At 64.7% G+C, this 115,343-nt stretch carries 87 protein-coding genes and 3 tRNA genes (2 of these 90 only partly in view); 32 read left to right on the top strand and 58 right to left on the bottom strand.

Annotation, left to right across the window (positions count from 1 at the left end; all coding sequences use genetic code 11):
* Window positions 1-1,430, top strand: the 3' portion of a protein-coding gene (locus CSQ87_RS01025) for a glycoside hydrolase family 32 protein (RefSeq protein WP_100512004.1). The gene continues 139 nt to the left of window position 1, outside the view; the window shows 1,430 of its 1,569 coding nt (coding positions 140-1,569); the start codon falls outside the window, past its left edge; its stop codon occupies window positions 1,428-1,430.
* 90 nt (window positions 1,431-1,520) lie between these two features.
* Here the strand turns inward: CSQ87_RS01025 and CSQ87_RS01020 are convergent, their stop codons facing one another.
* The 6 genes from CSQ87_RS01020 to CSQ87_RS10975 all read right to left on the bottom strand — a co-directional run bounded on the left by CSQ87_RS01020 (window position 1,521) and on the right by CSQ87_RS10975 (window position 9,432).
* The gene (locus CSQ87_RS01020; protein WP_100512002.1) at window positions 1,521-2,312 is read right to left on the bottom strand and encodes an isoprenyl transferase; all 792 of its coding nucleotides are present in this window, start codon (window positions 2,310-2,312) and stop codon (window positions 1,521-1,523) included.
* Between the two features lie 4 nt (window positions 2,313-2,316).
* Window positions 2,317-3,204, bottom strand: a complete 888-nt coding sequence (recO, locus tag CSQ87_RS01015; protein WP_100512001.1) for a DNA repair protein RecO — start codon at window positions 3,202-3,204, stop codon at window positions 2,317-2,319.
* A 31-nt stretch (window positions 3,205-3,235) separates the two neighbouring features.
* Complete coding sequence (locus CSQ87_RS01010) at window positions 3,236-4,972, bottom strand: alpha/beta hydrolase family protein (RefSeq protein WP_100511999.1); 1,737 nt, start codon at window positions 4,970-4,972, stop codon at window positions 3,236-3,238.
* Between the two features lie 89 nt (window positions 4,973-5,061).
* On the bottom strand, window positions 5,062-6,300 hold the full coding sequence (ispG, locus tag CSQ87_RS01005; RefSeq protein WP_100512214.1) for a flavodoxin-dependent (E)-4-hydroxy-3-methylbut-2-enyl-diphosphate synthase: 1,239 nt from the start codon (window positions 6,298-6,300) through the stop codon (window positions 5,062-5,064).
* Window positions 6,301-6,346: 46 nt separating this feature from the next.
* Window positions 6,347-7,549 carry a 1-deoxy-D-xylulose-5-phosphate reductoisomerase gene (dxr, locus tag CSQ87_RS01000; protein WP_100512213.1) on the bottom strand — a complete coding sequence of 401 codons (1,203 nt, stop codon included), beginning with the start codon at window positions 7,547-7,549 and terminating at the stop codon, window positions 6,347-6,349.
* Window positions 7,550-7,584: 35 nt separating this feature from the next.
* The gene (locus tag CSQ87_RS10975; RefSeq protein ID WP_207761066.1) at window positions 7,585-9,432 is read right to left on the bottom strand and encodes a DivIVA domain-containing protein; all 1,848 of its coding nucleotides are present in this window, start codon (window positions 9,430-9,432) and stop codon (window positions 7,585-7,587) included.
* A 174-nt stretch (window positions 9,433-9,606) separates the two neighbouring features.
* Between CSQ87_RS10975 and CSQ87_RS00990 the strand changes: the two genes are divergently transcribed.
* Window positions 9,607-9,680, top strand: a tRNA-Val gene (locus CSQ87_RS00990).
* A 385-nt stretch (window positions 9,681-10,065) separates the two neighbouring features.
* Here the strand turns inward: CSQ87_RS00990 and CSQ87_RS00985 are convergent.
* The 4 genes from CSQ87_RS00985 to CSQ87_RS00970 form a co-directional block, all read right to left on the bottom strand.
* Window positions 10,066-10,311 carry a YbdD/YjiX family protein gene (locus CSQ87_RS00985; RefSeq protein ID WP_240541743.1) on the bottom strand — a complete coding sequence of 82 codons (246 nt, stop codon included), beginning with the start codon at window positions 10,309-10,311 and terminating at the stop codon, window positions 10,066-10,068.
* A gap of 294 nt (window positions 10,312-10,605) precedes the next feature.
* Complete coding sequence (locus CSQ87_RS00980) at window positions 10,606-12,921, bottom strand: carbon starvation CstA family protein (protein ID WP_243388776.1); 2,316 nt, start codon at window positions 12,919-12,921, stop codon at window positions 10,606-10,608.
* 427 nt (window positions 12,922-13,348) lie between these two features.
* Window positions 13,349-13,771, bottom strand: a complete 423-nt coding sequence (locus CSQ87_RS00975; RefSeq protein WP_100511996.1) for a DUF3052 domain-containing protein — start codon at window positions 13,769-13,771, stop codon at window positions 13,349-13,351.
* 89 nt (window positions 13,772-13,860) lie between these two features.
* Window positions 13,861-14,772, bottom strand: a complete 912-nt coding sequence (locus tag CSQ87_RS00970) for a YlbL family protein (RefSeq protein ID WP_423734763.1) — start codon at window positions 14,770-14,772, stop codon at window positions 13,861-13,863.
* Between the two features lie 121 nt (window positions 14,773-14,893).
* Here CSQ87_RS00970 and CSQ87_RS00965 point away from each other — a divergent pair, with 121 nt between their 5' ends.
* Complete coding sequence (locus CSQ87_RS00965) at window positions 14,894-16,426, top strand: zinc-dependent metalloprotease (protein WP_100511993.1); 1,533 nt, start codon at window positions 14,894-14,896, stop codon at window positions 16,424-16,426.
* A 61-nt stretch (window positions 16,427-16,487) separates the two neighbouring features.
* On the opposite strand, the gene CSQ87_RS00960 is transcribed toward CSQ87_RS00965, so the two are convergent.
* Window positions 16,488-18,053: an ATP-dependent helicase gene (locus tag CSQ87_RS00960; protein ID WP_100511991.1), complete on the bottom strand. Its 1,566-nt coding sequence runs from the start codon at window positions 18,051-18,053 to the stop codon at window positions 16,488-16,490.
* 61 nt (window positions 18,054-18,114) lie between these two features.
* Between CSQ87_RS00960 and CSQ87_RS00955 the strand changes: the two genes are divergently transcribed.
* Together CSQ87_RS00955 and CSQ87_RS00950 are read left to right on the top strand one after the other, a co-directional pair.
* A complete protein-coding gene (locus CSQ87_RS00955) occupies window positions 18,115-19,752 on the top strand; it encodes a phosphotransferase (protein WP_100512211.1) in 1,638 nt (545 codons plus the stop codon).
* A 71-nt stretch (window positions 19,753-19,823) separates the two neighbouring features.
* Window positions 19,824-20,057: a DUF3107 domain-containing protein gene (locus CSQ87_RS00950; RefSeq protein WP_100511990.1), complete on the top strand. Its 234-nt coding sequence runs from the start codon at window positions 19,824-19,826 to the stop codon at window positions 20,055-20,057.
* Window positions 20,058-20,207: 150 nt separating this feature from the next.
* Here CSQ87_RS00950 and CSQ87_RS00945 read toward each other — a convergent pair whose 3' ends face one another.
* Window positions 20,208-21,098, bottom strand: a complete 891-nt coding sequence (locus CSQ87_RS00945) for a PHP domain-containing protein (protein ID WP_100511989.1) — start codon at window positions 21,096-21,098, stop codon at window positions 20,208-20,210.
* Window positions 21,099-21,184: 86 nt separating this feature from the next.
* Between CSQ87_RS00945 and CSQ87_RS00940 the strand changes: the two genes are divergently transcribed.
* Entirely contained in the window at window positions 21,185-21,844 is a 660-nt protein-coding gene (locus tag CSQ87_RS00940) for a vitamin K epoxide reductase family protein (RefSeq protein ID WP_100511988.1), read from the top strand.
* 25 nt (window positions 21,845-21,869) lie between these two features.
* Here CSQ87_RS00940 and dapF read toward each other — a convergent pair whose 3' ends face one another.
* Window positions 21,870-22,793, bottom strand: a complete 924-nt coding sequence (dapF, locus tag CSQ87_RS00935) for a diaminopimelate epimerase (protein WP_100511986.1) — start codon at window positions 22,791-22,793, stop codon at window positions 21,870-21,872.
* 181 nt (window positions 22,794-22,974) lie between these two features.
* Between dapF and murI the strand changes: the two genes are divergently transcribed.
* On the top strand, window positions 22,975-23,748 hold the full coding sequence (gene murI / locus CSQ87_RS00930) for a glutamate racemase (protein WP_100511984.1): 774 nt from the start codon (window positions 22,975-22,977) through the stop codon (window positions 23,746-23,748).
* Between the two features lie 23 nt (window positions 23,749-23,771).
* Window positions 23,772-24,647: a patatin-like phospholipase family protein gene (locus CSQ87_RS00925; RefSeq protein ID WP_100511983.1), complete on the top strand. Its 876-nt coding sequence runs from the start codon at window positions 23,772-23,774 to the stop codon at window positions 24,645-24,647.
* Here the strand turns inward: CSQ87_RS00925 and CSQ87_RS00920 are convergent.
* From CSQ87_RS00920 to CSQ87_RS00890, 7 genes are all read right to left on the bottom strand, one after another.
* Entirely contained in the window at window positions 24,637-25,866 is a 1,230-nt protein-coding gene (locus CSQ87_RS00920; protein ID WP_100511981.1) for a trans-sulfuration enzyme family protein, read from the bottom strand. The genes CSQ87_RS00925 and CSQ87_RS00920 overlap by 11 nt on opposite strands.
* Window positions 25,867-26,198: 332 nt before the next feature.
* Entirely contained in the window at window positions 26,199-26,975 is a 777-nt protein-coding gene (locus CSQ87_RS00915) for an amino acid ABC transporter ATP-binding protein (RefSeq protein ID WP_100511979.1), read from the bottom strand.
* A gap of 114 nt (window positions 26,976-27,089) precedes the next feature.
* Window positions 27,090-27,587: an L-2-amino-thiazoline-4-carboxylic acid hydrolase gene (locus CSQ87_RS00910; RefSeq protein ID WP_100511978.1), complete on the bottom strand. Its 498-nt coding sequence runs from the start codon at window positions 27,585-27,587 to the stop codon at window positions 27,090-27,092.
* A 71-nt stretch (window positions 27,588-27,658) separates the two neighbouring features.
* Entirely contained in the window at window positions 27,659-28,369 is a 711-nt protein-coding gene (locus CSQ87_RS00905; protein WP_100511977.1) for an amino acid ABC transporter permease, read from the bottom strand.
* Entirely contained in the window at window positions 28,369-29,058 is a 690-nt protein-coding gene (locus tag CSQ87_RS00900) for an amino acid ABC transporter permease (protein WP_100511975.1), read from the bottom strand. The genes CSQ87_RS00905 and CSQ87_RS00900 overlap by 1 nt, the downstream gene beginning before the upstream one ends.
* Before the next feature lie 125 nt (window positions 29,059-29,183).
* Window positions 29,184-30,023 (bottom strand): transporter substrate-binding domain-containing protein, encoded by an 840-nt coding sequence (locus CSQ87_RS00895; RefSeq protein ID WP_100511974.1) that lies wholly within the window; start codon window positions 30,021-30,023, stop codon window positions 29,184-29,186.
* A gap of 415 nt (window positions 30,024-30,438) precedes the next feature.
* Window positions 30,439-31,737, bottom strand: a complete 1,299-nt coding sequence (locus CSQ87_RS00890) for an O-acetylhomoserine aminocarboxypropyltransferase/cysteine synthase family protein (RefSeq protein WP_100511972.1) — start codon at window positions 31,735-31,737, stop codon at window positions 30,439-30,441.
* Window positions 31,738-32,018: 281 nt separating this feature from the next.
* On the opposite strand from CSQ87_RS00890, the gene CSQ87_RS00885 reads away from it, so the two are divergent.
* Window positions 32,019-32,678: an alpha/beta hydrolase gene (locus CSQ87_RS00885; RefSeq protein WP_100512210.1), complete on the top strand. Its 660-nt coding sequence runs from the start codon at window positions 32,019-32,021 to the stop codon at window positions 32,676-32,678.
* A 171-nt stretch (window positions 32,679-32,849) separates the two neighbouring features.
* Here the strand turns inward: CSQ87_RS00885 and proC are convergent, their stop codons facing one another.
* Window positions 32,850-33,704 carry a pyrroline-5-carboxylate reductase gene (gene proC / locus CSQ87_RS00880; RefSeq protein ID WP_117434913.1) on the bottom strand — a complete coding sequence of 285 codons (855 nt, stop codon included), beginning with the start codon at window positions 33,702-33,704 and terminating at the stop codon, window positions 32,850-32,852.
* Window positions 33,705-33,840: 136 nt separating this feature from the next.
* The gene (locus tag CSQ87_RS00875; RefSeq protein WP_100511969.1) at window positions 33,841-35,955 is read right to left on the bottom strand and encodes an elongation factor G; all 2,115 of its coding nucleotides are present in this window, start codon (window positions 35,953-35,955) and stop codon (window positions 33,841-33,843) included.
* 171 nt (window positions 35,956-36,126) lie between these two features.
* Here CSQ87_RS00875 and CSQ87_RS00870 point away from each other — a divergent pair, with 171 nt between their 5' ends.
* Window positions 36,127-37,464 (top strand): NAD(P)/FAD-dependent oxidoreductase, encoded by a 1,338-nt coding sequence (locus CSQ87_RS00870; protein ID WP_100511968.1) that lies wholly within the window; start codon window positions 36,127-36,129, stop codon window positions 37,462-37,464.
* A gap of 131 nt (window positions 37,465-37,595) precedes the next feature.
* Here the strand turns inward: CSQ87_RS00870 and gap are convergent, their stop codons facing one another.
* Together gap and CSQ87_RS00855 are read right to left on the bottom strand one after the other, a co-directional pair.
* Entirely contained in the window at window positions 37,596-38,654 is a 1,059-nt protein-coding gene (gene gap / locus CSQ87_RS00865) for a type I glyceraldehyde-3-phosphate dehydrogenase (protein WP_100511966.1), read from the bottom strand.
* A gap of 242 nt (window positions 38,655-38,896) precedes the next feature.
* Window positions 38,897-39,676 carry a thiamine diphosphokinase gene (locus tag CSQ87_RS00855; RefSeq protein ID WP_100512209.1) on the bottom strand — a complete coding sequence of 260 codons (780 nt, stop codon included), beginning with the start codon at window positions 39,674-39,676 and terminating at the stop codon, window positions 38,897-38,899.
* 162 nt (window positions 39,677-39,838) lie between these two features.
* Between CSQ87_RS00855 and CSQ87_RS00850 the strand changes: the two genes are divergently transcribed.
* The 4 genes from CSQ87_RS00850 to ybaK are packed head-to-tail and all read left to right on the top strand — an operon-like array spanning window position 39,839 to window position 44,613.
* Complete coding sequence (locus CSQ87_RS00850) at window positions 39,839-41,350, top strand: alpha/beta hydrolase (RefSeq protein ID WP_165776676.1); 1,512 nt, start codon at window positions 39,839-39,841, stop codon at window positions 41,348-41,350.
* Window positions 41,340-41,537 carry a hypothetical protein gene (locus CSQ87_RS10970; RefSeq protein WP_207761065.1) on the top strand — a complete coding sequence of 66 codons (198 nt, stop codon included), beginning with the start codon at window positions 41,340-41,342 and terminating at the stop codon, window positions 41,535-41,537. The genes CSQ87_RS00850 and CSQ87_RS10970 overlap by 11 nt, the downstream gene beginning before the upstream one ends.
* Before the next feature lie 13 nt (window positions 41,538-41,550).
* Complete coding sequence (locus CSQ87_RS00845; protein ID WP_207761064.1) at window positions 41,551-44,064, top strand: bifunctional lysylphosphatidylglycerol flippase/synthetase MprF; 2,514 nt, start codon at window positions 41,551-41,553, stop codon at window positions 44,062-44,064.
* A gap of 42 nt (window positions 44,065-44,106) precedes the next feature.
* Window positions 44,107-44,613: a Cys-tRNA(Pro) deacylase gene (gene ybaK / locus CSQ87_RS00840; protein WP_100511962.1), complete on the top strand. Its 507-nt coding sequence runs from the start codon at window positions 44,107-44,109 to the stop codon at window positions 44,611-44,613.
* Between the two features lie 111 nt (window positions 44,614-44,724).
* Here the strand turns inward: ybaK and CSQ87_RS00835 are convergent, their stop codons facing one another.
* Window positions 44,725-45,759, bottom strand: a complete 1,035-nt coding sequence (locus CSQ87_RS00835; protein ID WP_100511961.1) for a 4-hydroxy-3-methylbut-2-enyl diphosphate reductase — start codon at window positions 45,757-45,759, stop codon at window positions 44,725-44,727.
* A 253-nt stretch (window positions 45,760-46,012) separates the two neighbouring features.
* Between CSQ87_RS00835 and CSQ87_RS00830 the strand changes: the two genes are divergently transcribed.
* Together CSQ87_RS00830 and CSQ87_RS11265 are read left to right on the top strand one after the other, a co-directional pair.
* Complete coding sequence (locus tag CSQ87_RS00830; protein ID WP_100511960.1) at window positions 46,013-46,963, top strand: aldose 1-epimerase family protein; 951 nt, start codon at window positions 46,013-46,015, stop codon at window positions 46,961-46,963.
* A gap of 147 nt (window positions 46,964-47,110) precedes the next feature.
* Window positions 47,111-47,185: a 50S ribosomal protein bL37 gene (locus tag CSQ87_RS11265; RefSeq protein WP_369299097.1), complete on the top strand. Its 75-nt coding sequence runs from the start codon at window positions 47,111-47,113 to the stop codon at window positions 47,183-47,185.
* Between the two features lie 173 nt (window positions 47,186-47,358).
* Here the strand turns inward: CSQ87_RS11265 and CSQ87_RS00825 are convergent, their stop codons facing one another.
* The 3 genes from CSQ87_RS00825 to CSQ87_RS00815 all read right to left on the bottom strand — a co-directional run bounded on the left by CSQ87_RS00825 (window position 47,359) and on the right by CSQ87_RS00815 (window position 52,194).
* A complete protein-coding gene (locus tag CSQ87_RS00825) occupies window positions 47,359-48,693 on the bottom strand; it encodes an ABC transporter substrate-binding protein (RefSeq protein ID WP_165776675.1) in 1,335 nt (444 codons plus the stop codon).
* A 110-nt stretch (window positions 48,694-48,803) separates the two neighbouring features.
* The gene (locus CSQ87_RS00820) at window positions 48,804-50,072 is read right to left on the bottom strand and encodes an MFS transporter (protein ID WP_100511958.1); all 1,269 of its coding nucleotides are present in this window, start codon (window positions 50,070-50,072) and stop codon (window positions 48,804-48,806) included.
* Between the two features lie 4 nt (window positions 50,073-50,076).
* Window positions 50,077-52,194: a glycoside hydrolase family 31 protein gene (locus CSQ87_RS00815; protein ID WP_243388772.1), complete on the bottom strand. Its 2,118-nt coding sequence runs from the start codon at window positions 52,192-52,194 to the stop codon at window positions 50,077-50,079.
* Window positions 52,195-52,505: 311 nt separating this feature from the next.
* Here CSQ87_RS00815 and CSQ87_RS00810 point away from each other — a divergent pair, with 311 nt between their 5' ends.
* Both CSQ87_RS00810 and CSQ87_RS11195 read left to right on the top strand, forming a co-directional pair.
* A complete protein-coding gene (locus tag CSQ87_RS00810; RefSeq protein WP_100511956.1) occupies window positions 52,506-53,540 on the top strand; it encodes a LacI family DNA-binding transcriptional regulator in 1,035 nt (344 codons plus the stop codon).
* A gap of 227 nt (window positions 53,541-53,767) precedes the next feature.
* Window positions 53,768-53,896 (top strand): hypothetical protein, encoded by a 129-nt coding sequence (locus tag CSQ87_RS11195; RefSeq protein WP_276310728.1) that lies wholly within the window; start codon window positions 53,768-53,770, stop codon window positions 53,894-53,896.
* 236 nt (window positions 53,897-54,132) lie between these two features.
* Here CSQ87_RS11195 and CSQ87_RS00805 read toward each other — a convergent pair whose 3' ends face one another.
* On the bottom strand, window positions 54,133-55,065 hold the full coding sequence (locus CSQ87_RS00805; protein WP_423734757.1) for a metal ABC transporter solute-binding protein, Zn/Mn family: 933 nt from the start codon (window positions 55,063-55,065) through the stop codon (window positions 54,133-54,135).
* A gap of 824 nt (window positions 55,066-55,889) precedes the next feature.
* Here CSQ87_RS00805 and CSQ87_RS11190 point away from each other — a divergent pair.
* Complete coding sequence (locus tag CSQ87_RS11190) at window positions 55,890-56,012, top strand: hypothetical protein (RefSeq protein WP_276310729.1); 123 nt, start codon at window positions 55,890-55,892, stop codon at window positions 56,010-56,012.
* A gap of 253 nt (window positions 56,013-56,265) precedes the next feature.
* Here the strand turns inward: CSQ87_RS11190 and CSQ87_RS00800 are convergent, their stop codons facing one another.
* The 3 genes from CSQ87_RS00800 to CSQ87_RS00790 all read right to left on the bottom strand — a co-directional run bounded on the left by CSQ87_RS00800 (window position 56,266) and on the right by CSQ87_RS00790 (window position 60,570).
* Window positions 56,266-57,144 (bottom strand): deoxyribonuclease IV, encoded by an 879-nt coding sequence (locus tag CSQ87_RS00800; RefSeq protein WP_100511955.1) that lies wholly within the window; start codon window positions 57,142-57,144, stop codon window positions 56,266-56,268.
* Window positions 57,145-57,341: 197 nt separating this feature from the next.
* Window positions 57,342-59,114, bottom strand: coding sequence for a glycoside hydrolase family 43 protein (locus tag CSQ87_RS10840; protein WP_165776674.1), 1,773 nt, complete (start codon window positions 59,112-59,114; stop codon window positions 57,342-57,344).
* A gap of 64 nt (window positions 59,115-59,178) precedes the next feature.
* Window positions 59,179-60,570, bottom strand: a complete 1,392-nt coding sequence (locus CSQ87_RS00790; RefSeq protein WP_207761063.1) for a glycoside hydrolase family 28 protein — start codon at window positions 60,568-60,570, stop codon at window positions 59,179-59,181.
* Window positions 60,571-60,871: 301 nt separating this feature from the next.
* Here CSQ87_RS00790 and CSQ87_RS00785 point away from each other — a divergent pair, with 301 nt between their 5' ends.
* On the top strand, window positions 60,872-61,981 hold the full coding sequence (locus CSQ87_RS00785) for a LacI family DNA-binding transcriptional regulator (RefSeq protein ID WP_100511953.1): 1,110 nt from the start codon (window positions 60,872-60,874) through the stop codon (window positions 61,979-61,981).
* Between the two features lie 113 nt (window positions 61,982-62,094).
* Here the strand turns inward: CSQ87_RS00785 and CSQ87_RS00780 are convergent, their stop codons facing one another.
* The 3 genes from CSQ87_RS00780 to CSQ87_RS00770 form a co-directional block, all read right to left on the bottom strand.
* Window positions 62,095-63,357 carry an MFS transporter gene (locus tag CSQ87_RS00780; RefSeq protein WP_100511952.1) on the bottom strand — a complete coding sequence of 421 codons (1,263 nt, stop codon included), beginning with the start codon at window positions 63,355-63,357 and terminating at the stop codon, window positions 62,095-62,097.
* Window positions 63,358-63,811: 454 nt separating this feature from the next.
* Window positions 63,812-64,168 carry a hypothetical protein gene (locus CSQ87_RS00775; RefSeq protein ID WP_100511951.1) on the bottom strand — a complete coding sequence of 119 codons (357 nt, stop codon included), beginning with the start codon at window positions 64,166-64,168 and terminating at the stop codon, window positions 63,812-63,814.
* Window positions 64,165-64,875, bottom strand: coding sequence for a sigma-70 family RNA polymerase sigma factor (locus CSQ87_RS00770; protein ID WP_100511949.1), 711 nt, complete (start codon window positions 64,873-64,875; stop codon window positions 64,165-64,167). The genes CSQ87_RS00775 and CSQ87_RS00770 overlap by 4 nt, the downstream gene beginning before the upstream one ends.
* 126 nt (window positions 64,876-65,001) lie before the next feature.
* On the opposite strand from CSQ87_RS00770, the gene CSQ87_RS00765 reads away from it, so the two are divergent.
* From CSQ87_RS00765 to CSQ87_RS00755, 3 genes are all read left to right on the top strand, one after another.
* Window positions 65,002-65,748 (top strand): exonuclease domain-containing protein, encoded by a 747-nt coding sequence (locus tag CSQ87_RS00765; RefSeq protein WP_100511948.1) that lies wholly within the window; start codon window positions 65,002-65,004, stop codon window positions 65,746-65,748.
* A 59-nt stretch (window positions 65,749-65,807) separates the two neighbouring features.
* Complete coding sequence (locus CSQ87_RS00760) at window positions 65,808-67,397, top strand: UDP-N-acetylmuramoyl-L-alanyl-D-glutamate--2,6-diaminopimelate ligase (protein ID WP_100511946.1); 1,590 nt, start codon at window positions 65,808-65,810, stop codon at window positions 67,395-67,397.
* 89 nt (window positions 67,398-67,486) lie between these two features.
* Window positions 67,487-68,485 (top strand): lipid II:glycine glycyltransferase FemX, encoded by a 999-nt coding sequence (locus CSQ87_RS00755; RefSeq protein WP_100511945.1) that lies wholly within the window; start codon window positions 67,487-67,489, stop codon window positions 68,483-68,485.
* A gap of 91 nt (window positions 68,486-68,576) precedes the next feature.
* Here the strand turns inward: CSQ87_RS00755 and CSQ87_RS00750 are convergent, their stop codons facing one another.
* Window positions 68,577-69,833: a DegT/DnrJ/EryC1/StrS family aminotransferase gene (locus CSQ87_RS00750; protein WP_100511943.1), complete on the bottom strand. Its 1,257-nt coding sequence runs from the start codon at window positions 69,831-69,833 to the stop codon at window positions 68,577-68,579.
* Between the two features lie 231 nt (window positions 69,834-70,064).
* Between CSQ87_RS00750 and CSQ87_RS00745 the strand changes: the two genes are divergently transcribed.
* On the top strand, window positions 70,065-71,315 hold the full coding sequence (locus tag CSQ87_RS00745) for a carboxylate--amine ligase (protein WP_100512204.1): 1,251 nt from the start codon (window positions 70,065-70,067) through the stop codon (window positions 71,313-71,315).
* A gap of 278 nt (window positions 71,316-71,593) precedes the next feature.
* Here the strand turns inward: CSQ87_RS00745 and CSQ87_RS00740 are convergent, their stop codons facing one another.
* From CSQ87_RS00740 to rfbA, 4 genes are all read right to left on the bottom strand, one after another.
* Entirely contained in the window at window positions 71,594-75,691 is a 4,098-nt protein-coding gene (locus CSQ87_RS00740; RefSeq protein ID WP_100511942.1) for a glycosyltransferase, read from the bottom strand.
* 76 nt (window positions 75,692-75,767) lie between these two features.
* Complete coding sequence (locus CSQ87_RS00735) at window positions 75,768-77,090, bottom strand: ABC transporter ATP-binding protein (RefSeq protein WP_243388771.1); 1,323 nt, start codon at window positions 77,088-77,090, stop codon at window positions 75,768-75,770.
* 40 nt (window positions 77,091-77,130) lie between these two features.
* Complete coding sequence (locus CSQ87_RS00730) at window positions 77,131-77,958, bottom strand: ABC transporter permease (RefSeq protein ID WP_207761062.1); 828 nt, start codon at window positions 77,956-77,958, stop codon at window positions 77,131-77,133.
* Between the two features lie 85 nt (window positions 77,959-78,043).
* Window positions 78,044-78,952, bottom strand: a complete 909-nt coding sequence (gene rfbA, locus CSQ87_RS00725) for a glucose-1-phosphate thymidylyltransferase RfbA (RefSeq protein WP_100511941.1) — start codon at window positions 78,950-78,952, stop codon at window positions 78,044-78,046.
* Window positions 78,953-79,081: 129 nt separating this feature from the next.
* On the opposite strand from rfbA, the gene CSQ87_RS00720 reads away from it, so the two are divergent.
* Both CSQ87_RS00720 and CSQ87_RS00715 read left to right on the top strand, forming a co-directional pair.
* Complete coding sequence (locus CSQ87_RS00720; protein WP_207761061.1) at window positions 79,082-80,140, top strand: glycosyltransferase family 2 protein; 1,059 nt, start codon at window positions 79,082-79,084, stop codon at window positions 80,138-80,140.
* A 22-nt stretch (window positions 80,141-80,162) separates the two neighbouring features.
* Window positions 80,163-81,284 (top strand): glycosyltransferase, encoded by a 1,122-nt coding sequence (locus tag CSQ87_RS00715; protein WP_100511938.1) that lies wholly within the window; start codon window positions 80,163-80,165, stop codon window positions 81,282-81,284.
* A gap of 70 nt (window positions 81,285-81,354) precedes the next feature.
* On the opposite strand, the gene CSQ87_RS00710 is transcribed toward CSQ87_RS00715, so the two are convergent.
* The 4 genes from CSQ87_RS00710 to rfbB all read right to left on the bottom strand — a co-directional run bounded on the left by CSQ87_RS00710 (window position 81,355) and on the right by rfbB (window position 86,640).
* Complete coding sequence (locus tag CSQ87_RS00710) at window positions 81,355-82,791, bottom strand: oligosaccharide flippase family protein (protein WP_100511937.1); 1,437 nt, start codon at window positions 82,789-82,791, stop codon at window positions 81,355-81,357.
* Between the two features lie 129 nt (window positions 82,792-82,920).
* Window positions 82,921-84,009 (bottom strand): glycosyltransferase, encoded by a 1,089-nt coding sequence (locus tag CSQ87_RS00705; RefSeq protein WP_165776672.1) that lies wholly within the window; start codon window positions 84,007-84,009, stop codon window positions 82,921-82,923.
* A gap of 136 nt (window positions 84,010-84,145) precedes the next feature.
* Window positions 84,146-85,600 (bottom strand): sugar nucleotide-binding protein, encoded by a 1,455-nt coding sequence (locus CSQ87_RS00700; RefSeq protein WP_100511934.1) that lies wholly within the window; start codon window positions 85,598-85,600, stop codon window positions 84,146-84,148.
* 11 nt (window positions 85,601-85,611) lie between these two features.
* A complete protein-coding gene (gene rfbB, locus CSQ87_RS00695) occupies window positions 85,612-86,640 on the bottom strand; it encodes a dTDP-glucose 4,6-dehydratase (protein ID WP_420868050.1) in 1,029 nt (342 codons plus the stop codon).
* A 241-nt stretch (window positions 86,641-86,881) separates the two neighbouring features.
* Here rfbB and CSQ87_RS00690 point away from each other — a divergent pair, with 241 nt between their 5' ends.
* Window positions 86,882-87,907 (top strand): L,D-transpeptidase family protein, encoded by a 1,026-nt coding sequence (locus tag CSQ87_RS00690; RefSeq protein WP_420868051.1) that lies wholly within the window; start codon window positions 86,882-86,884, stop codon window positions 87,905-87,907.
* A 39-nt stretch (window positions 87,908-87,946) separates the two neighbouring features.
* Here the strand turns inward: CSQ87_RS00690 and CSQ87_RS00685 are convergent, their stop codons facing one another.
* From CSQ87_RS00685 to nrdD, 10 genes are all read right to left on the bottom strand, one after another.
* Complete coding sequence (locus CSQ87_RS00685) at window positions 87,947-90,265, bottom strand: hypothetical protein (protein ID WP_133122312.1); 2,319 nt, start codon at window positions 90,263-90,265, stop codon at window positions 87,947-87,949.
* 535 nt (window positions 90,266-90,800) lie between these two features.
* Entirely contained in the window at window positions 90,801-91,223 is a 423-nt protein-coding gene (locus CSQ87_RS11260) for a helix-turn-helix domain-containing protein (protein ID WP_117434912.1), read from the bottom strand.
* Between the two features lie 515 nt (window positions 91,224-91,738).
* Entirely contained in the window at window positions 91,739-92,449 is a 711-nt protein-coding gene (locus CSQ87_RS11075; protein ID WP_243388770.1) for an excalibur calcium-binding domain-containing protein, read from the bottom strand.
* 140 nt (window positions 92,450-92,589) lie between these two features.
* Window positions 92,590-93,000 carry a hypothetical protein gene (locus tag CSQ87_RS10735; protein WP_133122310.1) on the bottom strand — a complete coding sequence of 137 codons (411 nt, stop codon included), beginning with the start codon at window positions 92,998-93,000 and terminating at the stop codon, window positions 92,590-92,592.
* Between the two features lie 496 nt (window positions 93,001-93,496).
* On the bottom strand, window positions 93,497-95,530 hold the full coding sequence (locus CSQ87_RS00675) for an ABC transporter ATP-binding protein (protein ID WP_100511927.1): 2,034 nt from the start codon (window positions 95,528-95,530) through the stop codon (window positions 93,497-93,499).
* The gene (locus tag CSQ87_RS00670) at window positions 95,530-97,278 is read right to left on the bottom strand and encodes an ABC transporter ATP-binding protein (protein ID WP_100512200.1); all 1,749 of its coding nucleotides are present in this window, start codon (window positions 97,276-97,278) and stop codon (window positions 95,530-95,532) included. Before CSQ87_RS00670 ends, CSQ87_RS00675 begins: the two co-directional genes overlap by 1 nt.
* Window positions 97,279-97,358: 80 nt before the next feature.
* Window positions 97,359-97,928: a MarR family transcriptional regulator gene (locus CSQ87_RS00665; protein WP_165776671.1), complete on the bottom strand. Its 570-nt coding sequence runs from the start codon at window positions 97,926-97,928 to the stop codon at window positions 97,359-97,361.
* A 395-nt stretch (window positions 97,929-98,323) separates the two neighbouring features.
* On the bottom strand, window positions 98,324-103,459 hold the full coding sequence (locus CSQ87_RS00660; RefSeq protein WP_100511926.1) for an acyl-CoA dehydratase activase-related protein: 5,136 nt from the start codon (window positions 103,457-103,459) through the stop codon (window positions 98,324-98,326).
* A 285-nt stretch (window positions 103,460-103,744) separates the two neighbouring features.
* Entirely contained in the window at window positions 103,745-104,464 is a 720-nt protein-coding gene (gene nrdG / locus CSQ87_RS00655) for an anaerobic ribonucleoside-triphosphate reductase activating protein (RefSeq protein ID WP_100511925.1), read from the bottom strand.
* 206 nt (window positions 104,465-104,670) lie between these two features.
* Entirely contained in the window at window positions 104,671-107,070 is a 2,400-nt protein-coding gene (nrdD, locus tag CSQ87_RS00650) for an anaerobic ribonucleoside-triphosphate reductase (protein WP_240541762.1), read from the bottom strand.
* 611 nt (window positions 107,071-107,681) lie between these two features.
* Between nrdD and xseA the strand changes: the two genes are divergently transcribed.
* Window positions 107,682-108,992: an exodeoxyribonuclease VII large subunit gene (xseA, locus tag CSQ87_RS00645; protein WP_100511923.1), complete on the top strand. Its 1,311-nt coding sequence runs from the start codon at window positions 107,682-107,684 to the stop codon at window positions 108,990-108,992.
* An 84-nt stretch (window positions 108,993-109,076) separates the two neighbouring features.
* Complete coding sequence (locus CSQ87_RS00640; RefSeq protein WP_100511921.1) at window positions 109,077-109,373, top strand: exodeoxyribonuclease VII small subunit; 297 nt, start codon at window positions 109,077-109,079, stop codon at window positions 109,371-109,373.
* Window positions 109,374-109,401: 28 nt separating this feature from the next.
* Here CSQ87_RS00640 and CSQ87_RS00635 read toward each other — a convergent pair whose 3' ends face one another.
* Window positions 109,402-110,475: an endonuclease/exonuclease/phosphatase family protein gene (locus CSQ87_RS00635; protein ID WP_100511919.1), complete on the bottom strand. Its 1,074-nt coding sequence runs from the start codon at window positions 110,473-110,475 to the stop codon at window positions 109,402-109,404.
* A gap of 196 nt (window positions 110,476-110,671) precedes the next feature.
* Here CSQ87_RS00635 and CSQ87_RS00630 point away from each other — a divergent pair.
* Window positions 110,672-110,744: transfer RNA gene (locus CSQ87_RS00630), tRNA-Arg, on the top strand.
* A gap of 116 nt (window positions 110,745-110,860) precedes the next feature.
* On the opposite strand, the gene CSQ87_RS00625 is transcribed toward CSQ87_RS00630, so the two are convergent.
* Entirely contained in the window at window positions 110,861-111,190 is a 330-nt protein-coding gene (locus tag CSQ87_RS00625; protein ID WP_100511918.1) for a putative heavy metal-binding protein, read from the bottom strand.
* A 71-nt stretch (window positions 111,191-111,261) separates the two neighbouring features.
* Window positions 111,262-112,203, bottom strand: a complete 942-nt coding sequence (locus CSQ87_RS00620) for an SPFH domain-containing protein (RefSeq protein ID WP_100512198.1) — start codon at window positions 112,201-112,203, stop codon at window positions 111,262-111,264.
* Between CSQ87_RS00620 and CSQ87_RS00615 the strand changes: the two genes are divergently transcribed.
* Entirely contained in the window at window positions 112,166-113,602 is a 1,437-nt protein-coding gene (locus CSQ87_RS00615; RefSeq protein WP_100511916.1) for a YwiC-like family protein, read from the top strand. The two genes, CSQ87_RS00620 and CSQ87_RS00615, sit on opposite strands and share 38 nt — an antisense overlap.
* A 146-nt stretch (window positions 113,603-113,748) precedes the next feature.
* Here CSQ87_RS00615 and CSQ87_RS00610 read toward each other — a convergent pair.
* Window positions 113,749-113,821: transfer RNA gene (locus tag CSQ87_RS00610), tRNA-His, on the bottom strand.
* A gap of 246 nt (window positions 113,822-114,067) precedes the next feature.
* Between CSQ87_RS00610 and purT the strand changes: the two genes are divergently transcribed.
* Window positions 114,068-115,343, top strand: the 5' portion of a protein-coding gene (gene purT, locus CSQ87_RS00605) for a formate-dependent phosphoribosylglycinamide formyltransferase (protein WP_100511914.1). The gene runs 65 nt beyond the window's last position; 1,276 of the gene's 1,341 nt are visible here — the first part of the coding sequence; its start codon is at window positions 114,068-114,070; its stop codon lies beyond the right edge, outside the window.

The raw sequence follows: 115,343 nt of genomic DNA, 5'->3' as shown, positions 1-115,343 counted from the left end.
TCAACGACCCGAACGGGCTCTGCTATTACAAGGGCCGCTGGCACGTCTACTACCAGCTGCACCCCTACGGCACCCAGTGGGGCCCGATGCACTGGGGCCACGTCTCCAGCGACGACATGATCACCTGGCGACGCGAGCCCATCGCCTTCGCCCCCAGCCTCGAGGAGGAGAAGAACGGCGTGTTCTCCGGCTCCGCCGTGATCGGCGACGACGGCAAGCCGAGGTTCTACTACACCGGCCACCGCTGGGCCAACGGCGTCGACGGCTCCGGCGGCGAATGGCAGGTGCAGATGCTCGCCGAACCGACCGACGACACGCTGAACGTCTTCGAGAAGAAGGGCATGGTCGTCGACTGCCCGCGCGAGAAGGTGCACTGGCACTTCCGCGACCCGAAGGTGTGGAAGACGAACGGCGTGTGGTACATGACCTTCGGCGTCTCCTCCGCCGAGCAGCGCGGCCAGATGTGGCTGTACACCTCCGACGACATGGTCGAATGGACGTTCAGGACCGTGCTGTTCGAGCACCCCGACCCGGACGTGTTCATGCTCGAATGCCCCGACTTCTTCCCCGTCAGGGACAAGGACGGCAACGAGAAGTGGGTCATCGGCTTCTCCGCCATGGGTTCGAAGCCGAGCGGCTTCATGAACCGCAACGTCAACAACGCCGGTTACATGATCGGTACATGGGAGCCGGGCGGCGAGTTCAGGCCCGAGACCGAGTTCCGCCCGTGGGACTGCGGCCATAACTTCTACGCGCCGCAGTCGTTCAACACCACGCCCGGCGACACCGCGGACAACGTCGACGGCCGTCAGATCATGTACGGCTGGCTCAGCCCGTTCGTCGATCCGGTTCCCATGCAGGAGGACGGCTGGTGCGGCCATCTGACGCTGCCGCGCGAGGTGTTCCTCGGCGAGGACGGCGACGTGCATACGGTGCCGGCCGCCGAGATCAAGGGTCTGCGCGAGGACACCCGGGACTTCGACGCCCTCACCGTGGCCTCCGGTAGTGAGTTCACGGTGGCGGACGATGCCGAGGCGCTTGAGATCGAGATGACCATCGATCTGAAGCACACCACGGCCGAGCGCGCCGGGATCAGGGTCCACGCCACCGAGGACGGCTCCTACACCTATGTGGCCTACGACGACCAGATCGGCGGCGTGGTGGTGGACCGTCAGGCCAACAGGTACGGCGACCGAGGCTACCGTGTGGCCCCGCTCGACCCGGCCGAGCTCGCCGCCGACGAGCTGAGGCTGCGCGTGTTCGTGGACCGCGGATCCGTGGAGGTCTACGTGAACGACGGTCATCAGGCGATGAGCTCCTACAGCTACGCCGCCGAGGGCCCGCGCGCCGTAAGGCTCGCCGCCGAGTCGGGCGATCTCGCGGTCGCGGCGCTGACCACGCACACGCTGCGCTCCATCGGACTCGAGTAGCGAAATTTCGCATTGACACTGTTGAAACCGTCGGAATACCGGAGTGAAATCGACGATTTCGACAGTGTCAATGCGGTTTATGGGCAAGGCTCAGCGCTTCACTCCCCCGAAACGACGATCGCGGTGGATGTAGTGGTCGATGGAACGCCACAGGACCTCGCGGCCGCAGTCGGGGAACAGTTCCGGCACGAAATCGAGTTCGGCGTAGGCGGCCTCCCACGGCAGGAAGTTGCTCATCCGCTGCTCGCCCGACGTGCGGATCACCAGATCACAGTCGGGGATGTCCGGATTGTACAGATGCTGGGCGATCATCTTCTCGGTCACGCGGTCACCGCTGATCCGCCCGTCACGCACCTCCTGCGCAATGGCCGCGCAGGCGTCGGCGATCTCGGCCCGGCCGCCGTAGTTGATGCAGAACACCACGTCGATGGTCTTGTTGTGCTTCGTGCGCTCCATCGCCACTTCGAGCTCGTCGATCACCGACTTCCACAGCTTCGGACGGCGGCCCGACCATCGCACGCGCACGCCCCAGTCGTCCATCTGCGCCACGCGGCGGTGGATGATCTCGCGGCTGAAGCCCATCAGGAACCGCACCTCCTGCGGCGAGCGCTTCCAGTTCTCGGTGGAGAACGTGTACAGGCTCAGATACCGCACGCCGGCCTCGATGGCGCCGGCGATGGTGTCGAACACCACGGGCTCCGCGGCCTGATGACCGTCGGTGCGGATCAGTCCCCGCTGCTGTGCCCAGCGTCCGTTGCCGTCCATGATCACGCCGACGTGGCGGGGCACCTTGTTCTTCGGAAAGTCGGGGATGCGGGAGGGGTCCGAGAAGGGTGCGGCCGGGATGTCCAGCGATTTGTAGTCCACATGTTCAAAAGCCATATCGCTAATCTAACAGGCGCGCGGAACGAATCGGCCGTTCCAGATAGTATTCCGCCCATTCCTCGACCGTTCTGTCGACGATTCCCGGCACGGCGGCACCAGAAGCTGCGGCATCGGGGACCGTGGCGCCGGGAGCCGCAGGCACCGCCACGGCACTGTTAGCCCCGGCCTGCCTGCCCCCGTCGGATCCGGCCCCGGTTTGGCCCGGCTTCTCCGAGGAGCGCTCCAGCGCCCTCCAGTCGCCTTCCAATAGCGCGCGCAGCCGTTCGATGCGCCGCAGGCTGATCCTTCGCGCCTCGGGGGTGCGGTCGGCGGCGCACATCACGCCGCCCGCGGGGATCGACAGGAACCAGGCCGTCTCTGGCTCCCCGTCACCGAGTACCGGACCAGACACCGGATCCTGCACCGGCAGGCCGCAGACCACGCAGGAGTCCAGCCGCGGCCGCCATCCCGCCAGGGCCAGCGATCGCAGCATGTAGGAGTCGGTCACGTCCTGCACGCCGTGCAGGTGGCGGGCCAGCGCGGAGATCGCCCCGACCGCCAGCCGGTATTGTTCCGGGGATGGTTCGTCCAGCGTCGAGAACAGCTTGTCGGCGGTCTCCCCGATCACGTTGGCGGCGAGATACCGGTCGTAGTCGGCGATGAGGGGGTCGGCGTAGGCGCTGACGGTGGAGGCCTGCGAGATCACGTCGAGGCTGCGGCCCGTGGCGATCAGCAGGTCGACGCGCATGAACGGTTCCAGTCGGCCGCCGAACCGGGTCTTCATCCGTCGCACGCCCTTGGCGACCGCACGGACCTTGCCGTGGTCGCGCGTGAGGATCGTGACGATCCCGTCGGCCTCGCCGAGCTTCGTCGTACGCAGCACCAGCCCCTCGTCACGGTACAGCGGCATGGTCTTGCCTCCTTCGTCCGTCTCGTAGATGCTAGTAGATGAACAGTCCCCAGAATGCGAACACCAGCAGCAGGCAGAACATGGCCAGCGTGGTGATCACGAAGAACGCGACGCCGAATCGGGTGGAGGCGAGCACCGGTCCGGTGTCCACGCCGCGGATGCGGATCACCGGTCGGCCGGTGAGTCTGCGCGCCTGGATGTCGGCCCGCCATTCCTCCGGGGTCCGCAGCAGTCCCCTGAGCGAGGCCGCTTCGAGGATCTGGCCGAACACCCGCGACCACGCCCACACCACGACGGCGCAGAACACCTGCAGGGCGTACCAGCTCCAGTAGATCATGCCGGGCGCTTCGGGCGCGGCCCCCCAGATCAGTTTCACCATGCGCCAGATGATCTGGCCGACGCCGGCGAAGAACAGGAGCAGCATGGCCTGGGTGGTGAGGGATATCGTGATCAGCACTCTCTGGAATCCCGGTACCAGTCCGATGGCCCGGCCTCCCCCGTGCGTCATGGTCCAGATCTTGCGCACCAGCGCGGTGATGGCGAACAGCCATGAGACGATGAGCATGACGGCCGCCGCGACATGGATGATCACCCCGTAGACGGTCATTTTCGTGTGGGCGGTGAGATACGTCGGCACGCCGATCGACTGGACGATGGAGGCGCCGGCGATGGAGGCGCCGGTGGGTTCGAGCCCCCGGACCTTGCCGACGGCCCAGTCGACGAAGTCGTTTTCGTACCGGTCGGCCAGCGGCGTGCCCTCCTCCGCCTCGTCACCGAGCCTGAGCACGTGATTCGCCACCGGATAGTTGCGGATGGTCACGTCCCAGTTGCCCACGCTGTGGGCCATGGTTTCGATCTGCCGTACGCCGTCCACCTGCGCGGTCATCACGTCCTTGGACCCGTAGGCGACGAAGGTCGGAATCGCATAGCCTTCGGCGACCATCGGATCGAAGTCGAGGTTGTACAGGCCGAATCGTGCGGCGTCGACGCTGAACACGCGCCGGACGATCGACTGGTATCCGGGGTTTGCGCCGACGATCGCGAAATCCTGGGCCACGAAGAACCCCAGCGCGTGACGGGGCGAGAACACCATCGGCGACAGCAGCACCTGGAAAGCGATATGCCCGTCCTCGCGGACCAGATACGGTGAGATCCATGTACTTTCGGAGGTTGCGTACAGTCCGACCTTCTCCGGATCCACGGCGGACATCGACCGCAGGTAGTCCACCACCTGACCGTAGGCGTGGGCGGATCCCGGATAATCGCGGTCGACGTCGCCGGTGGACCAGACCGGCTTGTCGACCGTGGCGGTGACGAACCCGGCCGAACTCAGGTCCGTGGCCACGTCGCCGAAGGAGTTGTCAGCAGTGCCGTATCCGGCGCCGTGCATGAATACGGCGGCGGGAAGACCGTGGTTCGACGAAAGACCCTTCGGCGAGCGGATCAGGACGTGGGCACGCTGGATCTCGCCGGTGGACGGACGTTTGAGATCGATCCACGTATCGGTGGTCTCGACCTTGTACGTGCCGCGTTTCGGCAGCTGTTCGCCGCCCGGATTCGCGTAGGTGACCGCCGTGTCCGACGCCAGCGTGTTGACCGTCTGGTCGATCGGATCGTTATGCCATTCGACGGTGGTGGCGTGGGAGACGGAGGTGAGGATGCCCATCAGGATCAGGAAGATCGGCAGACTGACGAGCAGCCGCTTGGACCAGTTCCATCGCGGCTGCTCGATTCCGTTGCGTTTCCTGCGTTTCGACACGCACGCCATTCTATATCACGGTGTCGCGGACGGGAACGGTGCCGGTCCCGGATCGGCACAGCCCGCGCGACCGAACGGCGTTACCGGCGTTACCGGTGTTACCGGCGATGCGTGCCCGGCGACTGGATCGGCACGACCACCGGGGACGTGCCCTCGAGCGTGGTGCCTTCGCGTTCGGCGTCGGCCTTCATCTGGTCGGCAATCTCCAGCGCCTTGTTGAGCAGCGTATCGACGATCCGATCCTCGGGGACGGTTTCGATGACCTTGCCCTTGATGAAGATCTGGCCCTTGCCGTTGCCGGAGGCCACGCCGAGATCGGCTTCACGCGCCTCGCCGGGGCCGTTGACGATGCAGCCCATCACGGCCACGCGGATCGGCGCCGTCACGTCCTTGAGGCCTTCGGTGACCGCGGAGGCGAGCTGGATCACATCGACCTGCGCACGGCCGCAGCTGGGGCAGGAGATGATGTCGAACTTGCGGGGACGCAGCCCCATGTATTCGAGCAGCTTGCACCCGACCTTCACCTCTTCGACGGGAGGGGCGGAGAGCGAAACGCGGATCGTGTCGCCGATGCCCTCGGCCAGCAGCGCGCCGAACGCCAGACACGACTTGATCGTGCCCTGCCATGCGGGGCCGGCCTCGGTGACGCCGAGGTGCAGTGGCCAGTCGCCCTTCGAGGCGAGCAGACGGTAGGTCTGCACCATGGTGATGACGTCGTGGTGCTTCACCGAGATCTTGAAGTCGTGGAAGCCGACGTCCTCGAACATGCGGGCCTCCTTGAGCGCCGAAGCGACCAGCGCCTCGGGGGTGGGCCCGCCGTACTTGGCGTACAGCTGCTTGTCGAGCGAACCGGCGTTGACGCCGATGCGCAGGGAGATGCCGGCATCGGTGGCCGCCTTGCAGATGGACGGGCCGACCTCGTCGAACTTGCGGATGTTGCCGGGGTTGACGCGCACGGCCGCACAGCCGGCGTCGATGGCCTGGAACACGTACTTGCTCTGGAAGTGGATGTCGGCGATCACCGGCAGCGGCGACTTGGCGACGATCTGCGGCAGCGCGTCGGCGTCGTCCTGACTGGGCACGGCCACGCGGACGATGTCGCAGCCGGCCTGCGCGAGTTCGCCGATCTGACGCAGCGTGGCGCCCACGTCGGCGGTGAGCGTGTTGGTCATGGACTGCACCGAGATCGGCGCCCCGCCGCCCACCGGCACCGGGCCGACCATGATGCGGCGTGATTTGCGTCGCGGATGCAGCGGCGATTCGCTGATGGCGGCCTGACCGGTCTTGCGGAAGGCCCGATCCCCGCCGGACGTGGCGTCCGACGGTTCGGCGGGCATGGTGGTGGATGCGTGCATGGCGGTGTTGGTCTGATCAGTCACGATTTCAGTCACGGTTGTTGTCTATCAGATCGTCGGCGAGACGACGGGCGGTTCGCTCGACTTGATTCATTTCCTCCACGGACTCGAAGAGCGGCGCCGACCGGAAGTCGGCGTCCATCTCGTCGAGTACCGCGCGAACGGTGTCGACGATGCCCAGATACGGCAGGCGACGTTCGAGGAAGGCGTGCACGGCCTGCTCGTTGGCGGCGTTGAGCACGGCGGTATGCTTCTCGGAGGCGGTCAGGCAGTGCCGGGCCAGCGACACCGCGGGGAACGCCTCGTCGTCCAGCGGCTCGAACGTCCATTGCGCGGCCTTCGTCCAATCGCATGCCGCAGCTACGTTCGGCAGACGGTCGGGGGCGGACAGTCCCAGCGCGATCGGCAGGCGCATGTCCGGCGGCGAGGCCTGTGCAATGGTGGCGCCGTCGCGGAATTCGACCATCGAATGCACGATGGACTGGGGGTGCACGGTGACGGCGATGCGGGCCGGTTCGATGTCGAACAGCCGGCTGGCCTCGATGACCTCAAGACCCTTGTTCATCAGCGTGGACGAGTTGATCGTCACCACCGGGCCCATGTTCCACGTGGGATGGTGCAGGGCCTGCTCAGGCGTGACGTCGGTCAGTTCGGCACGGGTGCGGCCGCGGAACGGCCCGCCGGACGCGGTGACCACGAGACGGGAGACCTCGCCGTGGGTTCCCGAACGCAGGGACTGCCAGATGGCGGAATGCTCCGAATCGACCGGGTTGATCTGACCGGGACGCACCTGGGCGTCGAACAGCAGGTGACCGCCGGCCACCACCGATTCCTTGTTGGCCAGCGCCAGCTGGGATCCCGCATGCAATGCGGCGATGGAGGGATTCAGGCCGATGGAGCCGGTGATGCCGTTGAGCACCACATCGGCGCCCATGGCGGCCATGTCGTCGATGGACCGCGCCCCGCAGGAGACCTCGACGTCCTTCGCCCCGGCCGCCTCGAGGGCCTGCCGCAACGGCTGTGCGGCCTCCTCGTGGAACACCGCGACATTGCGCACATGGAACCTGACGGCCTGTTCGGCCAGCAGCTCGACGTGCGCGCCGCCCGCGGCGAGACCGATGACCTCGAACCGTTCGGGATGACGGGCGATCACGTCCAATCCCTGCGTGCCGATGGAACCGGTGGAACCGAGGATGACGACCGTACGCCGCCACGTCGTCTCGTCGTTCATATCGTTCATGTCCTTGTCGATCATGCCCTTATTGATCATGCCTGGGTATCGTCCTTGTCGTGCTTGCCGTGTCTGCCGCGCTCGCCGAGACCGGCGCTGAAATCATCATCCGCCGAGGGGAAGGTGAGATTGGGGATGTGGAAGTCCACCGCCGGCATGGAGCTGGTGTCCAGCAGGGCGGCGAAGTAATCGTCGGCCTCGTCCTTGGCCTCGAACACCGAGGCTCCGTTGGTCGATCCGGCATGCGAGGACGGTGCGGAAGGTGAGGACGGGGTCTCGGCCGTGTGGGGCGTCGGATTCGCGGTGCCGTTCGCACCGCCGGCGTGCCGGGCCTCCTCATGCGCGGGAGACTCGGACGAAGCATAGCCGGACGAAGCGCGGTTGGACGAAGCGCGGTTGGACGAAGCGGCGTCATGGGAGCCGTGCCGCGGAGCCGACTCGGCGAAATCCACGGCCCAGCTGTCGATGGCGACGTCGTTGACGCCGCCGGATTCGGACGCGGTCCGTGCGTGACGCGGCAGATGCGCGCCGGAGTCCGTCCTCGGGGAACGGGGGGCGGGGGCGAAACGCGGAATCGAAGTCGAGATCTCCGGCTTCGCCGCGGCGGATTGCTCCGGGACCGCGGTCTGCGACGGGACCACAGACTGCGCCGTGGCCGTGGGCTGCTCCGGGACCGCGGTCCGTTCCGAGACCACGGCCTGCGGATGCGGAGCCGGCACGGCATGGGATTCCTTCGGCGTGGTCTCGATGATCATGGTCGGCTGGGACTGGGCGTGGGCGGACGCCGACGACGGGTCCGAAGACCGGGACTGGGACTGCACGTCGTGTACATCGTCCGCGGAAGCCTTCTCCTGCGGGGAGGCCGCGTTGACCAGACCCGCCAGCGAGCCGCTGACCGCCGCGGCCGGGCCCGCCACCGCGGAGGCCGAGGATCCGCTGAAGATCTCGCTCTCCGCCTTGCGCAGATCATAGAAGGACTTGTCATGACGCGAGGAGACGGTACGACGTCGGGCGGCCGGCGGCACAGTGACGGGGTCCGGGCCGGAACCCGCGGCCTGATCGTCGTCGCTCGCGACCGAAGGATTCACCGCCGAACGACTCGGCGCGGCCGGCGGAGTCATGGTCTGCTCCGCAACGGATTCCTCGGAGGAGCCGACTGCCATACCGGCGGCCGAGGTCGCGGACGCCGACTCCGCGTCGACGTCATCGTCGTCGGCGTGGGCGGCGACCTGCGTCAGCGGGCCTTCCAGTCTGGCGAATGATTCGAGACGGGACAGCACCTGCACCGCACGATTGAGATAGGCGTCGACCTGCCGTTCGGCATAGCCCTTCTTGCCGGTGCGCTGCGTGAAGATGATGTTGGCGACCTGCGTGGAGCTCAGCTCGGCATCGGCCTTGCGCTGCGCGTCGCTGAGCTGTCCGTCGCTCTCCCCCAGATCGCGCCGGATCTTGCCCACCAGCTGATCGACCAGACGATCCACCTGCTTGCGATCGTATGAAGGCTTCTTGTCCTGCCCATCCGCGAACCGTTCCTTCACCGGACGCTCGGCACGCGGATACAGGCTGTGCGCGAGCCGCTCGGTGGCCGCCCTCCATGCCACCCGGCCGAAGGCGTTCACGTCCCATTGGGTCTGCTTGTCGACCACGGCCTTCTCCAGACGGTTCAGCGCCGCATCGACCTGCGAGATGACGTACCCATCCTTCTCCAACGCGAAGGAGACGTTCTGAATGTCCTCCTGGGTCATTTTCGGCTCGTCGTCCTCATACAGATGATGCGCCCGCTCGAGGAACGAATCGACCTGCGCCACGTCGTATCCCCACTTACGTTTGCCGGCGCGGGCAAGCGAAGCGCCTGCGCGCTCAGAAACGGGCTGCTGTGCCATAGAACCAACCTCCTTGGCCGCCGAGGGACCCAATCCGATAACTACACAGTCACCTTACGCGATCGTTCGGTCAAATGCGGCAGATTCCGTCGGCCAAAAGCAAAACGCCACGAGACTTGCACACGGTCGCCCTTGACCGGCCATGGTCTCATGGTATGATGTTTGAGTTTTGTCGGGCAATTAGCTCAGTTGGTTAGAGCGCCACCTTTACACGGTGGATGTCAGGGGTTCGAGTCCCTTATTGCCCACTTTTCATTTTCGTTGGAATTCCGCTGACTCCAGCCACTTTCGCCGTGCTTCGGCATCTCCGTGCCCACAATGTACCCACCGTGTTCCAAGACGCTTCGGTCCAACCATAGGAAGTGGTCGGCCGGGAGACACGGCGTCCGACGCACTCAAGGCCGTTCGGCCCCGGAGCCAGCGAGCTGGCTCCCAGCCTACGATCGGACACCGCACCGCCCGATCTCTGGACAGACAGTTCAGGATAACAACGAAAGCCCGTGGGGACGGACCTCTGCCCCGCCGGCGGGAGCATGATCCCCAACCAGCCCGGCATGCAGACAGCCCCGCCAACCAGCCAATCAGACGATCAGCCAGACCGGCAGCGGGCGACTCCGGTTGTTTCACGGCCAGTCAGCAGCAGCCGGTGGACTGGTGGGTTTCGTGGAAGTCGTCGCGGGCGCGCCAGAACTCCCGTTCGCTCATCGGTTCGTGATCGGGATGCTGACGCCGATGGCGCTCCACATACCGGTCATACGCGTTCTCGCCGGTCAGATCCCTCCAGAACTCACGGAACCGGCCCCATGCCTCGCCGATCTCCTCGGCCGCGTGCCGGACACGCCCCATCCGCATGCCGGGCGTCTTCTCCATCGCCGTCATCTTCGCTACCTCTTCCTTCCAGTCATGCCGGATATCACGCCGACACCATCCATGCCCATACGACCAAGCCCATGCCCATACGATTACGCGACTTATGCGACTCCACGAGGCTTCGAGTCCGCACGACGAAGGCACCGGGCTGACGGAGGATGCCTCCCCCGCCGGCCCGGTGCCGATCGTTCGCACGATCACCGGCCGGAAATCCCCTGCCGATCGGCAATCATCGGATCGCCATCCGATCGCCGCGACTCAGTGCACTGTGACTTAGTGCACGGTGACTCAGCGCACTGTGAGTCAGTGGACCGCGGCCTGCTCCTTCTCGTGCTCGAGCTCCACGCGCTCCTCCTTCTTGAGGCCGGGGATGAGCTCGGGGTCTCCCACGATGGCGTACTCCTTGACCAGCTTGGAATCGAGCTTGGAGGGGATCATCGTGGTCGGCGCGAAGAAGTTGGATTCCACGCGCGGATCCTCGCTGGTGTGGTCGTAGTCCTTGGTCTGGATGGTCTTGACGATGCGGATGATGCCGCACACCATCACGAACGCCACGGTGACCAGGAACACGATCGACAGCGTTCCCTGAATGAAGGTGTTGCGCACGATGGCCTTCTCGATGGCGATCTCGGCGGGGTCGGTGAGCGTGGCCAGCTTGGCGTTGGCGTCACGCCACTGCTGCCAGTAGCCCAGCGCGGAATCGGTGGAGAAGATCTTCTGCCAGCTCGCCACGAAGGTGACGGCCGTATCGAAGACCAGCGGGATCACCGGAATCCACATGTACTTCACATAGCCCTTGCGCACCACCATCACGGTGACCACCAGCAACGCCACGGCGGCGATCAGCTGGTTGGCTATACCGAATAGCGGGTATAGCGTCTGGATGCCGCCTCGAGGATCGGTGACGCCCATGAGCAGCAGCGAACCCCATGCCGCGACGACGATGCCGGTGCACAGCCAGGCGCCCACGCGCCAGCTCGGATCACGGAACTTGGGCCAGATGTTGCCCAACGCGTCGGACAGCTGGAATCGGGCGACTCGGGTCACCGCATCGACCGCGGAGAGGATGAACAATGCCTCGAACATGATGGCGAAGTGATACCAGAATCCCATCATGGTCCGTCCGCCGCCTATCTGGTGCAGGATGTGAGCCATGCCCACGGCCAGCGTAGGCGCGCCACCGGTTCGGGAGACCACCGAAGGCTCGCCGACGTCGGCGGCCAGCTGACGGTAGGCGTCGCCGTCGGTGTACACCTTGTCGTTGCCGTTGGCATCCCAGGAGTCCCAGCGGGCCTGGATCTTGTTGCCGTGCACGTCGGTCACGCCGAGGTTGGTCACGGCCTTGGCCATGATGTCCTCCTTGGACTCGGTGGTCTGCGTGATCGAGGTGCCGGCCAGCTTGGCGGCGGTGGCCTCGGAGGTGTTCATGCCGAAGTAGATGCCCTGATTGAGGGAGATGGCAGCCACGATGGCCATCACGGCCACGAACGACTCCATCAGCATGCCGGCGTAGCCGATCATGCGGGCCTGGCTTTCCTTCTGGATCATCTTCGGGCTGGTTCCGGAGGAGACCATGGCGTGCATACCGGACAGGGCGCCGCAGGCGATGGTGATGAACAGGAACGGGAAGATGGCGCCGGCGAACACCGGACCGTCGGTGTTGCTGGCGAAGGCGGTGACGGCGGGCATCTCGACGATCGGGCGGACGATGATGATGCCGAGGGCGAGGATGCAGATCGTGCCGACCTTCATGAAGGTGGACAGGTAGTCACGCGGGGTGAGCAGCAGCCACACCGGCAGGATGGCGGCGAAGAAGCCGTAGATCACCATGCAGATCACCAGTGCGGTCGGGCTCAGGTGCAGGAACTGGCCGAAGGAGGATTCGGAGACCCAGCGTCCGGCGATGATCACGCCGATCAGCACCGCGAAGCCGACGATGGACACCTCGGTGATCTTGCCGGGCTGAACGAAGCGCAGCCACAGGCCCATGCAGATGGCGATCGGAATCGTGCAGCCCACGGAGAACACGCCCCATGGGGAGGCGGCGAGCGCGTTGACGCAGATCATGGCAAGCACGGCGAGCACGATCATCAGCATGACGAACACGATGATCGTGGCGACGGAGCCGCCGATATGACCGATCTCGTCCTTGGCCATCTGGCCGAGGGAGCGGCCGCCGCGGCGCATCGAGAAGAACAGGACGAGCATGTCCTGCACGGCGCCGGCGAGGCACACGCCGACGATGATCCAGATCGTGCCGGGCAGGTAGCCCATCTGGGCAGCGAGGATCGGGCCGACCAGCGGGCCGGCGCCGGCGATGGCGGCGAAGTGGTGGCCGTAGAGCACCACGCGGTTGGTCGGATCGAAGTCCTTGCCGTTGTTGATGCGCTCGGCCGGGGTGGCGTTGAGGTCATCGGGCCGCATGATCTTGTTCTGGATGTACAGCGCGTAGAAGCGGTAGGCGATCGCGTACGTGCACACGGCGGTGATGACGAACCAGATGGTGTTCACTTCCTCGCCGCGCACGATGGCGATCATCGTCCATCCGATCACGCCGAGCAGGGTGACCAGGCCCCAGATGACGATGCGTTTCGGGGTCCATTTGGTATCGGGCTTCACGCCAACGGGAACGCCCTTGGAATTGCGTATGATCCGAGATTCTTCTTCCGGGGTATACTTCGGAATTTCCCCATGGGTCACTACAGCCATGACTCTTCTCCTAACAGAAATGCGACGTTGCATTTCTGCTTCCGAACATATCCCCAAACGGGCCGGTAAATCCAGCGTTCCCACGACCGTTAATTCCTTCGGCAAGGAAAATCGGTCCTCGAATCATTGCAACGGCGGATAGCACATGGCCCACACGCCGCAGTGACGTGTGGGCCATGATCGATGTTCCGAACGGATCGGACCGCATGGTTCCGGACCGGATCGGACCGATGCCGTGAATGGCCATACATGCCATTCGCCGGCTATGGGTGTTATGCCCTTGTCGGTCATGCCGGTCAGGCTACCGGTTATGAGCCTCCGGATGCCGGTCGTGAGTCTAGCGCTCGCGCCCCTTGCCGAATGCGCGCAGACGGATCGCATTCCAGTCGGCGTTCAGCGTCTGCGGGGTCGCCGCATTCATGCCGGACGTCTTCGCGGCGTTCTCCACGGTGTTGGCGCTTGCGGCGCCCTTGCGACCGGGCTTGGGGGTCAGCACCCAGAATGGGCCACCCTCATTGAGTACGTCCACCGCATCCATGATCGTGTCGGACAGTGCGTCTTCATCGTCACCGTCACGCCACCACAGAATCACGCCGTCCACCGCGGAATCGTAGTCCTCGTCCACCAGATCCTCGCCGGTGACTGACTCGATGCCCTCGCGGATGGTGTCATCCACATCATCGTCCCAAAGCCATTCCTGGATGATGTCTCCGGAATGGAAACCGAAAATGTCGGCCTCTTTTCTCGTAGTTTCAACCACGGGAAATAAGCATAACAACAAGCGCGGAATTCCGGGGCGACGTAACCATGAATTTACCTTGGCGGCTCCCGACGAAGCCGTCGCAGCCGTTACCGTGTGACCTTCACCGTGCAGTGCGGCAAGGAATCCCCCTTGCCCTGGCCGATGGCCTTGAGCGCACGGTAGGCGTCGTCGAGGTTCGTCACGCGCACGTCGCGCAGTCCCGAGGGCACGTTGCCCACCACTTCGTCGCAGTTGCCGGCGGGGGCCAGGAACCATGTGGCCCCGTCGCGCTTCGCGCCGATCATCTTCAGACGGATGCCGCCGATCTCGCCGACCGACCCGTCCTTCTCCATCGTTCCCGTGCCGGCGATCGTCCTGCCGCCGCTTTCATCGACCGGGGTGAGCCGGTCGATCACGCCGAGCGTGTACATGAGTCCCGCGGAGGGGCCGCCGATGTCGTCGATGTGCATGGTCACCTTGGCCTTGGAGACGTCGCCCTGTCCCTCGTCGTGCTTCGCCAGATAGGCGAGGGCGTGGCTGGCCGCGGAATCCTGCGCCCCGGTCATCTGCTTCCTCGTCTTCTCCAGATACGATTCGGTGGTCTGGCCAGGCGGGATCACGGCCTCGCGCGGCAGTACGCCGGCCTTGGGGTTCAGCCACGCCCACAGCACCTGGGCGTTGATCGCAGGCTCGCGTGTGCCGTAGCTGTTCACGGTGGTGAGCAGCAGCTTGCCGGAATCCCGGTACGTCTTCGCACCGGAGATCTCGATCATGCTTTTGCTCCCGTCGTCGTCCACGGTGCCCAGCACGTCCCTGGTAGGGCCGGGCCCCTCGGTGACGAATCCGCTGGGTAGCAGCAGCAGGATCACGCACAGCGCGGCGCCGATCGCCCCCAGAGCGTAGCGCACGCCGAGCGTACGCAGATAACCGACCGTCCGTCCGACCGCACGCCCGACCCGACGCCACGGCGAAGGGCGCGTTGTGGGGCTCTGGGCGAACTCGCCGCTGGACATACGCATATTCGACATAGCTTTCATACTATGGAAGCGAAAGACTTACGCGGTTTTGCGACGGAATCGCCACGCAATTGCCGGTAAGATTTTGACGACAACACATGCTCGATCCGGATTGGGTGAACTTATGGAAGACAACGAACTGCATCAGTGGCTGATCGACTCCTTCGGGCCGATTCAGGGGGAAATGGCTTGGAAGCAGTTTTCCGCCCTGCCCGAGTCGATCCGCGAGCAGATCATGAGTCAGGGAGTGGACGGGCTGCCGAAGCCCTCCGAGGTGCGTTCCCTCGCCGAGGCCCTGACCGCCGGCGGGCTCAACACGATGGGCGACGTACAGCGCACGGTGCAGGAGGGGCCGATCAACGTGAAGATGGCCCAGTCGATCGCCCTGAGCAAGACGCGGGAGAACGGGGCGGCCTCCACCGTGAGCGCCGAGGACGGCGCGGCGGCCCGTCAGGCCCTTTCTGAGGCGAACCTGTGGCTGGACACGGTCACCGATTTCGATCCGGTCAGGGGGCAGGCCGACGTGCTCACCCGCGCGCAGTGGGTGGAGAAGACGCTGCCGGCGTGGGCGAAGTTCGCCTCCCCCGTGGCGGAGTCGATGAACGAAGCGCTGGCCGCGGTGTTCTCCGAGCGGCTCGGCGGCGCGCTGGGCGGCGAGATCTCGGGCATGTTCGCCGGCCCCGTGCCGATTCCGATCCCCGAGGACCTCAAGGATCCCGCCACGCTGATGCGGCTGCTGGGCAACACGTCGTTCGCCATGCAGCTGGGCAACGCGGCCGGCAACCTCTCCAGCGAGGTGCACGGCAGCTTCGATCAGGGCATCGCGCTGCTGGACAACCCCGCCGGCGCCCTGATCCCGCAGAACATCGACGCCTACGCCACGCAGCTGGAGCTCGATCGCAGCGAGGTGACGGAGTTCCTCGCCCTGCACGAGGTGGCGCACGCCCGGCTGTTCGCCGCGGTCCCGTGGCTGATGCCCCGGTTCGAGGCGCTGATCGGCAAGTACGCCCGCGGCATCTCCATCGATCTGGACGCGATGGAGGAGCAGCTGCGCGAGGCGGAGATGATGAATCCCGAGTCGATCGCCGGGGCCGTGAACCTCACCAAGGTGGGTATCGGCGACACCCCCGAACAGCAGGAGGCGCTGCACGGTCTGGAGAACCTGCTCGCTCTGGTGGACGGCTGGGTGGACTGCGTGGTGTGGCGCGCCGGCATGGCCCATATCCCGCATCTCGAGCAGCTGCGCGAGATGATGCGCCGCGAGCGTGCGGTGGGAGGCCCGGCTGAGCGGACCTTCGAATCGCTGCTGGGACTGCGGCTGCGTCCGAAGCGTCTGCGTGAGGCCGCCCAGCTGTGGGAGTCGATCACCGGCGGCGAGGGCGCCGAGGCCCGTGACGCGAAGTGGTCCCACCCCGATCTGCTGCCGTCGCTGCCCGCGGAGCCGGGCGACGAGACCGGCGCGAACACGGCAACGGCTTCGCAGCAGCAGACCGCCGGCGCCGGTGACGAAGTGGATTGGGACGCCGAGCTGAGCAAGCTGCTCGACGAGACGAACGGCGACGGCAACAAGACCGACGACGACAACCCCGCCGATAGCAGTGGAGACGATAACAGCGGAGCCGCCGACGGCGACGACGGCCCTGCCGGCGAGCGCTAAGGCGGACCCCGTCGGATCCCCGGCGGAAGCCTGAACCCCCATGAGAACCCCCAGCGGGAGCCTATCGCAGGAACCGGCTGGGGGTTCTCATCATGCCGCCGCCCACGCCGTCCTTGGATGCGGCGAACGACATGGTGACCGTGTCCTCGCCGCGAGTCACGCCCACGTAGAACAGTCGCCGCTCCTCCTCCAGCCGCTGCGTCTCCTCGACGCCGGTCCCGGCCCCGGACATGCCGAACGGGAGCAGGCCCTCCGAGCACCCGATCAGGAACACGTGCTTCCATTCCAGGCCCTTGGCCGCGTGAATGGTGGAGAGGCTCACTTCGCCGGCCTTGGCGGCGGACAGGTCCTCCGCGGCCGCCTTGGCCGCCGCCGCGGACGAGTCGATCAGCGAGGCCTCGGCTCCCGCGACGTCGCGACGTACCCGGGATCGTATGCCCATCCGTCCCAGCGCCGCGCGCACGATGGGCGCCTGTGCGTTGATGCGCATGAGCACCGCGATGTCGTTCGGGCTTTCGCCCTGTGCGATCAGCGCGGCGATACGGCGCGCCACGCCCTGCGCCTCCTGCTCGTCGGTGTCGTATGAGGTGCGCACGATGCGCCGACCCGCCTCGCGCGCGGATCTGAGCCGCAGATAGTCGCCGCGCATCGGGGACGCGGCCAGCACGCGGTTGGCGCAGTGCACGATCTGCGGCGTGGAACGGTAGTCGTTCTCCAGCGCGATGTCGGCGCTCAGCGTGTGGAACTCGTTCGGAAAGCTCAGCAGATAGTAGCTCGTGGCGCCGGCGAACGAGTAGATCGTCTGGGCGGGGTCCCCCACCACGCACACGTCGTCACGGCCGCCGCGCCACAGCGTCATCAGCCGATGCTGCAGCGGCGAGACGTCCTGATATTCGTCCACGGTGAGCCAGCGGACCCGGGAGCGGATCGAGGCGGCCGCCTCGTCGAAGTGTTCGAGTACGTGGCAGGTCATGAGCAGGATGTCGTTGAAGTCGATCCTCCCCCGGCCGGTCTTCTCCTGTTCGTAGGCCGTGATCACGTCGGCCATGGCGTCCGGCTCGAGCTCGGCCGGCGGCTGCCGGTGCGTGGCGGCGCAGACGCGCGCGTAGTCCTCCGGGGCGATCAGGCTCACCTTGGTCCAGTCGATCTCCGCGCCGACGGCCCTCACCGTCGCGGCGTCCGGTTCCTCCCCGCCGGTCACCCGGGTCAGGGCCCGGCCGATCAGGGTCCGGGAGTCCTCGACGATGGAGGGAAAGTACGATTCGCTCAGATCCGGCCACACCCGTCGCAGCTGTCTGAGCGCGGCCGAGTGGAATGTGGCCGCCTTCACCTGCGGTACGCCGAGGTCCGCCAGTCGGGTGCGCATCTCCGCGGCCGCCTTGACGGAGAAGGTGACGGCCAGGCTCTGCGACGGATTCCACGCCCCGGTGGCGCAGGCGTAGGCGATGCGGCGGGTGATCGTGCGCGTCTTGCCTGCGCCCGCGCCCGCCAGGATGCGCACTGGCCCCGACACGGCTCGCGCCGCGGCGGCCTGCGCCTCATCGAGTCCTTCGAGAATCCGATTCGTATTCGTAGTCACACGCCCATTGTCGCAGGTTTCCTCCCCGCCCGACGCGGTGTCGTGCATTACAGTGGATAGGGTGAGTGAACGTTCAGTATTTACCTTGGCGGCATTGGCGAGCGCGGCCATGCCGAATCTGACCGTGGCCGGCACGAGGAGCTCGGAGCAGATCGCGCCCACGGACGCGCAGTACGGCATCGACACCGCGGTGGTCACCGACACGACCGGCCGCGAGTTCGACGTCAGCGCCTCCGATACGCCGAAGGGTCGTCAGCGGCTCGCCTCCCGCGCCGACGCCTCCGCGGCCCTGCTGCGGGCCAAGGAGCCGGCCGGTCTCGGGTTCGCCCTGGAGCGCGTCGCGGCGTTCCAGCCCGGCGAATACGAGAAGGGCCCCACCGGCAACACCGCGGTGCTGGTCACCGTGCATAACGACGGGTTCGCCACGCCGCTCGATCAGCTCACGGAGAGCCAGTGCGTCTCCGTCGGCACGGCCATCGGCGCGATCCACCGTCTCCGCCCCGGGTTCATGGCCAAGGAGGGGTATCCCTCGTATGCGCCCGAGCAGATCAAGCAGCAGCTCGAGGCGTGGATCGCCCGTCTCAAGGAGGCCGGGCACGTGCCGCAGGAGATCACCGACAGCTGGGAGCGCATCGTGACGACCGAGGGACTGTGGTCGTTCCGCACCTGCCCCGTGCACGGCGGGTTCTCCGACGGCGACATGCTGTTCTCCAGCACCGGACTCAACGCGATGTACCGCTGGGGCGACATGCAGGTGAACGATCCGGCGCGTGATCTGGCGTGGATCTTCGATCGTCTCGACGCCAAGCGGCGCAACAACGTGCTCTCCGCCTACGCGCGGATCATCGGTTCGCGTCTGGATGATCTGATCATGCTCAGGGCCAGTCTGTGGCTGCAGATGGAGCAGGTCGGCGAGTTCATCAAGGCCCTCGACCGCGCGGACAACGACCGCATCATCGAGTTCAAGGCGCATGTGGAGCGTCTGGCGCATCAGCTGTCCGTCCGCGCGTCGCGGATGGCCTCTCCCCCGGCCTCGGCCAAGGGGACGCCGGGCAATCCTTCGACCATCACCGTGGAGAACCTGCTGTCGCAGGATGGCCAGCGAACCGCGCGCCCAAGGCCGGCCGCGGCCGACGCGGGTGGGCGGACGCGACCGACGGGCGTCCCCAGCGTCCACATGGCCGTGCCGAACGTGGCTTCGCGATCCACGGCCGAACGATCCGTAACAGAACGGGTCACGGCCGCCGCCGGACAGTCCACGGCGAACGGACCGTCCATCAGCCACGCCGATTCGAAGACCCTGGTAGTGGAAAACATGGGGATTTCCGGCGACGACACCGCGACCGTCAGTCTGCCGGCGCTGTCCCCCGAGGATTTCGACGACGACGGCGTGATCACCGGTGCCGCCGGCCGGATCGTCGGCAAGCCGTCCGCCATGCCGGACGATTCGGCGGCGCCCGGTTCGTCCGCGCCCGGTTCGGCTACGCAGGGCGAATCGACCCCGACCGGCGGCGGGACGGCGTCCGGCGCCGTTCCGGTTCCCCCAGCCGCCGACGATGACGGAGACGCCGGCGACGACGCCACGGCTGGCGTGGGCATCGAACGGGCGCAGGGACGGCCCACCGGCTATGTGTCGCTGGTGGACGGCGGCGCAACCGACGGTGCCCCGGCCGATAGCACCCCGGACTCCCCGACGATTGCCGCCCAGAGCGAAGAACCCGCCGACGGTGACGGCGAGCGGTCCTGATCTCGCTAGAATGACTCGTTGGAATTCGAAACGCAATGCCAACGGCAAGACCGATTCAAGGAGGAACAACCATGGACGTTGAGATCGGCATCCAGAACGTGGCCCGACCGGTGACCTTCGCCACCGACAAGTCCGCCGACGAGGTCAGCGGAGCCATCGCCGAGGCGGTGAAGAACGGCGCGGTCGTGGACCTCACCGACACCAAGGGCCGTCGCATCGTGGTACCCGGCAGCGCCATCGGCTATGCCATCGTCGGCTCCGAGACCTCGCACCCGGTGGGATTCGGCAATCTGGCCGAGAACTGATCGCCCACTGATCACCAACGACCGCTCACGAACGACAGGGCGGGGATGATCGCAGCTGATGTCTCTGCCTCAGCTGCGATCATCCCCGCCCTTCGTCTATCGCGATCCGACGGCGAAACCACCAGACGCCGAAACCACCGGGCGCCGAAATCACCGGATGATGGCGATAGCCCCCCGGGCCTCGATCTCGGCGACCACGTCGGGATCGGTCGTGTTCTCCCCCATCAGGTTCGGCTTGCCGGACCCATGCCAGTCGGAGCCTCCGGTGGTCAGCAGGTTCAGCTCCTTCGCCAGCCCGAGCAGTCGCCGCTGCTGCTCCGGGGAGTTCTCCCGGTGGAACACCTCCAGACCGTCGAGGCCGGCCGAGGCCACGTCGGCGATCTGCTCGTCGGTGAGGATGCTGCGGTTGCGGGTCGCACCGGCCGGATGGGCGATGATCGCCACGCCGCCGGCGTGCTTGACCGCCTTGACCACGGTTTTCGCCGAGGGCGATACGATCGGCACATAGTATTTGCTGTTCTTGTTGATCGTGTGCTTGAACGCCTCGGAACGGTTCTCGAAGAAGCCCATGGCCACCATGGCGTCGGCGATGTGCGGCCGGCCGATGGTGGTCTGCTCGCCCTCCTTCACCTGTCCGACCACGTCGTCCCAGCTGATCGGATAGTCGGCGGAGAGGTTCTCCACCATCTTCTTCATGCGCTTGACGCGGTTCTCACGCGTGGTGGCGAACAGGTCGCACAGCACCGGATCGGTCGGATCGTACAGCAGGCCGAGCATGTGCACGCAGGTGCCGTCCACATCGGCGGTGATCTCGGTGCCGCGCACCAGCGGGACGCCGTATCGTTCGGCGGCCGTCACGGCCTCGTCCCAACCGGCCCAGGTGTCATGATCGGTGATACCCACGCCGGCCAGTCCCAGACGCTTGGCCTCGAGGACCAGCCCCTCCGGGGTTTCCGTGCCGTCGGAGTAGGCGGAATGGCAGTGCAGATCCCAGCCCTTCGCGGCATGGCCCTGCGCAGTGGAGTCAATGTGATCAGTCATATCACTATCGTAAGCTGATTGCGATGCGACGCGAACCAACCGGAACGTCGCAGTCATGGTTCGTTGTGGATAGGGGGAGGCCGACGATGATCGATGAGACTGCCGAGGAGTATCTGGGAACGCCTTCCGGATGGCGTCACGGCGCCGTCTGGACGTATCTGGTGATGCTGGTGTGCTCGGCGGCCGCGCTGATCATCTCGCTCGGTCTTTCGGCCGAAACCCTGCTGCTGGCGCGCAATCCCGGCGGCAAGCTGGACTGCGACGTCAACGCGGTGGTCTCCTGCTCCACCGTGGCGCAGTCATGGCAGGCGGAGATCATCCACATCGGCGATCTGAGCTTCCCCAACGCGTTCTTCGGCATCGCCGCCGAATCCGTGTTCGTCACCATCGCGGTGCTCGGCCTCGCCCGCATCGCCGTGCCCCGATGGTTCGCCCTGTGCACCTGGCTGGGCGGTCTGGCGGCCCTCGCCTACGCCTATTGGCTGTTCACCCAGTCGGTGTTCGTCATCAACGCGCTGTGCCTGTGGTGTCTGGGACTGATGTTCTCCACCACCCTGCAGTTCATGGCGCTGAGCCATGCGACCGTCACCGCGCAGGGGCTTCCCCGTCTTGACGGCCGCTTCGGCGCGGCCCGACGGGGTCTGGACACCTACTACCGGCTGGGTGCCGACCTGCTGGTCGACGTGCTGTGGATCGCCGGACTCATCGCGATCATCATCGTCAAGGACGGTCCGGCGATCTTCTGACGCGCGGGATCATCCGCGCGCGGGACTACCGCCGCAGGGTCACCTCGCCAACGATGCAGGCGTCTCCGGTGAGCTCCACGTTGTCGTCGGTCACCCGGACCCGGAGCGTGCCGCCCCGCACGGTGATCGTCCATTCGCCGATGCCGGTGAGCTGCCGCAGCGTGACCGCCGTGGCGCACAGTCCCGTGCCGCACGACAGGGTCTCGCCGCAGCCGCGTTCGTTCACGCGCATGAAGGCCTCGCCCGTGCCCGCGTGCTCGTCGATCGCGTCGACGCGCACGAACTCGACGTTCTGATCGGTGGGGATCACCGGATCCACCACCGGCTTGCGGGACAGATCGAGATCGGCCACTGCGGGCAGCGTGGCGTCATCGGCGAGCGAACGGCCGGTGCGGTCCTCGAGTACCGCGACCACATGCGGGTTGCCCATGTCCACGAACGTGCCGCGTGCCGACCCCTCATGATCGGGGATGGTCACCCCGTAGGCCTGGCTCTCCCCGGCCTTCCACGGCCCCATATCGATATGGAACACGTTGCCTCCCAGACCGGGCACCTCACCCAGCGAGGTGAGGATCTTGACGCCGGCCCTCGTGCCGAGCCGGAGCGGAGCGCCGCCCGGACCCTCCATATAGCCCAGCGTCTGGGCGAACAGCGCGGTGGCGCGAGTGCCGTTGCCGCACATCTCGGCCAGCGAACCATCGGCGTTGCGATAGTCCATCATCCACTCCGCACCGGCGGCCCGCAGCCGTTCCGCCCGTTCGGCGTCCAGATCGGCGACGTCCTCCGGATGCGCCAGACGCAGCAGACCGTCGCCGCCCACGCCGAAATGACGGTCGCACAGGAACCTCACCTCGTCCGCGGTCGGCTCGTAGATGCCCTCGGGATCGGCATAGATCACGAAGTCGTTGCCCGTGCCATGCCCCTTGACTACATGCTGTGGAATACTCATGCGTCCCAAGGATAGCCGAATGCGCGCCTGCGCTCCCCGAATGTTCCGCGCCCGGCAAATCCGCCGCCGTGAGGGCGGGCTGACGCGCGAAAGAAAGGTACACTACCTTAGGTAGCGGATCATCCCGCCGTCACGGCGAAGGGATCCGCCACGCGAACACGACTTCACGAAGGAGAGCGGTATGTCGTCACATGCACCGATCGGAGTGTTCGATTCCGGGCTCGGCGGACTTTCGGTGGTTCGGCAGATCAGAAAGGACATGCCCCAGGAGACCGTGCTGTACTTCGGCGACAGCGCGCACGCCCCCTACGGACTGCGTCCGCCGGAGGAGATCCGCGGATTCTGCTTCTCGATCTGCGACCGATTCATCGAGCAGGGGGTGAAGGCCATCGTCGTGGCCTGCAACACCGCCACGGCCGCGGCGGTCAACGATCTGCGCGCCCGGTACGACATCCCGATCATCGGCATGGAGCCGGCACTCAAGGTGGCCTGCGACCGCGGCAACGGGGTGCGCCAGCATATCGTGGTGGCCGCCACGCCGCTGACGCTCAAGGAGCACAAGTTCGAGGTGCTCATGGACCGGTTCGACTCCCAGCATGACATCCGCAAGCAGCCGTGCCCGGATCTGGTGGGCATCGTGGAATCCGGCAGGCTCGCCGACCGCGATCTGGTGATGCGCACCCTGCACGGCTACTTCGACTGCTACGACCGGGAGCACACCGACAGCGTGGTGCTCGGGTGCACGCACTTCGTGTTCTACCGCGACTACTTCCGCGAGCTGTTCCCCCACAGCGCGATCCTCGACGGCAACGAGGGCACCGTACGGCATCTGAGCGTGGTGCTCGAGTCGCTCGGCAAGCTCGCCGAAGACGGGCGACGCGGCGAGGTGGTCGTGGCGAATTCCAAGGATTCCCAGGCCGTGCTCGACCTGAGCCATGAGCTGCTCGGCGAGTGAACGGACGAACGCGAACGAACGGAATGAACGAGACCAACGAAACGGGGGAACCAGCAATGAAGACCGGCATCATCGACGTGGGCGGTGGATTCCGCGCAATCTACGGGGTCGGCGTGACCGACCGCCTGATGGAGGACGACGTCCATCTCGACTATGCGATCGGCATCTCCGCCGGCAGCGCGAACCTCACCTGCCTGCTGTCACGCCAGAAGGGACGCTGCTACCGGTTCTACACGAAGTACGCGTTCCGCCGGCAGTACGCCAGCACCAGCAACTTCCTGAAGAGCCATAACTTCGTCGGCCTCGACTACGTCTACGGCACGCTGTCGAACCATGACGGCGAGGATCCGCTGGACTATCCGGCCATCGAGGCGAACCCCATGGAGTTCTATGTGGTGGCGGCCAACGCCGAAACCGGCCAGCCGCACTACTTCCCCAAGAGCCGCATGCATCAGGACGACTACGACATCTGCAAGGCGTCGAGCGCGGTGCCGGTGGCCTGCGAACCGTATGTGGTGGACGGAGTGCCGTACTTCGACGGCGGCATCGCCGACCCGATCCCCGTGCGCAAGGCCTTCGAGGACGGCTGCGACAAGGTCGTGGTGGTGCTCACCCGCCCGAAGGACACCGTCCGCAAACAGCAGAAGGACCGCGGCCCGGCGGCGATCCTGCGCCGAACATACCCGGCGGCGGCCGAGATGCTGCTCAACCGGTACCGGCTGTACAACGACGAGGTGGAGCTGGCCAAGCAGTACGAGCGGGAGGGCAGGGTGCTGATCCTGGCGCCGACCGAACTGTACGGCCTGTCCACGCTGCACAAGAGCTATGAGGGCCTCAACCGCATGTACCGTCAGGGGTATGCGGATGCGGCGAAGGTGGCCGAATTCCTCAACGCGTGACGGCCACGCGGACCTTCACGGTGTCGCGGGCGGCCGTGCCCCGTCGGGCGGCGGCGCGTTCGGCGATGTCCAACGCCTGCTTGAGATCCTCGGTGAGGTCGAACACGTCCTCGATGCCCACGGCCAGTCGAATCAGCTCGTCGGTGATGCCGAGCTTGAGCCGCTCCTCGCGCGGCACCTCGAAATGGGTCATGCTGGCCGGGAACTCGGCCAGACTCTCCACGGCGCCGAGGCTGACGGCGAGCCGGAACACATGGAGGTTGTTGAGCACGTCCGCAGGATCCACGCCTTTGCGCACCTCGAAGGAGAGCACGCCGCCGAATCCGCGCAGCTGACGCAGCGCCAGATGGTAGTCCTCGTTGGAGGCCAGTCCCGGGTAGTGCACCTTGGCGACCAGCGGGTGGCGCTCCAGGAACTGGGCGATGGCCAGCGCGTTGCTCTGCTGGCGGTCCATGCGCAGGGCGAGGGTCTGGATGCCGCGGCGCACGGCGTCGCATTCGGCCGGCGGCAGCACGCCGCCAAGACGGTTCTGCGCGAAGTACACGCGGTTGGCCAGCTCCTCGGTGCGGGCGACGGCGAGTCCGGCCACCACGTCGGAGTGTCCGGCCAGATACTTGGTGGCGGAGTGCAGCACGATGTCGACGCCCAGTGTGAGCGGCTTCTGCAGGTACGGGGTGACGAAGGTGTTGTCCACGATGGCGATGGCGTCGTGCTCGTGGGCGATGCGGGCCAGGGCGGCCACGTCGTTGACCTTGAGCAACGGGTTGGTCAGCGTCTCGAAGTACACGGCGCGTACGGGCGATCCCTCGGCGCGGGCACGGTCGAAGGCGGCCTGGACAGCGTCGAGGTCGCGGGTGTCGACCGCGTCGAACTCAAGCCCCCACCGGTTGAAGAACTCGTTGATCTGCGAATAGGTGCCGCCGTAGACGTTGTCGCCGACGATGATGCGGTCGCCGGGAGAGAAGATCGAGAGCACCGCATGGATGGCGGCGAGCCCCGAGGCGAAGGCGAAGCCGCGACAGCCCTGCTCCAGCTGGGCGATCTGCCGCTCGAGGAACTCGCGGGTCGGGTTGCCGCTGCGGGCGTAGTCCCAACGGGGCACGGACTCCACGGAGTCGAAGGTGTACGTGGACGAATTGTAGATCGGCGGGTTCACCGCTCCCGTGTTGTTGTCGTCGATCTCGACGCCGTGTACCAGCTGGGTCTTGAATCGTGCCATGAGCCTTCCTCCGATCGTTGCGTCCTTGGCGGAATCGTTGGCGATGACGGTTCCCGCGCTGTTCTTGTTCGTTGGTAAGGCTAGGCTAACCGCAATGATTTCAGGCTTTCAAGCCGATCCGCATAGCTAAAATCTATACGCCGTTACAGGGGCTTCGACGCCCTGTGCGCCGCTTGGGGTTGATAACGGGCTATAAGTGCGCCGACGCCGTGTGGGACTCCATTGCCGACACGCCGAAATGCAGCATGCCCATGCACGACGGGGTGCATGGGCATGGTCTGGGATCAGTCCGGAATCAGTCTGAGAGATCCGTCTGAGAGATCCGTCCGCGGCTACTTCACGGCCATCTTGCTGAGGAACTCGCGGACTCGCTCGGTCTTCGGATGGTCGATGACCTCCTCGGGGGTCCCTTCCTCAAGGATCGTGCCCTTGTCCACGAAGATCACGCGGGAGGCCACGTTGCGGGCGAACCGGATCTCATGGGTGACGATGATCATGGTCACGCCGGTCTTGGCGACCTCGGTGATCGTGTCGTTCACGTCGCTCACCAGTTCCGGATCGAGGGCCGAGGTCGGCTCGTCGAAGAGGATCACGTCCGGGTCGAGGGCCAGGGCGCGGGCGATCGAGACGCGCTGCTGCTGGCCGCCGGAGAGCTGCACCGGATACCGGTCGGCGTACTCGGCGAGCCCGACCTTCTCCAGCACGTCGCGGGCGGTGGCCTCGGCCTCGGCCTTCGACTTCTTCTGCACCACGGTCAGGCCCTCGGTAATGTTCTGCAGGGCGGTCTTGTTCTTGAACAGGTTGTAGTTCTGGAACACCATGGCCGTCTTGCGTCGCAGCGCGAGGATGTCGCGGTTCGCCACCTTGCCGCCGTAGTCGATGAACGAGCCGTCCACGCGCACCGATCCGGAGTCGGGGCGTTCGAGCGCGTTGATGCACCGCAGCAACGTGGTCTTGCCCGATCCGCTGGAGCCGAGGATGGCCAGCACCTCGCCTTTGGTAACGTCAAGGTCGATGCCCTTGAGGATCTCGTTGCCGCCGAAGGATTTGCGGATCCCGCGCAGCGAGACGACGATCTGCTCGTCGGGTGATTCGGTGTGCTCTGTCATCGTGTCGTGTCCAATCAGTGTTGAATCGGTGTTCGTGAACGTGCCCGGTCTATCGGGCTGTCATATGGTCGAAGTGCCCGGGGCGTCCGTGGTCAATCGGCCCCGGGAACGGGACTACTTACGGGTGAAGCGCAGCACGCAGGTGCGGTCGCCCTTGGCGATGGTGCCTTCGAGGTCGAACTTCACGTGCGGGAACTGCGCGGAGAAGGAGTGGTCGCCGGCCATGGCGATGTCGCACAGGCGGGCGATCTCCTTCTCGTTCTTGCCCTGCTTGACCCACTGGGTCACGTACGGGCAGTAGTGGAAGTCGATGCGCAGCTCGTGGTCGTTCTTGGTGACCGTCTCCATCTCGTAGATCTCGCGGTTGTGGTCGGTGCCAAACTCGTCGATGAACTCCTGGAAGGAGTCAGGGTCCTTCATCGTCTTGCGGAACTCCTTGGCGTTGTCCACGCCGTAGTCGGCGACCGCGTCGTAGGCGAACTGGTCATCCAGTCCGTGCTTGGCGGCCTCGTCGACCATGCGGCTGATCGTCGCGGCGCGGCGCTCGGAGATCTCCCTCGCGGCATCTACCATCTCGCCATGCAGGGTGGGCACATTGTTTTCGAATGCCATGGTGGCCTTCTTTCCTTGTGGTGCGACGCCGGATCTCGACGCCGAACGTGAATTATCCGTTCAGGATTCCATTATGCTCTTGACGGCTGCATGAAGAAGCCGACTCGCTTGTAAAGCTTGTCACATCCGAATTCGATGGCCGCGCACACCGCCCAGTAGATGATGGCCGCGTCGACGTACGCCTCCAGATACTGGTAGCCGTCCGCCGCGCTGATCTGCGCGGTGATGAGCATCTCGGCCACGTTGATGATCGAGGCCAGCGACGTGCCCTTGAGCAACCAGATGAAGTAGTTGGTCATGCTGGGGATGGAGATCACCGTGGCCTGCGGCAGGATGATGCGCACCACCGTCTGCAGCGGGGTCATGCCCACGGCGGCCGCGCTTTCGGTCTGTCCGCGGTCGACCGCCTTGACGGAGGAGACCACCACGTCGGTGATGTACGCGCCGAAGTTGCAGGCGATGGCCACCACGGCGGCCGGGAAGTACGGAATATGCCGGGGATTGAAGTCGTAGACGCCGATCGAGTCAAGCCACTTGCACACGAACGGCACGGCGTAGTAGCAGAACAGCAGCTGCACGGTGAGCGGCACGCCCTTGATGAACGTGTTGAGCGCCACCACGATCTGCTTGGCCACCGGCACGCGCGAAAGGATCACCGAGCCGAACACGATGGCGATGATCAACGCCCAGAGCATGGACCAGAACGTCAGCACCAGCGTCTTGGGCAGGCCGGCCAGCACGGTCGGGAAGTCACTGATCATGAAGTCGTAGTCGAGTTCCATCAGGCGACCCTCCGTTCATAGCGTTCCATGCGATGCGAGATCAGGGTGAACACGATCTCGAGGACCGTGCACATCACGAAGTAGATCACGGCCGCGGCGCCCAGGATCCACAGCTGGCCGGAGCCGTAGCTCGCCGCGATCACGCCCTTGGCGTAGCCGAGCATTTCGACGGCGCCGATGGTGAACGCCACCGAGGTGTCCTTGAGCACGTCGATCTCGAGGTTCTTCAGGTTCAGGATCGCCACCTTGAGCGTCTGCGGCACGATCACGCGGAAGAAGTTCTGCGTGCGGCTGAAGCCGATGCTCAGTCCGGTCTCGATCTGTCCCTTGTCCACGCCGACGTAGCCGCCGCGCAGCGTCTCGCACATGAAGCACGAGAGGTTCATCGTCGTGGCGATGATGAAGTAGATGCCGGCCGACCAGTCGTTGATGTCGATGCCGAAGATCCAGAACAGCTTGGGCAGGCCGAAGAACACCAGATAGATCTGCACGATGCCCGGGGTGCCGCGGAAGAACGAGATGTATATGGTGCAGATCCAATAGAGCACGTTGTGCCGTCCGACCCTGACGATGCACAGCAGGGTGCCGAACAGCAGCGACAGCACCGATGGCACGAACCAGTACACCAGCGTGATCGGAATATGCTCGATCAGACCCGGTACCACGGTCTGCATGAGATCCGAGGGCATGGCCTCTCCTTCTGATTGTCTGTGGGATTACGCCTGACCCGCATTCGGGCCCGACCCACACAAGGGGAAGCGGCTCGACAGTGCCGGCCGCTTCCCCTTGTGTGGCGTCATCGCGATGGCGACGACTACTCGATGGTCACACCGAGCTTCTTGGCCTCGGTGAAGTCGTCCTGACCGAAGTGCTTCTGCGTGAGCTTGGCGAGGCTGCCGTCCTTGATCTGGGCGCTGATCTGCTCGTCCACGGCCTTCTGCAGGTCGGTCTGCTTCTTGTTGTACAGGATGCGGATGCCGGCGGCGTCGACCGGGTCGGTCACCTTCATCTTGTAGCCGAGGGTGTCGGCCACACCTTCGTACTGGGCCTTGGACAGGTAGACGGCGTCATAGGAGCCGGCGTGCACGGCGTCGAACATATCCTTGAAGGTCTCCTGGTTGGTCACGGTCGGGACCTCGATCTTGACGTCGGGGTGACGCTTGAGCCAGTCCTGGATGGCGACGTAGCGGCCGTCGGTCGGCACGATCGGGTCGAGGGTCTTGCCGTTGAGGTCCTCGAGCTTGTTGATCTTGCTGCCTTCGGGCACGATCAGGTTCATGAAGAAGTAGTCGTACGGCTTGGACAGCAGGTAGTCCTTGGCGCGGGCGTCGGTCTTGAAGAACGCGCCGACCACCGCATCGTACTTGCCCTGCTTGGTGCCGACCAGAGCGGTCTGGTAGTCGACCAGCTCGTACTCGAACTTGTAGTCGGTGAGCTTCTCGTCGAGCGACTTGAGCACGTCGAGGTCGAAGCCGGCGGGCTTGCCGTCCTTGTCGGCGTAGGAGTACGGCGGATCCTGGGTCTCCAGTGCGATCTTGACGGTCTTGACGCCGCTGTCGGATTCCGAGCTGCTCGACGAGCCGCAGGCCGCCAGCGATCCGACGGTCACCAGTGCGGCGACGGCGGCGATCACTGCCTTCAGCTTCTTGCCCATGGTATTTCCCCTCTTTGTGTTCCTTGAAGGTCGAACCGGTCTCCGGCCGACATACCGCATGTCGTTTGGGATTTGCGCCGGACCGATGTTCGTTCGTGTGTGTTTCATTGCGTTTCAGCAACTGGATGTCAGCGTACAACCCTTATCTAGCGAACTTGCCCCATCGGCCATCAGCTTTGCTTATAGGTGGCTATAACACGCGATGTGGGGCCTGAAATTCCAAGGATCTCAAACCCCGTATCAATCGAATCGATAGTAGATATCGTCGCGAAACGTTCCAATTATCGGGATGACCGACCGGTTTTCGACGCCGACCCCGCCCGAATCCGGACCGTATGGGGACCCGCGGTGAGCATGTCGGCCGGTGGGACAGGCAGCCGGCAGGTCAGGTTGACCGTCGGATCGGCCGGCCGCGTCAGTCGCCGTAGGCGGCGGCGAACGCCCGGCCGAGATCGGCGATCAGATCGTCCGGATCCTCCAATCCGATCGACAGACGGACGTCCTGGTCGGTGATGCCCGCCCGCCGGCGGAACTCCCCCGGCACCTCGCGGTGGGTGATGCGGCCCGGATCGACGATCAGTGACCGGGCGTCGCCGATGTTGGGCAGGTAGGTGAACACCGTCGTCGAATCGAGCAGACGCCGCAGATGCTCTTCGGTGCCGTCGAGCCGGAACGAGAGGATCGTACCCACGCCCTTGGGACAGTACCGTTCGGCGAGCGCGTGGCATGGGGAGCCGGGCAGTCCCGAATACCGCACTTCGGCCACATGCGGGTTGCCTTCGAGCCATCGGGCGATCTTCAGGGCGCTGGCGACCTCGTGCTCCATGCGCACCGGCAAGGTCTCGAGTCCGACCAGCTGCTGGTAGGCGTTGAAGGGGCTGAGCACGGCGCCGAAGGTACGCACGTATTTGGTACGCACGCGCCGGATGAACGCGAGATTGCCGAACAGGCTGGCGAAGCTTTGCGGGACGCCCCGCCTTTCGTCGCTGATCACCTGCTCGATCATCGTGAACTGCGGGTGGCGTCCGGCCGACCAGTCGAAGCGTCCGGCGTCGATGACCATGCCGCCCAACGCGTTGCCGTGCCCGCAGATGCCCTTGGTGGTGGAGTGAACGACGACGTCCGCGCCGAATTCGATGGGCCGCAGCAGGTAGGGCGTGGGGACGGTGTTGTCGATGATCAGCGGCAGACCATGCCGGTGGGCCAGATCGGCCAGCGGCCGCAGATCGGTGACGCGCGTGGACGGGTTCGCCACCGATTCGGCGAAGATCACCTTGGTTTCGGGGCGGATCGCCGCCTCGACCTCGTCAAGATCGTTGATGTCGTCCACGAAGTCGGCGTGGACGCCGAACTGCGGGAAGAACGTGGCCAGAGCGTCGACGGTGGCGCCGTAGACGTCGATGGGCGCGATGATCCTGCCACCGCCTTCGGCCGCCGCCAGCAGTGCGAACGACACCGCCGCCATGCCGGAGGCCGTCGCGACCGCGGCCTCGCCGCCCTCGAGCGTCGCCAGCCGCCGCTCCAGGGCATCGACGGTGGGGTTGGTCACACGGGAATAGGAGAATCCGAACTCCTCGCCGGCGGCCAGACGGTCGCCGCGCACGGCCGATTCCATGTCGAACGCCGCGGTGGCGTAGATGGGGACGCTCGCCGCATTGGCATTGGCGGCACGGTCGTAGCCGCCATGCACGGCGTTGGTGTCGAAGGTGGTCATGGATGCGGTCGTCCTTTCCCTGTCATGACGTGGATCGCCGGCCCGTCGCGGCACGGCCGGAGGCGTCGGCCCCGTTACCGTATTGCCGTCCGATGCCCCTCAACCTACCGGAAAAGACGGTGATCGGCGACGTCGGCGTTATCGACGTTATTTGGAACGGGCTATCAGGCGTACGGCGGCATAGGCGGGCCGACACCGGGAAGTCGGTGCGATCCCCTACAACGGAATCCATGGGATGCCGGCGACGAGCCGGCATGGATCATGGCAAGAAGGGAGCCGATATGGATGACGAACTACGGATCGGCAAGGCGCTGACGTCGATTCACGCCAATGCGCAGACCCCGGTGTTTCTGCTGCTGCACGGGTGGGGGTCCAACGAATATGATCTGCCCGATCTGATGCGCCTGTGCGCGCCGGGATCGGACTACGCCTCACTCAGGGCGCCCATCCCCTACGGCCCGGGATACACCTGGTTCGGCGACTGGAGCCATGAGGGTGTGCCGGAGGGCGCCTCGCTGGACCGGCAGGCACTGGCGGCGGCCAAGGCGGTGGAACGCTGGGTGCGCGACAACATCGCCGCGGACCGGAGGATCGTGGTCATGGGCTTCTCGCAGGGCGGCCTGCTGGCCGGTCACCTGCTGCGCGTGAACCCGAAGCGGTACATGGCGGCGGTGGCCTTCTCCGGCTGGCTGGCGCCCGGCCCCGTCGCCGGGGACGCCGAACTGCTTGAGGTGAGGCCGCCGATCTTCTACGGGCACGGCGAGGCGGATACGATCTTCCCTGCCTTCGAAACCGCGGCAATGGCCGATTTCTGGCGCACGCACGGCACGCTGACGGAGAAGACCTATCCCGGCATGGCGCACAGCATCAACATGCCGGAGATGCGCGACGTGGCCGCCTTCCTGCAGGGCATCGGCGCGGTGCGACCCCAGTTCTTCTAGGCGTACGCCCCGCCTGACCACCCCCAGTCTCGCTGCCGCTCGACAGCCCCCGCCAGCGGGGGCGGGAAATACGCATGCTCCCGCCGGCAAGGCGAAACACCTGTGCTCCCGCCGGCGGGAGCTGGACGCCGCAAGGCGGACTGAGGGTGGTCGAACGATGCAACCGAAATCCTACAGTTCGCGCGAGCGCTGGGCCGCGGCGGAGACGGCCTTCATCACCGTGCCGCGGAACCCGGCCTCCTCGAGCACCGAGTATCCGGCGATCGTGGTGCCGGCCGGCGAGGTGACCATGTCCTTGGCCGCGGCCGGGGTCATGCCCTTGTCGAGGATCAGCTTGGCCTCGCCGAGGCAGGTCTGTGCGGCCAGACGGTAGGCGGTGGCGCGCGGCAGGCCCTCGAGCAGACCGCCGTCGGCGAGCGCCTCGATGAACACGGCCACGAAGGCGGGGGCCGAGCCGGACAGTCCGGTCACCGCGTCGAGCAGGTGCTCGGGCACGAATTCCACGATGCCGAGCGATTCGAACAGCTCCTTGGCGAAGGTTTTCTCCTCGTCGGTGAAGTCGCTGTCGGCGTCCAGGGCGAAGGCGCCGGCGCCGACCAGCGCGGGGGTGTTGGGCATGAGCCGCATCACGCGGGGGCTGCCCTCCACGGTTTCGCGGATGCGGTCGGCCGTCACGCCGGCCATGATCGACAGGATCGCCTTGCCGTCGAAGGATCCGCACTTGGCGGCTGCGGCGGCGAACATCTGGGGCTTGACGGCCAGCAGCACCACGTCGCTGGCCTCGATCACCTCGCGCTCGTCGGCCGCGGGGTTGGCGCCCAGCGCCTTCACCCGCTCGATGGCGGAGGCGTTGGGATCGTAGATGGTCACGTCGGCCGGTGCCACCACGCCGTGTTCGATGGCGCCTGAGATGATCGCGCCTCCCATGTTGCCGAATCCGATAACGCCGATGTGCTTGCCTGCCATGGTTCGTCCTTTCCTCGAAGGCCCCTGCGGCCGCCGATATGCGGGTCGTCGTGTTCGCATGCGGTGAATGATGGTCTCCCCGGCTCCCCCAACGACTGGAACGCAGTCTAGGTTCGGAATATGACCGGCGTGTGAAACGCCCGACCCCGCAGGTCGCCCGCCTCGCATGGCCCCGGATCCACATGCCCCGGGCCGGTCACTCCTCCGTCGGCCCGTCCGAGGCATAGCCCAGATGCATGTGCGAAGGCACCTCGTTCCAGTCGACCTTGTATCCCGCACCGTGCGCGCAGAACACCGAGTCCGGCGTGTGTTCGGGATCGTCGGTGGGATCGTAGCCGATCCGTTCGATCACCGCTTCGGCGTCGTGGCACGGCTCGTATCCGGCGAAGGTGCAGGTCAGTCGTCCCATGCCGTGCGTGTAGGCGTTCACGTCCATCGCATAGTCGCGCATTTCGCTCACCGGGGCCCGTCCTTCGAGCGTGGCGTAGCCATCGTCCGTGGCCGGCGGGTCGAACTGGCCGCTCATGCGCTGGATGTCGCTCATCGCCCGGCCGATCATGCTGTCCGGCACCTCCAGCCGGAACCGGTACCACGGTTCCAGCAGCCGGCAGTTGCCCTGATGCTCCGCGTCCGGCAGCGGCTGCGCGGGCAGGTCTCCCTGCGGATGACCGACGATGCCTCTGGCCGCCATCATCAGGCCCTGTCTGACGGCCCGGTAGGTGGCCTGTCTGAAGTCACCGCCCTCGGTGTGCTTCAGGTGCGCCCGGCCGGTGAGCAGGGTGATGCGCATATCGGTGATGGGAGAGCCGGTCAGCACGCCGAGATGCTCCCGCTCGCGCAGATGGGTGAGGATCAGCCGCTGCCAGTTGCGGTCGAGCACGTCGAGGCTGCACGACGTGGCGAAGCTCAGTCCCGTGTTCGGCCCGGTGGGTTCGAGCAGCAGATGCGCTTCGGCGTAGTGGCGCAGCGGCTCGAAGTGTCCCACGCCTTCGACCGGCGCGGTGATCGTCTCCTTGTACAGGATCGAGCCGGGGCCGAACGTCACGTCCAGTCCGAATCGGTCGTGCAGCATCTGCTGGATGATCTCCAGCTGGATCGATCCCATGAGCTGCAGGTGGATCTCCCCCAGCCGCTCCTGCCAGGTGACATGCAGCAGCGGATCCTCGTCCTCCAGTTCGCGCAGCGCGTCGAGGCAGCGGTGGATGTCGTTGTCGCCGGGCAGCAGCGTGTAGGTGAGCACCGGCTGCAGGCTCGGATCCTCCGCGTCGGCCTCGCATCCCAGTCCCTCGCCGGGGAAGGTGTGGACGGGTCCGGCCACCGCGCACACCGATCCCGCGGGCACCTCGTCGACGGTGAGGAACTTCGCGCCGTTGTATACGCGGATCTGGTCGGCCTTCTCCGGCGGCCGGCCGATCGTCTCCTTGGCCCTGAGCGCGCCGCCGGTGATCTTCATCCACGTCAGCCGGTGGTGCCTCTCGTCGTGGGAGATCTTGTACGCCCGAGCGCCGAACTGCCCGGAACGGTCCGGTTCCCGGGTGAATCGCGCGAGTCCGTCGAGCAGGTCGTCGACGCCGTCAAGTCGCAGTGCCGAACCGAAGAAGCAGGGGAACACCTGTCGGTCGGCGATCATGGCCCGCAGTCGGCCGTCCGTCAGCCGTCCATGCTCCAGGAACTCGTCCGTCGCCCGCTCGTCCTGCATGGCCAGGGCCTCCCACTGCGATTCGGTCAGCGCCGAGGCATCGGCCATGCCATTGTCGGCCATGGCGCCGGCTTCGTCCGTATCACCGGGGTCCCGACCGGCGACCAGCGGGGTGAAGTCCGCGCAGCCGTCGGACAGGCGCCGCCTCATGCGGTCGAGCAAGGTCTCCCGGTCGGCGCCGGGCGTGTCCATCTTGTTCACGAAGATCATCGTCGGCACCCGGTACCGGGCCAGCAGACGCCACAGCGTTTCGGTGTGGCCCTGCACGCCGTCGGCGCCGGAGACCACCAGAATCGCATAGTCCAGCACCCGCAGCGTGCGTTCGGTCTCCGCCGCGAAATCGACGTGACCGGGCGTGTCCAGCAGGGTGAGCCGCAGATCGCCGTGATCGATCCGCGCCTGATGGGAGAAGATCGTGATGCCGCGTCGGCGTTCCATCGCGTCGGTGTCGAGGAAGGCGTCGCCGTGGTCGACGCGGCCGAGCCTGCGCAGTTCGCCGGACCGGTAGAGCATCGCCTCCGACAGCGTGGTCTTCCCGGCGTCCACATGGGCCAGAATGCCGGCCACGATCCGCTTCGTCTCCCCGCTTCCAAGGCGAACGGCTTCGCTCATCGACTGCTCCTCCGATCGTTGATCCAGTGCCGCGCACGGCTGTCCGCTCAATATTCTATGCGCCCATACGCCACGCGGCCCCGGACCGGCCCGGCGCGGCAACCATCGACCATGTCAACCGATTGGTAGGATGTGCAGTGACATCGTTCACGTCAGACAAAGGAGCCTTTCATGACCACAGTCGCCGTCATCGGCTGCACGCACGCCGGTACGTTCGCCACCCAGTCCATCCTGCAGGAGCACCCCGATTGGCAGGTGCACGTCTTCGAGCGCAACGGCACGCTGTCGTTCCTGTCCTGCGGCATCGCCCTGTGGGTGGGCGATCACGTCTCCGATCCGAAGCGAATGTTCTACTCCTCCCCGCAGGCGCTGGCCGAGGCCGGCGCGACCATGCACATGCGCACCGACGTATTGTCCGTGGACGCGACCGGCAAGACGCTGGTCGCCCGGGATCTCGAAACCGGCGAGGAAAAGGAGTATTCCTTCGACAAGCTGGTGGTGACCACCGGTTCGAAGCCGGTGATCCCGCCGATCGAGGGCATCGACTCCGACCATGTGCTGCTGTGCAAGAACTGGGATCACGCGTTGGCCATCAAGGAGCGCGCGAAGGGCGCGAAATCCGCGGTGGTGGTCGGTTCCGGCTATATCGGCGCCGAGCTGGCCGAACAATTCAGCCTCGTCGGCGTGAAGACCACGCTGGTCGATGCGATGGACCGCGTGCTGGCCAACAACTTCGACGAGCCGATCACCGCCGAGGTGGAGAAGGCCTTCGCCGATCACGACGTCGAACTGGCGCTGGGCCAGAAGGTGACGAGGTTCGTCGACACCGGCGACGGCGTCACCGTCGTCACGGAGAAGGGCGAGTACACCGCCGACTTCGCCGTGCTGGCGGTCGGATTCCTGCCTGCCACCGAACTGCTCAAGGGACAGGTGGACATGCTGCCCAACGGGGCGATCGTGGTGGACGAGTACATGCGCGCCTCCCTGCCCGACGTCTACGCCGCCGGCGACTCGGCCACGGTGTTCTACAATCCGACCGGCAAGCACGATTACATTCCGCTGGCCACCAATGCGGTGCGTCAGGGTCTGCTCGTCGGCCGCAACATCGAGACCCCGACCCGCGCGTACATGGGCACGCAGGCCACGTCGGCCGTGCAGCTGTACGATCTGTCGCTGGCCGCCTCCGGTCTGACGCTGGGCGGTGCGGAACGCCGCGGCCTCGATCTGCGGCTGACCGAACTGGTCGACGACTACCGCCCGGACTTCATGCTCACCACCACCCCGGTGACGAGCCTGCTGACGTGGGATCCGGACACCCGCGAGGTCAAGGGCGGGCAGTTCATGGCCAAGGCCGATATCTCCGGCGCGGCCAACGTGGTGTCGATGGCGATCCAGTCCCACTTCACCGTGGACGATCTGGCCAACGTGGACTTCCTGTTCCAGCCGAATTTCGACAAGCCGGTCTATTACGTCGGCGCCGTGGCCATGAAGGCCGCCGCCGAGGCGTAGCACTTCTCGAAGCCGATACAACGCCGATACAACAAGGAGGGGCTCCGCTTCCATCAGTGTGAAGCGGAGCCCCTCCTTGTGTATGATTCCGGCCCGACCTATTGGATCATGCCGGATTCATTCGCTTGGATTCACTCGGAGATCTCGGCGAAGTACAGCAGGGTACGGATCATGTTGGAGGTGAAGCCGTACTCGTTGTCGTAGAAGGTGACCGTGCGGGCCAGGGTCACGCCGTCAACGGTGTTGACGTCGGTCTGGGTCGGGTCGAAGACGCCACCGTGGGTGTCGCCGATGATGTCGGAGGAGACGATGCCGTCACCGTTGTAGCCGAAGTACTCGGTGTCGGAGAAGGCGGCCTTGAAGGCCTCGTTGATCTCGTCGGCGGTGGCCGGCTTCTCGAGGACGGAGGTCAGCTCGGTGACGGAGCCGTCCGGGACCTGGATGCGCTGGGCGTGGCCCTGCAGCTTGCCGTTGACCTCGGGCACGACCTTGCCGATGGCCTTGGCGGCGCCGGTGGAGTGGGCGATGGTGTTGATGCCGGCGGCGCGCAGGTTGCGGCCGCTCTTGGTGCCGCGCGGGCCGTCCAGGATCATCTGGGTGCCGGTGTAGGCGTGGATGGTGGTCATGAAGCCGGCCTTGATGCCCCACTTCTCCTGGAGCAGCTTGACCATGGCAGCCATGGAGTTGGTGGTGCAGGAGCCGGCGGACACGATGATGTCGGTCGGCTTGAGGATCTCGTGGTTCACACCGAAGACGACGGTCGGAGTGGTGTCGTCCTTGGCCGGAGCGGAGATGAGGACCTTCTTGGCGCCGGCGTTGATGTGGGCCTGGGACTTCTCGGCGGAGGTGTAGAAGCCGGTGCACTCGAGCACGTACTCGACGCCGTCGTTCTTGACCCACGGAATGTTGTTAGCGTCCTTCTCGGCGTACACGGTGTATTCCTTGCCGTCCACCACGATGGAGGTGTCGGTGGAGGTGACCTCGACCGGAGTGCCGTCGTCGTGACGGAAGGTGCCGTGGGTGCTGTCGTACTTCAGCAGGTAGGCCAGCGTGGCGGGAGTGGTCAGATCGTTGATGGCGGCGACTTCAATATCGCCGGCCTGGCCACCGCGAGCCTGCAGCTCGAAGATGCGGCGGAAGGCGAGACGACCGATGCGGCCGAAGCCGTTGATACCAATCTTAACTGTCATTTATTTATCTCCTGAGTGGACGTGGCATCGATCGCACGATTGCCCTCATAGAGAGCGTTCACACGATTCTGCCAGCTATTGCCAACGTGTCTCATCCTACTGTGCCACCTGTACTTTTTGGTGGCTTTCGTCTCAAAGTCGTCTGAACTTTTGCCGAACGCGATATCGTCGTCGCCCGGTGGCGAACGCCATCCGACGACCGCCATCCGGCGAGACCCGTCCGACGCCGATCAATCCGCCGATCACCGCTTCTCGGAGGACGCGGCACGTTTCGACAGCAGTCGGGAGACGTGCGTGTCGATGACGCCGAGCGCATCCGGCCCCTCGTCCCCGCGCTCGGTGCGCCATGCCGGGGCCGGCGCGGACACGGGAAAGACCACGACGAGCGCGCCGTCGCCCACCGACACCCAGCCTTCTTGCCCGGCGAGGAACTCGTTGCTCACCCCGATCGGCTTCGTGTCGCGCAGCACGGCATCGCGCACCCCGTACTTGAGTCCGCCGATCGTGACGTGACGGGCGACGCCGCCGTGGGCGAACACCGAGATCATGCTGCGTGCCGGCGCATCCCACGCCCGGAACGACAGCGTGCCGTCGCAGAGCACGGTGAGGATCTGCCCGTCGCCGTGCAGGAAGCCCACTCCCCCGTGAGCCGCGATGCGCGCCAGCGTCTGGATGTTGGCCAGCGTGTGGTCGACCCGGCCGCCGAGCCCGCCGTAGATGTGGAACCGTCGCGCCCCATGGGCCCAGCCGAGCTTGACCGCGGCGAACATGTCGGTATCGTCCTTCTCGCTGGGCAGACGGGTGATGCCGTGCAGATGCGCGTAGGTGTCGAAATCGTGGTCCAGCGAATCGAAGTCGCCGATCACCACGTCGGCGTCGACGCCCAGCGCCCGCACATGGTCCAGTCCGCCGTCGGCCGCGACGACGAACGCCCCGCCTAGGATCGTCGGCTGCTCGTCGTAGTAGCTTCCGGCCCCGAAGATCACGCATTCGCCGTCATGGCGGCCCTCATTGATATCCATGCTCCACATGGTATCGCCGGGCACGGGATCTCGACCTTCCGCGACCGCGAACCCCGGCATCATCCCCGGGAACGATGTGACGTGAAGGCGGACCGCACTACCCTAGGTGAGTCGTCATGGCCGAGGAACGGTCTGGACGCCAATGGACGGGAGGAATGGCTTTTGGACGGAGGAACGACCCTGCGCGCGCCGTGGATGATCCGGCTGCTGAAGCTCGACATCGACTCGGGGTGGCTGCCGGTCACCCTGTTCGCCGTCACCGTGATCGGCGTGGCCGGTCTGTTCGGCATCGCGCTGTACGAGGCGGTACGTTCCGGAGCTGCCGGCAGCAGGAACAGTGGAGGCCGGAACGACGACGGCCCGATCGGACGGTTCCGACGGCCGGCCGTGATCATCGCCGGCGCCGCGGTCGGATTCGCCGTCGGCTTCTCGGTGGCCTGGCTGCTTGACCATTACCTCGTCTTCGGTGTGATGCTGGGGATCAAGGTGGTCTGGGCCGTGGCCGTCGGTCTCGCCCCGCTTGGCGCGGCGATCGCCTCGATCGTGGTCACGCGTGGGGCCAGACGCGCGGCATCGGCGGCGCTGATTCCGTTCGCCGTGCTGTCGTGCGCGGTGAATGTCAACGCCGTGTACGGCGAATACCCCACGCTCGGCAGCGTGCTGGGCGTCTCGTCGTTCTCCCGGCTCGACGTCTCGCGGATCCGGGCAGCGCGGCTTTCGCCCGCGCAGTGGCGGCAGCGGGCGGCGTCGGGCGATCTGGGCGCCGTGCCCTCCCACGGCCGGACCGGTTCGGTGATCATCCCCGCGACGACGTCCGGGTTCCGCGCCCGCGAGGCGGTGGTGTATCTGCCGCCGGCCGCGCTGTCGAAGACGCCGCCGCGTCTGCCGGTGTTCCTCATGCTGTCCGGTCAGCCGGGAAGCCCGGACCGGGCGTTCCTGGCCGGCGAGCTGAGCTCGATCTTCGACGACTACGCCGCCCGGCACCACGGACTGGCGCCCATCGTGGTCTCCGCCGATCAGCTCGGCAACGCGTTCCACAACACGCTGTGCGTCGATTCCGAGAAATACGGCGACGCCGAAACGTATCTCACCCGGGACGTGACCGACTGGATCACCGCGAACCTGCCGGCGTCCCGCGACCCTAAGCAGTGGGCGATCGGCGGATTCTCGCAGGGCGGCACCTGCGCGGTGCAGCTCGGGCCCGCGCACCCGGACCTCTACGGCACGATGTTCACGGTCGGGGCGGAACTCGGCCCGCATGCCGGCAGCGAACGGACGATGGTCCGGGAGTATTTCGGAGGCAGCGAAACCGCCTACCGCCGGCACGTCCCTATCGACATCATGCGGGCGAAGGGTCATTCCGATCAGATGCTGGTGATGGCGGCCGGGCAGCTGGACGGCGAATCGATCGACAACATCGGCCGTATCGCTCCGGTGGCGAAATCCATCGGCATGGAGACGACCGGACTGACGGTCATGGGATCCGGACACGACTGGCATGCCGTCCAGCAGGCATTGCGCACGAGTCTGGACGCGATCGGCGCCCGTATGGGCTTGTCGGATGACACGGACACGTCCATACGCGGATCCACGCAGGTACGGGTGATGAGCATCGCTGCCACGGATGATGACGGCATGGGCAACGGCAACGGCAACGAGGAAGGTGAACGATGACGCAGATGACGGAACGGATGATGAACGAAACGAACGCAGCAAACGCAGCGACGACGCCGGCAAGGCAGACGAAGCCGGCGACACAGACCAAATCGACAAAGCAGACCACACAGACGACACCGACGAAGCCGACCAGGCAGACGAAACCGACCAGGCAGACGAAGCCGGCGAAACCGCTGGTGCATGACGTGGTCCGGTGGATGCGATCGCACCCGCTGACCGTGGCGTTCGCCGCCGTCACACTGATCGTCAACCTCGGCGTCGCCCTATGGTGCTGGGCCACGGGCTCGCCGTATCCGCCGCTGTTCGCCCGCATCAGCTACCGACGGCTGGCCGACGGCATGGTCTACGTCGTGCCGATGGCCCTGCTGCTGACGGCCCACCCGCTGCGGCTGCTGGTCGATATTCCGGCGCTGCTGGCCGCCGGGTCGGTGGCCGAATCCCGGTTCGGCGCGGCGAAGACGGTGTGGATCTCGCTGATCTGCTCGATCGGCGGCATCGCGGCCGGCATGGGGGTCAGCGTGATGGCCAACGGACATCTGCCGGTATGGCGTTCGTTGGTGCGGTTCGGCTACGTGCTCGGCCCGCTCACCCTGATGGTGGGGCCGCTGATGGCGGCGAGCGCGTTCAGCTCGCTGATGTGGCGCCGCCGCGTCAGAATCGTCACCTATGCCGTGGTGGCGGCGCTGGTGCTGTATCGGGGCGAGCCGGGCGACTACTGCATCGCCTTCGCCGCGGCGTTCGGTCATCTGCTCGGCTATCTGATGGCTCCGGCGAAGACCGACGGCGAGCGCGCCGCCGAGAACGGCCTCCGAGTCACGCGATTGGAGACGCGCAAGATGGTCGGCGTGATCAGCGCGGTGTGCGCACTCGGTCCGCTGGTGGCGCTGGTCTCGCCGGTGCATCGCGGCCCGCTGTCCACGCTCGGCCTGCTCATGGGGCCGAACCGGCTTGATTACGGTCGTCTGCGCGAATGTCTGGCCACGGGCGGCACGGCGGACTGCTTCCTGCAGTACCGCATCCAGCGCGTCTCCATGCCGGGCGGCGTGATCGTGTCGGTGCTGCCGCTGCTGATGATGCTCGTCGTGGCGTACGGCCTGTACCGCGGCCGCCGGCTGGCCGCGTGGCTGAGCGTCGTGCTCAACGCGTGCACGGTGGTCATGGCATTGCTGTACTGCTTCATCTTTCCCGTGGTGCTCTCGCCGGACGGCATGCGCGCGCTGGTCATGCACGGCGCCGTCCGGACCGCGTTCGCGACGGCCACGCTGCCGCTGGCGTGCATCGTGCTCGTCGCGGTGTCGTGGCGCTGCTTCCCGCTGACCGTCCGGCGCGATCGGCTGGCGGTGGCCGCCGGCGCGACGTTCGCCACGTTCGTCGCGCTGTGTGCGCTGTATGCGGCCGTGGGAGCGCTCCGTCCGCATGAGTTCAGCACGCCGCCCACGCCGGCGGTTCTGCTGGCGGATCTTCCCCAGCGGTTCGTGCCCGTCGGCTTCCTCAACGGCCTGACCCCGCTGTTCCTGCCGACCTCGACGCTGACCGCCGTGGTGTATCAGGGCATCGGCCCGGTGTTCTGGACCGTGGCCGTGCTGGTGACGCTGTGGTGCCTCATGGATTCCTCGACCGCGGGCCGTCAGGAGCGGCACCGCGCCTCGCAGCTGGTGCAGACCGACGGCGAGTCGATGTCGTTCATGGGCACCTGGGACGGCAACCGCTACTGGTTCTCGCCATCCGGACGATCGGTGATCGCCTACCGCGTGGCGTACGGCGTCGCGCTGACGGTGACCGGGCCGTTCGGCGACCGTGCCGAATGGTCGCGGGATCTGAAGGATTTCGCCATGTTCTGCGCCGAGCATTCGTGGACCCCGGTGTTCTACAGCGTGCACGGCGAGCAGCGTGACGAACTGGCCGCGATGGGCTTCGCCTCGCTGGACGTGGGCACCGAGATGGTGGTGTCGCCCGGGCAGTGGCAGACGCGCGGCAAGAAGTGGCAGGACGTGCGTACGGCGATCAACAAGGCGAAGCGCGAGGGGATCGTCGACGTGATGTGCCCGTTCGACGAGGCGCCGCTGGGCGTGCAGGCGCAGATCGTGGACATCTCCGAGCAGTGGGCCGAGGAGAAGTCACTGCCCGAGATGAAGTTCACGCTCGGCGGCGTGGACGAGCTGATGGACCGTCGCGTGCGGCTGCTGTACGCGGTGGACGGCGAGGGCACCGTGCAGGCGGTGACCAGCTGGCTGCCGACATGGCGCGACGGCGAGATCGTCGGATGGACGCTTGATTTCATGCGGCATCGTCCGGAAAGCCCGAACGGCGTGATGGAGTTCCTCATCGCCCGCATGGCCGAGCGTCTGCGCGACGAGGGCGCCGAGTTCATGAGCCTTTCCGCCGCTCCCCTCGCCGGCATCAGCGTGATGGAGTTCGCCGCGCGGGACGGGGACGAGGGGACCGACGGGAACGACCCCGATGCCCCCGATTCGGGCACGGTGTTCCTGCAGCATGTGCTGATGGCCGTGGCCGACATCATCGAACCGGTGTACGGCTTCCATTCGCTGTTCCGGTTCAAGAAGAAGTTCCAGCCCGAGGAGCATGGCGTATACCTCGCCTACCCGGATTCCGCGAAGCTGCCGCAGATCGCGCTGGCCGTGGTGCAGAGCTACCTGCCCGATATGAAGCCCGCGGACGTGTCACGGTTCGTGAAGGCCATGAGCCGGTAGGTCGCCGTCGGAACCGGCGGCACTGCTGGTAGAACTGTGGGTATGAGCAAGAAGAAGAACGCGAAAGGCAAGGGATCGACGCCGGCCACGCTGCAGCTGGAGCGGGCCGGAGTCGATTTCCGCATCTACGAGTACGAGCATTCGAACGATCACATGGATGACGGCTACGGCGTGGAGGCCGCCACGAAGCTGGGATTCGACCGGCATCAGGTGTACAAGACGCTGCTGGCCGACACCGGCGACGAGCTGGTGACCGGCGTGGTGCCGGTGAGCGGTCATCTGGACATGAAGGCGCTGGCTGCGGCGGTCGGCGCGAAGAAGGCGGCGATGGCCGATCCGAAGAAGGCCATGAGGGCCACCGGCTACGTGGTGGGCGGCATCTCGCCGCTCGGCCAGAAGACCCGCCACCGTACCGTGCTGGACGAGGGCGCGCTCGAGTTTGACGAGATCCTGGTCTCCGGCGGCAAACGCGGATTCAGCATCGGCGTGGCCCCGAAGGATCTCATCGCCGTGCTCGACGCCATCACCGCGCCGATCGCCACCTGGTGACCGCGGTCTGCCACCTGATGTCTCACGGGCTGTCACTTAGAGACCCGCGGGCTGTCACTTGACGACCCGTGGCCTTCGGCAGACCGGTGCCTAGGCCGCGGAGAACGGTGCTCAGGCCGCGGTCTTCGCCGCCTTCGCCGCCTTGCGCAGTTCGGCGGGCAGCACGAAGTGCATCCGCTCCTTCGTGGTGGTCACATACGAGACGTCGTCGTAGCCCAGCGGGGCCAGCGCCTTCACCACGCCGGAGACCAGTTCCTCGGGCACCGAGGCCCCCGAGGTGACCCCCACCGCCTCGACGCCGTCGAACCATCGCGGGTCGAGCTCGCCGGCGTCATCCACCCGGTGGGCGTGGCCGCGGCCGGCGAGCGCCTGCTCGGCCACCTCCATCAGACGTACGGAGTTCGAGGAGTTGGCCGATCCGACCACCACCACGCAGTCGGACTGTTCGGCCACCGACTTCACCGCGGTCTGCCGGTTCTGCGTGGCGTAGCAGATGTCCGAGCTCGGCGGCTCGATGATCCACGGGAACCGCGTCTTGAGCGCCTCGATCACATCCCGGGTCTCGTCGATCGACAGCGTGGTCTGCGACAGGTAGATCAGCCGGTCGCTCTCGGCGAAGTCCAAGGTCGCGACGTCGTCCACATGTTCGATCAGATGTACGTGCTCGGGGGCCTCCCCCACCACGCCCACGGCCTCGTCATGGCCGCGGTGGCCGATGTAGACGATCTCGTAGCCTTCCTTCACGTAGCGCAGCACCTCACGGTGCACCTTGCTCACCAGCGGGCAGGTGGCATCCACCACATGCATGCCGCGCCGACGGGCCTCGCGCTGCACCGTGGGCGAGACGCCGTGCGCCGAGAACACCACGGGCACCCCGGCCTTCACCGCCGATTCGGGGATCTCGTCGAGCTCCTCGACGAACACCGCCCCCTGCGCGGCCAGATCGCCCACGACGTGCCGGTTGTGCACGATCTGCCGGCGGACGTACACCGGCGGGATCGGCTCGCCCCCTTCGGCCGCGGCCGCACCGTCCGGTCCCGTTGATCTGCCGTTCGCCGCCTTCAGGATCGTCTCGACCGTCTGGATCGCACGGTCCACTCCGGCGCAGAAGCCCCGCGGATCCGCCAGTACGATTCGCTTACCCATTCACTCACGCCTTTCCCTGCGGTCCGATTCGACTCCCACCAGTGTAGCGGCTGACCGTCCGCCGCCACCGGACCCGCTGAGCGCGTAATCGGCAGGCGGAGTGTGCGAGGACGGGGATTCCCGGCAACAAATCGATAACATCGCCGGTCGGATCCCCTCGGCCGGCGTGTGGGCGGTAGACTGATTGTTAACGGTAACACCACTGTTGCCGAGACAATATTGTCGCAACCATTCACGTAGGAGTGATTCATTTATGACCAAGGTTCTTCCTCCGCGTTCCGGACAGCAGTACAGCATCCAGTACGGCGACTACAAGGCCGTCGTCACCGAGGTCGGCGCGACGCTGCGCGAGTTCACCTACCAGGGCAAGGACGTCATCGTCTCCCAGCCCGCCGACAGCCCGGTGACCTGCAGCCACGGCCAGATTCTGGTGCCGTTCCCCAACCGCATCGAGGGCGGCGTCTACACCTTCGAGGGCAAGACCTACACGCTGCCGATCGACGAGCATGACCGCAACACCGCCATCCACGGCTACGGCTACCGCTCCGCGTGGAAGCTCGAAGCCCTGACCGAGACCTCCGTCACGCAGACGTGGCGCGTGCCGAACATGCTGGGCTACCCCTTCGATCTGCTGGTGACCGCCAAGCACGAGCTTGACGCCGACGGCCTGCACATCACCATCAGCGCCTACAACAACGGCGACATCAACGCCCCGTGGGCTCTGGCCATCCACCCGTGGCTAGCCAACGGCTTCAACGGCTACGGCGACGAGATCGACGGCCAGAACGCCCAGTGCAAGCTCACCATCCCGGCCGACACGCACGTGACCGTGGACAAGAACCTGATCCCCACCGGCACCGAGCCCGTGGACGGCACCAAGTTCGACTTCCGCAAGCCCATGCTGCTCGACCAGCAGCCGTACGATGACGCCTGGACCGACGTGCACCACGAGGCCGACGGCACCGTGGCCGCGAAGTTCGAGCGTCCCGACGGCATGACCATCACGGTCGGCGGCGACGAGACCGTCACCTCCTTCCAGATGTGCACCGGCACGAAGTTCCCGGCGTTCCAGCACGCGTCCGGCGTGGCCGTGGAACCGCAGACCGCCTACGCCAACGCCTTCAACACCGGCAAGGACCTGATCGTCATCAAGCCCGGCGAGACCAGCACCACCAAGCTGTTCCTGCGCGCCGAGCAGGCCTGATCGCCCATCGTTCCGTCGGCGGTCGTCGGCGTCGCGCAGCGGGTCGAAGCCCGTTCCCACGGCACCGGCGACCGCCGATTTGTGATTTCACGCCGGATGTGCGATAATCCACAAGGCTTATTTTCACTTTCAGTAAAGGAGTCCATTATGGGCAAGCGCGGACGTCTGCGTCGCGATCGTCGCAAGAAGGCTGCAAACCACGGCAAGAGGCCGAACGCCTGAGTCGTGTCGTTATACGGCTGGGGCCGCGGAAGTCATCGTGCTTCCGCGGCCCCTTTTTTCGTTGTTCCGGCCTACCGGCTACAGAGGGCATGGGAGCATACGAAAAGCGCCGCATGCCCGATGAAGGAGGGAGGCATGCGACGCGACACATGAATAGATGAAGGAATGTTGGTTTAGTTAGCTGATTCTACGTTGACTCCTTTCTGCTTGAGATCGTTCACGGTCCACGACTGCACGTTGTCGAGCATCTGGTCGGCCGTGATCTTCTTGGCCAGGAACTGGGCCCACTGATCCTGCAGCTGCTTGAACATGCCGGACCAGTTCGCGCCGGTGCGGTACGGGGCCTCGATGTCCACGGCGTCCTCGACGACCTTCACGGCCTCGCTGCGGTTCGACAGCAGCTTGTCGGGCAGGGATGCGTCGACGTACTGCTTCGGATCCTTGACGGCGGGGAACGCGCCGGAACCGGTTTCGGCGTTGGCGGCGAGCTTGATGGCCTTGTCGTTGGTGGCGAGCCAGACGGCGAACCGTGCCGCCTCCTCCGGATGCTTGGCACCCTTCGGAATGCCGTTGCCCTGGGCGTTGGTGGGCGAGACGCGCTTGTCCTTCGACTCCATCGGCGTGGGCACGGCCTTCCAGTCGCCGAGCGACTTCTGGAAGTTCGACTGGTAGGCGCTCAGCTGCCATGTGGAGGTGCCGATGGTGGCGAGATCGCCGGACTGGAAGTACTGCATCAGGGCGTCCCATTCGATGAACGTCTTGTTGGAGAACATGTCGTTGTCGACGATCTCCTGATAGTACTTCGCCGCCTTCTTCGACTCAGGGCCGTTGATGTCGATGATCCACTTGTCGCCCTTGACCTGATACCACTGGGCACCGAACTGCTGGGCCGCGAGCACCAGACCGGCCGGATCCTCGCCGGCGAGGTTGGTGAGCTTGATGTTCGGGTTCTTCGCCTTGAGCGCCTTGCCGGCGGCGATGTACTCGTCCCACGTCGTCGGGATCGCCACGCCGGCGTCCCTGAAGGTCTTCTCGTTGACGATCATGAAGCCGGGGCTGGTCTTGTAGGGGATCACGGCGAGCTGATCGCCCACGGTGAACGACTTGACGGCGGCCTCGGAGATGTTCGACAGGTCGGGATGGTACTGATTCGCGTTCTGCAGCGTGCCGTCGGCCAGCAGCGAGATCGAGGAATCCATGTTGATCTCGCTCAGGTCGGGCGCGTTGCCGGCCTTCACCGCGTTGACCAGCGCCTGCTCGGCCTTGTCCTGCGAGGCCTGCTGCTTGTAGACCACCTTGATCTTGCTCTGCGACTTGTTGAACAGATCGGCCTGCTCCTTCTGTCCCTTGTCCCATCCCCACCATTCGATGGTCACGGGACCGGAGGACTGGGACGCCGAAGAGCCGTCGCCTCCGTCGCCCGATCCGCCGCATGCCGCCAGAGGGGCGAGCATGCCCACGGTGGCGAGCGCGCCGATCGCGATTCTGGTCCATCGCTTGTTCATCATTGCTATCTCCTTTGATTTCATGGAACTGCTGTGATATGGACGTTGGTTGATTGTCCGGCTACCCGATTGTTCGGTCGCCCGATTGTTCGGCCGCCCGGCCTGCCACCCGATCACCTGACCTTCCGGATGCAGAAGACGCAGACGGCGGCCAGGGTGAGGATGGTGAATCCCATCGGGAACAGTCCGCGGTAGCCGAACACGTTGATCACGCCCGCGGCGATCAGCGGGGCGGCGAGATTGCCGACCACGCCGCAGGAGTTGAGGAAGGCCAGATCCTTGGCGGCGGTCTTCGGATTGGGGAGCACGGTGGTCATGATCGACTGGTCGAGCGAACTGAAGACGCCGGAACCAATGGACGAGGCCGCCACATATACCACGTACATCACTGGAGTGGGCACGAAGAACGGCAGCCAGCAGGGCAGGCCGACGGTGAAGATGGCGACGGCCAGCGGGATCTTCACGCTGCGGAAGCGATCGGAGATCGGACCGGAGACGACGCAGAACGTGATGGCGACGACCATGCCCAGTGTGGCCATGATGCCCATCCAGTAGCCGGCGTCGTCCTTGGACTGGCCCATGTAGTCGGTCAGCGTGTACAGACGGTAGGTGCCGATGCCGCCGGGGGCCATCCACAGGAAGCGGGCGAGCGCGGCCAGCCAGTAGTCCCGGCCGGCGTGGGCCGGAGGCAGGAAGCTTTTGAACGTTTCGGCGAAGCCCATCGATCCGCCTTCCACCGGCACGCCCCTGTTCGACGGTTCCCGACAGATCAGCACGGCGACGGAGTTGATGATGGCGGCCACCACCAGCACGACGATGGTGCCCCGGGGCACGTTGGAGACGAACGGCGCGGCGAGGATCTGCGAGCCCTGCAGTGCGGCCTGATGGCCCACGCCGTACATCGAGGAGGCGGTGCCACGCCAGCGCGGGGCGATCTGATCGGGCTGCCATGCGCATCCGGCGGCGAGCATGGCGTTGTAGATCGCCGCGTAGATCCACCATGCGCCGAGCACGACGGCCAGATTGTCGGCGAAGGCGAACACCAGCAGCACGATCGAACCGACGACGGTGTACCCCACGATCCACGGGGTTCGCGAACCGAACCGGCTGCGCGTACGGTCGGACAGCGCGCCGCCGACGATGCCCGCGACGATGGACACCAGCATGGTCACGGTGGTGACCAACGCCACGATCGACACCTTGTTGTCCGGCGCGATCTCGCTGATCTTGGCGGGCAGCAGAATGCCCTGGATGGCACAGCCGGCCAGCATCCAGCCGCATCCGCCGAACAGCAGGCCGAGACTGGGTCGCCAGGGGAACTTCGGCTGATCCTCGTCGCGCACTCCCCGGTACGCGATGTCCTTCATATCGGTGTTGGTCATGGTCCTACATCCTTCCGTTCAGTCCGTGGTCGCGGCCGTCGCGCGCGAAGACGGGAATCTCATCGATCGGGGCCGGCACGCTCACCGTGGAGCCTCCGGCGTGGGTTTCGCCGGTACGCACGTCGGTCCAGCCCACGTCCGGCCCGCCGGGCAGGTACACCTCGCGTTCCGTGGCTCCGGCGGTCGTCACGGGGGCGACGAGCAGGTCCGGGCCGAGCAGGTATTCGTCGGCGATGTCGCCGGCACGACCGTCGTCGGGGAACTCGTAGAACAGGCCGCGCATCAGCGGCTGGCCGGATTCGTGCGCCTCGTCGAACAGTTCGCGCAGATACGGGCGCAGCGATTCGCGGATGGCGATGTACTTGCGGAAGATCCGTTCCATGTCCTCGCCGTAGCTCCACGGTTCGTTGTCGGCACCGCTGTGGCAGCGATGGCTGCCGTCCGCGGCCCGCACGTCCTCCTTGCCGTATTCGTTGCGGCCGGGAGCCTCGTGGTCGCTGCGGTCGCCGTGGTTGCGCATCACCGGGCTGAAGCAGGAGAACGCGCACCAGCGGGCGAGCAGTTCGCGGTATGCCGGCGAGTTGATGTCGCCGTCGAGGAACCCGCCCATGTCGGTGGTGAACCATGGGATGCCGGCCATGCCCAGATGGATGCCACAGGTGATCTGGCGGGCAAAGTCGGCGAAGGTGGGGTGCACGTCGCCGGACCACACGAGGGCGCCGTACCGCTGGGTGCCAGCCCATGCGCACCGGGTGAGGTTAACGATGTCGCCTTCGCGCCCTTCGGCGACCATGTGCTCGTAGAAGCCGCGACAGTGCTCGCGCGGATAGATGTTGCCCGCCTGCAGCACCGGTCCGGCCTGATAACGGAAGCCGTCGAAGTCGTAGGGCGCGAACTCGGGTTCGTCCTCGTCCAGCCAGAAGGCGTCCACGCCCTTGTCCGCGTAGTTCGCCCTGCACTTGTCCCACACGTAGTCGCGGGCCTCGGGGTTGGTGGCGTCGTAGAACTGGCTGGGGCCTTCGAACATCATGCCGATGTTCTGTCCGCGCTCGCTGGCCACCAGCAGGTTCCTGGCGTTCATCTCGGCATGGTTCTCGGAGTCGAGGCCGATCTGCGGCCAGACGGAGACCATGAGCTTGATGCCCATGTCGTGCAGTTCGTCGCACATGGCCTTGGGGTCGGGCCAGAACTCGTCCTCGAAGCGGAAGTCCCCCATGTGCGGCCAGTGGAAGAAGTCGATGACGATGACGTCGATGGGGATGTTGCGGCGTTTGAACTCGCGGGCGGTCTCCAGCAGCTGCCGCTGGTTCCAGTAGCGCAGCTTGCACTGCCAGAAGCCGAGTCCCCATTCGGGCATGTTCGGCGCATGACCGGTGGCGTCGGCGTAGCGGCGCATGATGTCGGCGTAGGAGTCGCCCGCGGTAACCCAGTAGTCGATGGCCTTGGTGGATTCGGCGCTCCATCGCGTATGGTTCCTGGCGAAGGCCACGGATCCGATGGCCGGATTGTTCCACAGGAACCCGTAGCCCTTCGACGACACGACGAACGGGATGGACGCCTGCGAGTTGCGGTGGGCGAGTTCGAGCTCGCAGCCCTTGAGGTTCAGGATGTTCTGCTGGTATTCGCCCATGCCGTAGAGGCGTTCCTCCGGATCGGCCTCGAAGGTGACCTCGGCGGAGAAGTCGCCGCCGAGGCGCGGCCTCAGATGGCGGGAGCGTCGTTGTAGCGCTCCACCTCGGGATTGCTCCGCAAACAGCAGCTCTCCACCGGTGTCGAAGAAGCTCAGCCGACATGAGTACGTATACATCTCGACTTCCGCACGGACGGTGATCCCACCGTTGACCAGGGTCGCCGTATGTGCGGTCTCGTCGATGCTCACCGTGGCCCGCTGCGGCTCCGCCACGAAACCCGGCAGCAGGGCCGACAGCGACGAATGACGATTCCCGTTGGAATCATTGGGGTCCTCGACATCGATCGGAGTGCGGGAGGATCGGACGCGTACGCCGTCGGGCCCGCATGGGTCGATGCGCAGATATTCGCCTTTCCCGGTCCATAGCAATGAATTGCCTTCCACGGAAAACGTCGAAAGCACCATGCCGATCACCTCTTCCCCGTCGGTCATACACGGCCGCTGTGCCGATGCGTGCCCGACGTTGTTCTGACGTCGTTGTTGATGGATAGCGAACTCACCGTTCGCTCGATGTATTTGAATTGTAGCGCTACAATTTTCAATCATCAAATAGGTGTTTATTTAGAGAGTGTTACTAATAAAACTATGCAAAATAAGCAATTAAGCAGACTTTATTGTATTTATCGATACAACGATAGTAACGACAAAGCATAGAATAAGAGCAATATGGATGCCGATCGCCGGCGACGGGCCGCATACGCCCGCCCGGAAGCCGGAACGCCGCAAGCAGAACAGGAGGATCGATGACCACACTCGACGATGTGGCCCGGGAGGCCGGAGTCTCACGGATGACCGCCTCCAACGCCATCAACGGCAAAACCAACGTCAGTCCCAAAACCGCCGAAAAGGTGCTCCGAGCCGCACGGAAGCTCAACTACACCATCAATCTGTCGGCGAAACGGCTCAGCTCCGGCAAAAGCGGCATTCTGGGGTTCGCGGCCGTCGATCTGGACAATCTCTTCCCCGCGCAGCTCGCCGCGGACTTCAGCGACGCCGCCGCGGCGCGCGGCTACCAGACCATCGTCCAGCAGACCCGCCGATCCCAGTCCTACGAATACACGATGTCGCACGACATCATGACCCAGCTATGCGACGGCGTACTGCTCTGCTCCCCCGCCATGCCGGAGACAACCATCGCCGGCATCGACGAGCGGATTCCCGCCATCATCTTCGATTCCACCCAGTACGACCGACGATTCGACACCATCGCCACCCCCTGCACCGAAGGCGCCTATGAGGCGACCCGTCATCTGATCGAACAGGGATGCTCGAACCTCCTCGTGATCGGCACCGACTACCGCGAGCCAAGGGATATCGGCCACTCCAGCTCCCCCGCGGAACGTCGACTGCTCGGCTGCATGCAGGCGTGCGACGAAGCGGGCATCCCCCTCGGACGGCGTCAGGTACGACCCATCGCATGGTCGAACGAGGAGGCCCGTCGGTGCGTGCATGACATCGTGGATTCCGACGTACCGTTCGACGGCATCTTCTGCATCACCGATCATTTCGCGCCCGGCGTGCTTCGCGGACTCGCCGAATGCGGTCTGGACGTGCCGAATGACGTGGCCGTGGCGAGCTTCGACGGCATCGCCACCGATCAGTACACGACGCCACCGCTGACCTCGGTGTCCATCGACACCAAGGAGATCGCACGACGGGCACTGGACCGACTGATCGAACGCATCGAGGCGAAGCGGCGAGGAACCGAGGTGCCACCGGAACGCATCGTCGTGGGCTACCGGCTCGCCATGCGCAGCTCCAGTCTGAGAAACCGATGACACGGCGTGTTGCGTGACGGCTCATGGCATTGACCGTGCCAATGGTCTACCTATTGGCACGGTCCAAGCAGGGCAATATCCGGCAATAGTTGATGAAACCGGTTTCAAGAGCTATATTGAAGGCGTCGAAGGAAAGGGAACCGGAACGGGGATCCCAATGAACCCCGGCAAGGGCCTCGCCCTTCGGCAGCAGTCAATATCAATCAGCATAAGGAAAGGTGAACATCATGTCTCTCAAGAACTCCATGCTTCGCGGAATGGCCCTCTACGGCAGCGCCAAGATGGCCGGCACCATGGGCTTCGCCAACAAGACCATGAACGACACGATCATCGAGATCGCCAAGGAAGAGCGCTAAGCTCCAGCCACCACATCCAAAACCCACATATGGATGCAGACAACGGGGTCTGCCTTTTTTATTCTTGTCGTTCACTCTTTGGCAAGGTCCGCAAAAGAGTGAATTCGAATCGCACGACATCGCACACAGTCGCACACGACTCGCCGCCATCACGGACCATTGCCTGTGAACCCGAACAACAAACGGTTCACTCTTTCCGGACGCCCGAAAAGAGTGAACGCGAAACAGTGAATTCCCTATTTCACCGCGGCGGTGAAATCATCGACCAGAGCGCCCATCCAGTCGGTCAGGTCGTCATAGTCCTTCGGCATCTGCTCGGTGAGGCCGACGACCGGAACCTTGCCTTCGGACGCGGCGGCCTCAAGCTGCTTGGTGGTGTCGTTGGCCTCCTGGGTGTTGAGTACGAACGCCTTCGGCTTCCCCGCCTTCAGCAGATCGACGAACTGCTTGACGTCGGCCGGAGACGGTTCGCTTTCGTTGGCGGAGGCGTTCCTGTAGCCGGAGGGGGTGGCGTCGGTCATGCCGAGATCGTCGGCGAGATACCACGCCACGGATTCGCTCGCCGCATACGGCATGCCTTCGGTCTTGGCCTTGGCCGCCGTGATCTTGTCTTCGACCTTTTGCTCCCGGGCCTCCCACGCCTTGTGTCGCTGCTCGAAGTAGTCCTTCTGCTCGGGCATGGCCTGCTCGTAGGCGGCGGTGATGGCGTCGGCGGTCTTCTCGCGCACGTCCTTCGAGAACCAGACGTGCGGATTGTCGCCAGCCTTGATGCCATCCGTCTTGGCGGCATCCACCACAGTCGCCTTGGTGCCGGCCGCGGCCTTGGACGCCCATGAGTCATAGTCGGCGCCGTTCACCACGGCCACATCGGCCTTGCCGAAGGCGGCGATGTCGGAGGACGTCGGCTCGTAATCATGGGCCTCGACGTTGGTGCTCGTCATGATCGACCGCACCTCGACCTTGTCCCCGCCGAGATCCCTGGCGACCGAACCCCACTGGTTGATGCTGGCCACCACCGCAATGCCGTCACCCGAATCCTTCTGCGACGACGAGGCGCCGGATCCGCAGGCCGCCATCCCGGCGACCACCGCCATCGCGCATCCCGCGGCCAGTACGGTCCTCATCCGTCGAATGCCCATCATCCACGTCATGTTCTTCCAGCTTCCCATAGTTCGCTTTTCTACCTTGTGTCGTCCCGAAACCGGGCTCGCATCCATCAGTATACACGTTATTGATATTCATTTTCATTATTGAAGAAAAAGCGGGCCCCGGCTAATCACCGACGTCCGAAAAACCCACGGCCTCCGGCCCCGGAGACCCCAACACGCCGACGCGACGATCACCATCGGACGGCCGTCCCCAAACATCGGCGGCCCCATCGCCCGGATCCGGCGAACGAGGCGACGGTCGCACCGCACTGCCGCAATTCCCCGGACCGGGTCGCCGCGCGCACCACGACCCCACCACCGCCATATGACACCCAGACAGCATGAGACAACGCTTTCTTATTTTCTCTTCATTAACGACGTTAATAGAACGATCTAATCACCCATCGCAATATCGGCAAATTATCAATCCCCTTGCAATACCAGCGTTTCCAGCCCCAATCAGCGACACGCCGAGCGATCGCACGAATACCAACCGATCGGTAGGTTTTATTGCGCCAGCGCTTGCGCAAATCTGTCGCAAGGACTATGGTTATTCATGTCAGCCAAACAAGGCGGACATCAGATAACCACAGGCAACGGCCTCACGGCCGAAACCACGATCACAAGGAGATCATCATGAACCTGAAGAAGAACATGCTGCGCGGTCTGGCCCTCTACGGCGCCTCCACCATGAACAGCTCCTCCGCCCAGCACCTCGGCGACACCATGATCGACATGGTCCGCGACGCCCGCTGAATCCCGGCGCCCGCCACCGAATAATCCCCGGTCACCAAGACCGAACACCAACCGATACCAATACCGGATACCAAACACAAGGAGCAACAATGAACTTCAAGAACAGCATGAAGAAGACCCTCGCCCTCATGGGTGCCGCCTCGCTCACCAGCTACAACGGCCGCACCTACCAGGAGATCGCCAAGTCCGCCCTCGACGAGGATGCCCGCTGATCGGTCGGCAAACCCGACAAACCCAGCAATCTCCGATAAACCCGGCAAACCACCCCGAAAGTCGCCTAAACCGACGATCGGCGGAAAACGACCGGCGATCAGGTATCGCCATCATATGAGTCCGGCGGCAGACGGCCGGATACCGTACCGAACGGCGCAGCGACAAGCCGCGCAGCAACGGATCACGTTCGCACGGTCAACGTCTGCGGATAGAGAAGAGACAGCGGTCAACGTCGCCCGCCATGCACTTCCATCACCGCACCATCCCACGCAGCATCGCGATCTCCTCCCGATGCGTATCCGGCGTCACTTCCTTCGTCTCGAGAATCATCGGCAACCGTCCGAAATCCGGATCGTTCACCAACCGTTCGAAGAATCCGGCCCCCAGCTTGCCTTCGCCGATATTCGCATGACGGTCCTTATGCGATCCGAAGCCGAACAGGGAATCGTTGGCATGGATCGCCTTCACCCTATCCAGACCGATCACCTCGTCGAGCGTATGCTTCACGCCATCGAAATCGCCGACCAGATCGTATCCGGCGTCATACACATGACAGGTGTCGAAGGTCACGCCCAGACCGGCCGCATGGTCCACCTGACCGATGATCCCCGCAAGCTCCTCGAAACTGCGACCGCATTCGGTACCCTTGCCCGCCATGGTCTCCAGCAGGATCGGCACACCGGCACGCCCGTCCCCCGCATAGAGATCGGACAGCAGATCGAACACCCGGTTCAGCCCTTCGGCGATCAGCCGGCAGCCGGTCTCGCTCCCCTGCCCCACATGGGAGCCGGGATGGATGTTGATATACGTCTCCTGACCGGCGGCGCGGATCGGCGACAGCAGCCGGATGTCCTCAGCGAGCGCCTGCATGGCGAACTCACGCTTGGCTGCATCCTTGCCGGCGAGATTGTACACGTACGGCGCGTGCACGACCAACGGGCCGTATCCCAGATCCCGCAGCGTCTCACCGAAGTCCGCGGCGCCCTCGGGCGTCAGGGATTTCGACCGCTTGCCGTACGGCGAGCGCGGGAAGAACGCGAACGAGGAGCCGCCCTCGTCCTTCGAGCGCTTCAGCAGTGCCTGCCATCCGCCCGACGTGGACAGATGCGATCCGATGTACAGCGCCGTCATGGGCGTCCCCCCAATCCTTCCGTCTGCGATATCCGCAGGATCCGTCTAAGCTATGCCGTTTCGCATTATCCGGCGGCGCATAGACCGGAATCCCGGTGCCGACGGGCACACGGGATCCCGGAAGACTGCTCAACGAGGATCGGCTGCGACCGGCACCAACCACAACCGGTCAGCGCCGGTCCGACAGCCGGAACCGGTCAGTGCCGCTCCTCGTAATCAAGGTACCGGAAGTCGGCATGCGAGGAGTGAGCGTCCATGTCCTGCGCGCAGATGCCGAGCATGGCGCCGGTGAACGCGCAGCCCTTGATCGACCGCTCCACGTAGTCGTCGCTGATGTGGTCGGCGGGCTGATCGCCGCCAAGCGGCCTGAGCTCGCCGACCTCACCATCACCGTCGACCAGCGCGTAGGAGAAACGCGCCACCGCGCCACGCACCTCGACATGCAGCTTCACCGGATCGGTGCCGGGCAGCTCCACCTGCTCGCAGCCGTACTCGAGGTTCTCGTGGTCGCAACGCAGGATCTGCAGCACGCGGGTATCAGCGCCCTCGGTGTCGAAGGTGACGCATGCGTAGATCCAGTTCTCGGTGTCGTAGTAGAGGATCAGGCCGGCCATCTGCTGGAAGTTCTTCGGATCGAAGTCGATCACGGTCTCGGCGTCGAAGTCGAAATGCTCCCAACGTCGGGCGAACAGGCTCTGCTTGTGCTGCGAGCGCAGCGACTGCCCGCCGTACAGGCGCAGCCAGCCGGGACGCGCGGTGAGACTGTAGTCTTCCTCGGGCTTCAGCGCGCAGCGCAGGGTCTTCAGGCTCGGCGGAATGGCCGGATCGGTGACGGAGTCGGCCTGGGAGGCGGGGAAGACGCCCTTGGGGGTGATGGTCCCCTCATCCGTCGGCGTTGCCGACACCTTCCCCCCAAGGGGAAGGCTGGAGGAGGAAGCGGCACCGGCCGACACCTTACCGCCGAGGGGAAGGCTGGAGGCGGGTGCGAAGTCGATGCGCTCGGAATGGTCGAGCCTCTGCACCACGCCCTGGGCGATCTTCGGCGCGGGCACGTCGAGATCGGGGCTGATGGTGTTGTTCTCCAGACGCGGCCAGCCGTCCTCGGTCCAGTAGATCTTCTGGATGCCGGTTTCACGGCCGAGCGTGCAGTTGCCCCGTTTGGTCAGCGGGCGGCCGCAGATCTGCGTCACATACCATTCGTCGCCGATCTGGAGGAAGCAGCAGTGGCCGGATTTCTGCAGCGGGTTGGTCGGCTCGTCGCGCGCGGTGAGCAACGGCGTGTACGGCGAATCCTCGAACGGGCCCTCGAGCGTGCGGGCGCGAGCCACGGTGGCGGCGTGCATGTAGCCGGTGCCGCCGGCCGCGCACAGCAGGTAGTACCAGCCGTTGCGCTTGAGGATCTGCGGGCCCTCGCACACGCCGAGCTTGGTGCCCTTGTAGAAGTGCTTGCGCTCGCCGATGAGCTTCATGGTGGCGGGATCGAACTCCTGGATCACGGTGCCGGCGAACAGCGTGTGGCCGGGACGGTAGTCGAAGAGCATGTTGAGGAACCACTTGCGGCCGTCGTCATCGTGGAAGATGGCGGGGTCGAAGCCGGAGGCGGTCAGGAAGTGCGGTTCGCTCCACGGGCCGCGGATGTCGGGCGCGGTGATCACGTAGTTCAGGGTGTCCTTGAACGGCGCGTAGCTCTTCACGTCGGTGTAGACGAGCCAGAACTTCCCGTCGGCGTAGCTTAGATGCGGCGCCCACAGGGATCCCGAGTTGTAGTTGCCACGCAGATCCACCTGGGATTCGCGGTTCACGGGGGCCGCGATCCACTCCCAGTTGACGAGATCCTTCGAATGGTAGATGTCGATGCCGGGCCACCATTCGAACGTGCTGGTGGCGATGTAGTAGTCGTCGCCGACGCGCAGGGCGCTGGAATCCGGGTGGAATCCCGGCAGGATCGGGTTGTGGATCATCGTGGTCATGCGAGCTCCTTCGTCACATTGGTCATGAATGGTATCGGAAAACGGCGTTCAATGTCGACTGAGATCAGCGACGCCCGACGTCCCAGTCCTCGCCGTTGACTCGGATGTCGCGGGCGATCAGGCCCTCGCATCCGTCGGTGAGGACGGCGGGCCGCTCGTCGTCGTGCAGGGTGCGCAGCCGGATGCCGTCGAGCCGCAGGTCATGCACGTTGCGCAGGTCCATGAACGCGGCGCGCGACCAGTCGGGCCAGTAGTTCTCGCTGGACCGGCCGTCCGGGTCGACCAGCCGGTCGAGCACCTTCGGGTATTCGGCCGCCGGCGGGATGTCGGAGGCCTTCACACCGCCGACGAACGTGTAGCGGATGTCGCTCAGCGTCACCCCGTCGATCGGGTGACCGTCGGCGGCGTCGAAGCGGATGCCGGCGAACTTCGGCTCCCCCATCACGTCGTCGGTGAACCGCCAATGCGTCTTCGTCATCTCCTCGTCGTCCACGGCGGTCAGATGCGCGATGTCGATGTTCCCGAGCCTGCCGATGGCCGGCATGTGGTCGAGTTCGATGGAGCTGCCCAGATCGTCCGGCTCGAAACGGTTGTTGAGGATCACGAAGAGAGGCCGGGTCACGTTGCGCATCACGATGTTGCTCACGGCGATCTCGCTGATCGCGCCGCCTTCGGTGCTTTCGATCTTGATGCCTTCGCGCCATACGCGGTCGAACGTGCAGTTGGCGATCGTCACGTTGAAGATGTCGCCGATCGACTTCAGTCCGATGCGCACGCCGGCGCACACGCCGGAGAACTCGCAATTGGTCACATGCACGTCGTGCACCGGGTAGTCCCTGCTGCTGGCCTGCAGGCAGAGGTTGTCGTCGGTGCCGCGCACATAGCAGTCGGAGACGAACACATGCGCGCAGCCGTCGAAGTCGAGGCCGTCGCCGTTGTAGCGCTTGTCGTTCCTGATGTCCACGCCGCGCACCCAGATGTATTCGCTGTCGAGGAACGCGGTGGTCCATGCCGCGGCGTCGTACAGTCGCAGGTTCTCCAGATGCACGTTGGAGCAGCGCAGCATGCGGATCATCATCGGCCGGTAGATCGATCCCTCGTTCGGGAACGCCTCGGCATTGCCTGCGATCACGCCGCGGCCGGTCAGGGCGAAGTCGTGGGCGTCCTCGGCGTAGATGAAGCAGCGGTCGATGTCATGCTCGTTGCGATAGCGGTTATGGTGCACGTCGGCCGAATAGTCGCCGATATTCGGGCTGGCGAGCAGCTTCGCCGACACGTCGACGTCGAGGACCACGTTCGACTTCATGACCAGGGTGCCGGCCAGGAACGTGCCGCCGGTCAGATGGACCGTGCCGCCGCCGTTCGCCGAGCATGCGTCGATGGCCTTCTGGATGGCCTCGGCGTCATTGGTCACGCCGTCGACCACGGCACCGTATTGTCTGGGATCAATGATCATCGATGACTCCTTCATCACGCAGGTCATGCACGTCACGGGCCGACTTCCCCGTCACCCGATACCACCACACGATAATATGAAACCGATTTCTTGTCAAAGGAAACACACCGGAGGCAACCAATGCGAAGCAGCGAATCGCGGCAGTGCCGGCCGACCATGAAACATCACCGATGAAAACGCTTTCGAAGCCACCGCACGGCATGGACACGACGCCCGCAGCGCATCCCACGCCGCATAACCCCGCGCGGGTACACTGTGCATGTGACCACATGGGAACGCATGGGAACACGAAGGGGGACGCATGGCGCATGACGAACGACCGCGAACCGCCCCCGGCCCCGCTTCCCGCGGCGGCGTGACGCTGAAGGACGTGGCGCAGGCCGCCGGCGTCTCCATCTCCACGGCCTCCCGGGCGCTGGCGAACAATCCGCATGTCAGCAAAGCCACCCGGCGGCATGTGCAGCAGACGGCCCGAGAACTCAACTACGTGGTCAACGGCCTGGTGCGGTCGATGACCGGCACGGGCACCCGCACCGTCGCCTTCGTCACCGACGCGTTCCTCGGCGAGGCGTTCGCCCGGATGGCGCAGGGCGTCGACATGACGCTGCGCCGGGAGAACGCCATGCTGTTCCTCAATTCCACGCAGGGGTTCCCGGAAGGTCAGCGCATCGTCATCGAGCAGCTGGCCCGTCAGCGCACGTCGGGCGTACTGCTGGTGGGCACGCAGTCCGATACGGACGAGCATTGGACGCGGATCGCGCGCTATCACGACCTGCTCGCCTCGGTGGGCGCACGACTGGTGCTGTGCGGGGTCCCCGCCATATCCAATCCGAAGGTGAGCGACATCCCCACCGTGTCGTACGACCAGCGCAGCGGCGTCCAGGCGGCGACCAACGCCCTGCTGGATGCCGGCCACCGGTCGATCGCCTTTCTCGGCTACTCCCGGCGGACCACGGCGATGGAACGGTTCGACGGGTACCGCCGGGCCATGCGGCAGGCGGGGCTCACCGTCGATCCGGACGACCCGATGGTGATCGCCACGGGCAACGTCGAGGAGCAGATCGGTCCGGCGGCCCTGCGGCTGCTGGACCGCGACCCGGCCGAACGCCCCACCGCCATCGTCTGCACCACCGATCGCATGGCCCACGGCGTCTACCGCACGGCCCGGCAGCTGGGACTGCGACTGCCGGAGGATCTGTCGGTCGTCGGATTCGACGACCTGGCCGCCGACGAATCGCTGACCCCGACGCTGAGCACCGTCAACGTGCCGTACGAGGAGATCGGCCGGTATGCGGCGCGTCTGGTGCTCGGACTGCCGGTCGACCGGGGCGAGCATCCCGTCTTCCCGGTGCGGTTCATCCCCCGGCGGTCCATCGCCTCCCCCGATCGCACTGCCACCCGATCGTATTAAGGCATGACCACGCGCAATAAAAAAAAACGTCCGCCGCGCATCGCATGACAATCGATGCACGACGGACGAGTCGCAGGTCGGCGGAACGGATCCGCCGGGACGGAAGGCGCCTCTTACTTGACCTTCTTGATGAAGAACACGCAGATGGCGGCGGAGGTGAGGACCACGAAGCCCATCGGGAACAGACCGCGGTAGCCGAAGGTGTTGATCACCCAGCCGGCGAGCAGCGGGGCGGTGAGGTTGCCGACCACGCCGCAGGAGTTGAGGAAGGCGAGATCCTTGGCGGCGGTCTTCGGGTTGGGCAGCACGGTGGTCATGATCGCCTGATCCAGCGAGCTGAACACGCCGGAGCCGAGCGAGGAGATGGCCACGTAGATGGTGTACATCACCGGGGTGGGCACGAAGAACGGCAGCCAGCAGGGCAGACCGACGGTGAAGATGGCGATGGCCAGCGGGATCTTCACGCTGCGGAACTTATCGGAGATCGGGCCGGCGATCACGCCGCAGGAGACGGCGGCGATGACGGCCAACAGGGCCATGAAGCTCATCCACTTGCCGGCGTCGGCATCGGACTGGCCCATGTAGTCGGTCAACGTGTACAGACGGTAGGTGCCGATGCCGCCGGGCACCATCCACAGGAAGCGGGCCATGGCGGCGAGCCAGTAGTCACGGCCGCCGTCCTTCGGGGGCAGGAAGTTGGACAGGGCCGAGCCGACGGTGAACTTCTCGCGCGGCATGTCCTTGTTGGACGCCTCTCGGCAGACGGCCACGGAGATCAGGGACAGCACGTCGCCGATGACCAGCGAGATGATCACGCCGGTGGGGATGTTGGTGACGAACAGCGAGGCGACGACCTGAGCGCCCTGCAGTGCGGCCTGATGGCCCACGCCGTACATCGAGGATGCGGTACCACGCCAGCGCGGAGCCACCTGATCGGGCTGCCATGCGCATCCGGCGGCCAGCATCGCGTTGTACACGGCCGCATACACCCACCAGGAGGCGAGTACCACGCCGACATGGCTGGTGAAGGCGAAGAACAGCAGGGCGATGGTGCCGACGACCACGCCGCCGACGATCCACGGCGTACGGGAGCCGAAGCGGGAACGGGTCATGTCGGACAGCGCACCGCCGACAATGCCCGCGATGATCGAAATGACCATGGTCACGGTGGAGACGATGGCCACCATGCCCACCTTGCCCTCGGGATCGATCTGCGCGATCTTGGCCGGCAGCAGCACGGCGTTGACCGCCTGACCGGCCCAGTACCATCCCGCGCCGCCGAACAGCAGACCGAGACCCGGCTTCCACGGGAACTTCGGCTGATCCTCATCAACGACGCCTCGGCGCGACGTCGCACCGGACACTTCATTGACCATGAGAACACTCCTTCATGTTCATCCTGCGGTCCGCACCCCCAATGGAGGCCGACCGGACTCCTTCATCCGTCATCTGGCACAACGGCGATACACCACACATCGCACATCCCTGCCGAACAACTGAATCACAGCCTAACATGAAACCGATTTCTTAAGCCTTTGTTTCTTCGCAATCCACCGAAAGTTCATGGCAAATCACAGCAACAGGACGACCGCGATCCTTATGTTTCCTCATATACAACTATTTGCACACTTTTCCGCACATCGCACGCCGCCGCGTTTCGCGTCGTCATTATGAAATCGGTTATTCATGGGTTTTTCAGCGGTCACGAGCCATGACGCCCCAACCTCGATACGCCGGTCCGCATCAACACGAGTCGTCAACACGAATTGACAATATGGATCGTCGACACGAATCGTCGACATGGCAGAGAAAGGAACGGAACCACGAACCCTACCGGCGGGTGCCGGCGGACTGCGCCGGGTCGTCGCCGAGGCAGTGATGCAGACGGTCGATCAGGCATGCGGGGGCGGTCTGCGGACGCAGATAGGCGCGCAGCACCTCGATCATCGCCTTCTCCCGGGCGTCGCACAGGGCGTCGACGTCGAAACACGCGCCGCGTGACGCCGCGGCGGCGTCCTTCACACCTGCGGCCATATCCACGGCTGCCGAAGCCGCACCGCCGTCCGCAACGGAGGTATTCGCCGGAACGTCCGACGCCACCGTCACCACGGTCTTCGTCACCTTGGCCACCACGGTGCCGTCACGATCCGTGGCAATGCTCACATGACGTTCGATATGCCCGTTCATGACCGCTCCTTCCCCTGATGGTCCTTCACGACGGTTGTGGTCCTACTGCCATTATCACCCGAATCGGCGGCTTTCCGGTTCGCGGTCGGTGAAACGGATCTGCTACGCCTGCGGGAAGCCGGTCTCTCCCCCGTCTTTCCCGACGTCGTCCGCTCCCCGGTTCTTCCGGAACCCCTGCCGCCCGAGGCATACCCGCGCTCACACGCATACGACTCCAGCTCCTGCCGCAGCTGGGTGCGGGCGCGGTTGAGCCGGCTCATCACCGTGCCGATCTTCACCCCCTGCTCGTCGGCCACCTGCTGGTACGACTTGCCGTCGATGGCCGCGTCGATGAACACCTGCCGGCGTTCGGGGCTGAGCTTGTTGAGCGCCGCCATGATCTCCTCGGGCGCGAACGCGTCCTGATAGGTGTCCTCGGCCGACTTGAGGCCCTCGGAACTGTGCTCCGACGCCGCGTAGATATCCCAGTCGTCGTACTCGCCGGTGCCGTCGTTGGCCCGACGGGGACGGCGCTTGGCCTTCTGATACTGATTGAAGTACAGGTTGCGTTCGATGGTGGTCATCCATGCGGCGAAGTTGGTGCCCTGCCTGAAGGAATCGAAGTTCTTGAACCCGCGTTCGAAAGTGTCCTGCACCAGATCCTGCGCATCGTCGGGGTTGTTGGTCAGTTTCATCGCGTGACGGTACAGTCCGTCGACCACCGGCATGGCCAGCCGTTCGAATTCGGCCCGCCTGCCTTCGTCCGTCCGTTCGCTATCCTCTGCGTCAACCACGCTCCCTATTGTGCCACACGACCCGTCGCGCTTGTCGGATGGCAAACGGACAATGCCGATATGAACGAATTGCTTGACGCCGTCTCGCGCACAGGCGCGCAGCCCCCGCACACCACGCTCGCCGACACCCTGCTGCTGGGATTCGACACCGAAACCACCGGCATCCGTCCGGGACGGGACGCGATCTGCTCGGCCACGCTGGTGCTGCGCGACCCGAAGATCGGATACGCCGGCGACGTGACGGCCGAATGGCTGGTGAACCCGCACCGGCCGATCCCCGCGGCGGCCAGCAGGGTCAACGGCTTCACCGACGAGTATCTGCAGGAGCACGGCGAGGAGCCGGCCGAGGCGATCGACCATATCGCCGACGTGATCGCCACGGCCCAGAACGCCAACATCCCGCTGCTGGCCTACAACGCGCCGTTCGACGTGCATATGGTCGAAGGCGACCTGAAGCGCTGGGATCTCAAGCCGCTCGCCGAACGCCTAACCGGCGGGGAGCTGCTGGTGGTCGACCCGCTGGTGCTTGACCGCGCGGTATCGCATCGCAAGGGGCATCGCACCCTCACCGACACCACCTTCTATTACGGCGTCGAACCCCACGGCGACTTCCACGACGCCACCGCCGACACGGTGGCCGCACTCGATCTGGTCGCCCCGATCGCCCGGCTGCACCCGCAGGTCGGCGCCCTGCGCCTCGACGAGCTCATGGACTGGCAGCGCGGCAGCCACGATCGCTGGACCGAGTCCTTCAACCGTCATCGAGTCGACCGCGGCCGCGCCCCCGTCAGCAACCGGTGGCTGTGACGTCGGTGACCGTGACGTCGGTAGAATCATTCACGAACCTACGAAAGGACACCCGCAGCATGGCACTCACACTGGCCTCGGCAGCCCGGCTGCTCACCCGTCATCATCTGCTCCGCGAAATCATCCAGGACGATCGCTGGTCGCTCGACCCGCATCGCTTCGACGGCGCCGATACGCCGTTCGAGGCGGTGACCTACGACACCCGCACGGTCAGCCCCGGATCCCTGCTGTTCTGCAAGGGACGGTTCAGGTCCGCCTATCTCGACGGCATCGACGATCGCGGACTCGCGGCCTACGTGGCGCAGACCGACCACTCCTCGGCCACCCACGCCGTGGGGCTGATCGTCAACGACGTGCGCAAGGCGATGAGCCTGCTGTCCGCCGAATTCTACGGCCGTCCGCAGGACGAGCTGACGGTGATCGGCATCACCGGCACCAAGGGCAAGACCACCACCAACTACTTCACGCAGGCCGTGCTCAACGCGATCAACGGCAACCGCACCGCCCTGTTCTCGTCGGTGGACAACTGCGTGGACGGCCACACCTACGTGGAGTCGGACCTGACCACACCCGAGTCGCTCGACGCGTTCCGCATGATGCGGCAGGCGGTCGACCACGGCATGACCCATCTGGTCATGGAGGTCTCCTCGCAGGCGTACAAGGTGGACCGCGTCTACGGCCTGACCTTCGATGTGGCCGCGTTCCTCAACATCTCCCCCGACCACATCAGCCCGATCGAACACCCCACCTTCGAGGACTATCTGCACTGCAAGCGGCAGATCGTCGCCAACGCGAAGCGTCTGGTACTGGGCGCCGACTGCGCCCACGCCGACCTGATCCGCGAGGACGCCGCGGCCGCCGGCATCGAGGTCTCCACGTTCGCCCTGCACAACGCCGGACGGGACGAGGGCACCGCCGCCGACGTGATCGCATGGCCGGTCGACCCCGCGCACAGCGCCTATGAGATCGCCGCTGACGGGCGGGACCTCGGCACGTTCCATCTGAGACTCGACGGCGACTTCAACTATCTCAACGCAGCCGCCGCCGTGGCGCTCGTGAAGGCCGCGGGCTTCGACCCCGCGGACGCCGACGTGGCCCGCGCCCTGCACGCCATGGAGTCCGTGCGCATCTCCGGGCGCATGGAACAGTTCCGGGACACCGAATCCAACACGCTCGCCATCGTCGACTACGCCCACAACTTCGCCTCGGTGAGCGCCCTGCTGGACTTCATCGACGAGCGCTACGGGGCGGAGCGCCCCCGCGTCACCGTGGTCACCGGTTCGGCCGGCGACAAGGCGGTGGACCGGCGCAAGGAGATCGTGGACGCCTGCCAGCACCGCGCGGAGAGGCTGATCCTCACCTTCGAGGACACCGACACCGAACCGGTGATCGACGTGTGCCGGCAGATGCTCGGCTACGTCACCGACCCGAACATCGAGGCGGGCATCATCCTCGACCGCACCGAGGCCATCGAAACCGCCGTCGCCGACGCCCGCGAACACTGCGCGCGCGACGGCCGGCCCAACGTGATCATGGTGATAGGCAAGGGCGAGGAGCAGTGGATGAAGGACCGTGGCCGGCACGTGCCCTACGAGGGCGACACCCATATCGTCTCCCGAGTGTTCAAACTCGGTGACGAAACCCGGTGAGCGCGGGCGCGCCGGCCATTCGTTGGTACACTCGGTGACGGCTTAGGAATCGCAGATCCAGAACAGATCCAGAAAACGCGGAGGAACGCATGATCAGTGTAGAGAAGACCGATTTCAGGACGATGGAGGCCGCCGCCGAGCAGGCCGGCGTGACGCTGCCGATCGAACAGACCGAGATCTGGGCGAACTTCCAGGCGGACATCCCCGGCCGCACCCCGTGCGGCGCGTTCCTGATCAAGCGCGACGGCGAGACCATCGCCTTCCTGTCGCTGATCGACATGGAGACCCACGGCTACCACTATCTGCGTTCGGTGCACGGCCCGGCGTGGATCGACAAGCCCGACGAGGCCACCGAGCGCGAGACGATCGACGCCATCGCCGCCATGGTCAAGGCCCGCGACAAGCGTCAGGTGTTCCTGCGTCTGGATACGTGGTTCGAGGGCGGCACCGTGCCGGTGCTCTCCACCGTGCCGTACAACCAGACCGTGGTGATCGACGTCACCGGCGGCGACGAGGAGATTCTGAAGCGCATGAAGCGCCGCGGCCGCCGTGACGTGCGCAAGTCGCTGCGCGAGTGCCCGGCCGACATCGCCGACGAGACCGCACAGGCGATCAGGGATTTCTCCGAATACTACGACGTGATGGTGGAGACCGGCGAGCGCGACGGGTTCACGCCGGCGCCGATCACCGACTACTCCGACATGATCGAGGCGCTCGGCGCGGATCATTGCCGCGTGTTCGCCGCCCGCATCGACGACCGCGTGGTCGCCTGGTCGATCGTGACGGTGAATGGCAAGCACGCCGTGCGCTACTACGCCGGCATGCGCAGCGAGGTGATGCGTCTGCACGTGACCGACAAGCTGCTGTACAACGAGTGCTGCATCCTCGGCGCGCAGGGCATCACCGAATACGATCTCATGGGCATCGGCAGCGACTTCGCCCCCAGCCTTAAGGGCCTCAACGAGTTCAAGACCAAGTTCACCGAGGAGATCACCCCGGTGGCCCCCGGCCGTGACATCCCGATCAAGAAGGGCTTCTACCGGGCCCTCACCCTGCTGCAGTCGCTGCGCCGCAAGGTGAGGAAGTAAGTCCCGGCCGACTGACCGGTGTGGCTTTGACCGGTGTGACTGACCGGCCGGATCGGGCAGACTGGTTTGACTGACCGGTCGATCCTGAGGGTCAGTGCCGATCCAGTGATTCGAGCAGCGCGTCGCAGATCGCTTCGGCGCGCTGCTCGCTCAGTTCCGTGGGCAGACACAGCGCCCGGGCCACCAGATCGTCCGACACGGGAACGGTGCCGCGGTCCAGACGGTCGAGCCCATAGGCATGCTCGTCGGTGACGCCGGGGAACAGTTCCGGACGATACCAGCGTTCCGCGTAGCCGCCGACGGACCGGGACGCTTCGATCAGCCGGTCGGCGGTCGCGGTGTCCGCGGCGAACAGCGGGAAGCGCAGCAGCGGCTGGGCCGGACCGTCGAGCGCGACGCCGGGGATCTCCAATGCCGCGCAGTCGGCGAGACGGCGGCGGTACACGCCCACGATGGCGCGGCGGGAGTCCTCGTTGCCGTCAAGATCATGCAATGCCGCCGCGGCCTTCCCGTCGATCCACGCGGTGGATGCGAACGGCCGGTAGGCCAGCCCTCCCCGCTGTTCGACGTCCGCGATCGGCGGTTCGTACCATCCCAGTCGGGTGAAGGTGCGGCGCAGGGAGCCGCCGAGTCCTCCCAGACGGGAGAAGACGCGGTTCTGATTGACATACAGCTTCGTCACCACATCCAGCCGCCCGTCAGGGGCCGGCAGCGAGGCGAGACGGCTGCGCAGCTGACGGTCCAGCGCGGGGGCGTCGGCGGCTAGACGCGGGTTGATCCACACCGCGCCGCCGAACCGGGTGGGCAGCATCTTCTCCACGCCGAACGAATGGATCGAGATGTCGGCCAATGGCAGACCGCGCTCGTCCCGGGCCATGCGGCCCACGCAGTGGGCGCAATCCTCCATCACCAGCGCGCCGACGGCGTGGGCCCGTTCGGCGAGCGCCGCGGAGGAGAGCTCGTCCACCAGACCGAAGGTGTGCTGCAGCATCACCGCCCGCAGGTCGGCGATGGCCTTGGGATCGAACCGGTTCGGGTCGATCGCCAGCGTATCGGCGTCGACGTCGGCGTAGACGGGGATGAGCTCCGCCGTCACGATCGGGTCGACGGCCGTGCAGCAGGTGAACAGCTGTGTGGCGACCGCTCCCCTGCCGCGCTGTTCCGCCAGCGTCTCGAACGCCACGAGCATGCCGTAGCGGGCCTTGAACACCGGATACCAGTCGCGGGCGTTCGTCCCCGTACGCTCGGCGAGGGCCCGGCAGGCCGCGGATGCGGTTCCCACGGCATTGGCCGCGCTGACGGCTCCGTTGGTGCTGGTGGTGCTGGTGGTACCGGTTCTGGGGTTCATCGGGCCTCTTTCCCTTCGGCGGGCATGTGACGTCGTTTCCTTCAATCTAGCCCAACGCCGGGAAGCTTACGGCCATGCCGCGCATACGCACGCCGAGGTTTCACCCGATGGGCACGTTACGGCATGCGCCGGGCACGCGGTGGAATGTAGAATGGCAGACGTTTGGCGTTCGGCCGTTCGCCGGTCGGACGCATCGATCATGAACGCGAATATGTGAGTGAGGATTGGCAGATGGCATCTTTCCAGCCGGTGATTCTTGGCGGCGATCTGGGCGCGTATGCGCTGGCCCGTGAGCTTAACGACGCCTACGGCGTGAAACCGATTCTGGTGACCGCCTACAATCCGAGCGCCATCAGGGATTCGAAGATCCTCACCCGCCACGAGTTCTCCCGCGCCAACGAGGAGGAGCCGCTCGTCGAGGAGCTGCTGCGCATCGGCGCCGATCTCAAGGGACGCAATCCGAACCGCAAGCTGCTGCTGCTGGCCAACACCGACTGGCGCATCCATGTGCTGGCGTCGCATCGCGAGGCGCTGGAGCAGTACTACATGCTGCCGATCCCCTCGCTGGAGACGATCGAACGGGTGAGCGACAAGCAGGAGTTCGAGCGTTTGGCCGTTGAACGCGGCATGCCCGTGCCGAAGTCGTTCTACGAGGACTTCTCCGGCGCCGGCGAAAGCGGCTGGCAGCCGCAGCCCACGCCGGGCGACCTGCGGTTCCCGGTGGTGGCCAAGCCCGCCGACAGCTCGCAGTACGAGAACCTCACGTTCGAGGGCAGGCAGAAGGTGTACCGCATCGACACCCCCGAGCAGCTCACCGAACTGTGGCATACGCTGGCCCGGGCCGGGTTCCGCGACACCTTCGTGGCGCAGGAGCTGGTGGAGGGCGACGACACCGGCATGTATTCGGTCACCGCGTACGTGGATTCCACCGGCAAGGTGTCGATGCTGTGCTCAGCTCATGTGCTGCTCGAGGAGCATCATCCCGCCACGCTGGGCAATCCGTGCGCGATGATCACCGAGCCGATCGACGACATCCTCGAACCGGCCCGCCGGTTCCTGGAGGCCATCGACTACCACGGGTTCGCGAACTTCGACGTCAAGCGAGACCCGCACACCGGCACGTTCTACTTCCTCGAGGTGAACCCCCGCATCGGCCGCAACAGCTTCTACGTGTACGGCGCCGGCATCAACCCGATGCAGGTGCTGGTCTCCGACGTGATCGAAGGCCAGCCGCAGGCGCCGCGCACGGCCAGCCGCGAGGTGCTGTACTCGATCATCCCGAACCGTCTGCTGCTGCGCTACGTGGTCGATCCGAAGCTCAGGGCGCAGGTGAAGCGCCTGCAGAAGGCCGGACGCATCAGCCCGCAGCGCAACCCGAAGGACGGCGGGCCGAAGCGCTGGCTGTACCTCATGGAATCCGAGCTCAACCAGTACCGCAAGTTCGGCAGGTACTACCCCAAGCCCACCAGCACCGGCTTCTAGCCCTCAGTATTCCGCCCAATGCCGGACCGCTCGACCACCCTCAGTCTCGCTGACGCGAGCCAGCTCCCGACGAATTGTGCGACGTGCGCTCCTATGAGCGCACTGCCACGAACAGTCCACCGGACTGTTCGTCCGGCGGGAGCAACACACACCCGCCCCCGACGAATTGTGCGGCGGGGGCTCCCGGCAAAGCCGGGTGGGGGTGGCCAGACGACGCCCGAAGGCCGCCCGGCCACCCCCACTTTCGTTTCATACGGTCCGTTTCACACGGTCTTATCTCACACCTTGCGCACCCAGAAGTTGCCGGACGTGCGCGACAGGTTCGGGTTGTAGTACGGATCGTTCTCGACGATCGCACCGTACTTCTCCCGGAACTTAGCGGATTCGCGGTCGAGTCGGGCCTTCTTCTCCCGGCTCTTGACGTCGTAGCCGCGGGTCACCGACTCGTAGTGGTACAGCTCCGCCTCATGGGCCCAGACGTTATCCCGTCCGAGCCGGTCGTGGATGCGGATGCACAGGTCCACGTCGTTGTACGCCACGGCCAGCTTCTCGTCGAAGCCGTCCACGGCCCAGAAGTCATCGGCCTTCACCATGCAGCAGGCCGCGGTCACCGCATAGTAGTTGACGTTTTCGATCAGTCGGCCGAAGTAGCCGAGGTATCCGCGCGGGAATCCCACCTGGATGTGTCCGGCGGCGCCGCCCAGGCCGAGCACGATGCCGGCGTGCTGGATGGTCTCCGTCGGGTAGTAGAGCTTCGCACCGACCACGCCGACGCGGTCGAGCTGAGCGAACGAGAGCATCCGCGTCATCCAGTCCGGGGCGATCACCTCGGTGTCGTCGTTGAGGAAGAGCAGGTACTCCCCCTTCGCCGTCTTGGCGGCGAGGTTGTTGATGCGCGAGAAGTTGAACGGGATGTCGATCTCCTCGACGCGGAACCGGTCGCCCAGCTCCTCCTCGAACCGCTTGTACAGCTCGAACATGTGCGGATTGGTGCTGCCGTTGTCGGCGAGCACGATCTCGTAGTTCGGGTAGGTGGTCTTCTTGATGATCGAGCTGACGCAGCGTTCCACGTTGTCGTAGCCGTTCTTCGTGGGGATCACCACCGACACCAGCGGCTGGCCCTTGATGGCGTAGTGCACGTTGTAGATGCCGTTGGGACCCGCGGACTGGACGGTCGCGTCGATGCCCCGGCGTTCGATCGCGGATTCCAGCGCGCGCAGACCGGCGTCCGACGTGTAGCTCTTGGCCGATCCGCTCGACGCGGTGGACGTGGCGAGCGTACGCCAGTGATACAGCACCTTCGGGATGTGGTGGATATGCTCCGGCGTGGTCTTCTCCACGAACCGCAGGGTCAGGTCGTAGTCCTGCGAGCCTTCGTAGCCGACGCGCAGGCCGCCGATCTCCTCGACGATCGACCGGCGGTAGACGCCGAAGTGGCTGATGTAGTTGGTGCTCATCAGCAGGTCGGGGGCGTAGTCCGGCTTGAAATGCGGGTCGGAACGATGTCCCTCCTCGTCGATCTTGTCCTCGTCGGTGTAGATCAGGTCCAGCTTCGGGTCGGCGTTGAGCGCGCGGACCACCTCGTACAGGGCCTGCGGCGGCAGCTCGTCGTCGTTGTCCATAAGGCCGACGAATTCGCCGGTGGCGATCTCCAACGCGGAGTTGGTGGCACGGGAGATGTGGCCGTTCTCCTCGCGGAACACGACCTTGATGCGCTTGTCCTCGGCGGCCAGTCGCTCCATCAGCGGGCGCACATGCGGCTTGCTGGAGTGGTCGTCGGCCAGGCACAGCTCCCAGTTGTCGTAGTACTGGTTGCGGATCGACTGCACGCACTTGCGCAGCCACTGCTCGTCCACGTTGTACACGGGGGTGACGATGGAGATCAGCGGACGGTACTTGAACCCGGCGATCTCGGCCTGCACCTGCGTGGGATCATAATGCTCGGTCTTGGCGATGAGCCGCTGGTAGGCCTGCTTCTGCCAGCGGGGGGCCCAGTACTTCTCGATCAGGCGCTTGCCGGTGCTGCGCGGGTGACGCAGCAGCTTGACCTTGCGGATGAACTTCTTGAGATCCTCGCGGAACTTGGACCGCTCCACGGGAACCTTGACGATCCGCTGGTCGGTGGACGTGTTGAGCACCATCGGCACGGAGTTCGTGCGCATGGACTGACGGCCTCCCGGCACGCCGACGAGCAGGGTGAAGCCCAGCAGCGAGTTGGCCGGCACCGGCAGGGACAGGTTCACGTCGGCGCGCAGGGAACGCGTGCACTCGTCGAGGCGCACTCCCGGGCAGCTGCCGAGGGAGATCTCCACGTCCTCGCTGTCGTGCAGGTCGGTGGCCCAGCCGGTGATCTTGAGCTGACGGCCGTTGGACGTCCATTCCACCGTGTCGATGGAGTAGACGATGCCGTCCTGCTTCGAACCGGATTCGGGGAAGCATGCCGAGGAGAACCGGTCGGTCAGCTGCTGGCGGTTCTTCAGGTAGGCGTTCACGTCGGCCGGCGCGAGCGTCAGCGGGGTCTTCTTCAGGTCGGTGAACGTCGAATACGGCTGCCAGAGCACCGACTTGCCGTTGGTGCGGGTGAGCCTCATGCTCAGGTCGATGCCGCGCAGGCCCGGCTTGAGTCCGGTGTTGAAGCCCTTGAGCTGTTCGTAGTCCTTGTGGGAGATGAGCAGGCACTCCTCGGTGACCGCGAACATCTCGCGGGGCAGCAGGTCGCGGAAGTAGTAGCCGATGCCCTCGTCCCACTCGCCGCGCATTTCGAACGGCTCGCCGCTTTTCAGGGCGCGAAGCGTGACGCCCACGTTGACCACGCGCTTGTGATGGTCGAAGATCTTGCCGCCCACGATGCCGACGTTCGGCCCGTGCGTGTAGTTCACCATCTCGCTCAGCCAGGAGGCGGACTGCGGCATTACGGCGTCGAGGAACACCAGATAGTCGCCGGAGGCCTGATCGGCGGCCTGATGGATCTCGTCGCCCTTCACGCGCACGAATTCGACGGACGGGTACGAGGTCGTGCCACGCAGGCGGTCGAACTGCTCGTCGGTGTACGAGGAGGCGATCACGGTGACGGCGGGGTCCTCGCTGCGGTAGTCCACCTTGTAGGTGCCGAGGTTGTCGAGCATGGTGACCTCGGCGTCGATGCCCCGACGCTCCAGCGCCGCCTCGATGGCCTTCTGTCCGGCCTCGTAGGCGTACATCTTGCTGCGCGGGTCGCCGGCCACGGAACTGGCCAGCGTACGCCAGTGGTAGAGCATCTGCGGGATGTGGTGCACCGCCTTCGCCTGCTCGGTGGCGCGCAGCACGAAGTCGTAGTCCTGGCTGCCGTCGTAGTCGCTGCGCAGCGGACCGACCCTGTCGAGCAGGTCGCGGGAGACCACGACGAAATGCGTGATGTAGTTGTGGCCGAGCAGCAGGTTCGGCGACCATCCCGGCTTGAAGAACGGGTCGAAGCGGATGCCCTCCTCGGTCACCTTGTCCTCGTCGGTGTAGATGAAGTCGACGTCCGGGTTCTCGTTGAGCGTGCGGACGACCTCGAACAGGGCCTGCGGGGCGAGCTCGTCGTCGTTGTCCATGAAGCCCACGTAGTCGCCGGAGGCCAGTTCGATCGCCGAATTGGTGGCTCGGGAGATCTGCCCGTTCTCCTTGCGGAACACGACCTTGATGCGCTTGTCCTCGGCGGCGAGACGCTCCAGCAGCGGGCGGATGTGCGGGGCCGGGGAATGGTCGTCGGCCAGGCACAGCTCCCAGTTGTCATACCACTGGTTCTGCACGGACCTGACGAACGCCGTCAGCCAGCGTTCGTCCACGTTGTACACGGGGGTGACGATGGAGATCAGCGGCTTCCTGGAGAATCCGGCGGCGATCTCACTGGCCTGCTCGCGGGTCATGGTCTCGTGGTTGGAGATCCACCCCTCGTAGAACGACTGCTGCTTGGTGAACCGGCGTCGCACGGCCTTGATCAGGGCCTTCATGCCCTTCGGCGTCCACGCGTGGGAGATGTAGTGCAGCAGGTGCCTGAACTGCAGGTACCGGTAGGTCAGCAGCAGCTTCAGCTCGGTATTGCGGATGTTCAGCGTCTTGGTCACTCGTCCGCCCGGCGAGTCGAAGTGCATGTGCACCACGTTCACGCTGCCCGGCACCGTGATCTGGAATCCGGCGTTCACCCCGTCCTTCAGGGAGTGGATGGTCTTCAGATCGGCTCGGGGCACGCGTCCGACGGTCCCCTCCTCGCTGATGGAGACCTTCAGCGTGTCGTTGCGCACGGCGTCCACCGCCCATCCCTTGATGATGGTGCTGGTGACGCCGTCGACGGTCTTGGTCTCTACGGAATCTATGACCGCGTGGTAGTTGCGGTTTTCGATTACCTGCAGCATCGGTATCCTCTCGCTCTCGGATGGCTCTTCTCTGTTTGATCGCTCTGTTGGTCGCTCTGTTGCGGCCGATCCGTTATCAGTCGATCTCGGTGGTCACGTGGGGTGCGGTCACCGGCATGGCCGACGTGGCGTAGCCCTTCATGTGGAACTGGTAGCAGCTGGGCATGATCAGGTAGCGCTTGGTGCCGTCGTCGTAGGCGATGTCCAGATGGTAGTCGCCGAAGGCCAGCTCGTTGCTCACCTTGTACCGGATCACATGCCGTCCCGGCTGGATGACCTGCGGCCCGTCGTCCGGGTCGGGCAGGGAGAAGACCAGCCATCCGCGGCCGTCCACCACGTCGACGCGCAGCGCCTGACTGGAGATCGGCGCATCGCAGTCGAAGGTCACCTCGATCTCGAAGTCCTCGTACTTGTCGAGGTACTTCTGCTCCTCGCCATCGACCAGCATGCGCACCTTGATCACGTCCACGCCGCGCTTCTTGGTGTCGGTCACGCCCTCCGCATTGGCCGTGGTACCGAGGAAGGAGTTGGAGTAGGCGTCGGCGATGGTGTCGGGGTCGCCGATCTGCGCGATGAGGCCGTCCTTGATGAACATGGCGCGGTCGCAGTAGCGGCGCACGTCGCCCATGGAGTGTGTGACGAGGATGATGGTCTTCTTCTGCCGCTTGGCTTCGAAGAAGTAGTCCTGGCACTTCTTCTGGAACGCCTCGTCGCCCACGGCGAGCACCTCGTCGAGCACGAGGATGTCTCCCTGCGACTTGATGGCCACGGAGAACGCCAGTCGCACCTGCATGCCCGAGGAGTAGTTCTTGAGCTTCTGCTCCATGAAGTCGCGCAGCTCGGCGAAGTCGACGATGTCGTCGTACATCGCGTCGACCTCCTCCTTGGAGAAGCCGAGCATGGCGCCGTTGAGGTAGATGTTCTCGCGGCCGGTGAGCTCGGGGTTGAAGCCCACGCCGAGTTCGATGAACGGCACGAGCTTGCCGAACACCTCGACGCTGCCGCTGTCGGTGCCGTAGATCTGGGAGATGATCTTGAGCAGCGTGGACTTGCCGGAGCCGTTCTTGCCGACGATGCCGAAGAACTCGCCCTTGCGCACGTCGAAGGAGATGTCCTTGAGCACCTGCTGGATGCGGTAGCCGCGCACGCCCCTGAGCAGGTTGAACAGCGCGCCCTTGAGGCTGTTGGTCTTCTCGGTGGGCAGACGGAAGCTCTTGGAGACGTCGCGTACGCGCAGGGCGATGTCGTCGGGGACGACGGCCGCCTCGGCACCGAACTTCGCGGCACCGGTCCGTTCCGTGGCTGACTGTTCCGTGGCTGACTGTTCCGTGGCTGACTGTTCCGTGGCTGACTGTTCCGTGGGCTTGTCGTTCATGGTGGTCATGGTTTCCCCCGTCATGGTCTTCTCATTCGTTGCGATCGATTCGGCCATCCGCGCATCACACCATTTCCGCGAACGTCTTGGATTTCCTGGTGAAGTAGGAGATGCCGCCGAACAGCAGCAGCACCGAGAGCACCAGCGGGATGAAGTCGATCACCGAATGGTTGAACGAGCCCCAGATGATCGGGTTCTGGTCGGAGATGATGAAGTGGCGGGCGTCCTGGATGATCTGGGCCATCGGGTTGAGCAACATCACCTTGCTGATCAGCGGACCCCACTGCGGGCCGAGGTTGGTCACCACCATCGACAGCGGGTAGATGATCGGGGTGGCGTAGAAGCCGGCCTGGATCACGACCTCCCAGATCGGGTTGAGGTCACGGAAGTTCACGTAGAGCGCACCGAGATAGAATCCCACGCCGAGGGAGAACACGATAAGCTCAAGGGTCAGCGGCAGGATCATCAGGGCGGACAGATGCAGTTCGACGCCGTTGATCAGCGCGAAGATGACGACCACCACGAAATTGATGCCGAAGTTGATCAGGGCGCTCATCATGGCGGAGATCACCACGACGAACTTGGAGAAGTTGATCTTGCGCATCAGATCGCCGTGGTTCACCACGGAGATCATGGCGCCGGAGCTGGCCTCCACGAAGCAGTTCCACATGGTGATGCCCAGCAGCAGACCGACCGAGAAGTGCGGCACGGCGTCGCCGAACCGAAGGAACCGGACGAACACCATGTACATCACGGTGAAGAGCATCAGGGGCTTGAGCACCGACCAGATGTAACCGAGGAAGGACTGCTGGTAGCGCAGCTTGAAGTCGGTGGCCACCATCGCCTTGAGCAGCACCCAGTTCTTCTTGGAAAATATCTCTAAGATTTGCAATGAACAACTCCTATGCCGGAAAACAACACAATCCTACTACCGGAGGCGGAAAGACGCCTCGGCAGTAGGATTGCGGCGGTAGGGATCAGTCTTCGTACTCGTTCTTCTTCACGGCGATGCGGCCTTCGGCCACATCCTTGAGGTGCTGGCCGTACGGGCTCTTGCCGTACTTGGTGGCGGACTCCATGAGGGTCTCCTCGGTGATCCAGCCGTTCTGGTAGGCGATCTCCTCCACGACGGCGATCGGCAGGCCCTGGGCGCGCTGGACGGTGCGCACGAACTCGCCGGCCTCGTACAGGGAGTCCATGGTACCGGTGTCGAGCCATGCGTAGCCGCGGCCGAGGGTGCGCACGTTGAGGGTGCCGTCCTCGAGGTACATCTTGTTCAGGTCGGTGATCTCCAGCTCGCCGCGGGCGGAGGGCTTGACCTTCTTGGCGAGCTCGGTCACGCGCTCGTCGTAGAAGTACAGGCCGGTCACCGCATAGTTGCTGGCCGGGTGGGCCGGCTTCTCCTCGATGGAGACGGCCTTGTGGTTCTCGTCGAACTCCACCACGCCGTAACGCTCGGGATCGTCCACGTAGTAGCCGAACACCGTGGAGCCCTCGCCGTTCTCGGCGGCGCGCACGGCGCCGCGCAGGGTGCGGCCCAGACCGTTGCCGTAGAAGATGTTGTCGCCGAGCACCAGGGCGCACGGCTCGCCGGCGATGAACTCCTCGCCGAGGATGAACGCCTGGGCGAGGCCGTCGGGCGAGGGCTGCACCTTGTAGCTCAGGTTCACGCCGTAGTGGCTGCCGTCGCCGAGCAGTCGCTCGAAGTTCGGCAGATCCTTGGGGGTGGAGATGATCAGGATGTCACGGATGCCCGCCATCATCAGCACCGACAGCGGGTAGTAGATCATCGGCTTGTCGTAGACGGGAAGCAGCTGCTTCGACGTAACCGTGGTCAGCGGATACAGCCTCGTGCCCGAACCACCTGCAAGAATAATGCCCTTCATACGTTTTACCTCGTTTCGTCTAGCCGTATGCGGTACCTACTACGATATCCTTAGTTACCGAAATTCATCCTAGATACGAGCTTGACAGGGAGCGGCTTCACGATGCGTCTCTTCATACAAATTCCATGCTTGAACGAGGAACAGACCCTTCCCCTCGTGCTGGAGCACATGCCGAAGGAGATCCCCGGTATCGACGACATCCAGCTGATGATCATCGACGACGGCTGTTCCGACCGCACCGTGGAGGTCGCCCGCAGCCTCGGCGTGCAGCATGTGGTGCATCACGCGAAGCCGATGGGTCTGGCCCGCGCGTTTCGTGACGGCGTGGACTACGCCCTGAAGCACGGCGCCGACATCGTGGTGAACACCGACGGCGACAACCAGTATCCGAGCGCCGCGATCGCCGAGCTCGTCCAGCCGATCGTGCGGCACGAAGCGGACATCGTGGTCGGCGACCGCCAGACCGCGAAGATCAAGGAGTTCAGCTGGTTCAAGAAGCGCATGCAGCACTTCGGCTCCTGGGTGGTGAACAAGGCCGCCGGCACGCACATCCCCGACGCCGCCAGCGGCTTCCGCGCCTACTCGAAGTCGGCGCTGATCAAGCTCAACATCGTCACCGAGTTCAGCTACTGCATGGAGACGATCATCCAGGCTGGCAACAAGCGCATCGCCATCACCTCGTACGCCATCACCACGAACCCGAAGACCCGCGAGTCCCGCCTGTTCAGCAACATCTTCGAGCACATGGCAAAGTCGGGCGGCGCGATCATCCGCAGCTTCCTGATGTTCAAGTCGAACGTGATCTTCAAGTGGTCGGGTATCGTGTTCGCCGTCGCCGGCCTGATCCCGATCGTGCGCTTCCTCGTGCTCGCCGCCATGGGCATGACCGCCGGCCATCTGCAGTCGCTGATGCTCGGCGTGGCGCTGCTCATGCTCGGCGCCCTGTGCTTCGCCCTGCAGATCATCTCCGAGGTGCAGCGCATCCAGCGCCGACTGGTCGAGGACGAGCTGGAACGCACCAAGGAGATCCAGTACTCCCTGCCCTATCAGAAGATCTGGGCGAGGCAGGACGAGTTCGGCGGCTACACCGGCGAGCCCACCGGTCTGCCCGGCGAGAACGCCGCCCTGCCCGGTAACGGCGCTGCCCTGCCCGGCAACGGCACCGGTCTGCCCGGCGAGGACAAGTAAGACAAGTCAAGTAAGGAGCACAATGGCGGCGACCAACCAACCCCGTGTCCTCGCATTCGGCACCTACAACGTCCGCAAGCACCCCCGCGTGGGCATTCTCATCGACGGCCTGCGCCTCAACGGCTGCGACGTGGAGGAGATCAACCATCCGCTGGAGCTGTCGACCGCCCAGCGCGTGGAGATCCTGAAGAAGCCGTGGAAGCTGTTCGGATTCGGCCTGAACCTGTTGCGCCTGTGGGGCGCGCTTCGCCGTGATGCCAAGGCTTGGATGAAGCGCAACGGCACCCCGGACGCCGTGCTTGTGGGATACATGGGTCATTTCGACGTGCTGCTGGCCCACCATCTGTTCAAGGGCGTGCCGATCGTGCTCGACCATCTGATCTTCGCCGGAGACACCGCCAAGGACCGCGGCGCCAAGGGACTGAAGGTGAGGCTTCTGAGGAAGCTCGACCGCATGGCCATCGACGCCTCCACTCTGGTATTGCTCGACACCGAGGAGCACAAGGCCATGCTCCGCCCCGGCGACGAGGGCATGGTGATTCCGGTGGGCGCGCCGGAACAGTGGTACGAGGCCGGCGATGCGGAAGCCGGCGAGGACCGCACCCGCGACGTGGTGTTCTACGGCCTGTACACGCCGCTGCAGGGCACGCCGGTCATCGCCAGGGCGGCCCGGTTGCTCGCCGATCGCGGTCTGAAGCCGCATTTCACGCTCATCGGCAAGGGACAGGACTATGACGAGGTCCGGGCCATCACCAAGGGGCTTGACAACGTGGAGTTCCGCGACTGGGTGGAGCCGGAGGATCTGCCGCGGCTCGTGGCCGGTCATGCGATCTCCCTCGGCATCTTCTCCACCACGCCCAAGGGCCTGCATGTGGTGCCGAACAAGGTGTATCAGTCGATGGCCGCCCGGTGCGCCGTCATCACCAGCGACACCGCGCCGCAGCGGCGTATGCTCGGCGACGGGGTCGTGTTCGTCAGGCCCGGGGATCCCAAGGCGTTGGCCGATGCGATCGAGAATCTGCTCGCCGATCCCGGGAAGCTCGAACAGGCCCGAAGCAATGCCACGCTCGTGGCGGAGCAGTTCACCAGCGAGAAGATCACCGCACGTCTGGCGGAATGGATCTCGCCCGGAGCGAGGTCATAGTCGCCATAGGTAGTCGTCATAGGATAATGCCCCGGCAGGCCATAACCCGCCGGGGCATTTTCGTTGTTCGTCACTTCGCCAGCGACTTGATCAGCGCCGGCGTGACGATCCTCGTCAGCAGCAGCACGCCCATGTAGATGCCATACAGCACGACGTACAGCAACGCCACCATGATCAGGTTCAGCGAGGGCAGCACCATGTCGATCCCCTTGGTGACCAGGCCGAGCACGACCGCCGCCGCCACGGCCTTCCACGCGGCGGGGCTCATCACGTCGGCGACCACCTGACGCACCCTGACGAACGAGACGAGCATCAGCAGCGCCGTGCAGATCATGCTGGTCATGGCGATGGCCGTGATGCCGCCGATCCGCGCGGTGACCACGAACAGCGGGATGATGCAGACCAGCGAGACGACGGACAGCACGTCGGAGAACCGCGAGCTGTTATGGGAGTTCAGCACCATGTTCAGCATCACGGTCATGCCCATGAAGAAGTTGGACAGCGACAGGCAGCTCAGCGCTCCCGCGGAGGCGGCGTATTCGCTGCCGTAGAAGGCGACGAGCAGCAGGTTGCTGGAGGCCGAGACGATCACGGCGATGGGTAGGATGAACGCCAGCGACACCACGGTGATCTCGCGGGCCTTGGTCACGGCCTTGTCCATCTTTCCGGCGCCGACCAGATTGGCGATGACCGGCAGGATGACCGTGACGAAGGCGGACATCAGATAGTAGGCGATCTTGCCGAAGTTCACGGCGCCGGTGTAGTAGCCGGCCATCTGCGCGGGGTGCACCACGGACTTCACCACCAGGGTGTCGACGCTGAGCACCAGCGAGACGACGATGAAGAAGAAGGAGAAGCTCAGCGTGTTCTTCGCGACGCTGGCGAAGGCGATCGGCTGACCGGTGGCGGCACGCAGACGTCCCCGGGAGACGAACAGCATGATCAGGCCGATGACGATGGACACCAGCAGGGCGAACAGGAAGCCGAGCTCGACGCCGACGACCGGATCGTGACGGAACGGGAACATCACCAGCGGGATGGCGGACAGCTTCGCCAGCGGATAGACGACGCCCAGCAGGGCGCTCATGCCGAACTGCTGCAATCCGTCGTTGATGCCCAGCAGGATGACGAAGAAGCCGTTGGCCGGGATCAGGAAGGCCGCTACCTTGAAGTAGAAGTCGAGGGAGACGTCGTTCAGCACATGGCCGAAGACCGGGGCGCCGAAGAAGTTGATCGAGAAGAAGAACGCGATGACGATGAGCTGGAACGCGATGGTCTTGCCGATGACGCTCAGCGCGCCATAGCGTTTCATCGAGATCTCCTTGGCCAAGGACTGGCGCGCGCCGTTGCTCAGGAACATGTATTCGAAGTCGAGCACGGTGATGATGGTGCCGACGATGCCGTAGCTGGCTGCGGGCATGGTGTTGCCCAAGAAGAAATGCAGGACGTACCCGCTGATAAAGAAGATGACGTTACTGGATAGGGAAAAGATCAGACCTCGTCGCATGGCAGCAGCTCTCTCAGTCTCGGAAAATGATTCATATCGACAGATTCACATGGTCGTATCGGGCCAGACGACGTGACGGTTCCGGTCCGGTGGATTCTTCAGAGGATTCACGGAAGGCGGCGCTTCGGATCAGCGCGCCTTGGTCATCACACGGCCGAGCTGGTTGAGCACCCAGAACCAGCGGAGCCTGATCAGCGTGGCCAGCACCGACTGCTTGGGTTCGAACCGCGTGGTCCTGACGTGATCGAATACCCCGGCGAACACCGGCGTGGCGAGCAGATCCCGGAACTGCGCCTTGCGTTCCCGGTAGCTCTTGGGGTTCAGCGGGTGAATCGGTCCGAGCACCACGCAGTACAGCAGCTCCCACAGCACCCGGTATCGGTACAGTTCCTCGATGTCGGCCCGTCCGGCGTATCGATCGTCGACGATGCTCCGGTAGGCCTTGAGCGTATGGTGGATGTTCTCCAGAATCTGGGGACGGTATCGGTGGCTTTCGGAGTTCACCGACCACCGGTAGTAGTAGGAGACGTAATCGACCTTCTTCGCCTTCGTGCAGTAGGACAGCAGTTCGAAGTTGAAGACGATGTCCTCTTCGTGCTTCACGTCCGGACGGAATCGCAGACCGTGGTCCGTGACGAACGCGTGACGGTAGATCTTGGCCCAGGGGGTCGGCATGCTCTTGTGGGGAACCAGCGGCACGTTGTCGCGGAATCGGTTGATGCAGTCGCTCTGCAGCTTGGCGATGTCATCACCCTGAAAGACCCTGGTCTCGCCGATGTGGTTGCCGGACTGGTCCGGCAGATCCGTGGTGAACTTCTCGTAGTCGTAGTACACGATGTCCAGATCGGGTTCGGCGGTGCGGTGGAAGACCCTCACCGCGTCCTCGGCAACAATGTCGTCGTTGTCGACGAAGCACAGCCACTCCCCCGTGGCCTGCGCGAGGGCCGCATTGCGCGCGCAGGTGATGCCCTGATTCTCCTGCGTGATCACATGGATGAACGGGTAGCGGCCCGCATACTCCTCAAGCACCCGGCCGCTGCCGTCCTTGGAACCGTCGTTGACGCAGATGATCTCGATGGTGCCGTCGTCCTGGGCGACGATGCTGTCTAGGGTCTTGGGCAGTTCCCGTTCCGAGTTGTATACGGGGATCAGGAAGCTGACGAAGACCTTGGGGCTCCCGTTCGGCACGGCATCGGTTGCAGACACGTTGATAGGCATGGACCTCATTGTACATAGACGTGGACATCACGGCACGGGAGCAGCAACTCCCCCAACGGCATGATGGCCCCGGACGATCGAATCGTCGGGGGCCATCATGATGCATTGGATCGCCGAAGAGATCCTGCCTACTGCCTTACTTCGCCAGCTCCTTGGCCACGTACGCCTTGAGGGATTCCTCCCAGTCGGCGGGCTTGTAGCCGGCGGACTCGATCTTGGCGAGGTTCAGCGCGGAGTACACCGGACGCGGGGAGACCGGATCCTTGGCGTTCTTGAAGTACTCGGCGGTGGAGATCGGCTTGACCTTGTCGCCGTTGCCGTTGGTCTGGTCGAACACGGCGGCGGCGATCTCGGCCCAGCTCTTCACCGCGCCGGAGCCGGTGAGGTTGTAGGTGCCGTATGCGGCGTTGCCGTCGAGCAGCGCGAAGATGGCCTCGGCCATGTCCTTGGTGAAGGTGAGGCGGCCCAGCTGGTCGTCGACCACGGTCACCTGGTTCAGGGCGTCGTCGGCATCGGCCACGCGGTTGGACAGCGCCATCATGGTCTTCACGAAGTTGTGGCCCTCGCCGATCACCCAGCTGGAACGCAGGATGTAGTGCTTCGGCGCGTTGGCCACGGCGATGTCGCCGGCGGCCTTGGTCTGGCCGTACACGCCGAGCGGGGCGAACGCCTCGGTCTCGTCGTGCTCCTCGGCAGTGCCGTCGAACACGTAGTCGGAGCTGATGTGCACGAGCGTGAGGTTGTGCTCCTTGGCCACCTTGGCGAGCAGGGCCGGGCCCTGGGCATTGGCCTTCCACGCGATCGGACGGCCTTCGGCGGTCTCGGCCTTGTCGACGGCCGTGAAGGCGCCGGCGTTGATGATCGTGCCGTACAGGCTCCAGTCGTAGGCCTCGTAGGCGGCCGGATCGGAGAAGTCGAACTCGTCGATGTCGGTGTATTCGAAGCCCTGCAGGTCGTGGGCCTCGGCGTAGGCGCGGATCGCGTGGCCGAGCTGACCGTTGCAGCCGGTGACCAGCGTGCGCTTCGGGGCCATCGGCTTGGCGTCCTTGAGCATCGGGTGGTGCAGGTCGGCCTCGGAGCGCTCGGACTCCTCCAGCGGGATCGGCCACTGGATGTTGAGCTCCGGGTCGGCGAGGTTGACGAAGGTGTAGGTCTTCTTCTGCTCAAGCGACCAGTGGGCGTTCACCAGATACGTGTACGCGGTGCCGTCCTCAAGCGCCTGGAAGCTGTTGCCCACACCGCGGGGCACGTAGATCGCGCGGCTCGGGTCGAGACGGGTGGTGAACACCTCGCCGAACGTGTCGCCGGGACGCAGGTCGACCCACGCGCCGAAGATCTCACCGGTGGCGATGGAGATGTACTTGTCCCACGGCTCGGCGTGGATGCCGCGGGTCACGCCCTTCTTCGCGTTGAAGGAGATGTTGTTCTGCACCGGTCCGAAATCGGGCAGGCCGAGCGCGGTCATCTTCGCGCGCTGCCAGTTCTCCTTGAACCAGCCGCGGTTGTCGCCGTGCACCGGCAGGTCGAACACCAGCAGACCGGGAATGTTGGTCTTGGTGACCTTGAGTTCCTTTTCGAATTCGAATGCCATGGGTTAGCGCCTCACTGTCCCTGCTGCTTGTACTTGGCTTCGGTGGCGGCCTTGGCCGGCTCCCACCAGGCACGGTTCTCGGTGTACCAGGCGATGGTCTTCTCGAGGCCCTTCTGGAAATCGGTGTGCGTGGGCTTCCAGCCAAGCTCGGTCTGCAGCTTGGTGGAGTCGATGGCGTAGCGGCGGTCGTGGCCCGGGCGGTCCTTCACCCAGTCGAAGTCGTCGCGGTCCTTGCCCATGACCTCAAGGATGTCCTGCAGCACGGTGATGTTGTTGCGTTCGCCGTTCGCGCCGATCAGGTAGGTCTCGCCGATGCGGCCCTTGGTGAGGATGGTCCACACGGCGGAGGAGTGATCCTCGGTGTGGATCCAGTCGCGCACGTTCTTGCCGTCGCCGTACAGCTTCGGACGCAGGCCGTCGAGGATGTTGGTGATCTGACGCGGGATGAACTTCTCCACATGCTGGTACGGACCGTAGTTGTTCGAGCAGTTGGAGATGGTCATGCGCACGCCGAACGTACGGTGCCAGGCGCGCACCAGCAGGTCGGAGCTGGCCTTGGTGGAGCTGTACGGGCTGGACGGGTGGTAGGGGGTCTCCTCGGTGAACTTGGCCGGGTCGTCGAGGGCGAGATCGCCGTAGACCTCGTCGGTGCTCACGTGGTGGTAGCGCACGTCGTACTTGCGGGCGGCCTCGAGCAGACGGAAGGTGCCTTCCACGTTGGTCTTGAGGAACGGCTCCGGGTTGGCGATGGAGTTGTCGTTGTGGGACTCGGCGGCGTAGTGGACGATGGCGTCATGGCCGGGAACGAGTCGGTCGAGCAGCTCGGCGTCGCAGATGTTGCCGTGCACGAATTCGACGCGGTCGCCGAGGATGGCCTTGATGTTCTCAAGGTTGCCGGCGTAGGTGAGGGCGTCGAGCACGGTGATGTGCACATCGGGGTGGTTGTTGTACACGTAGTGGACGAAATTGGAGCCGATGAAGCCGCAGCCACCGGTCACGATGATGTTCTTCGGAGAGAATGCTTCAGTCATACGCTCCATGGTAACCAGTGGGGGGAACTTTTCCGCGGATTTAGACCGGGGCCCGACCGGTTCCGAACCGAGCCGGCCCGTCATGGGCCACGTATTCGCGCCGTGCGCCGAATCCTGCCGAAGGGCGCCCCATCATGCGATAATCAGTACAGAGAAGGCTCTCGATCGACCTCATCGGCAACGATGCCGAATTCGATGCGTCAACCCACATCCGATGCGAGAACACGAGAACAAGAAAGAAGGATGGCATATGAGGCATATGAGAATCTCGGTTTCCGCCCGCAGACCATTGGCGTTCGTCGTCGCCCTGCTGGTCGTCGCCGCCGGCGCCTTCGCCACGACGATCTCGCCGACGCCCGCCGAGGCGGCCGGCACGCAGCAGATGTGGCGCATGTACAATCCGAATTCCGGCGAACACTTCTACACGGCCAACGTGGCCGAACGCAACCAGCTGTGCAACGCGGGCTGGTCTCCCGAAGGCGTCGGATGGGTGGCGCCCACCGGGGGCGTGCCGGTGTACCGGCTGTACAACAATCCCAAGCGCGGCAGCGGCACCGTCGGCGACCATCATTACACGATGAATCCGTACGAGCGCGACATGCTGATCCGCGCGGGATGGCGCTACGAGGGCGTCGGCTGGCGTTCCGGAGGCCGGGTGCCGCTGTACCGCCAGTACAATCCGCACGTCAATTCGAAACGTCACTCGGGGGCGCACAACTACACCACCAACTATGCGGAGAACGCCTCGCTCGTCCGCGCCGGATGGCGTGCCGAGGGCGTCGGCTGGTACGCCGTGCGCGCCGGCTACAAGGCGAAGAGCTGCACGCCGCGCAAGACGAGCCGGCCGAAGACGGTCAACTGGAGGGCGGCGTCCGGCCGTCAGCCGAATCTTTCCCGGTACCGTGGTCTCGGCGTGGTGGTGAACATCAGCCACCAGAAGGTGTTCATCCAGTCGCACGGCCGGACCATCTACACGATGACCGCCAGCACCGGCATGAACAACTCCACGCCCCGCGGCCGTTACACGATCCGCTACCGCGGCACGCACTTCTACAATCCGAGCGAACGCATGGGCGGCGACTACTGGGTCGGCTTCATCGGCACCACGTACCTGTTCCATTCGGTGCCGACCGGCGTCTCGATGGGCAGCTACATCCCCTCCGAGGGCGCCAAACTGGGCCGGCCGGCCTCACACGGCTGCGTCAGGCTGTCGGTGTCCGACGCGCAGTGGTTCTACCGCTCCGTCCCCGACGGCACCCCCGTCACCATTCTGTAGCGGCCGACAGTCCCGACCGCTCCCCGTATCCGACATCCGTCAGGCGGGGATGTTGTGGAAGCCGGGGAGCTGATCGGCCTGATAGAGGAACGAGTAGATGAAGCCGTCCATGAACAGCAGGAGGATCAGTCCGAGCACGATGGCCGTGCCCAGACGGGTGAGCCGGGCGTGGTCAGGATCGGAGCCTTGGCCGGTACCGGCGGCGTCGGGAGCGACTGCGGCATGGGCGCCGTGTCGCGCGATCGCCGCATGGGCCTTGGCTCCGATGGATCCGGGCTGCGCATCATCGGCCTTGACGTCACCGACCAGCGCGGCCGGGCCATCGGTCAGATCGCCGGCGGACCGGGCGATTCCCCGATCACCGACCGGCCGCTCCCCCGCCGTCAGATGCCGCGAGATCATCCACAGAATCGCCAGCGCGAAGAACACGATGGCGCACAGGAAGTATCGGCTGCTGTATCCGCCGAACCGCCCGTTGAAGTAGTACGACTTCGCCACGCCGATGAACTCGTAGATCAATACGATCAGCACTGAGGCGGCGGCAAGCGACAAGTAGCGCTGCGCACGGCTTTTGGCGAAGAAGAACACGGTCAGCGGCACGAAGAACACGAGGATCACGCCGATGGTGGTGATGTCATAGACCTTCATGTCGGGACGCGGAACCGGCACATGCCCGGTAACCGCATACCAGGTGCCGAGGAACTTTTCGATGAACGACTGGACGACATCGACCATGAGCATGCCGCCGTCGCGCTTGTCGTTCGGCGTGTACATGGCGCTGGTCACGTACTCCGCGTAGGCCACGTTGGCGTAGCCGGGCTGGATCGTATGGAACTTCGCGTACAGGCCGGCGAAGTAGGCGATCGGCAGCAGATACACGGGTGTGGTGGCGTAGAACGCGGGCCGCATCAAGGCCTTGGCGTTGTGTTCGACGATCAGCGTGTACGCGATCACCAGCACGCTCATCACCACGACGAGCATGCCGCCGGTGAGCTTGGTGAGCACGGTGAAGCTCACACCGACGGCGATGAGCAGGAATGTCTTCCAATCGTAGCGACGTTCGAAGAACCGGATGATGCCGAGTGAGTAGATGCTGACGGTGAGCAACAGCAGCGAATCATTGGACAGACCACTCAATCCGTAGACGAGGTTGACCGGAGCGATCACGATGATGCCGAACAGCAGATGCAGCAGCGGGATCGGGGCGATGCGGGTCAGTCCGATATAGAAGACCACGAGCAGGCCGAGCAGACCGATGATGAACGAGATCGTCCGCAGTCCACCAAGATTGAACGTGACCTGATCGCCGGCGACATGCAGACCGCCGAGCAGGTTCATGATCCGGTAGTACAGCGGCGGATGGCCAAGATAGTTGAACTGGGTGGCGCCGGCGAAGTCGAGGGCGTTGTCGCCGGCAAACGGGTAGATGCGCATATGGGCGAAGTCGGGGATGATCGCGTGATCCTTGCTGAGGAACGCGATGTACGAGAGATGGGCCTGCTCGTCGGGGAAGCCGCCGAGATATTTCGTATACATGCCGAACTGGTAGACCACGTATCCGATGATGGCCAGGTAGCTGCCGGCGCACATGAGACGTTTCGCCAGCAGGTTGCCGCGTACGCCGACGATGTAATCGACGGCCATCAGCGCCAGCAGCAGGGCGAGCAGTATGGTGATCGCGCGACGGTACGGATACAGTCCCGGCCCGAGACCCTGCTTGACGATCCACAGACGGTAGAGGAACGCGTACACCATGCCGAGCACGATCCATCCGGCGGCATAGTACCGTTTGGGCAGTCGCCTGAACAGCGTGAGCTTGCCGAGGATGATGACGAACACCACGCCGATGAGCATCAGCAGGCCGATCTTGGTTTCGGACTTGCGCTGCGAGGCCTTGATCACGTCGTTGATCTGGGCTTCGGTGAGGGAGAAGACCGTGCGATCGCCGTCGACCTTCCTCTGCAGTTCGGAGCCGGGAATGCTGCGCATCACCCGGTCGAACCGTCCCCGCACGTTGGTGTGCGCCACGAACGATCCGACCTGCGCATCCGTGCCGTCGACGGCGATGGTCAGGGTATGGGAGTCGTCGTTGAGCGGGTCAAGGTGGATGGTGACCTGCGACTGGGTCACCTTGGCCGACTGGATGGAGGACGAGGCGAAGTCCTTGTTTTCGTCGAAGGTGAAGGTGACGTCGCTGTTCTCGGCCGGCGACTGGGTGAAGGTGACGCTGTAGTACAGATTGACCGGACGGTAGTTCGACAGTCCGACGAATCCGGCCAGCAGCACCGTAACCACCACCAGCACCGCCACGGGATATTTGCGCAGCATCGCCGCGCAACGCGTCAATCGTTCCTTCACAACCTACCTCTTCCTTGCCATACGCCTGTCTTGTCGTACTTGTCACGCGTCCGTGTCGCCGCGCGATCGTATTGCCGTACGTTCACATTGCCGTACGTCCGTATTGCCACGCGCCCGCATTGACGCGCGCATGCGTCGGACCGATCCGGCGAATTGATTTCAGGACGGTTCCATCTTGCTAGCACCGCCAGACCGGGATCACACCACCGGATGGGACCGTGCCGAGCGGTGACCACCGTACCGCATGATCGCCGACCGACCGGTCAGCCCCTCCGACACTCCACCAAAACGACAAGGTCCGGATTTGACCATCCTCAGTCATGCTGCCGTGCGACTGGGGTGGTCACACACCCGACCACATAATTCTCACCATCAATGTATGTGCATTTTATGGGCTCTTCGAGTGTTTATGTGGGTGTGAGTCATTGGTCGGGCTTACTGGTTATTGACGTCTGGGGAGCTGAAGGTCGAATCCGCCGCATTTGAGCATGACCAGACCGATGAGGTTGTCGAGGCTCCTGTGCTCGTAGCCCTTTTAACGGTGGTCTTGATCTTGTTGTTTATACCCTCCACAGGGTCTCGTGGGTGTTGGCGATGCACTCGACCCGTGCGCTGGGACGGGGCGAAAATCTCGAAGAACAGGCGGAAGACCCCTTCCCCGTGACCGGAGTGCATCCATATTACGCACCTGCGGTCGTGGTCGACCACAACCGTCATATATTTGTGGCCTTCCTGTAGCGGTCTCGTCCACGCTGATGGATCGAAGCCCATCAAACAGGCCCACGCCGCGCTCCGCACGAAGGGTGTCGGCGCCCCTCTCGCACACTGGACCCACGCTCTTCCAGTCCATGCGCATCAGATGGCTCACGACGCTATGTGGCGCATGCACGCTCAACCAGGCGACCTGCCGTTCGAAATCACGCGTGTATGCGCTCTTCCTGCCCGCCCACGGCACCATCGAGACGGTCACGCCGTGATCCGCGCACGTTACGCGCGGCGACGCGTATTCCAGCAAAAGCTTGGCGCACCCGACATCGAGATGGCGCCATCGGCGCGTAGCCAGCCAATCGTACCGGCTTGCCGTGCTTCCCTCATCTCGCGCACCTGTCCAAGTCGTTCGCGTAAGGGGCGCACCGGGACGATTACGACCGTCCCGCCGCCACGCGGTTCTTCGACGCGGGGGGCATGGCGACGACGTTGGCGGGCAGATGCAGCATGCGCTTGAGCGCGCCGGCTGATATGGCGGGCGCAGTCGTTCCCCTGCTCTTCGGTTCTATTTCCTGGCGGAAACAAAACCAACAGGCGAATGCCCCCTTTCATACACTTGTCCATGGAAGAGACCCGCAACAACGCCGGCGTCCGCTTCCTCACCACACATATTAGCGAAGACTCAAAAAGCCCTGATACTTGTTGGTATCAGGGCTTTTTTGTTCACACTGTCAAAGTGAACATCACAACTGCGAATACCTGTAATTAGTATTTCGGCCTTGTTTCGCAGGCGATTCCATCCAAATCGGAATCCAGATCAGTGCTGTATCCTGGTTCTCCTCGATGCAGAGGCCTGCCGATGGCGTTCCATACGGCCTTACAGTTCTTGTAGTGAACGTTCGGTCTGGACGGCTTGTTTGCAGGTCGTGATGGACGTGACGGACTGCTAGGAGCGGGGCTGCCACCGCCCACTGCATACCATGCAATACCCTCGTTACGCCAGCCGGCACGAACCAGCATGTTGACCTCGGCACGGTTCAACGTGTAATTGTGTGCGCCCGACTTCGCACGACGGTTGTACTGACGGTACAGAGGGTAACTCCGGTTCCTGTCGGACGAGTACCAGCCGATGCCCTCGTAGCGCCATCCGGCACGACGGAGCATGTTGACCTCGGCACGGTTCAACGTGTAATGATGGTCACCGGCGTTGGGATTGTACATGCGATACACCGGAACGCTGGACCTGACCGGAGCCCTCCAACCGATACCCTCATAGCGCCATCCGGCACGACGCAGTCGATCTCGTTCCACACCATTGGCCGTGTAGAAATGCTCTCCGGAATGCGGATTGTACATACGATACATATCGCGCACTCCGCCAGTATCCGCTTCAGCAACCGATGCAGTCGCAGCAACGAGAGTAAGCATCGTGACACATGCGACAAGCATTGCCACGACCTTCCTGATTTGCACCATGCTAATGCCTCCTTCTCTTGGCATGTCACACGCTACTCCCCCCCCCCCGGAAAAGTTTCCAAAGAGAAAAGACGTAACAACTCATGACCGAGATTCAGGAGAACCGCATTTGAGGGAATGTTCCGACTCCCAGACATCCGTCAGGTGGAGATGTTGTGGAGGCGCGGGTTGCACAACGACTCCGAGACAGCTTTGGCATCGAACGTGGCACCGCCAATATTGATGATTCCGTGCCACGATTTCCCGGCACGGAAGCGCCGATACCGCCATTTCATCATTCCGTGACAGGATTTTCCATGCACGGGCGATACGGAACTGCATGATTTCGCGGTTTTACTCTTGCACAGGGCGACGTCACCCGGCACGGAATGAGGATTGTTCCGATCATCACGTTCCGTGACACGATTCCATGGCACAGAAGCGTCAATCAAACTTCCCTGTCGTTCCGTGACAGAATTCCCCGCCACGGAAATGAGCGATACCGCATTTTTCCATTCCGTGACAAGGATCCACGCCACGGAACCGGAAAATCTGCAATGTGCATTCTTCACATTGCTTTGATCCTTTTGTCTAGGCATCCTCCCCTCACCCATCATCACGTCCGATCCTACTGCGGAGACATAGCCTTCCTATACGGCAAAGGCCCGCACTCCCCCAAGGGAATGCGGGCCTTAATGATAGGGGGGCTCAACCACCCTCAGTCTCGCTACGCGAGCCAGCTCCCGACATATCGTGCGACGTGCGCCTGTAAAGGCGCACTGCCACGAACGATCACCGATCGTTCGTCCAGCGGGAGCCGAAGGCAGTATTCCATCCCAGCCCCTCCGGAGAGGACTGTCGGCATAGCCCAATAGCGGGAGCATGGTTTTGACTTGCCTTCCCCTAGAAGGGGAAGGTGGGCGACGAAGTCGGTCGGATGAGGTGCCAGAAGCCCTCATCAGTCGGCTTCGCCGACAGCTTCCCCCAGAAGGGGAAGCCTCTGCTTCGTCCAGCGGGAACCAAGAATGAGTTCGGCAACTCCCCCGGAAAGGGAATCCTTTGGCCAAGCTACTCGAGTTCCACGGCGCCGGTGTAGAGCTGGTAGTACTCGCCCTTGAGGGCGATGAGCTCGTCGTGGTTGCCGCGTTCGAGGATTCGGCCGTGGTCGAGCACCATGATCACGTCGGAGTTGCGCACGGTGGAAAGGCGGTGTGCGATCACGAACACGGTGCGCCCCTTCATCAGGTTGTCCATGCCGGCCTGCACCACTTCCTCGGTGCGGGTGTCGATCGAGGAGGTCGCCTCGTCGAGGATCAGCGCGGGCGGGTCGGCCACGGCGGCGCGGGCGATGGAGATCAGCTGGCGCTGACCCTGCGAAAGTCCGGAGCCGTCGCCTTCGAGCACGGTCTGGTAGCCTTCTGGCAGCATGCGGATGAAGCCGTCCGCGTTGGTGAGCTTCGCCGCGGCGATGCACTCCTCGTCGGTCGCGTCGAGCTTGCCGTAGCGGATGTTGTCCATCACGGTGCCGGTGAACAGGTTCACGTCCTGCAGCACCACGCCGAGCGACCGGCGCAGATCCGGCTTGCGGATGCCCTTCACGGAGATGCCGTCGTAGAGGATCTGGCCTTCCTGCACGTCGTAGAACCGGTTGATCAGGTTGGTCACCGTGGTCTTGCCGGCACCCGTGGCGCCGACGAGCGCGATCTTCTGACCGGGCTTGGCGAACCAGGTGATGTCGTGCAATACCGGCTTGGTCGGATCGTAGCCGAACGTCACGTCGGTGAAGCGCACGTCGCCGCGCAGCAGGGTCAGGCGGCCGTCGGGCGAGGTGATCGCCGATTCGCGGGCCTTGGTCGCCACTTCGGCGGCGCGGGGGCTGAGCGCATGGGCGGCGGCCAGCGAGCGCGTGCCGTCGTCGCCCTCCTCGCGCTTCCACGCCCAGTATCCGGTTTCGCGATCGGTTTCGGTCATGGTGCGGCCGTCCTCGCCGAGTTCGACGTTGACGAGGGTGACGGTGCCGCCGTCGGATTCCACGGGTTCGTCCATGAGGGCGAAGATGCGGGAGGCGCCGGCGATGGCCATCATCACCATGTTGAGCTGCATGGAGACCTGGCCGATCGGGTTGATGAACGAGCGGGAGAGCGTCAGCAGGGAGATGAGCGTGCCGAGGGTGAGCGGACCGGCTCCGGTCAGGCCGAAGTTGCCCAGTCCCGACGTGGCGACGGCGCCGCCGATGATGGCCATGAGGATGTACAGCAGGTAGCCCATGTTGCCGACGATCGGCATGGTCACGTTGCCCCAGGTGTTGGCCGCGGCGGCCGCCTGGAAGAGCTCCTCGTTCTTCTCGTCGAAGGTCTTCTGGGTGGCGGCCTCGTGGTTGAACACCTTGATGACCTTCTGGCCGTTGACGGATTCCTCGACGAACGCGTTCACGTCGCCGAGCCACTGCTGCTGCTTGACGAAGAACCGGCCGGCGCGGCCGACGACCTTGCGGACGATCCACAGCAAGCCGACGGTGAACACGATGACGAACGCGGTGAACGGCACGGACAGCCACAGCATCGACAGCAGTGCGGCGACGGCGGAGATGCCAGCGGAGAACATCTGCGGGAACGACTGGCTGATGGCCTGGCGCAGCGTGTCGGTGTCGTTGGTGTAGTGGCTCATGATGTCGCCGTGCTCGTGGCTGTCGAAGTAGCGGATCGGCAGCTGCTGCTGGTGGGCGAACATGTCGTCGCGGATCTTCTTGAGCACGCCCTGTTCGACGGTGACGATGAGCCACTGCCACAGCCATCCGGTGAGGATGCCGGCCACGTAGAGGCAGCCGATCAGCGTGATGGCGCGGATGAGCGGACCCCAGTCGGGGTTGGCGACGCCGACGAGCGGCAGGATGTAGTTGTCGACGAGCGTCTGCAGGAACAGCGCGGAGCCGGCCTGTGCGGCGGCGCCGACGAGGATGCACGCCACGATGATGACGACGCGCACCTTGTACTGCATGATGTAGCCGAAGATGCGCTTGATGGTGCCGGGGGCCGGCTTCATCATGGCGGGGCGGCGGCCGGCGGACGCGGGCTTGGTTGCGGATGCGTTCTTCGCGGGCATTATCGGGCACCTCCTTCAACTTCTTCCGGGTTGGCCTGGTTCTTGGTCTGGGATTCGTAGATGGACCGGTATTCGTCGCAGGTCCTCAGCAGCTCGTCGTGCGTGCCGCGGGCCATGATGCGGCCGTTGTCCATGACGAGGATCATGTCGGACTCCTGCACGGAGGCGACACGCTGGGCGATGATGATCTTCGTGGTGTCGGGGATCTCGTCGCGGAACGCGGCGCGGATGGACCGGTCGGTCTTGGTGTCGACGGCGCTGGTGGAGTCGTCGAGGATCAGGATCTTCGGCTTCTTCAGCAGTGCGCGGGCGATGCACAGGCGCTGGCGCTGGCCGCCGGAGACGTTGGTGCCGCCCTGTTCGATCATCGTGTCGTACCCGTCGGGGAACTCCTGGATGAACCCGTCGGCCTGCGCGAGACGGCAGGCGTGGCGGATCTCCTCGTCGGTGGCGTCCGGGTTGCCCCACCGCAGGTTCTCGGTGATGGTGCCGCTGAACAGCACGTTCTTCTGCAGGACCATGGCCACCTGATCGCGCAGCAGTTCGAGGTCGTAGTCGCGCACGTCCACGCCGCCGACCTTCAGCGACCCTTCGGAGACGTCGTAGAGGCGGGGAACGAGCTGGACGAGCGAGGATTTCGCCGATCCGGTGCCGCCGACGATGCCGATGGTCGATCCGGATGGGATCTTGAGGTCGATGTCGTCGAGCACGGGCTTCTCCGAACTGTCGGAGTAGCGGAAGGTCACGTGATCGAAGTCGATGGAGCCGTCGGCCACCTCGCGCACGGGGTTTTCGGGGTTGGTGACGGTGCTGTGCTCCTGCAGCACCTGCGTGATGCGTTCGGCGGAGGCCTGCGAGATGATGACCATGACGAACATCATCGACAGCATCATCATGGCCATGAGGATCTGCATGGCGTACGTGACCAGTGCGGTCAGGTCGCCGGTGGTCAGGCCCACGGCCGCGTTGTTGCCGGAGGCGACGATCTGGTTGGCGCCCATCCACGAGATCAGGATCATCGATCCGTAGACGCACAGCATCATCAGCGGCATGTTGAAGCTCATGATGCGTTCGGCCTTGGTGAAGTCCCTGAAGATGCGCTGCGAGATGCGGCCGAACTTGTCGATCTCGTAGTCCTCGCGGTTGAACGACTTGACGACGCGCACGCCCTGCAGGTTCTCGTCGACCACGTTGTTGAGCTCGTCATACGTGTGGAAGACGCGCTCGAACACCGGGTGGACCAGCACCGCGAGCCCGCACAGGCCCAGACCGAGGATCGGGATGCAGGCGAGGAACACCATGGAGATGGAGGGGCTGATGCGGAACGAGAAGAACCATGCGACGACCACCATGATCGGCGCGCGCACGCCCATGCGGATCATCATCATGTAGGCGGTCTGCAGGTTCGTCACGTCGGTGGTGAGCCTGGTGATGATCGAGCCGGTGGAGAACCGGTCGATGTTGGTGAAGCTGAAGCGCTGCACCTGTTCGAACTGGTCGTGGCGCAGGTTCTTCGCGAATCCGGCGGCGGCGACGGCGGCGAACCGGCCGGCGAGGAATCCGCAGCCCAGCGAGACGATCGAGCACAGCAGCAGGATCAGGCCGAACTTCACGATGGCGTTCATATTGCCGCCAGTGATGCCCTGATCGATGAGCATGGCCATGACCGTGGGGATGAGGATCTCGAGGATGCTTTCCACGGCCACGAACGCCGGCGCAAGCCAGCTCTCCTTCTTGTATTCGCGCATGGATCTGCCCAGGGTGCGGAACAGATGCGTCGGCTTGTTCGGCTTGTCCTGCCGTGCGACGTCTTGTGTTGCGGTGCGGGTCACCTGTCGCCCTCCTTCTTCTTCGTATCGGTCATATGGTTCGTGTTGGTCGTATCCGGCATATCGGTCATATCGGCTTGTTCGTCGTTGCGCCCGCCGTGTGTCTCGAAATCCCGCTGCGTCTCGAAATCCCGCTGCGCCTTGTCGATGTTGGCGCGCATGCGTCTCACGTAATCGAACATGGCGGCCTGCTCCGCCTCCGAGAATCCGGCGACCAGCAGTCGTTCCATATGCTCACCGTTGCGTTTGAGATCGGCGACGATGGCGTCGGCCTTGGCGGTGAGCATGATCTTCTTGAGCCGCGCGTCATGAGCGACCGGCTCGCGGACGATCAGCCCCTTCTTCTCCATCAGCGTCAGTACGCGCGACGCGGTGGATCGGGTGATGCAGAACTTGCGTTCGATGGTGTGCTGGTAGATGTCCTTGTCGCGGTTGCGGGCGAGGAACATGATGATGTGCGCGTTGCCTCCCGTGGCATCGGTCGCGGACGCGGGCATGGTCTCGCCGAGATACCGATCGACGGACTTGCCAAGCGCACGCATTTCCATGCTGAGGATACGTTGGTCCATAAGGCTCCCTGATTCACGCGGATTCACACAATCATCGGCCGGGCGTATGACCGAATGTTGCATATGCAACGGATGAGTGTAATACGACTCACCTACAACAGTTGCATATGCAACATTCGGCGTGTCGCGGGAGCACCGCTGCCGACTGGGGGAGGTCAAACAAGGCAGGCGTCACTCGACCACCCTCAGTCATGCTCCCGCATGACAGCTCCCGCCAGCGGGAGCAAAGAACGAGTTCTCCCCCGCCAGCGGGGGCGGGGAACTCGCGCCGTCCTGCTCCAGCCGGCGGAAGCAACGGTCCCGCCCCCGCTGGCGGGGGCTGTCACGCTTGGCGTGACTGGGGGTGGTCGAACAAGGCAACCATCGCGGACACCGCCCGACCATCTTCAATCGCCCTACGCGGCTTCGGAGAGGGTGGGCTTGGACTGGCCCTCGTCGCCGTCCCCGTGACCGTGGGCCCGGTTGCGCATGTCGCCGGCGGCCTCACTCGCCCGCCGCTTGGCCTCGGCCTGCTTGGCGGCGGAGATCATGAGCTTGATGCGGTTGAGCTGGTTCGCCTCCGAGGCACCCGGATCGTAGTCGATCGACACGATGTTCGCCTCGGGGTGCTGCCGGCGGATCTCGCCGAACATGCCACGGCCGGTCACATGGTTCGGCAGGCAGGCGAACGGCTGGGCGCACACCACGTTCGGGGCGCCGGATTCGATCAGCTCCAGAATCTCGGCGGTCAGCAGCCAGCCTTCGCCGGCCTGCACACCCACCGACGTCACCTCGCCGGCCTTCTTCACGAGTTCGGGCATCGGCAGATCCTGCTGGAACTTGCCGTGGGCCAGGTCGATGGCCCGGCGCACCGGATTGAGATACCGGTCGAGTCCCCAGCGCATCACGGCGTACAGCGCCTTGTTGCCGCCGGTGCCGAGATGCTTCTCGTTCCAGTCGGTGATGTACGGACGGGTCGTCATGAACTCCATGATGCCGGGCACCACGGCCTCGCAACCCTGCGATTCGATCACGTCGACCACATGGTTGTTGGCGTCGGGCTGGTACTTGACGAGGATCTCGCCGACCACGCCCACGCGCGGCTTGCGCGGGATGTCACGCAGTGGCAGCGCGTCGAAGCTCTTCACGATCTCCTTGAGGATCACCGTATACGGCAGGTAGCCCTTGCCGATGCGGGCCTTCGCAGTCCTGGAGTAGCCGTGGTGCTCGATGGTCTCACGCACGATCGTGTCCCACATCCCGTACAGCTCGTTGGCGCTGCCCGGCGTGGCCTCGTACGGGCGCACGCGCATCAGGCACTTGAGCAGCAGGTCGCCGATGATCAGCGCCTTAATCGCGCGGTGCAGCAGCGCCGGGGTCGGCGTGAATCCGGGGTTGGATTCCAGTCCCTGCGTACTGAGTGCGATCACAGGGATCTGCGGGTATCCGGCGTCCACCAACGCCTTGCGGATCAGGCCGAAGTAGTTGGTGGCACGGCACATGCCGCCGGTCTGCGTGATGGCCAAGGCCACCTTGTCGGCGTCGTACTTGCCTTCGATGATCGCGTTCACCAGCTGTCCGATCACCATGATGGCCGGATAGCAGGCGTCGTTGTTCACATACTTGAGGCCGATCTCCACGTCCTCGCGGCTCGCCACCTTGAGGATGTCGAACTTGTAGCCGCCGGACCGGATCACCGATTCGATGAGGGACATGTGGATCGGGCTCATCTGCGGGGCCACGATCGTGTAGTCCTTCTTCATCGACTTGCCGAAGGGGATCTTGTTCGCGTACTTCGACATCGTGGCGGAGTTGTGCGCACTACGGCCCGTCTTGCCGCCCTTGCCGGCCTTGCCCTTTCCGGCCGCGGCCTTGAGCTTCGGATTGCCGTCCATCACCGCGTCGAGCAGCACCTGACGGCCGGCGGTCGGGGCTGCGGAACCGGTCCTGCGGAATCCGGACGTCTTGGCAGACTGCCCGGCCGCCTGACCGGCGGCACCCTTCGCGTCCGCACCCTGTACACCGGCACCGAGCTCGATGGCGTACGGCTTCTTCACGAATCCGGCGTCGAGGTTCGCGGCGGGCATGACCTTGTCCATGTCGGCCTGCGCGGCCTCGAGCTGGCGACGGGCCTCCTCGTACCTGGCCTGCGCCTCGGCGAGACGGTTCTCGGCCATGGTCTCGCGGCGCACCTGCTCGGCGGTCTTCTGCATGGACTGAGCCGTCTGGGCCTCGGCGGTCTCGGCCTGTGCCGTCTGAGCCTCGGCGGTCTCGGCCTGTGCCGTCTGAGCCTCGGCACGTGCCTCCTCCTGAGCCTCCCGCTCCTCGCGGGCCTTGTTCGCCTCGCGCTCCTCCACCGCGGCCTTAAGCGAACGCAGGCGGATCTTGGCGGCGCCGAGGTTGGAGACCTCGTCGATCTTGAGCAGCGTGTACACGTCGGCCTTGTCGGCGAGGATCTCGGCCACCTGATCGGTGGTGATGGCGTCGAGGCCGCAGCCGAAGGAGTTGAGCTGCACGAGCTCCAGACCCGGATACGAGGCGACGAAATGCGCGGCCGCGTACAGCCGCGAATGGTAGGCCCACTGGTTGGTCACGCGCAGCGGCATACGGGTGACCTTACGATCGCCGACGTGCCGGAATCCGGCGGAATCCTTGGCCTTCGGATCCTTCTCGTCCGCGGAGAGGAATTCGGTCAGATGCAGGTCCTCGCCGGGCTGCAGCTCGCAGATCGAATCCTCGGAGAGCACGACCATGCCCAGTGCGCAGATGGTCTCGGGGATGCCGTGGTTGATCTCCGGGTCGATGTGGTAGGGGCGGCCGGCCAGCACGATGCCGCGGCAGTCGTGCTCCTTCATGTAGGCGAGCGCGCGCAGGCCCTCCTGCTGCACGTCGTGCTTGAACACCTTGTCTTCGGCGTATGCGGCCTTGACCGCGGTCTCGGCCTCCTCGCGGGTCACGTTGGCCCACGCGAACTCCTCGACGATGCGGTCGACCATGAGGTCGTGCTGGGCGAGGTTGAAGTACGGGCGCATGTAGCGGATCGACGGGTCGCGCAGTTCGGGCATGTTCGCGCCGATCACCACCGGGTAGTTGGCCACGACCGGGCAGTTGTAGTGGTTGTCGGTGTTCTCGACCAGGTTTTCCTCGTAGCTCACGCACGGGTAGAAGATCGTCTTGATGCCCTTGTTGAGCAGCCACTTGATGTGGCCGTGCACGAGCTTGGCCGGGTAGCAGATGTTCTCGGAGGCGATGGAGTCGATGCCCGTCTCGAACAGTTCGTGCGAGCTGCGTCCGGAGATCATCACCTTGAAGCCGAGCGAGGTGAGCAGCGTGAACCAGAACGGGTAGTTCTCGTACATGTTGAGCACGCGCGGGATGCCGATCTCGCCGCGGGTGGCCTTCTTGTCGGTGAGCCTGCGGTAGGAGAAGCAGCGCTTGTACTTGTACTCGTAGAGGTTCGGCCGGTCGGAGCGCTTCTTGCTGCGGTCGCCGCCGCGTTCGCAGCGGTTGCCGGTCACGTAGCGCGAGCCGTCGGCGAACGTGGTGATGGTGAGCTTGCAGTGGTTCTGGCACAGCTTGCACACGTCGCGTTCGGTGGTCATCGACAGGTCGTCGAGCTGTTCGCCGGAAAGGATGGACGAGACGGTGTGCTCGGCGTGCTCGCCGGAGCCTTCGTCGGCGGCGTCGACGTAGTGCATGCGGGCGGTGAGGGCCGCGCCGAACGCGCCCATGAGGCCGGCGATGTTCGGTCGGGTGACCTCGCGTCCGGTGAGCAGTTCGAAGGCGCGCAGCACGGCGTCGTTGAGGAACGTGCCGCCCTGCACCACCACGGTGTCGCCGAGTTCGCCGGCGTCGCGCAGCTTGATCACCTTGTACAGCGCGTTGCGCACCACGGAATAGCACAGGCCGGCCGCGATGTTCTCCATCGAGGCGCCTTCCTTCTGCGCCTGCTTGACGGAGGAGTTCATGAACACGGTGCAGCGCGAGCCCAGATCGACCGGATGGTCGGAGTTGAGCGCGGCCTGCGTGAACTCCTGGATGGTCAGGCCCATCGACTGGGCGAAGGTCTGCAGGAACGAGCCGCAGCCGGAGGAGCATGCCTCGTTGACGGCGATCGAGTCGATCACGCCGTCGGTGATGGCCAGGTACTTCATGTCCTGACCGCCGATGTCGATGACGGCGGTGACGCCGGGGCTCACCATTTCGGCGCCGCGGTAGTGGGCCATGGTCTCGACCACGCCCTCGTCGAGGTGCAGGCCGGTGGTGATCAGGCCCTCGCCGTAGCCGGTGGCGCAGGAGCGGGCGATCCAGGCGCCTTCGGGCAGTTCGCTCTGGATCTTCCTGACGATGTTGACGGCGGCCGTCAGCGGGCTGCCCTCGTTGTTCGCGTAGCTCGACCACACGATCTCGCGGTCGTCGTTCACCAGCGTGGCCTTGATCGTGGTGGAGCCGGCGTCGATGCCGAGGAAGTGCGGGCCCTTGGCGCCCTCGAGCGTGCCGATGTGGATGTGCTCGCGGTGGTGGCGTTCGTTGAACGACTCACGATCGGCCTCGGTATCGAACAGCGGCGGCATGGTGGGCGTGTTGCTCGGCAGGTTCTTCAGCTGCTCGAGCGCGTCGATGAGCTGGGCGCAGGTGCGCGGCACGTAGCGCTTGGCATCCTCCTCGTTGTCGGCGTTCGCGCTGTCGCCGGCGAGCAGGGCCGCACCGTAGGCCACGTACAGGTGGGCCTCCTCGGGCAGGATGAACTCCTTGACGCGGTCCTTGAGCGCACGGCGGAACGCCTCGCGCAGCTCGGAGAGGAAGAACAGCGGGCCGCCCAGGAAGATCACGTTGCCGCGGATCGGGCGGCCGGATGACAGTCCGGCGATGGTCTGCGTGGCCACCGCGGTGAAGATGGACGCGGCCAGATCGGGTTTCGCGGCGCCGTCGTTGATCAGCGGCTGCAGATCGGACTTGGCGAACACGCCGCATCGGGAGGCGATCGGGTAGAGCGTCTCGTACTGCTTGGCCATGTCGTTGAGGCCGGAGGCGTCGGTGTCGAGCAGCGTGGCCATCTGGTCGATGAACGCGCCGGTGCCGCCGGCGCAGGAGCCGTTCATGCGCTGCTCCGGCGTGGGCTTGAGGTACGTGATCTTCGCGTCCTCGCCGCCGAGCTCGATGATCACGTCGGCCTGCGGATACTTCTTGTCGATGGCCACCGTCTCGGCGATGACCTCCTGAACGAACGGCACATGCATGTTGTCGGCCAGCGCGAGGCCGCCCGAACCGGTGATGGCCAGCTGCACGGGCTCGTCGCCGCGGCCGTCCTCGTCAAGCTGCTTCCTGATGTCGACCATCAGCCCCGACACCGTGGCACGCACGTTGGCGTGGTGACGCCGGTAGTCGGCAAACAGGATCCGCTGACCGGGCGCGGCCAACGGGGAATTCTCGGCCGATCGGTCGGCGGCCCCATCCCGTCCGTTCTCCCGATCCAGCACGACGGCCTTCACCGTCGTCGATCCGATATCCAGACCGATTCTGATGCAGTCGTTCGTGTTCAACTCCGGCATACCTCATCCTTCACATTCTCGGCGTGCAACCCTAGCACCTAGGCCTCGACCTCTCAGTACCCTTCACGCATATCCCTTACGAATCGTAGTCGGACCCCCACCGCAATCGACCATTATGACCGTGGTGTACCGCACATTTCGGCGCATGGCGTACCAATCCCGACACTTGTCGGATTTCAGTCGGATTTCGGTCGGGAACCCGGCGGGGACCGATCGCGGTCACCCGGGTCCGTTACCGATCTCCCGATCCCGTTACCGGCCGCCCGGTCCGTTACCGATTCCCGGTCAGCTCTCCTGTCCCTCGCCTTCGGCACGGTCCTTGCCGTAAATCTCGGGGATGAACCGCTCCTGATCGTGCAGCTTGGCCCACAGCACCGGCTCGCGCACCTCCAGCGATTTCGGCACGTCGAGGATCCGCTGGTTCGAGGATCCGCGGAACTGCAGGAGGGAATCCCTGCGGTCCTTGATGTACCGGCCGTCCACGAGCACGTCGATCATGCCCAGCAGTTCGAGCTTGTCGGGGGTCTCCCCCGGCCGCATGAGCTCCTCCCAGGTGTAGCCGGTCCAGCTCCAGATGTCCTTGTCGTGGCCGAATTCCTCACGGATCCGTTTGGCCAGCGGGATCAGGATCGGGGTGTTAAGCAGGGGTTCGCCGCCGAGGAACGTGATGCCCTGCACCCACGGCTGGGACAGGTCGTCGATGATGTGGTCCTCCAGTTCCGGCCCGTATTCGTAGCCGGCCTGGAAATCCCAGATGGACGAGTTGAAGCAGTCGTCGCAGCGGAACGGGCAGCCGGAGACGTAAAGCGAGCAGCGGATGCCCTCGCCGTCGGTGACCACGAACCGCTTGTAATCGGCGATCATGCCGGCGCTCATGCGACGGCCGTCCCACTGGCCGGCCCGGGGATCGTTGGCGAATTCACTGGGCACGCACGGTCCGCGGCCCGTCTCGCCCGCCGCATAGTCATGGTGGCGGACCTTCTTCCACCCCTCACCGTATGGCATGACGTCTCCTTTCCCTTGGGTCTCTCCGGTCTCTCGGTCTTTTCCTGTCTTCCCCGGTCTTTTTCCGGTCTCCGATGATCTCAGATGGTCTCCGACAACGAAAAAGGCCTCTCCCGACTCGGGAGAGGCGATATGCGCGGATCGGACCGGGCCGGGGACGGGCGTGGCGCCACGTCCTCATGCCCGGACCGATCCGCATGGCACGGTCACTTGGTGTCTTCGAACCATTCGCGCACGGAGCCGTTGTCCAGCGTGACGCGACCGGTCTCGCCGGCCATGTGCTTCACGCGGTGCACGATCTCCTCGTGACGGCCGTGCACCATCGGGCGCTGGACCGGGTTGCCCAGGTAGCCGCAGGTGCGCTTGGTGACGTTGCACTTGTCGGGGTCGGAGTTGCCGCACTCGGGGCAGCGGAAGCCCTCGTCGGTGGGCTCGAAGTCGCCCTGGTAGCCGCACTCGAAGCAGTGGTCGATCGGTGTGTTGGTGCCGAGGTAGCCGATGCCGATGTTGTAGGCGTAGTCCCACACGGCCTCGAGGGCCTTGGGGTTGTCCTGCAGGCACGGGTACTCGCAGTAGTTGATGAAGCCGCCGGAGGCGAGGTACGGGAAGTCCTTCTCGTAGGCCAGCTTCTCCATCGGGGTGGGCTGCAGCCACACCGGGTAGTGGAAGGAGTTGGTGTAGAAGTCGTGGTCGGTCACGCCGTCGATCACGCCGAACTTCTCGCGGTCCATGCGGTTGAAGCGGTCGGTGAGCGACTCGGCCGGCGTGGAGTACACGGAGTAGTGGTAGCCCTCGGCGGCGCTCCACTGCTTGCACAGGTCGTTCATGCGCTGCACGATGGAAAGCGCGAACTTCTTGCCGTTCTCGTCCCAGCTGTGGTCGGTCATCCAGTTCTTGCCGAAGAACACGGCGGTGGTCTCGTACAGGCCGATGTAGCCGAGCGAGACGGTGGCGCGGCCGTTCTTGTACAGGCTGTCGACGCTGTCGGTGGCCTTCAGGCGGCCGAAGGCGCCGTAGCGGTACAGCGTGGGGGCGTTGACCGGGGTGGCCTGCTTGCAGCGCATGATGCGGAACTGCAGGGCCTGGTGAGCCACCTCCATGCGCTGGTTGAACAGCTTCCAGAAGCGGTTGACGTCGCCGTGGGATTCCAGCGCGATGCGCGGCACGTTCACGGAGACGACGCCGAGGTTCATGCGGCCGTCGGTCACGTCCTTGCCGGTCTTCGGGTCCTTCCAACCCTGCAGGAAGGAACGGCAGCCCATCGGGGCCTTGAAGGAGCCGGTGATCTTCACGATGTTCTCGTAGAACACCACGTCGGGGTACATGCGCTTGGTGGCCGATTCGAGCGCCAGCTGCTTGATGTCGTAGTTGGGGTCGGACGGCTGGGCGTTCACGCCCTTCTTCACCGTGAAGACCAGCTTCGGGAAGATGGCGGTGTGACGGTCCTTGCCGAGGCCGCGGATGCGGTTGAGCAGGATCGCACGCTGGATCTCGCGGGCGAACCAGCTGGTGCCGAGGCCGAAGCCGACGGTGACGAACGGGGTCTGGCCGTTGGAGACGCGATTGGAGTTGATCTGGTACTCCATGGTCTGCATGGCGTCGTAGATGGCCTTGCGGGTCATGATCTTGGCGTAGATCTCACGCAGCTGCTCGAGCTCGGGCAGGTCCTCGTCGAACGCGGTGTCGGCGGGCAGCGGCTCGCGGTTCTCGAAGTGCAGCCACTTGGGCTCCTGAGCCTTGAGGCCGGCGATCATGTCCTCGGCCACGGCGATCGGGGTGCTGTCGGGGATCATGGCCTCGGCCATGGCGAGGTTCTTCGCGTAGTCGCGCTTGGCGTACGGCTCGAGCATCTCGTCGCAGCGGTTCACGGTCTGGCCGCCGTACTGGCAGCCGGCGATGTCCTTGATGATCTGGGTGATCTGGGTGGCGGCGGTGCCGATGGACTTCGGGGAGTCCATCATCGCGTTGCCCAGCGCGAAGCCGTGGGCCAGCATGTCGCCGAAGTCCGGCAGGGAGCAGTTGCTCATGGCGGTGAACGGCGAGTAGTCGGCGTCGTGGAAGTGGATGTCGCCCTTCATGTGGGCGTTGGCCACCACCTCGGGCAGCATGGAGAACGCGGAGGCCTTGGAGACGGCGCCGGCGAGCAGGTCGCGCTGGGTGGCGTAGACGTTGGAGTCCTTGTTGGCGTTCTCGCGCACGAGGGCCTCGTCCTTGTTCATCAGGCGCTTGACGGCCTCGTTGATGTCGGTGGCCTTGGCGCGCTCGATGTCCTTGTTCAGACGGTAGTTGGTGTAGGTGCGGGCCACCTCGTACAGGTGCTCGTCGATCAGCGCGTGCTCGACGAGGTTCTGGATCTCCTCGATCTTGGCGGGGCCGGTGTAGCGGTCCTGGATCTCGCCCTCCACGCGGTTGGCGATGTCGCGGATGGTCTGCTCCTCCTCCGGACCGACCTTCTTGTCGAGGTCGGAGTAGGCCGCCTCGACGGCGTTGATGATGTTGACGGGGTCGAAATCGACGACGCGTCCGTCACGCTTCTCGACGAGAACGGTATCGGCGGTATCGGTGGCGGCATCCCGCTCCACGGTCTGCGGATCCAGCACCTGCATGTTCATCCAGCACCCTCCTGTGACTTCAAAAACAACTGCTTCAACGACTTCATGAGGTCGTTTCCAGCCGGGACCTCAACAACCGGCCCATAGAACAATATAGGAGATCGACCACAATATCTAGTCGGTTTCCGCCGGGCGGGAAGTATATCTAGTGGTTTTCGGCTCAATCATGCGGAAAAGACGCCGCTCAGCCATTTTGCTCTGGCGTGTCGTCCGGCCCGGCCGGCGAGCCGTGCGGAACCACGACGAAACCCCGGGGGCCCTGTGCCGCCTATGCCGCGGCGGCCACGAATGCACGAAGATAGCCGGTCGCTCGGACGTTGCGCCCGGTGTGAGTTGCGTCACCATCCAAGCGTGACGAACCTCACATCGGGGAGCGGAGGGACGGGGACGGATCGGGACGGACAGGCGCAACACGACCACGACACGACCACGACACGAAAAACAGGGAGATATCTCCCGGTTTTTTCCACGCGGCCGACAATGGAGTCAGACAGTGGCCTATCAGGGACCGACCGGACGGCCGCGGACCGGCGAACCGGATCACAGGCCGGCGAACCGAATCGCAGACCGTACGGTTGTCCCGAAGATGACGGAAAGTTGAGCACATGACCGATACGCCTTTCCCCAACGCCCCGCAGACGGGGCCCGATCCCGCGCAGCCGCTGCCACGGCTGGCCCGGGACACCTCTCCCGACAACCCATGGCCGGTGAGCCTGCTGAGCCGCAAGTACCATGACGCCGTGGCCAAATGGCCCGGCACCTGGATCGAGGGACAGATCTCCGAGATCAACACCCGACGGTCCGGTTCCGCATACCTCACCGTCCGGGACAACGTGGAGGACATCTCGCTGAGCGTCACCGGATTCGGCCGGTTCGCCCAGATGGCCCGCGAGTTCCGTCAGGGCGACCGCGTGATCCTGCACGGCAAGCCGGACGTGTGGATGAAGCAGACGCGACTGAGCTTCATGGGGGACGACATCCGCCGGGTGGGCAAGGGCGACCTCATGGCCCAGATCGAGGAGCTGCGCAGGCGGCTCAAAGGCGAGGGCCTGTTCGACGCCGAGAACAAGGTGCCGCTGCCCGAATTCCCGCACCGGATCGGCCTGATCTGCGCGCCGCACGCCCGCGCCGAAGGCGATGTGATCACCAATGCGCGTCTGCGCTGGCCCACCATCGAGTTCACCGTGGTGCATGCGCATGTGCAGGGGCCGAGCTGCCCGCCCGACGTCGTGGCCGCGATCCGCAAGCTGGACGCCGATCCGAGCGTGGACGTGATCATCGTGGCGCGAGGCGGAGGCAGCTTCGAGGATCTGCTGGGCTTCTCGGACGAATCGGTGGTGCGCGCCACCGCGGCATGCGTCACGCCCATCGTCTCGGCCATCGGACACGAGGACGATTGGACGCTGATCGAGCTCGCCGCCGATCTGCGCGCCTCGACGCCCACCGACGCGGCCAAGCGCGTGGTGCCGGACGTCAACGAGCAGCTGGCGATCGTCGATGAGGCGCGGCGGCGAATCCGCGACCGCATCCGGTTCCGCGTGGATAACGAACGCCGACTGATCGAAGGCTACGCGAACCGTCCGAGCCTCAACCGGCCGCTCACCATGCTGGACAAGCCACAACGGTTCGTGGACGACGCGCGCAGGCGCCTCGACATCGGCATGCGACGCATCACGGACGACGCCTCGCTCACCGTGGAGAAGCTCCATGCCTCGCTCACCGCGCTCAGCCCTCAGTCCACGCTCGACCGCGGATACGCCGTGGTGCAGGACGCGCATGGGCACGTGGTCGCCGATTCGGCGGACGTGCACGCGGGCGATGGAGTCACGGTGACGCTACGACGCGGCCGCATCCGCGCCACGGTGGATGAGGCCGACGTCGCCGAAGCCGGTGCCGCCAGCAAGCCTGCCGAATGAATCCAGATAACCGCACCAACGAACTAGACGAACCACGAACTAAACGAACCATACGTACCAACGAAATCACAAAGGAGCATTCCGATGACCGATACGAACGATCAGGCACAGTCCACCATCCCCGCACTGAGTGACGAGGAGCTGGCCCGCATCAACGCCCTGAGCTACGAGGAGGCCCGAGACCAGCTGATTCAGGCCGTGCAGGCGCTGGAGGCCGGAGGACTGGATCTCGACGCCTCGATGCGTCAGTGGCAGCTCGGCGAGGCACTGGCCAAGCGTGCGCAGAAGCTGCTTGACGACGTCCGCGCCCAGCTCGATCAGGCCCAGGCCGATCAGGCCAGCGCCGGCGCCACGGCCGGTACCCAGTCCAATCTGGAGTAGGTGACACTGGAGTAAGGCGGAGTGCCTGTCACTTCACGTACAGCGTGTCGATCAGAGCCGCATGATCCGTGCCGCTGATCCGATGAACGGTCAGCCCTTCGGATCTCAGGCTCCGATCGATCACGATATGGTCGATGGCGAACAGCAGGGGCACTCCGGGCCGGTTCGCCGGCCATGAGAACGTGAATCCACGACCCTCCTGCCGTGCGGCGTCCGCGAAGCGATCGCCGAGAATGTTGCGGAACGGCGCATGATCATAGGTGGAGTTGAAATCCCCCATGAACACATAGGTGACCGATCCCGAGGTGACGGAGGACCGCGAGCGCAGCAGGGCGATCTCGTCCAGGGAGCGCTTCCACAGCGACCAATAGTCGGCGACCGGCGCGGTGGTGTGCACGGACACGAAGCGCAACGACCGGTTCATGCCCTTGACCGTCACCGTGCCAGACGGCATCTGGGATGCGCTGGAATTGACCTCGTCCTTCACCGCGCCGACCAGCGGCGTCGAGGACCACAGTCCGTTGCCGTACACACCGTCGGCGTAGGCGGTCTGCGAATACGGCAGGTACTGGCCCAACCCGGCCTTCTCGAGTCGGGAGACGAAATCCTTGGTAGTCTCCTGCAGCGCCAGCACCTGCACGCCTTCGGACCTCACCAGCGACACGATCTGTTCGGCGTCCGCATTGCCCTTGTAGACGTTGCACGTCATCACCCGAATGCCCGACGAAGATGCCGAGGACGACCCCGAAGCCGCGGACGTGGACGATGCCGAGGACGTGGACGAGGAGCCTTTATCGAAGATGTTGGTGAAGAAGGGCGCCTGCCAGAACGCCTGCAAGGCCAGACTGGCCACCATCAGCGCGGCGATCGCACGATGACGGCCCAGCAGCGCCAGCAGCAGGGCAACGGCCGCGACCAGTGCGAACCATGGGGTTGCCGCGATGATCACGGGCACATACGGCAGCATGCTCCATTCACTCGGCAGCAGCCGGCATACGATGCCCACCAGTGCGATCAGCGCCAGCACGTACGCCAGCGCGCCGCACAGCACCCGTCTGATTCCATGCTCCCTGCCCACGGCGATCACTCCCCTGCCATGCATGCCATCATGGTTCGACGACGACCGGACGGCCGACGGCGAAAACCCTGCGGCGAACGGATGGGTCCTGCCGCAAGCGAACGTGGGCCATCATACGCAGGTTTGCGATGAATCCCCTGTGAATGGGCCACGACTTCACTGCGAACACACATGTTGTCACGTCGGCGCAAAACCGTGTATTATTGACCGTCGTTGCCTTGCCTCGGTAGCTCAGGGGATAGAGCACCGCTCTCCTAAAGCGGGTGTCGTGCGTTCGAATCGCATCCGGGGCACGAACGAATCGAGGGGGCCTGTGATCCAGCGGATTCATTCCACCGGATCACAGGCCCCTCGTCGTATCCGCGCACGCTATCACATTCATGCACGATACCGGCGTGCACGATACCGGCTATGCGTTCTTCGGCGCCAGCTGGACGGCGGTGCCGGAGGCCGTGACCATGAGCATGTCACCCTGACCGAGCACCTCGTAGTCGATGTCCACGCCGACCACGGCATGGGCCTGCAGGGCCGCGGCACGCTGCTCCAGCTCGGCCAGCGCCTGATTGCGGGCGTTGACCAGCTCGTCCTCATATCCCTGACTGCGTCCGCCGAAGACATTGCGCAGTCCGGCACCGATGTCCTTGAGAATATTGACGCCGGAGATCACCTCGCCGAACACGATGCCGTAATATCCGGTGATGACGTATCCCTCCACGCTCGGAGTCGTGGTCACGATCATATTTGGCTCCTTAACTGTTGTCGTCTTATTGCCTGTTTGTCTGTCGTCTTACTGTCGCCGTCGATGCCGTGTCACTGTCGATGCCGGCCGACGTTCCCGTCCGGCCGCTCCTCGCCGCCGGGAACGTCGCCCTGCACGGCGTCTCCGGTCAGCAGGGCGTTGGTCACCTCGCTGTACAGGTTCTGGAATCCTGCGGGCGTGGAGGCCGGCAGCACCACGGTCTTGGAGTTGCGGGACTCCGACAGCGAGCGCATCACATCCAGGTACTGGTTGAACATCACGATCTGGTTGACCTCGCCGATGTCCATGCCCACGGCGTGCAGGCTCTTGATCTGGTCGACGATGCCGTTGGCGATCTCCCTTCGGTAGTTCGCTTGACCCTCACCCTGAAGCCGCACCTTCTCCGCGTCGGCCTGCGCCTGCGTCTCGATGGCGATGCGCTGCGCCTCGGCACGCTGCCTCGTGGCCTCCTTCTCACGCTGGGCGGCGTTGATCGAATCCATGGCCTGCTTGACCTGATCTGACGGGTCGAGCGCGGTGATCAGCGTCTTGACCACGGTGAAGCCGAAACGCTGCATCTCGTTGCCCACCGTCCGCTGCACGTCGAGCGCCACGTCGTCCTTGCGGGCGAACGCGTCGTCAAGGCTGAGCATCGGGATGGCGGAACGCAGCGCATCCTCCATGTAGCTGCGCAGCTGAGCCGCCGGGTTCTGCAGCTCGTAGTAGGCGGTGGCCACGTTGCGCGGGTCCACGCGGAACTGGGTGGAGGCCACCACGGTGACGAACACGTTGTCCAGCGTCTTGGTCTCCAGCTTGACGTCAAGCTGGCTGACCCGAAGGTTCATCTTCTGGGCGATGTGATCGATCACCGGGATCTTGATGTGCAGACCGGCCGTGGTGACCACGTGGAACTTGCCCAGACGTTCGATCACATAGGCGTTCTGCTGGGGCACGATATACAGACTGAGAAACAGGATGACCACGATCAGCGCCAATACCACCAGCACGAACATGGATCCGAGGATTGAGGCCGCTCCCGCCATGATTTTCCCTTCCCTTGCACCGCACATCCGTGTACGGCATCCGTTTCGATTCAACCACGCCCCTGTAATAATGGGGAGATATCTCCCTATTTGCCGCGTGTCGCCGCGTACCCCGTGTTCCATTACGACTCACTCCGTTACACTGTGCTCCATGACTTCCGACCATGACAACCTTCGCAACCACAACGGGCATCGACCGCGCGTCGCGCCGGGCACCATCCGTACCGTCGGCACGAAACCGCGAGGACGGAACGCGACGGCGTCGGCCACCTCATCGGCGTCCACAGACCCGGCGTCCACAGACCCGACGTCCACAGACCCGTCGTCCGCCGTGAATCCGGTCCGTCTGTGGCTGCCGAATCAGCATGGCGCGTGGGCGATGGTACTGCTGCCGTCCCTGGCCGCCGTGGTCGTCTCCGGGGCCGACTGGCGCGGCATATGGCTGCTGCTGTGCTGGGCGCTGTGCTACTGCCTGCAGTTCTGTACGGCCCGATGGGTCAAGGCGTTCGGATCGGCGAAAAGCTCACGACCGTCGGCAGCGACCTCGTCGGCAACCTCGTCGGCAACGATCCGTCGCCGGGCCGATCGTCTGACCCAATACCGGCGTCCGGTGATCGTCTATGCGCTCGTACTGCTGGTCTTCGGCGGCATTCCCCTGCTGCTGTCCTCCCCCGGCCTGCTCCGGTGGGCTCCGGCGTATGCCGCGCTGTTCGCCCTGTCGCTGCTGGCGGCGTATCTTCGGCACGAACGTTCCCTGTGGGCGAATGCGACGGCCATCCTGGCCTCTTGCCTGATGCCGGTACTCATCTGCTCGGTCGGATCGTCCGCGCTGCGCCGGGCATGCGCCTTCGATACGTCGTCAGGCACCGATGCGCAGTTCGGTGCCTGCGCGGCCGAGGTGACGCGGTATCAGTCGATCATCGCCGCCCCGTCGAATCCCTGGGATCTCCGGTCCCCCGGCTACTGGCGGTCGTGGTGGCCGGACGGGTCGGTGCCGTCGGCCGGCCTCATCCTGCTCGTCGTATTCACGCTCGCCCAGTTCGGCTCCGTATTGTTCGTCAAGACCATGATCCGCGAGCGCGGCAGTCGCGTGTACTATGTGGCTTCGGTGGCATGGCACGCCGTTCTTGTGGTGGCCGGATTCGAGATCGGCTCCATCAGTTCCATCGGCTCCACCGGTTCCATCGCCGGGGATGGGAACGCCGTCAAGACCGTGGTTCTGGGCTGCATCGCACTGGCTCTGCTGGCCCGGGCTGCGGTCACGCCGATGATCGCCCGACGTCGACCGGTCAGACCACTTGCGGTGGGCATCATCGAGATCGTCGCCAGTCTGCTGACGTTCGCCGCCGCCATCGTCGTCGTTCTGTAAGACCAGTCCGTCCAGCCAGTCCGAACGAACGAACAGCCCGAACGAATGGCCAGCCCGAACCGGCTGGCCGGATAACGAAAGCCAGACGACGAATTGGTTGAACAACGAAAAAGGGCCTCTCCTTTCGGAGAAGCCCTTGACTTCGGGGTGGCTAACGTGGCTCGAACACGCGACCTTCTGAACCACAATCAGATGCTCTACCAACTGAGCTATAGCCACCATGTGCGTGATCTTGGCGAACCAATTCCGCGCAACAGGTGAAAACTATACAGGAATATCGCCGGCCCGCAACTCGAGCTCCCTTCGGCGTGTCGCGGCACGTCTCCACGCCGCCGGACCGTTGCAATATCAAGCCGTTTGCGCCTGATTGCACCCGATCACGTCATTGATACACCCACCACATCCACCGACCCGCGCCACACCCGCATGGTGGGCGAATGCCGTCGAAGATGTCACAATGGAGGCATGAACGAATCCTCCCGCATTGATTCCGTCAACACCGTCAACACCGTTTCCCCCAACGATTCCGACCCCGCCGACCGTCCCGTCGTCGTGCGCGATCATCCGCTGGGTTCCCCGCTTGGCCGCACCCGCACCCGCGCGCTGCTGCTCGGCTCCGGAGAACTGGGCAAGGAGATCGCCATCGCCCTGATGCGCGTGGGCGTATGGGTGTGCGCCGCCGACTCCTATGAGGGCGCCCCCGCCCAGCAGGTGGCCCACGAGGCCCGAGTGCTCGACATGGCCGACCCCGCCCAGCTGCGCGCCCTGTTCGACGAGGTGAAGCCCGACATCGTCATCCCCGAGATCGAGGCGATCGCCACCGACGAACTGGCCCGCGCCGCCAAGGCCGGCATTCAGGTGGTCCCCAGCTGCGAGGCCGCCCAGATCTGCATGGATCGCGAGCGTCTGCGCCGTCTGGCCGCCGAGGATCTCGGCCTGCCCACCACGCCGTACCGCTTCGCCGGCAGCGAGGAGGAACTGGCAGCCGGCGCCGAGGCCGTGGGCTTCCCCTGCGTGGTCAAGCCGGTGATGAGCTCGTCCGGTCACGGCCAGTCGGTGTTGAGGAGCGCCGAGGACGTGCCGTACGCCTGGCAGGTGGCGCAGACCGAAGGCCGCGTGGCCAAGGAGCATCAGACCAGCCGTGTGGTGGTGGAGGCGTTCGCGCCGCTGGACTACGAGCTGACCGTGCTCACCGTGAGCTCCAGCTCCGGCGTCGTGACCTGCGAGCCGATCGGCCAGCGCCAGCAGGACGGCGACTACCGCGAGTCCTGGCAGCGGGCGGCGATCACCGACCAGACCCGCGCCACCGCCCGCTCCTATGCCGAGCGGATCGTGCAGGGACTGACCGATCTGGCCCGCAGGAACGGCGAGACCGGCTGGGGCGTGTACGGCGTGGAGCTGTTCGTGCTGCGCAACGGCGACGTGCTGTTCAACGAGGTCTCCCCCCGCCCGCACGACACGGGCATGGTGACGATGATCTCCCAGTTCCTCAACGAGTTCACGCTGCATGCCTACGCGATTCTCGGCGTCGGCGTGAGCGCGGAGGCCGTGGAGCTGCGCGACCCCAAGTTCGCGTACGCGAGCCACGCGATCGTGATCCACGGCAAGGGCGAGGTGACGTTCACCAACATCGCCGGAGCGCTGGCGAATCCGTTCACCGATCTGCGCATCTTCGGCAAGCCCGGCGTGGACGGCGAGCGGCGCATGGCGGTGGCGCTGGCCACCGGACGCACCGAATGCG

The organism is Bifidobacterium simiarum (assembly GCF_002802905.1).
Classification (GTDB): domain Bacteria; phylum Actinomycetota; class Actinomycetes; order Actinomycetales; family Bifidobacteriaceae; genus Galliscardovia; species Galliscardovia simiarum.
This window is presented reverse-complemented; position numbering and strand designations above follow the sequence as displayed.

Bases quoted from the DNA above. Each gene is read 5' to 3' on its own strand.
- CSQ87_RS00870 (WP_100511968.1), top strand. From the start codon at position 36,127: ATGACCACAGTCGCCGTCATCGGCTGCACGCACGCCGGTACGTTCGCC.
- CSQ87_RS10840 (WP_165776674.1), bottom strand. From the start codon at position 59,114: ATGACCACGATGATCCACAACCCGATCCTGCCGGGATTCCACCCGGAT.
- rfbB (WP_420868050.1), bottom strand. From the start codon at position 86,640: ATGGAGCGTATGACTGAAGCATTCTCTCCGAAGAACATCATCGTGACC.
- CSQ87_RS00950 (WP_100511990.1), top strand. From the start codon at position 19,824: ATGGACGTTGAGATCGGCATCCAGAACGTGGCCCGACCGGTGACCTTC.
- CSQ87_RS00945 (WP_100511989.1), bottom strand. From the start codon at position 21,098: ATGACTGATCACATTGACTCCACTGCGCAGGGCCATGCCGCGAAGGGC.
- CSQ87_RS00620 (WP_100512198.1), bottom strand. From the start codon at position 112,203: ATGTTCGTGCTGGTGGTATTGGCGCTGATCGTGGTCATCCTGTTTCTC.
- CSQ87_RS00710 (WP_100511937.1), bottom strand. From the start codon at position 82,791: ATGCGACGAGGTCTGATCTTTTCCCTATCCAGTAACGTCATCTTCTTT.
- CSQ87_RS00805 (WP_423734757.1), bottom strand. From the start codon at position 55,065: ATGGGAAGCTGGAAGAACATGACGTGGATGATGGGCATTCGACGGATG.
- CSQ87_RS00670 (WP_100512200.1), bottom strand. From the start codon at position 97,278: ATGCGCGAATACAAGAAGGAGAGCTGGCTTGCGCCGGCGTTCGTGGCC.
- CSQ87_RS11190 (WP_276310729.1), top strand. From the start codon at position 55,890: ATGAACTTCAAGAACAGCATGAAGAAGACCCTCGCCCTCATGGGTGCC.
- CSQ87_RS00845 (WP_207761064.1), top strand. From the start codon at position 41,551: ATGCGATCGCACCCGCTGACCGTGGCGTTCGCCGCCGTCACACTGATC.
- CSQ87_RS00820 (WP_100511958.1), bottom strand. From the start codon at position 50,072: ATGACCAACACCGATATGAAGGACATCGCGTACCGGGGAGTGCGCGAC.
- CSQ87_RS11195 (WP_276310728.1), top strand. From the start codon at position 53,768: ATGTCTCTCAAGAACTCCATGCTTCGCGGAATGGCCCTCTACGGCAGC.
- CSQ87_RS00785 (WP_100511953.1), top strand. From the start codon at position 60,872: ATGGCGCATGACGAACGACCGCGAACCGCCCCCGGCCCCGCTTCCCGC.
- CSQ87_RS00985 (WP_240541743.1), bottom strand. From the start codon at position 10,311: ATGACGGCGATGGAGAAGACGCCCGGCATGCGGATGGGGCGTGTCCGG.
- gap (WP_100511966.1), bottom strand. From the start codon at position 38,654: ATGACAGTTAAGATTGGTATCAACGGCTTCGGCCGCATCGGTCGTCTC.
- CSQ87_RS00825 (WP_165776675.1), bottom strand. From the start codon at position 48,693: ATGATGAACAAGCGATGGACCAGAATCGCGATCGGCGCGCTCGCCACC.
- CSQ87_RS00675 (WP_100511927.1), bottom strand. From the start codon at position 95,530: ATGCCCGCGAAGAACGCATCCGCAACCAAGCCCGCGTCCGCCGGCCGC.
- CSQ87_RS00835 (WP_100511961.1), bottom strand. From the start codon at position 45,759: ATGGGTAAGCGAATCGTACTGGCGGATCCGCGGGGCTTCTGCGCCGGA.
- CSQ87_RS00660 (WP_100511926.1), bottom strand. From the start codon at position 103,459: ATGCCGGAGTTGAACACGAACGACTGCATCAGAATCGGTCTGGATATC.
- CSQ87_RS00640 (WP_100511921.1), top strand. From the start codon at position 109,077: ATGACCGATACGAACGATCAGGCACAGTCCACCATCCCCGCACTGAGT.
- CSQ87_RS00735 (WP_243388771.1), bottom strand. From the start codon at position 77,090: ATGACGGGGGAAACCATGACCACCATGAACGACAAGCCCACGGAACAG.
- CSQ87_RS00775 (WP_100511951.1), bottom strand. From the start codon at position 64,168: ATGAACGGGCATATCGAACGTCATGTGAGCATTGCCACGGATCGTGAC.
- CSQ87_RS10975 (WP_207761066.1), bottom strand. From the start codon at position 9,432: ATGGCACAGCAGCCCGTTTCTGAGCGCGCAGGCGCTTCGCTTGCCCGC.
- CSQ87_RS00920 (WP_100511981.1), bottom strand. From the start codon at position 25,866: ATGGCACGATTCAAGACCCAGCTGGTACACGGCGTCGAGATCGACGAC.
- CSQ87_RS00895 (WP_100511974.1), bottom strand. From the start codon at position 30,023: ATGGGCAAGAAGCTGAAGGCAGTGATCGCCGCCGTCGCCGCACTGGTG.
- ybaK (WP_100511962.1), top strand. From the start codon at position 44,107: ATGAGCAAGAAGAAGAACGCGAAAGGCAAGGGATCGACGCCGGCCACG.
- CSQ87_RS00925 (WP_100511983.1), top strand. From the start codon at position 23,772: ATGAACGAGACCAACGAAACGGGGGAACCAGCAATGAAGACCGGCATC.
- ispG (WP_100512214.1), bottom strand. From the start codon at position 6,300: ATGCCCGCCGAACCGTCGGACGCCACGTCCGGCGGGGATCGGGCCTTC.
- CSQ87_RS00745 (WP_100512204.1), top strand. From the start codon at position 70,065: ATGGCATCTTTCCAGCCGGTGATTCTTGGCGGCGATCTGGGCGCGTAT.
- CSQ87_RS00955 (WP_100512211.1), top strand. From the start codon at position 18,115: ATGCCGAATCTGACCGTGGCCGGCACGAGGAGCTCGGAGCAGATCGCG.
- CSQ87_RS00770 (WP_100511949.1), bottom strand. From the start codon at position 64,875: ATGCCGGTGGTCGACGGACTGTACCGTCACGCGATGAAACTGACCAAC.
- CSQ87_RS00800 (WP_100511955.1), bottom strand. From the start codon at position 57,144: ATGACGGCGCTGTACATCGGATCGCATCTGTCCACGTCGGGCGGATGG.
- CSQ87_RS00905 (WP_100511977.1), bottom strand. From the start codon at position 28,369: ATGGAACTCGACTACGACTTCATGATCAGTGACTTCCCGACCGTGCTG.
- CSQ87_RS00885 (WP_100512210.1), top strand. From the start codon at position 32,019: ATGGATGACGAACTACGGATCGGCAAGGCGCTGACGTCGATTCACGCC.
- CSQ87_RS00750 (WP_100511943.1), bottom strand. From the start codon at position 69,833: ATGAACCCCAGAACCGGTACCACCAGCACCACCAGCACCAACGGAGCC.
- CSQ87_RS00940 (WP_100511988.1), top strand. From the start codon at position 21,185: ATGATCGATGAGACTGCCGAGGAGTATCTGGGAACGCCTTCCGGATGG.
- CSQ87_RS00875 (WP_100511969.1), bottom strand. From the start codon at position 35,955: ATGAGCGAAGCCGTTCGCCTTGGAAGCGGGGAGACGAAGCGGATCGTG.
- CSQ87_RS00780 (WP_100511952.1), bottom strand. From the start codon at position 63,357: ATGGTCAATGAAGTGTCCGGTGCGACGTCGCGCCGAGGCGTCGTTGAT.
- proC (WP_117434913.1), bottom strand. From the start codon at position 33,704: ATGCGAACACGACGACCCGCATATCGGCGGCCGCAGGGGCCTTCGAGG.
- CSQ87_RS00635 (WP_100511919.1), bottom strand. From the start codon at position 110,475: ATGCATGGCAGGGGAGTGATCGCCGTGGGCAGGGAGCATGGAATCAGA.
- CSQ87_RS00960 (WP_100511991.1), bottom strand. From the start codon at position 18,053: ATGCACGACACCGCGTCGGGCGGGGAGGAAACCTGCGACAATGGGCGT.
- nrdD (WP_240541762.1), bottom strand. From the start codon at position 107,070: ATGCAGGTGCTGGATCCGCAGACCGTGGAGCGGGATGCCGCCACCGAT.
- CSQ87_RS00755 (WP_100511945.1), top strand. From the start codon at position 67,487: ATGATCAGTGTAGAGAAGACCGATTTCAGGACGATGGAGGCCGCCGCC.
- CSQ87_RS01010 (WP_100511999.1), bottom strand. From the start codon at position 4,972: ATGGCGTGCGTGTCGAAACGCAGGAAACGCAACGGAATCGAGCAGCCG.
- CSQ87_RS00625 (WP_100511918.1), bottom strand. From the start codon at position 111,190: ATGATCGTGACCACGACTCCGAGCGTGGAGGGATACGTCATCACCGGA.
- CSQ87_RS00830 (WP_100511960.1), top strand. From the start codon at position 46,013: ATGACCAAGGTTCTTCCTCCGCGTTCCGGACAGCAGTACAGCATCCAG.
- CSQ87_RS00700 (WP_100511934.1), bottom strand. From the start codon at position 85,600: ATGGCATTCGAATTCGAAAAGGAACTCAAGGTCACCAAGACCAACATT.
- rfbA (WP_100511941.1), bottom strand. From the start codon at position 78,952: ATGAAGGGCATTATTCTTGCAGGTGGTTCGGGCACGAGGCTGTATCCG.
- murI (WP_100511984.1), top strand. From the start codon at position 22,975: ATGTCGTCACATGCACCGATCGGAGTGTTCGATTCCGGGCTCGGCGGA.
- CSQ87_RS00810 (WP_100511956.1), top strand. From the start codon at position 52,506: ATGACCACACTCGACGATGTGGCCCGGGAGGCCGGAGTCTCACGGATG.
- CSQ87_RS00740 (WP_100511942.1), bottom strand. From the start codon at position 75,691: ATGCTGCAGGTAATCGAAAACCGCAACTACCACGCGGTCATAGATTCC.
- dxr (WP_100512213.1), bottom strand. From the start codon at position 7,549: ATGAACGACGAGACGACGTGGCGGCGTACGGTCGTCATCCTCGGTTCC.
- CSQ87_RS00705 (WP_165776672.1), bottom strand. From the start codon at position 84,009: ATGCCTATCAACGTGTCTGCAACCGATGCCGTGCCGAACGGGAGCCCC.
- xseA (WP_100511923.1), top strand. From the start codon at position 107,682: ATGACCGATACGCCTTTCCCCAACGCCCCGCAGACGGGGCCCGATCCC.
- CSQ87_RS00900 (WP_100511975.1), bottom strand. From the start codon at position 29,058: ATGCCCTCGGATCTCATGCAGACCGTGGTACCGGGTCTGATCGAGCAT.
- CSQ87_RS01020 (WP_100512002.1), bottom strand. From the start codon at position 2,312: ATGGCTTTTGAACATGTGGACTACAAATCGCTGGACATCCCGGCCGCA.
- CSQ87_RS00790 (WP_207761063.1), bottom strand. From the start codon at position 60,570: ATGATCATTGATCCCAGACAATACGGTGCCGTGGTCGACGGCGTGACC.
- CSQ87_RS11075 (WP_243388770.1), bottom strand. From the start codon at position 92,449: ATGGTGCAAATCAGGAAGGTCGTGGCAATGCTTGTCGCATGTGTCACG.
- CSQ87_RS00855 (WP_100512209.1), bottom strand. From the start codon at position 39,676: ATGGATATCAATGAGGGCCGCCATGACGGCGAATGCGTGATCTTCGGG.
- CSQ87_RS00965 (WP_100511993.1), top strand. From the start codon at position 14,894: ATGGAAGACAACGAACTGCATCAGTGGCTGATCGACTCCTTCGGGCCG.
- dapF (WP_100511986.1), bottom strand. From the start codon at position 22,793: ATGAGTATTCCACAGCATGTAGTCAAGGGGCATGGCACGGGCAACGAC.
- CSQ87_RS00765 (WP_100511948.1), top strand. From the start codon at position 65,002: ATGAACGAATTGCTTGACGCCGTCTCGCGCACAGGCGCGCAGCCCCCG.
- CSQ87_RS00890 (WP_100511972.1), bottom strand. From the start codon at position 31,737: ATGACCACCTTCGACACCAACGCCGTGCATGGCGGCTACGACCGTGCC.
- CSQ87_RS11260 (WP_117434912.1), bottom strand. From the start codon at position 91,223: ATGGTGCCGTGGGCGGGCAGGAAGAGCGCATACACGCGTGATTTCGAA.
- CSQ87_RS00970 (WP_423734763.1), bottom strand. From the start codon at position 14,772: ATGCGTATGTCCAGCGGCGAGTTCGCCCAGAGCCCCACAACGCGCCCT.
- CSQ87_RS00915 (WP_100511979.1), bottom strand. From the start codon at position 26,975: ATGACAGAGCACACCGAATCACCCGACGAGCAGATCGTCGTCTCGCTG.
- CSQ87_RS00815 (WP_243388772.1), bottom strand. From the start codon at position 52,194: ATGACCGACGGGGAAGAGGTGATCGGCATGGTGCTTTCGACGTTTTCC.
- CSQ87_RS00615 (WP_100511916.1), top strand. From the start codon at position 112,166: ATGACCACGATCAGCGCCAATACCACCAGCACGAACATGGATCCGAGG.
- CSQ87_RS00665 (WP_165776671.1), bottom strand. From the start codon at position 97,928: ATGGACCAACGTATCCTCAGCATGGAAATGCGTGCGCTTGGCAAGTCC.
- recO (WP_100512001.1), bottom strand. From the start codon at position 3,204: ATGCCGCTGTACCGTGACGAGGGGCTGGTGCTGCGTACGACGAAGCTC.
- CSQ87_RS00760 (WP_100511946.1), top strand. From the start codon at position 65,808: ATGGCACTCACACTGGCCTCGGCAGCCCGGCTGCTCACCCGTCATCAT.
- CSQ87_RS00715 (WP_100511938.1), top strand. From the start codon at position 80,163: ATGGCGGCGACCAACCAACCCCGTGTCCTCGCATTCGGCACCTACAAC.
- CSQ87_RS00910 (WP_100511978.1), bottom strand. From the start codon at position 27,587: ATGGCATTCGAAAACAATGTGCCCACCCTGCATGGCGAGATGGTAGAT.
- CSQ87_RS00690 (WP_420868051.1), top strand. From the start codon at position 86,882: ATGAGGCATATGAGAATCTCGGTTTCCGCCCGCAGACCATTGGCGTTC.
- nrdG (WP_100511925.1), bottom strand. From the start codon at position 104,464: ATGCCATACGGTGAGGGGTGGAAGAAGGTCCGCCACCATGACTATGCG.